A 104,919-nucleotide genomic window follows, 5' to 3' on the forward strand; every position below is an offset into this window, starting at 1 on the left:
CGCAGCCCCTCGAGGTACTGGTCGCCGCTACGGGTCATCGGGCGCTCCCGTTGGCGGTGAGCGGGGCGGTGAGAGGCATGCGCGTCGTCTCCTGTAGCGGGTGGAGGGCTTGGTAGCCGCGCTGGTAGTGCACCAGCGGGCCGGGATCGGGAGCCGGGCCCAGCCCGATGCCACGCACCCGGCCCACGATGACGTGGTGGGTGCCGGCCGGGAAGTGCCGGTAGGTTTCGCAGTCCACGAAGGCGAGCGAGGCGGCCACCGCCGGGGCTGTCCACTGTGGATCGTCAAGGAGCCAGTCGGGCGGGAGCACCTTGGAGCCGCCGGGCCGCGAGCAGTGCGCCGCGATCGGCTCGGCGTCGGCGCCGAGCAGGTTGACCCCGAAGTAGCCCGACCGCAGCACCCGCTGGTAGGTCCTGGTGGCGCCGTGCACGCAGATGAGCACCAGGGGCGGCTCGCTGGCCACCGAGCTGAACGCGGTGGCGGTCATGCCGACCGGCGCGCCATCGGCGTCGTGGACCGTAATGATCGTCACCCCTGACGCGTAGCGGCACATCGCCTCCTTGAAACTGTCCGGCGTCAAGCCGGCCGGTGTCATCGTCACAGCGACTCCCGTATTCTAGGTCTAGTATAAGACTAGCTTACCTAGGTACAGTAACCAAGACCTTTCCTTCCGGTCGCGATCGAGGAACTTATGAACCACACCGGCAACGGGCCACTACGGGGACTACGTGTGATCGAGCTGGCCAGCTACGTCGCCGGACCGCTCGGCGGCCTGACCCTGGCCCAGCTCGGCGCCGACGTGCTGCGCGTCGACCCGCTCGGCGGCACCCCTGACCGGCGCCGGTGGCCCCTCGCGCCGAGCGGCGCCAGCCTGTACTGGACCGGTCTCAACCGCGGCAAGCGCTCCATCGCCCTCGACCTGCGCACCGCACACGGCAGGCAGCTGCTCGCCGAGCTCGTCGCCGGCGCCGGCACCGTGCTCACCAACGCCGGCGGCCGGCCCGGGCAACGCTACGAGGACCTGCGCGCGGCCCGCGACGACCTCATCTACGTCGAGGTGGCCGGCGCGCGTGGCGGCCGCGGCTCCGTCGACTACACCGCCGACGCCGCGGCCGGGTTCCCGCTGGCCACCGGCACGCCCGAGACGTCCGAGCCGACCGGGCACGTGCTGCCCGCCTGGGACGTCGCCTGCGGGCTCTACGCGGCCGTCGCGCTGCTCGCCGCCCAGCACGACCGCACCGCGACCGGCCGCGGCGCGCACCTCGTCCTCGGCCTCGACGACGTCGCCCTCGCCACCGCCGGCAACCTCGGGTACCTCGCCGAGGCCGAGCTCACCGGCGCCGGCCGTCCCCGCGTCGGCAACGCCGTCTACGGCACGTACGGTCACGCGTTCGCCACCCGCGACGGCCACATCATGATCGTCGCGCTGACCGCACGGCACTGGAACGACCTGCTCGCCGCGACCGGCCTCACCGTCGCCACCCGGGCGATCGAGGCCGCGCTCGGCACCGACTTCACCCTCGAGGAGGAGCGCTACCGCCACCAACGCCTCCTCGACGCGCTGCTGCAGCCCTGGTTCACCGCGCGGAGCACCGCCGAGGCCGAGGCGGCGCTGCGCCCCACGTCCGTGCTGTGGTCGCGGTTCCGCACGTTCCGCGAGATCGTCACCGACGGCCGCGACGAGCTGCTGGCCGGGCCGGTCTTCGACGTGCTCGACCAGCCCGGCGTCGGGCCGCACCTGGCCCCCGGCTCGCCCATCACCCGCGGCGGGCGCACCCTCGGCGGCCCGCACCCGGCCCCCGGCCTCGGCGAGCACACCCGCGAGGTGCTCACCGAGCTCGGCCGCACCCCGGCGGACATCGACCAGCTCATCGACTCGGGCATCGTCGCCTGACGTGCCCCACCACGTCGCGTGACATGACCCACCACGTTGCCTGACGTGACCCACCACAAGGAGGTCGACGGATGCACGACGCCGTCATCTGCGCCCCGCTGCGCACCCCGATCGGCTGCTTCGGCGGCGTCCTGCGCGACGTCGCCGCCGCCGAACTGGCCGCGACCGTCATCCGCGCCGTGCTCGAGCGCACCGGCCTGGACCCGGCCGCCGTCGACGACGTCATCCTCGGCCAGTGCAGCCCCAACGGCGAGGCACCGGCGATCGGCAGGGTCGCCGCCCTCGACGCCGGGCTGCCCGAGACCGTCGGCGGCGCCCAGGTCGACCGCCGCTGCGGCTCCGGGCTGCAGGCGATCCTCACCGCCGCGATGCAGGTGCAGACCGGCGCCAGCGACCTCGTCCTCGCCGGCGGCGCGGAGAGCATGAGCCAGGTCGAGCACTACGCCACCGGGCTGCGCTGGGGCGCGGGCGAACACGTCGCGCTGGTCGACCGGCTGGCCCGGGCCCGCGCCACCGCCGGCGGCCGCGACCACCCGGTGCCGGGCGGCATGGTCGAGACGGCCGAGAACCTGCGGCGGCACTACGGCATCTCCCGCGCCGAGCAGGACGAGCTGTCCCTGGAGTCGCACCGGCGGGCCGTCGCGGCCCAGGACGCCGGCATCTTCGCCGAGGAGATCGTGCCGGTGACGGTACCGTCGAAAAAGGGCCCGCAGACGGTGGACACCGACGAGCACCCGCGCCGCGACAGCTCCCTGGACGCCCTGGCCCGCCTGCGTCCCGTGCTCGGCCGCGACGACCCCGACGCCACCGTCACCGCCGGCAACTCCAGCGGCCAGAACGACGGCGCCGCCGTCTGCATCGTCACCACCCCGCAGCGGGCGGCCGAGCTCGGCCTCACCCCGCTCGTACGGCTCGCCGGCTGGTCCCTCGCCGGGGTCGCACCCGAGGTGATGGGCCTCGGGCCGGTCCCCGCCACCCGCCGCGTCCTGGCCCGCGCCGGGCTCACGCTCGCCGACATCGACCTCGTCGAGCTCAACGAGGCCTTCGCCGCGCAGGTCCTCGCCGTGACCCGGGAATGGGGCTTCACCGGCGCCGACTTCGCGCGGCTCAACGTGCACGGCTCCGGCATCGCGCTCGGCCACCCGGTCGGCGCCACCGGCGCCCGCATCCTCACCACCATGGCGTACGCGCTGCACCGCCACGACGCCCGGTACGGCCTGGCGACGATGTGCATCGGCGGCGGGCAGGGCCTGGCCGCACTGTTCGAGCGGGTGGCGGCATGAACGCGCCGGAGCGCAGCGGAGGGGATCGCGTGAGCGAGGTGTTGCTGGACGTCGACGGCGGCGTCGCCCGGATCACGCTCAACCGGCCCGAGCGCGGCAACGGCGTCACCTACGCCCTCGCCGCGCGGCTGCACGACGTCGTCGCCGAGGTCGCGGCCCGCCGGGACGTGCGGGTCGTCGTGCTCACCGGCGCCGGCCGGCAGTTCTGCGTCGGCGGCGACCTGGCCGGCGACGCGTTCGCCGCGGCCCGGCACGAGGTGCCGGTGGAGGACGACGTACGGGCGCAGCTGGAGCGCGGGCGGCTCACCGAGGCGATCCGCGCGCTGCCACAGGTGAGCATCGCCGCCATCAACGGCGGCTGCGCCGGTGCCGGGCTCGCCCTGGCCCTCGCGTGCGACCTGCGGGTCGCCGCGGAGCACGCCGTGCTGCGCACCGCCTACCTCGACGCCGGGGTCAGCGGCGACTACGGCATCACCTGGCTGCTGCCGGCCCTGCTGGGCGAGGCGCGGGCGAGGGAACTGCTGCTGCTGTCGGAGAAGCTCGACGCGAAGGCGGCGCTGCGGCACGGGCTGCTGCACCGCATCGTGCCCGGCCCGGCGCTCGACGTCACCGTCGACGCGCTCGCCGCGCGGTGCGCGGCCCGCGCGCCGCTCGCCGTCGCAGCCATCAAGGAGAATCTCGCCGGCGCCATCGGCGTGCCGCTCGGCGAGCACCTCGCCGCCGAGGCCCGCCGCCAGGTTGCCACGGCCCGCTCCGCCGACGCCGCCGAGGCGGCCGCCGCGTTCCTCGCCAGGCGGCCGCCCGTCTTCGAGGGACGGTAGCGGGGCTCAGCCGCGCGCCGCGGCGCCGCCGGCCCGCTTGCTGCGGTCGGTCATCGAGAACCGCAGCCGGGCCATCATGTTCTGCACCGCGGGGTCCTGCCCGGCCTGCTCGAACAGGCCCGGCACCCCGGCGGCCAGCTCGTCCTGGTTCCAGCGGCGCTCACCGTTGCGGATGAACGCGACGCTGGTGAACGGCTCGTAGAGCTCCACGACGTCGCCCTGCACCCCGAACACCTTGCCCGAGATCGCCCCGGCCGCGTCGCTGCACAGGAACGCCACCATCGGCGCCACGTTGTCCGGCGCCCAGAAGTCCCAGCCGTCGCTGCCGCCGATCTCGCCGTAGGCGCCAGACGTCATCCGGGTCCGCGCGGCCGGGCACACGACGTTGCTGACCACACCGTAGCGGGCCATCTCCTGGGCGATGATCGACGACATCGCCACGATGCCGGCCTTCGCCGCGCCGTAGTTCGCCTGGCCGAAGTTGCCCAGCAGCCCGGCCGTCGACGAGGTGCCGACGAGCCGGCCGCCGGTGCCGGCGTCGCGCCAGTACACGCACGCGGCGTGCGCGACCGCGTAGTGCCCGCGCAGGTGCACCCGGATCACGTCGTCCCACTCGTCCGCCGTCATCTTCACGAACGTACGGTCGCGCAGGAACCCCGCGTTGTTCACCACCGCGTCGAGCCGGCCGAACGTGTCGACGGCGGCGGCCACGATCGCGTCGGCGACGGCGGTGTCGGCCACGTCGCCGGGGACCAGCACGGCCCGCCCGCCGCCGGCCTCGATCTCCTTGACGACCGCGGCGCCGGCGTCGGCGTCGAACTCCGCGACCACGACGCTGCCGCCGAGCGCCGCCACCTCGAGGGCCTCGCAGCGGCCGAGGCCGTGCCCGGCCCCCGTGATCGCGACGACCTTCCCTGACAGGCTCAAAGGGGCCCCTTCGCTACGCTGCGGACCGCTCATGACACTCCTCATCCCGCCGGCGGGTAGTCGCCGGCCAGCCGGCCCTGCTGGACCGCCACGATCGTCTCCTTCATGCCCAGCTCCGTTCGGCGGGCCGCGATGAACTCCGCGCCCGGCGCCTGGTGGCTCACCGCGGAGAACTCGGCGCCGGACAGCACCGCGTCGCGGAAGCCCTGCAGGTTCATGGTGCGGTTCAGGGCGTACTTCTTGAGCGCCAGCACGTCGCTGGGCGTGTTCGCGATCCGCATCGCCAGCTCGTGCGCCCGCTCGTGCAGCTCGCCGGCCGGGTATACGTGGTTGGCCCAGCCGAGCTCGACGGCCTCCTGGGCGCTGAACCGGCTACCGGCGATGTACGACAGCTCGCGGGCCTTCTTCGGCCCGACGAACCAGCTCGCCACCGGCGACAGCAGCCCGCCGCCGACCGGCAGCTGCGGCCAGCCGATGACGGCGTCGTCGGCGACGACGGTCAGGTCGCACATCACCGCCATCACGGTCGCGGTGCCGAGGCAGTACCCCTGCACCGCGGCGACGACCGGCTTCGGCGAGTCCCAGATCCGCAGCCAGCGCTCCAGGCTCGCGCGCTGCCGCTGCCAGTCGGTGAAGGACGAGCGCTGCGCCGACGCGGCGCGGCCGGGGCCGGACATGTCGCCGCCGGTGCTGAACGCGCGCCCGGTCGAGCAGACCACGACAACCCGCACGTCCGGGTCCGCCTCGTGCGCGGTGAGCCCGGCGGTGAAGCCCTCCAGCATCTCCGGGGCGAGCGCGTTGAGCTTGTCCGGCCGGTTGAACCGCAGGTACCCGACCCGGTCCCTGGTGAACACCTCCAAGAGCTCGGTCATGACGCGCTGCCCGCCAGCGCCGCCACGACGAGCCGGTGCGCCTGGGTGACGTGGCGCAGCGACCAGTGCAGGTCGCACTCCCAGGTGTAGCCGATCCCGCCGTACACCTGGATGGCCCGCTCGACGACGGAGGCGCACAGCTGCAGCACGTAGGGTGCGCCGCCGGTCATCGCCGCCGGGTCGTTGCTGAACCAGGTGACGCCGCTGCGGGCCAGTTCCACGTCGCGGTGCATGTCGGCGAGGGTGTGCTTGACCGCCTGGAACGAGCCGATCGGCCGGCCGAACTGGACCCGGGTCTTGGCGTACTCCACGGCGTCCTGCAACGCCCGGTCGGTGGCCCCGACGGCCTCCGCCGTGGCCAGCAGCGCATAGTCGCGCAGCGCACCGGCCGGGGCGAGCGGTCCGGGCGCGGTGCCGGCGCGGCCCAGCGGCAGCGACGGTGCGTGGTCGTCGACGGTGCTCTCCCCCGCGACGGGTGCGGTGCCGCCGCCGGCCAGCACCAGTGCCGCCTGCGCCGGGTACGGCAGCAGGAAGCGGTCCCACTCGGGCACCACCAGGGTGATCGCCGTGCCGGCGGGCGGCCGCTCGGCCAGCCAGCGGCGCGCGGCGAGGGTGCTCAGCAGCGGCAGGCCTACCAGGGCCCGGCCCCACGCCTCGGCCATCACACACAGGTCCAGCAGCGTCACGTCCGCGTCGGCGCCCGGGGTGTCGCCGTCGGCGAGCTCGGTCCAGCCGCCGGAGGCCAGCTCGGCCCACAGCTTCGCCGGGGACCAGCGCTCCTCACCGGCGGTGCCCTCGACCGCCATCTGGTGCACCGCGTCGGTGACCTCCAGGCCCAGCGGACTGGGCAGGTATCGCGTGCTCACGCCTTCGCGCTCCCTTCGCGGGGCAGGCCCAGGACCCGCTCGCCGATGATGTTGCGCTGGATCTCCGAGGTGCCCGACACGATCGTGGAGGCCCGGTGGAACAGCAGCCGGGTGCGGTACAGGTCGGTGTGCTCGGGGCAGCCGCCGAACGCGGCCAGGTGCACGATCTCCTGCACCATCTCGCTCCAGGTCACCTTCAGCACCGCGCTGGAGCGGGGCGAGGCGTCGCCGCCGGCCATCTTCTCCAGCGAGCGCATCATCTGCCAGCGCAGCAGCTCGACCCGGGTGACGAACTCCGGCAGCCGGGCCGCGATCGCGGGGGCGTGCGCGGCGCAGTGCTCGGTGAACAGCCGCAGGTAGCCGTGCAGCTGGTTGAGGGCGATCGCGCCGAAGCCGACGCCGCGCTCGTGGGTCAGGATGGTGCCGGACACCGCCCAGCCCTCGTCCTCGGCGCCGACGAGCAGGTCGGTACTCGTCTCGGCGCCGTCGAAGAAGACCTCGTTGAACTCATGGGTGCCGGTGATGTTGATCAGCGGCCGGACCTCGACGCCGGGCTGGCGCATCGGCACCAGCATCAGCGACAGCCCGCGGCTGCGGGAGCCGGCCGCGCCGGTGCGGGCCAGCAGCAGGCACCAGTCGGAGAACTGCGCGTACGTCGTCCACACCTTCTGGCCCTGGATGCGGTACACGTCGCCGTCACGCACCGCGCGGGTGCCCAGCGAGGCGAGGTCGGAGCCTGCGCCGGGTTCGGAGAAGCCCTGGCACCACAGCTCCTCGCCCTTGAGGATCGCCGGCAGGAACCGGGCCTGCATCTCGGGCGTGCCGTGGTGCATGATGGCCGGCCCGGCGAGGAGGCGCCCGACCCGGCCGAGGCCCTCGGGGGCGTCCATGCGGGCGGCGATATCGTTGAACGTGAAGTCCTCGATGACGCCGAGGCCGCGGCCGCCGAACTGCTCGGGCCACGACAGCCCGGCGTAGCCGGCGTCGAAGAGCTGCCGGTCCCAGACCCGGCGGATCTCGATCTCCTCGTCCATCGTGAGGTCGTTGCGGCGCTCCCGCCACTCGGCGGGGATGGCGGTGGTGAGCCACGCCGTCACCTCGCGGCGGAACTCGTCCACCGCGGGGTCGGCGAATGATGTTGCCGGCACTCGTGCAGCCTCCTGTTTCAACGTTCCCAGCCGAGGCGGCGCAGCAGCGCACCGCCCATGACCAGGTCGAGGTCGTCGTCCTTGAGGAACGGCAGCTCCTCGGTGAACATCGCGACCGCCTCCGCGTAGGTGCACGGCAGGCGGGTCGCGTCGGTGCCCCAGAACACGCGCTCGGCGCCGAATGCCTGCACGACCCGCTCGATGCGAGGCGCGAGACCGCGGTAGGGGTACGGCTCGTCGGTGGCACACGGCAGCGCCGACGCCTTCACCGACACGTTGTCGTGCACCGCGAGCGCGACGAGCTCGTCGAGGATCGGGTCGAGGGCGTCGTCCTTGTCGTCGACGAACAGCCCGAGGTGATCGACGATGAGGTTCAGTGCGGGGTTGGCCGCGGCGACCGGGCCGAGCTTGGCCAGCTGCCCCGGCGCCCACACCATGACCGGCAGGCCCTGCGCGGCGGCGACCGGCCAGAACCAGTCGGCGGTGCCGTCGTCGAGCCAGGAGACCTTGTGCCACGGCGGGAACGCGACCCGCACGGCCACGACCGCGTCGTCCGGCCACGCGGTGACCTGCTCGCGCGCCTCCGGCTTGTCGAGGGCGAGGTGGGCGGTGGTGCGGAAGCGGTCGGGGTGGGCCGCGACCGCATCGAGGCTGATCTGCATCGCGGCCGGGAACGGCGGGACGAGCACCGCCCGGTCGATGCCGGCGGCGTCCATGTCGGCGAGGATCGTGGCCAGCGGGATGACCCGCTGCCCGAACTTCGCGGCCCGCTCCTCGTGGCCTTCGGGGAAGAGGTGGATCTGGCTGTCACAGGTGAGCATCGGCCGTCCTTTCCGATCGGGCGCGCTGGACGGCGGCGACGAGCGCGAGGCCGTTGGCCCGGGTCTGCTGCGGTGTGCCGCCGGAGGTGAGCTGCAGGACCAGTTCGTCGACGCCGGCCGCGGCGAACCGCCCGGCGGTGGCGGCGATCTGCTCGGCGCAGGAGTCCGGGTCACCGGCGACGGCGTAGGCCGCCACCATGTCGTCGGGCACCAGCGCCGCCACCGGCCCCCAGTCACGGAACCGCAGTTCGGTGGCGAGGTCGCGGATGCGCTCGGCGACCCCGGTCCACGGGGTGCCGGCCAGGACCGGGTGGTAGCTGGGGGTGGAGAAGTAGAACGCGAGCTGCCGGCGCACCGCGTCGGCGGCGGCCGCCGGGTCCTCGTCGACGACGCAGATCTTCCACGCCGCGAGCCTGAGCCGGTCCGCGCCGGCGACGGCGGGGGCGACGACGTCGCGCAGGTAGGCCGGCGCGGTGGCGAGGCTGTGCAGCGCGATCCCGTCGCAGGAGCGGGCCGCGGCGCGCAGCATCGCCGGGTTGAGCGCGGCGGCGTACAGCGGCACCCCGGCGCGCAGCGCGGCGTCCTGCGGCATGTCCAACTGCGGGAAGTCGCACTGGTAGAACCGGCCCTCGAAGCGCAGCCCGCCCTCGGACCGCAGCGCGGCGCGGACCAGGTCGACGTATTCGGCGGTGCGCGGCGCCGGGTGGTCGTAGCCGGCCGCGTCGAAGCGCTTGGCCCGCACGCCGCGGGTGCCGGCGCCGAGCCCGAGGGCGAACCGGCCGCCGCTGAGCTCGGCGAGATCGGCGGCGGCCATCGCCACCGCGAGGGGTGCCCGGGTGAACGAGTAGGCGATGCCGGTGCCGATGCCGATGCGGCTGGTGTGTGCCAGCAGGTGCCCGGCGCGGACGATGCCGTCACCGCCGAAGCCCTCGGTGGTCCACACCCGGTCCAGGCCGGCCTCCTCGGCGGCCCGGGTGATGTCCAGCAGCGGCCCCAGGTGACTGGTGGCCAACGCCATCGAGATCCGCACGGTCATGCCGCCACCTCCGCTTCGCTCCGGCGTCGGCCTGACCCACAACTGCCACATGATGAGCGGCCCGAGACGCTCCGCTGGCCGCTCATGCCGGCCCTGCCGCGGGCAGCAGCACGATGTCGAGGATCTGCGGGCCGGCGGCGGCGTCGACCATGACCGGGTTCAGCTCCAGCATCGACCAGGCGGCGAGCCGGCCGCCGACGAACTCGGCGGCGAGCCGCTCGATGAGCGCGGCGGTCGCGGCGCGCTGCCCGTCCGGCACCGGAAGCCGGTCCAGGGCCCGTCCGACGGCACCGTCCACTGTGGGCAGCGCGATCAGCGACGAGTCGGTCTTGGATTCGACGTCGCCGCCGCCGGAGCCGACGATGAGGTACGGCCCGTACCACGGGTCGCGGTTGAGCGACACGAACAGCTCGACGCCGGTGCCGGTCTCCTCGACGAGCACGCCGTGCACGCCGGGCAGCCCGGCCGCGGCGGCGGAGGCGAGGACCCGCCGGGCGGCCGCCTCGGTCTGCTCCGCCGTGGCGCAGCCGAGCACGACACCGCCGACCTTCACCTTGTGCAGCAGCCCGTCGGCGACGATCTTCACGACCTGCGGGTACGCGAGGCCGGCCACGGCCCCGGCGACGCCGTCGACGTCCTGCGCCGCCACGAACGCCGCCTTCGGCATCGGCACGTCGAGCGCGTCGAGCAGGTCGCGGGCGGTGCGGCCGTCGGGCGCATCGCCGAGTACGTCGGCGAGCACGTCGGCCGCTCCCGCCGCCGGTGCCTGCGGTGCCTCAGCCGGCGGGTAGAGCCGCGCCAGCATCCGGGCGGTGGTGGCGATCCCCCGCACCAGCAGGGTCTCCGGGTGCCGCTCGCGGAACGCGACGGCCCAGTCGGTCCACGCGAAGTCGCTCAGCGTCGACACGATGGTGGGGCAGCCGGAGGCGGCGCCCAGGTCGGCGTAGCGGTCCAGCGAACGGCGGTGCACGTCGCGCTCGTCGTCGGCGGTCGGGAACGTCAGCGCGTACGGGATGACGACGGCACGCACGGCCGGGTCGGTGTAGACGGCATGGAACGCGGCGGTCACCTCCTCGTACGGCTTCGGCGAGGCGGTCAGGTCGATCGGGTTGCTCACGTACGCCCCGTCGGGCGCGACCGCGCGCAGCGCCGAGGTGGCGGCGTCGCCGAAGGTGGCCAGCCCGACGCCCTCGTGGGTGAGCAGGTCGGCGGTGAGGGCGGCGGCACCGCCGGACGTCTCGATGACCGCGACCCCGCCACCACCGGCGCCGGCCTCGCCACCGGCGGCGGGCCGGCGGCTGAGGTAGTCGGCGATCGCGGCGGCCCGGGTCAGCTCCTCCATGCTGCGGACCCGGATCACGCCGTGCGCGGTCAGCACCTCGTCGACGAGCCGGTCGGGGCCGGCCAGGGCGGCGGTGTGCGAGCGGGCGATGGCCGCGCCGATCGCCGACCCGCCGGACTTCGCCAGCACGATCGTGACGCCCTGGGCGCGGGCCCGGGTCAGGGTCCGCTCCAGCCGGGCCCGGTCGCCGCCGAACGACTCGAGGTAGGCGGCGATGACGGTGGTGGTGGGCCGGTCGAGCATCGTCTCCATCGCGTCGACGGGGTCGAACGCGGCGCCGTTGCCGATCGACACGCACAGGTCGACACCGGCGCCGTCCTCGACCAGGCCGCCCATGATGGTGCAAGTGAGTGAGCCGCTCTGGGACACCACGGACACGCCGCCGACCCGCAGGTCCGCCGGGATCGGCGCGCCGAGCGGGGCGATGCCGGCGCGGAAGTCGGCGAACCCGACGCCGTTGGGCCCGTACAGCCGGCTGCCGGAGCCCTCGACGATGCCGACCAGCTCCCGCTGCAGGCGGATGCCCTCGTCGGTGCCGCGCTCGGCGTACCCGTCGGAGATGAGCACGATGTGCGGGATCTTCATCTCGACCGCCTGCGCCACGACCGAGTTCGCGACCGCGGAGTTGACGATGAGCACGGCGACGTCGGGGGTCCGCGGCACGAGGCCGAGGTCGGCGACGGTCGGCACGCCCCGCACCTCGGGACGGGTGCGGCTCACCGGCCAGATCTCGGCGTCGCCGAAGGTGCGCAGGTTGTGGAACAGCAGGTAGGTCCAGAGGCTCCCGTCGCGGGCCCCGACGATCGCGACGCCGGGCCGGGGCGTGCGCTGTGCGGTCATGTGGTACTCAGCTCCGATCACGGTTCATGACGGCGTCCACCAGCACCGGGCGGCGCTCCTCGCGCACGATGCGCGCCGCGCGGGCGAGCGTCGCGGGCAGCTCGGCCGCGTCGGTGACCGGGCCGATGCCCTCCACCCCCTGGCTGCGGGCCAGGGTGGCGAAGTCGACGTCGGGGCCGGTGATGTCGATGCCGGCGGCCACGTCGGTGTCGCGGCCGCGCTGGTGGCCGATCTCGCTCTGGTGCATCCGGTCCTGGTTGTAGGTGCGGTTGTTGGCCATCACCACGAGCAGCGGCAGCCGCTCGTGGGCGGCGGTCCACAGCGCCTGGGCGGTGTAGAGGAAGTCGCCGTCCGGCTGGATGTCCACGACGAGGGTGTCGTCGTGACGGTGCGCGAGCGCGGCGCCCAGGGCCGCGGGGACCCCGTAGCCGAGCCCCCCGCCGCCGGAGATGCCGAGGTAGCAGTTGAACTCGTCCATGTCGAACGCGCGGCGCGAGTTGCCGTACAGCGCGCCGAACGCGAGCTGCCACGGACCGCCGCGGACCGCCTCGAACGTCTCGGCGGCCAGCCGGGCGGGGCCGAACCCGCCGGGCGCGCGGGACAGCCGCTCGCGGAACACCGCCGGGCCGCTCGCCGTGGCGCGCAGGGCCGCGGTGCGCGCGGCGGCGCCCGGCACCGGCAGCTCGGCGACGATCTCGGCGAGGCGCGGCAGGGCCACGGCTGCGTCGCCGGTCAGCACCGCCTCGACCCGGTCCCAGGCCGCGGCGGCCCGGTCGAGCGGGGCCCGCTCGATGAGCGCCGCGCCGGACAGCACGAAGACCCGCGCCCCGGGGCGGGGCAGCCAGGCGAAGTCGCGGTTGGCGACGTCGGTACGGCCGAGGGCGAAGTACGGGTCGCGAACGTCGACGGCCAGGATCACGTCGGCCTCGGCGACGTCGGCGTGATGGTGCTGGGTGCGGTCGGCCCAGTGCGTGTTGGCGAAGTTGTGCCGGGCGCCGAGGTCCACGACACCCGCGCCGAGCCGCTCGGCGAGCGCGGCGAGCGCCCGGTACGCGGCCTCGCTGCGCCCGGCGGTGTCGGCCAGCAGCAGCGGCCGCTCGGCGGCGGCGAGGGCCTCGGCGACCGGCAGCAGGTCGGCGTCGGCGACCGTCGGGGTGCTCTGCCGGGCCAGCGCGGTCCCGGGCGACCACAGCGGGTTGCGCGGCTCGCCGGCGGCCACGTCCTCCTGCAGCCCGGCGTCGAGGGCGACGTAGACGGGCGCCTGCGGGTAGGCGGTGGTGACGGCGTGGGCGCGGGCCAGGCTGTGCACGGCGGCGTCGAGGCTGGCCGGCTGGTCGTCCCACTTGGTGTAGGCGCGCACCTGGGCGGCCTGGTCGCGGCTGGCGTGGATCCAGTCGATCCACGGCCGGCGGCGGGCGGCGTCGGCCGGGCCGCTGCCGCCGACGACGAGCATCGGCACCAGGTCCAGGAACGCGTTGAACAGCGCCATGGAGCCGGTCTGCAGCCCGACGAGGTTGTGCAGCGCGACGCCCATCGGCCGGCCGGTCGCCTTGGCGTAGCCGTGGGCCATGCCGACGGCCACGTTCTCGTGCAGGGTCAGCAGCAGCTCCGGCTTGCCCGCGCGGACCAGCGACTCGTGCAGGCCGCGCAGGGTCGCCCCGGGGTTGATGGCGAGGTGCTCGATGCCGAGGCGGGCCAGCACGTCGACCATCACGTCGCTGCCGTACCGCACATCACTGGTACTGCTCATGCCGTCACCTCCGCTGCGCTCCGGCGCGGGCCTGAGCCACAACTGCCACATGACGAGCGGCCCGAGACGCTCCGCGGGCCACTCATGCCGCCACCTGCGCCGCGTACCGCTCGGCGATGGCGCCGGGGGTGGTGAGCCAGATGTCGTCGCGGCGTTCGGCGAGCAGGTCCAGGACCCGGCGCAGGGCGTGCAGCCGGTGCGGCTGGCCGGCGGTGAACGGGTGCAGGCTCAGCGCGTACACCAGCGGGGTCCCGCCGGCGCCCGCCTGGGTCAGCATCTCGGTCAGGTGGTCGTGGGCGATGTCGGCGAACTCGCGGCCGGTGTGCCCCCGGGAGAGCACCTGCGGGTAGTCGTTGGTCTCCAGCGGGTACGGCACATTGAGCAGCGGCCCGCCGCGGGTCGACAGCCACACCGGCTGGTCGTCGATCGGCCAGTCGAGGGTGTAGGTGTAGCCGGCCTCGGCCAGCAGGTCCGGGGTGCTGGCGCTCTGCGTGGCGCCCGGGGACATCCAGCCGGCCGGGCGGGTCCCGAACGCCGCGGTGAGCAGCGCCGTGGACTCCTCGATCAGGGTCCGCTCCTCGTCCTCGGCCATCCCGCCCTGCAGCTCGGAGTTGGTGCGGCCGTGCCCGACGATCTCGCCGCCGGACGCGCGCAGCGCCTCGGCGACCGGCGGGTACAGCTCGGGAACCCAGGCGTTGAGCAGGAACGCGGCCGGCAGATCACGGGCGGCGAGCTCGTCGAGGATGCGCCACAGGCCGACCCGGATGCCGTAGTCGCGCCAGCCGTACCGGCGGTGCTCGCTGTTCGGCGGGTCCATCCCGGGCGTCAGCGTCGCCCCGCCGCCGCCGTAGGCGAAGCACTCCACGTTGACCGCGACGTAGGCGGCCAGGCCACCGCCGTGCGGCCAGGCGAACGCGGGCCGGTCGGTGATGGGGCGGTAGGTGTACCGCCCGGCGTCAGGCAGCCGCATGGAACGGTCCCTTCTCGGCCCGCGTGACGTAGTCGTGGGCCTCGGCCAGGCCGATCACGTCGGCGTACTTCTGGTCCAGGTCGAACAGGTTGATCCAGTGCGACGCCTCGATACGGTCGAACGTCAGCTCCCGTACGACGCCGACGCGGTAGTTGAGCGAGAACGCGTCCAGGACGGTGGAGCGGATACAGCCGCTGGTGACGCCGCCGCCGACGAGCAGCGAGTCGACGCCCCAGTCGGTGAGGTACGCCGCGAGCGGGGTGCCGAAGAACGCGCTGGGCTTCTCCTTGTCCAGCACCACGTCGGTGGGGTGCGGCGCGATCGGGTCGACGATGTCGAAGGCGCGCGGCGCCGGCTTCATGTCCTCCCGTCCGCGGCGGTTCTTGTCCAGCCAGCGGCCGCGGTTGAGCCCGTCGGGGCGGGGGCGCACCGGCCGGGTGTAGACGACCGGCAGGCCGCGCTCACGGGCGGCGGCGGCGAGGCCGGCCATGGCCTCGACGGCCCGCCACGCGGCCGGGCCGCAGGAGTTGCGGTACAGCGCCAGCGACTCGGTCTCGCTGAGCCCGGGGTCACCGCAGAACAGGTAGGTGGCGTCGATGAGCAGGACGGCAACGTTGCCGCCGAGCCCCATCCTGGCGCCGTAGCCGGCCTGCGCGGCGATCTGCCGGTCGTGCTCGGTCAGAAACCTGTCCCACTCGTTCACGCCGCCTCCGCTGCGCTGGGGTACCCGCAATGCATGCACGGTATCATGTACTCAAGTTCTCTACTAGAGATATGCATCTTGGACGGACGGACGCCTGGGCGCGAGCCGCCGATCAGGCGTTGACGCCGCCGCGCTCGATGAGCTGGCGGGCGATGACGTTGCGCTGGATCTCGTTGGTGCCCTCGCCGACGATCATCAGCGGGGCGTCGCGGAAGTACCGCTCGACGTCGAATTCGGTGGAGTAGCCGTAGCCGCCGTGCACCCGTACCGCATCCAGCGCGATCTGCATGGCCGTCTCGGACGCGAACAGCTTCGCCATCCCGGCCTCCAGGTCGCAGCGCCGCCCGGCCTCGGCGCGCTCCGCCGCGTACAACACCAGCTGCCGGGCTGCGGTGAGCCTTGTGGCCATGTCGGCCAGGTAGTTGCCGATCGACTGGTGCTGCCAGATCGGCCGGCCGAACGAGTGCCGCTCCTGCGCGTAGCGCAGCGCGTCCTCGAACGCGGCCCGCCCCACGCCGAGCGCCCGGGCCGCCACCTGCAGCCGCCCGGTCTCCAGCCCGGTCATCATCTGCGGGAACCCGCGCCCCTCGACGCCGCCGAGCAGCGCCCCGGCCGGTGCCCGGTACCCGTCGAACGACAGCTCGCAGCTCTCCACGCCCTTGTAGCCGAGCTTCGGCAGGTCCCGGGAGACCGTCAGGCCCGGCCCGTGCTCGACCAGCAGGATGCTGACGCCCTTGTGCTTCGGCACCGCGTCGGGGTCGGTCTTGCACAGCAGCGCGATGAGCTGCGAGCGCCGCGCGTTGGTGATCCAGGTCTTGGCGCCGCTGATCACGTACCCGTCGCCGTCGCGGCGCGCCGTCGTCGTCATGGCCTGCAGGTCGGAGCCGCCGCCCGGTTCGGTGAGCGCCATCGTGGCCCGGATCGCGCCGGTCGCCATCCCCGGCAGGTACCGCTGCCGCTGCTCTTCGGTGCCGAACGCGAGCAGCAGCTTCGCCACCACCGTGTGCCCGCCCATCGCGCCGGCCAGGCTCATCCAGCCGCGGGCGAGCTCCTCGGTGACCTGCACGTAGCAGGACATGGACACGAGCGCCCCGCCGTACTGCTCGGGGATCGCCAGCCCGAAGACGCCGAGCTCCTTCATCGTGTCGATGAGCTGCTCCGGGTACTCGTTCGCATGCTCCAGGTCGCGGGCGACCGGGCGCACGTCCCGGTCGACGAAGTCGCGGACCAGGTCGACCACGGCGCGTTCCTCAGCGTTGAGGTCCGTCACGCCGTCACCTCCTTCTGCTGGTTCAGATGGCGCCGGCGGCGCGCAGGGCGGCGATCTGCTCGGCGGTGCGGCCGAGCCCGGCCAGGATCCGGTCGGTGTGCTCACCGACGGCCGGGACCGGGTCCATGCGCACCTCGGCGCCGCCGATCACGGCCGGGGGCAGCAACGCCCGGACCGGCCCGCCTGGGGTGTCCACGTCCCGCCAGCGCCCACGCCCGGCCAGCACCGGATGGGCGAGGAAGCCGGCGACGTCGTTGAGCCGGGCGTTGGCGATGCCGGCCCGGTCGAGCAGCTCGTGCGCGGCCGCGGCGTCCAGGGTCGCGAACCGCGCGGCGACGATCGCCTCGAGCTCGGCGCGGTGCGCGACCCGGGCCGGGCTGCGCGCGAACCGCGGGTCGTCGATCAGCTCCGGCCGGTCCAGCACGCCGCGGCAGAGCAGCGCCCAGTCGCGGTCGTGCTGCACCGCGACCAGAACGGTGCCGCCGTCGGCGGTGTCGTACGGGCCGTAGGGCGCGATGGTGGCGTGCGCGGCGCCGACCCGAGGGGGCTGCCCCGGCCCGTACTCGGTGTAGTACGCCGGCTGCCCCATCCACTCGGCGAGCGCCTCGAACAGCGACACCGACACCGGGTGCGCAACGCCGGTGGTCGCTCGCGTGTAGAGCGCGGTGAGGATGCCGCTGTAGGCGTACATCCCGGCGGCGATGTCGGCGACCGAGATGCCGACCTTCGCCACCCCGTCGGGGGTACCGGTGAGCGACACCAGCCCGGTCTCGAACTGCACCAGCAGGTCGTAGGCCTTGCGTGCGGCCCATGGGCCGTCGGCGCCGAAGCCGGTGATGTCGCAGACGACGAGCTGCGGGTGCCCCTCGGCCAGGGTGGCGGCGTCGAGCCCGAGCCGGGCGGCGGCGCCGGGGCCGAGGTTCTGCACCAGCACGTCGGCGTCGCGCAGCAGCTCCTGGAGGACGCGGCGGCCGTCGGGGTGCTTGATGTCCAGCGTGAGGGACTCCTTGGAGCGGTTCAGCCACACGAAGTAGCTGGACTCGCCGTGCACCGCCTCGTCGTACCGGCGGGCGAAGTCACCGGCGCCGGGCCGCTCGATCTTGATCACCCGCGCGCCGAGGTCGGCCAGCTGCCGCGTCGCGAACGGCGCGGCGACCGCCTGCTCGAGGCTGACCACGGTCAGCCCGGCCAGCGGCATCATCGCAGCACCGGCGAGGTCGCGGCCGGCTCGGCGGGGATCTTCCCCGCCGGCGCGTACACAGTCGGGATCATCAGGACCGGTCCCTTCGTTTCGCGACCTTGGTGAGCTTCTGGTTGGCGACGAGCCCCTGCGTCACCGGATGCTGCGGCGCGGTCATGATCTCCTCGACGGTGCCGGTCTCCACGATCCGGCCAAGGCTCATCACGACGATCCGGTCGGCCAGCCGGCGCGCGACGCGCAGGTCGTGGGTGATCACCACGAGGGTGTTCGTCCGCTTCAGCACGCCGAACAGCTCGATGACCTCCTTCTGCGTGGTCGGGTCCAGCGCAGTCGTCGGCTCGTCGGCGACGATCACGGCCGGCCGGTTGACCAGGGCGAGAGCCACCATCACGCGCTGGCGCATGCCGCCGGACAGCTCGTGGGCGTAGCGGCGCATCGCCGCGTCCGGGTCGAGCTCGGCCGCGGTCAGGGCCTCCCGGGTCCGCGCCGCGATCTCGTCCTTGCCGGTGGTGCCGTGGGCCTTGAGGACGTCGGCGAAGATCTTGTCCAGGCGGCGCACCGGGTTCAGCGCCGCGGTCGGGTCCTGGAAGATCATCGTCACGGTCGAGCCGCGCAGCGAGCGCAGCGTCTTGTCGTCGGCGTCGAACAGCGACGTGCCGGCGACGCGCACCGACCCGCCGGTGACCCGGCCGCCGGGGCCGAGCATGCCGAGCAGCGCCTGGCCGATGGTGCTCTTGCCGGCGCCCGAGGTGCCCACGACGCACACGCACTCCCCGCGCCCGATCTGCAGGTCGACCGGCCCGATCCGCACCCCGCGGCCCCGGTCCGGGTCGCCGAGCTCGACGGTCAGCTGGGACACGTCGACCACCGGCTGGTTCGTCCCGGCCGGCCTCTCGGTCGTGTCGGTCGGCTTGGTCATCTCCGTCATCGCGGTCCCCGATCTGCCGGTCCGGTCGCGTCCAGGTCTGCGGCCTCGGCCGGTGCGAGCAGCTCCGTCATGGTGTCCGCCGTGCCCGACCGGGACGCCGCCGCGGCCAGGCGGTCGGCCAGCATGTTCACGAAGACCAGCAGCATGACCAGCGCCGTCGCCGAGCTCAGCGCGATCCAGGGGTCGCGGTTGAGGTACTGCTGCCCGTCGGCCAGCATGTTGCCCCAGGACGAGGTCTCCAGCGACGGCCCGATGCCGAGCAGGGACAGCGCCGCGGCCGCACCGAGCACGTCGCCGAACACGAACGCGCTGACGACCGCGACCCGGATGAGCAGCGCCGGGATCAGGTGCTCCCGGATGACCCGCAGCCCGTTGCCCCACACGAGGTTGCTGTAGACGACGTACTCCTGCTCGCGCAGCTGCAGCGTCTCGGAGTGCACGACCCGGGCGACCAGCGGCCACAGCGCGATGCCGAGCACCAGCGCGATCTGCAGGGTGCCCCGGCCCAGCACGCCGATCAGTACCACCGCCATCACGACGAACGGGAACGCCACCTCGAAGTCGACCAGCCGCAGGACCGCCCGCGACCACCAGCGCCCGTACCAACCGGTCGTGACCCCGACGACCGTGCCGACGGCCGCGGCGATCAGCGTGGCCAGCAGGGCGACCTCGACCGACCAGGGCAGTCCGTGCAGCAGCTCCTGGAGGTTGTCCCGGCCGGCGCCGTCGGTGCCCAGCCAGTGCTGCGCGCTCGGGCCCTGCAGCCGGTCGCGGATGTCCTGCTCCGCGTGCCCGGCCCCGTGCTTCCAGACGGCGAGGCCGAGGATGAGCAGGCTGATCAGCCAGTACAGTGAACTCTTCACGCCGCGTGGCAGCAGCCGCCAGGTTCGGGTGTTCGTCATGGTGGCCATCAGCCGTTCCTGCGCAGTCGGGGATCGGCGATCCGGTACAGCACGTCGGAGACCGCGGTGACGGCGAAGACGACCAGGCCGATGAGGGTGACGCCGGCGGCCAGCGACGGGAAGTCCGCGTTCTGCACGCTGACGACCAGCAGCTGGCCGAGGCCGTTGATGCCGAAGAGCTGCTCGACGATCACCGCGCCGGACAGCAGCAGCGTGAACTGCGTGCCCGCGGTGGCGATCAGCGGCACCAGCACGTTGGGCAGCACGTACTTGTTGCGGATCGTCGCGGGCGACAACCCGTACGCGGTCGCGGTGTGCACCAGCTCCGAGGACCAGACCTGCCGCGCGGCGCTCTGCACGACCCGGGCCAGGCGCGGCGCGGCCAGCCAGGCGAGGCTGACGCTCGGCAGGATCCACGAGTCGGCCCGGTCGAACCCGATCGCCGGGAGCACCTGCAGCTTGATGGCGAACACGGTGATCAGCAGCAACGCGATGATGTAGTACTGGATGCCCTGGGTGGCCAGCACGATGCCGCTGACGACCCTGCGCAGCGGCCCGCGCCGGCCGGCCGCGGCACCGGTGCCGCCACCGATGTAGATGCCGATCGGCGTGGCGACCGCGACGTTGATGACCGTCGCGATCACGCACAGCAGCAGCGTCGTGCCCAGCCGGCCGGCCGCGAGGTCCAGCGCGGGGATCCGCTCGGTGATCGAGTTGCCGAAGTCGAACAGCAGGAACTGCCGCAGGAAGTTGAGGTACTGGATGATCAGCGGGCTGTCCAGCCCGTAGATCACGCGGATCTGGGCCACGTCCTCGGGGGTCGCCTCGGGGCCGGCCAGGATGACGGCCGGGTCGCCCTGGACCCGGGCCAGGAAGAACAGCACGGTGACGAGCAGGACCAGGAACCCGACCAGCTCGATCACCCGGATGCCGAGCCGCAGCGCGATGCGGCGGGCCACGGGGTCCTGGGTCTCCTGCGCGGGGGCGGCCTCGGTGGGCCGGTCGGACAGCTGCTGGGTCATCGGGCCGCCGCCGTGGTGAGCTCGGGGCCCGATCCGTCCCATTCGTCGAGGTACCGGCTCGCGGCGATGAGCATCGCGGTGTGCGGGTGCTGCGGGTGGTCCAGCACCGACTCGGCCGGGCCGGACTCCACGAGCCGGCCGTCCTGCATCACGTGGACGTCGTCGGCGAGCTGGGCGATGACCGACATGCTGTGCGAGACGATCAGGATGGCCAGCCCGACCTCGGCGTGCAGCTCCTCGAGGAGGCCGAGGATCTCGGCGGTGGTCACGTTGTCCAGGGCGGTGACCGGCTCGTCGGCGACGAGGATGGACGGGCGCACCGACAGTGCCCGGGCGATGGCGACGCGCTGGCGCTCGCCGCCGGACAGCTCGCGGGGAAACGAGTGCAGCTTGCTGGTGGGCAGCCGCACCCGGTCGAGCATCTCGCCGACGCGGCGGGCGATGGCGTCCTTGCTCATCGGCTCGCTGCCGCGCTGCCGGGACCGGGCCCGCAGCGGTTCGGCGATCGAGTCCGCCACCGACCAGCGCGGATCGAGGCTGGCGTAGGGGTTCTGCATGACGACCTGGATGCGGTTGCGCAGCGCGAGGGCCGTCTTCGCCGACACGGTCGACAGGTCGGTGCCGGCGATCTCGACGACGCCGCTGGTCGGCTTGGTCAGGCCCAGCAGCGCGCGCAACACCGTCGACTTGCCCGCGCCCGACTCGCCGATGAGCCCGACGATGCGGCCCCGCGGGATGTCGATGCTGACGTCGCGGGCGGCGTACACGTGCCGGGCGCCGCGGCGGTAGGTCACGCTCAGCGACCGCACGGCGGCGGCGGATTGTCCCGTACTGATTCCGGTATCGGCCATTCGTATCGTCCTTCTGATCAGGTGCCGGCACCGTCTTGCCTGGTGCCGGCACCATTGAACGAGTCGGGAAGATCAGCTACTTGAAATACACTGTCTCCCACGAAGTGTTGGTCGAGCTGTCGATTGTGTAACCGGCCACATCATTGCCGTGGGCGATGACCTTGAGCCCGTTGTTGAAGAACAGCGCCGGCGGGTTGTCGTGGATGGCCTTGGCCAGTGCCTTGAGCGTCTCGGCCCGCTCCGGGGTGCCCACGGTCTGGGTCAGGGCCTTGCTGATGAGGTCGGCCTGGGTCTGGTCGCACCACGAGCCGGGCTTGCGCAGGCAGCTGTTGTTCAGGTAGGCCTTCGTCGCGTCCTGGGTCGGCGCCGTGAGGTACGCCGTGGTGAACATGTCCGCCGGCCACTGCCCCTTGAGCAGGTAGCTGGTCATGTTCGCGGTGGTCTCCTGCTTCATCGTCAGCTTGATCCCGACCTTGCCGAGGTCGCTCTGCGCCTGGGCCAGGAAGTCCTTGTCACCGGCGAAGGCACCGAGGGAGTAGACGCCGCTGAGCTCGAAGCCGTTCGGGTACCCGGCCTGGCTGAGCAGGTCCTTGGCCTTGGCCGGGTCGTACGGGTAGGGCTGCAGGTCGGCGTCGTGACCGGTGGTGCCCGGGGCGGTGCCCTGGCTGGCCACCGTGGTCAGGCCCTGGAACACCGACTTGATGACCGCTTCCTTGTCGACGGCGTAGTTGATCGCCTGGCGGACCAGCGGGTTGTCCAGCGGCTTCGAGCCGCCCGTGGACGCGACGAACTGCAGCAGGAAGACGGCCTGGTTCTTCAACGGGAAGACGATGAAGTTCTTGGCCTTGACGTTGTCGATCTGGTCGAGGTCCAGCAGGGTGTTGATGTCGGCCGCACCGGACAGGATCGCGTTGGTCCGCGCCGTCTGGTCGGCGACCTGCTTGATCTGCAGGTTGCCGATGATCGGTTTCCGCCACGACGTCGGGTTCGCCTTCATCGTGATCTCGGTGCTGCTGATCGACGTGACCGTGTAGGGGCCGGTGCCGATCGGCGCCTTGGCGAAGCCGTCCATCCCGACCTCGGCCAGGTACTTCGGCGGCACGATGTACAGCGCCGCGATCTCCTGCGGCAGCACCCCGTCGGGCTTGGAGGTGGTGATGTTGACGGTGGAACCGTCGATCTTGGTCGCCCCGGACACCGACGGGTTGTACAGCTTGGCGACGCTGCCGGTGCCGGCGGTGCCGACCAGGGCGGTCACGGTCGCCACGACGGCGTCCGCGTCGACCGGCTCGCCGTTGGAGAACGTCACGTCGGTGCGCAACGAGAACTGCCAGGTGGTGTCGTTGACGCGGGTCCAGGACTTGGCGAGCCACGGCACGGGTGTGCCGGTGTTGTCGACCCGGGTGAGCGCGTCGAAGATCGCCGAGGTGGACTCGGCACGCGGGGGCGACGCCGCCTGGAACGGCTGCCCGAGGAACTGCGAGATCGAGGGCACGACGACGCGCAGCGTCGCCGCGGCGTTCTTGGCCTCGTCCGGCTTGCCTGACGAGGCGCCTGCCGGGTCCGAACTGGTCGAGGATCCGCCGCAGGCGGCCAGAGTGGTGGTCAGGGCCAGAATCGAGCAGGTCAGAGCCGTCCTCAAACGGGTCACCGGGTCTCCTTCATATGAGCGAGAGATGGTCGCGACCGGGCTATGACGCGGAGCAGTGCCCCTCCTCGCGCAGGCGACCGATGCCACCCGTGGCGTCGCTGCGGAAGCTGAGTACAGACACTACACTCATGTACCGGAGTACACTATCAGCGTTAACTGATTCGTGATAAGTGCCGGTCAGGACCTTTTCGAAGCGGCGGAAGACACCAGGAGTTGTGTGCGAAAACCGGCGTGAACCACCTCTACGCCGCAGGTCGCCGCGAACGCCCCCACAGCGGCGCATGACCGGTTCTCATCAACCCGACCAAAGCATCATAAGTCGGTCTAATCGCCGCACGCTCGGCGCCGAGCCGAGCCGAGCCGAGCCCCTGCAGCGTGATGCACGGCTTGTTCGCCGGGACGGACACGATCTCGCGGTACGAGCCCGCACAGCCACCGCACGACGCCTGCCGCGACCCCCGAAACTTTTATCGACCTCGCGGGCGGTCATGCCGTCGGTGCTGACCGTGTCGACAGCGGCGCCGGCCAACAGCAGGGCGGCGATGACGATGGCCGGCACCCGTCGGAACGCCGCTGGCGAGCCCCGCTTCTCAGAGTTGGTGCCTGGATGTAGCCGGGCCCTGTGCGGCGGCCGGAGCGTTCGAACGCGGGTTGCATACTCGCTACCGCCGCACTACACGGCGAGCTTGCCTATCTGCGGGTTGCTCCTGAACCCGGGAACGTTGTCGACGAGTTGCGCCCTGCCATCCTGAACGAAGGCCGTAAGGGTTTCCAACAGCTCAACGCGGTCAACGTTGATCACCAAGCGGTGGCCGGTAGCAGAAATCTCGACACGGTCACCGTCGACAGGGCGCAGGTGGACTCGATCGGACGACTCGGTGTAGCTCAATGTCGCCGCTTCGCCGTGCCGCAGGGCCCGTACCGCCCGGGCAGCGCATGCCAGGAAGTCAAACAGCGGAACCTGTCGCCGCGGCCCGACGAACGGCACGGCGTCAGCCGTAAAGGTGACCGCTGCCGGGAAGGCCGTGTAGTGCAGATCCGTCTCGGTGATCTCGGCCCCAGAAGTGCGGTGCTCCTTGTCCCAGAGACGCTGGGGGTCGACTGCAAAGCTGATTTCTTCAGCAGACAAGAGCACCAGGCGGAGCTTACTGGTCAATCTCGCTTCCGCCGTGCCCAGCGCCAGGGGCGAAGGAGGACCACGCCAAGAAGAAGGATGCCCGTGAACACCGCCGTGTATCCCGCCGGCTCCTTCCAGGTCGGAGCGTCCGGCAGAGGATAGATCACGGTCCGGCTGCCGCTGTCGCGTGCGGCTACGGTTTCTCCGACCGCCGCCCCGGGCGGGAGTCCGCCGCTGAGCTCTTTGTGCCGTTGCACCACGAGTCCGTCGTCGCTGACGAAGTCGCCGAACCAGCCGCATCGTTGCTGTGGGGGCTGGTACCGGTCACAGCCGTTCGGCTCGGTGAGCGTGAACGTGCCGGTATGCCCGTCGCCGTGGGCGGCTCGCCACGCGGGAATGAGTAACGACGCCGCGGCGACGGCCCCGAAACCGCCGAACACCACCAGCATCGCTGCAAGAACGCGCCGCTTCGCACCGTTCCCGAGGGACATCATGGAAGATCGTAACGGCGGGCCGTCGGCCTGCGGGCACGAATGAACCTGCGAGGCGATCGTCCTTCCCCGGCGCTACCGGTTCAGGTCCTCGACACACCATTTGACCTCTCGGTCTCCTGGTGCGTCGTGCTCCGCTGTTTTACCAGCTTCGCTCGGTCGTCTCGCAGGCACTTCTTACAGTACGCCCGGACGGTGCCGGCATGGGGTGAGCAAGCGGGTGAGTTCCTCAGTGGTGGAATCCGGTGGCGTCGCCGGCGGTGTGCAGGGGGCCGGGCTGGGCCTGCAGCTCGGGCAGCAGCCGGTGCAGGTCGGCGAGCAGCAGGTCGGCCAGGTCGCGGGTGAAGCCGTTGCGGACCACGACCCGCAGCACGGCGAGGTCGGTGCGGTTGGCCGGGAAGGTGTACGCCGGGACCAGCCAGCCGCGTTCGCGCAGCCGCCGGGACACGTCGAACACGTTGAACGCGGCGACGTCGGCGTTCGTGGTGAACGCGAACACCGGCAGCTGGTCGCCGCGGCTCAGCAGCCGGAACGGGCCCATGGCGGCGATCCCGCCGGACAGGTGCAGGGCCACGTCGCGGGACGCCTGCTGGACGGCTTGGAAGCCGGCGCGGCCGAGGCGGAAGAAGGTGTAGTACTGCGCGACGACCTCCGCGCCGGGGCGGGAGAAGTTCAGCGCGAACGTCGGCATGCTGCCGCCGAGGTAGTTGACGTTGAAGATGAGGTCCTCCGGCAGGGCGTCGCGGTGCCGCCACAGGACCCAGCCGACGCCGGGGTACACCAGGCCGTACTTGTGGCCGGAGGTGTTGATGGAGGCGACCCGGTCGAGCCGGAAGTCCCATTCCAGGTCCGGGTCGAGGAAGGGCGCGATCATCGCCCCGGAGGCGCCGTCGACGTGCAGCGGGATGTCCCATCCGGTGCGCTGCTGCAGCGCGTCGAGCGCCGCGGCGATCTCGGCGACCGGTTCGTAGCTGCCGTCGAACGTCGAGCCGAGGACCGCGACCACGCCGATGGTGTTCTCGTCGCAGTGCGCCGCGGCCTCCTGCGCGGTCAGGTGCAGCCGGTCGCCTTCCATCGGCACCAGGCGGGGTTCGACCTCCCAGTAGTTGCAGAACTTCTCCCAGCAGACCTGCACGTTGATGCCCATCACCAGGTTGGGCCGCCGGGCCTCGCCGGCTGGGCGCCGGGCCGACCAGCGCCGCTTCAGGGCCAGCCCGGCCAGCATGCACGCCTCGCTGGACCCGGTGGTCGAGCAGCCGATCACGTCGGCCGGGTCCGGGGCGTGCCACAGGCCGGCGAGAATGCTGACGCAGCGCCGCTCGAACTCGGCGGTCTGCGGGTACTCGTCCTTGTCGATCATGTTCTTGTCGACGCACTCGGCCATGAGGCGTACCGCCTGCGGCTCCATCCAGGTCGTCACGAACGTGGCGAGGTTCAGCCGGGCGTTGCCGTCGAGCATGAGCTCGTCGTGCACGAGCTGCCAGGCGGTGTCGGCCGGCACCGGGTCCTCGGCCAGCGTGCTGTGGGGAGCGGTCACCTGCTGGGCCAGCGCCGGGTTGGCGATCGTCGCGAACGGGTTGCCGTCCGAGACCTGCCGCCGTGGTGGCCGTGCCCTGTGCAGCACCATCGTCGCACCGTCCTGTCAGTCGTCCGCTCGAGTGGCCGCGGGTGCGCGACTACCCGGTACCGGCGCGCTGACACGGGGCCGCCGGCGGTTCGCCCGGGTACCGGCGACCGTTTGGGAACCCGCCCGGCGGGTAGCCCGCGCCGGCGTACCCCTGAGGGGAGTGATCGGCGATGACGACCAGCACCCTGCCCGACCTGTTCACCTGGCTGGAGGACGCGCGCCGCGACGGCGTCGTGCACTACGACGAGCGGCAGCGCTCGTGGCTGGTGCTCGGGCACCCCGAGGTCACGGCGGTGCTCGGCGACCCGGACCGGTTCTCGTCCGACCTGGGCGACCTGCTGCCCCGCCAGGAGGACCTGGAGCTGTTCCGGCGCGGCAACTTCGTCCAGATGGACCCGCCCCGTCACGACTCGCTGCGGCGGCTGGTGAGCCGGGCGTTCACGCCGCGGGTGGTGGCCGGCCTGGCCCCGCGCGTCACCGCGGTCACCGAGGAGCTGCTCGACGGGGTCGCCGGGGCGCAGCGGTTCGACCTGGTCGACGACCTGGCGTACCCGCTGCCCGTCATCGTCATCGCCGAGCTGCTCGGCATCCCGGCGGCGGACCGGCCGGTGTTCCGGCGCTGGGCCGACGCGCTGTTCGAACGGCCGGAGATGGGTCCCGACGAGCCGCTGGTCCGGATGATGGACGATCAGACGGTACGCACCGTCGCGCCGGTGCTGCGGGAGATGAACGAGTACCTCCTGCGGCACGTGCGGGCCCGGCGCGCGGCGCCCGGCGACGACCTCACCAGCGCACTGGTGCGCGCCGAGGCCGACGGCGAGCGGCTCGACGACGAGGAGATCATCGGCTTCGTCGGGCTGCTGCTGCTCGCCGGGCACATCACGACCACGGCGACCCTGGGCAACACGGTCGTCGCCCTCGACCAGCACCCGGACGCGGCGGCGCAGCTGCGGGCCGACCCGGCGCTGCTGCCGGACGCGATCGAGGAGGTGCTGCGCCTGCGCACCCCGTTCCCACGCCTGGCCCGGCGGGCCACCGCCGGCACCGTCGTCGGCGGGGTGAGTGTGCCGGAGGGTGCCGTCGTCACCGCATGGCTGGCCGCCGCCAACCGCGACCGCCGGGTCTTCGCCGACCCCGCGCGCTTCGACATCCGACGCAGCCCGAACCCGCACGTGACGTTCGGCCACGGCATCCACTTCTGCATCGGCGCGCCGCTGGCCCGGCTCGAGGCGCGGATCGCGATGGAGCTGCTGCTGCGGCGGTACCGGACGATCGCCGTCGACACCGGCGCGGCGGTGTTCCGCAACCCGTGGGTGATGCTGGCCCCGACGAAGCTGCCGGTGGCCGTCGACCTCGCCTGACAGCACACGTGCAGCTGGCCAGATCGCGTAAGGGACATTGACCGGTTCGTGACTGTCACCCGGCCGGGCGTGCAGGATCATCTCCAGCGTGCGACGCAATCCTCGCCATCGCCACGGCGGGACGCGTCGCACGCCGCGTCTGCGGTCCCCGCCCCGCACCTCCGACTGCCGAGGACGACGACACATGCGCACCGCACAGCTGCTCGCCACCTTCACCGCCGCCGCCGCGGTCCTGTTCACAGCCGCCTGCGGCGGTGACGACCCGGCACCGACCTCCGCCCAGAACGGCGCCGCCGCCGGCGGCCTCACCTACGACACCGTCGCCAAGCTCGCCAGCGAGCGGCTCACGAAGGACCCGAACTGCCCGATCGGCAAGTGGGACGACAACTCCACCGGACTGGACGACGCGTTCAAGGCCGACGGCGTGTTCTTCAAGCAGTTCGACTGCTACAAGACCGCCAACGAGCTGCTGCCCAACCGGATCCAGCAGGTCATCTTCGTCGAGTTCAAGACCCCGGAACGCGCCGCGGCGTACGCGGACAAGCAGGCGTCGCTGTACCCGTCGCTCGTGGCGGGCACGAAGGTCGTGGTCGCCGGTACCGGCCTGGAGACCATCGACATGAAGGCCTTCCTGGCCGAGGCGCAGCAGAGCGCCGGCGGTGCCGGCAAGATCGTCGGCTGAACCGGCCGACCGGATCTGGTGCGGCTCGGGGCGGTCAGGGCGCGTCCAGCACAGCCGCGGCGCAGACGACGTGCGAGCGACGGTCGCCTACCATCCGGGACTACCACCGCTCACCGCATGTCGCAGAGAGTAGCGCCGGAACCTGATGAGTGACCCAGCACCTGACCACGGGCCGTTCCCGTTCCGCCGGGACGACCTGGCGGAGCATCGACTGCTGGTGGGCGTCGGGCACACCCTCGCCGACTTCCGCCGCTGGTGCGTCACCCATCCGGCCGCGATCGACGAGTACACCGACCGGTGCACGCAACAGCTGCTGGCCGCCCGCCGGTTCGCCGTGCGCCGCCGGGCGGCCGAGCAGCTGCGGCAGGCCCGGGAAGTGGTCCACTTCAGCGTCTTCAACCTGGCCGAGGTGCCTTCGCCGGCGAAGGTCGCGGCGGCGGTCAGCGGCACGGGCGGGCGGCCCCCCACCGTGCGCGAGGTCCTGGCCGGCATGGACGACCGCCGCGGTGTCGCCGGGGTCGTCGCCGCGCTGGAGCACTTCCTGCCGCAGTTGCGCGGCGCGGCCGAGCTGCGGTGGCTCACCGAGCGCCTCGAGCACCTGCACCGCATCCTGCCGGAGGCCGTCGTCCGGACCGGCGGTATGGGCAAGGTGCTGCGGGCGATGACCGGGGTGCTGCTCATCGCCGCCCACAGCGTCGACGGGGCCGGGCCGGACGGCGTCCGCTCGCGGCTCGCCGGCGTCGTGCGGGGGGCGTACGGATTCGGCGCGGCCTACGCCATCGTCGACGACACGCTGCACGACCTGCCCGGCGACCACTTCACGGCGGAGCACCGCCGGCGACTGCACGAGCTGACCGTGAAGGGTCTCGCGACCGGGCAGCCGGCCGACGCCGGCGACCTGCCGGAGCATCCACTCATCGAGGAGCTGCACGCCGTGCACCTCGGGCTGCTGGACGACTACCCCTTCGACGCCCACCGGCACCTGTACCACGCGGCCGAGGCGATGTACCTCGCCCAGCACCGTGACGCGCAGCGGGCGGCGGAACCGCCCGCGGCGCAGGAGCCGGACGCCATGTACCCCGACATGTTCGTCAAGGCCGGCATGAGCCGGGTCGTCGCCAACCTGCTCGCCCGCCGCGAGCTCGACGACGGCTTCTACCGCCGCTGCATCAACACGATCTTCATCAGCCAGCTCCGCGACGACCTGATCGACGCCGCCGACGACGAACGCGACGGCCGCCGGACCCCGTTCACCACGCCGGCCGCCGATGGCCGCCCGGCAGCCGCGAACCCGTTGCACGACCTGTTCGCCTACCAGTCGTACGTCGCCGCGGAGGTGTTCGGCGGCGATCCCGTCGTGGCCGACGCCCTCGCCTACTACAGCAGCGCGCGGCTGGGCCGGCACCTCGCCGCCGATCCGGGCCGGGCGGACGTGTTACGCCGCCGGTTCGCCCCCGCCGGCGCCGTGCAGCGGTTCCTGGCGGCGGCCACCGGCGGGCCACGGCGGGCCGGCCGGCGACTGGACGTCGCAGAGCAGCGGCTGCGGGAGCGGACCGGGCAGCTGCTGCGGCACCGGCGCCCCACCGCCGTCGACTGCCGCACCTTCATCGCCGACCGGCTGCCGTACCTCAACGGCCTGCTGGACCGGCACCGGCCCGCGCACGGCACCTCGCAGCTCGACGCGGTCGTCGCCTACGCGCTGGCCGGATCCGGCAAGCGGCTGCGGCCCGCGCTGGGCCTCATGCTCGCCGAAGGGCTCGGGGTCCAGCCGGCGGCCATCGAACCGGTGCTGGTCGCCGGTGAACTGTTCCACACCGCGAGCCTCATCTTCGACGACCTCCCGGCGCAGGACGGCGCCACGGTACGCCGGGGCAGGCCCGCCACCCACATCGTCTACGGCGAGGGCACCGCACAGCTCGCCGCGCTGTCGATGGTCTCCTCCGGTTTCGGGCTGATGGCGCAACTCGACCGCCGGTTCCCGGCGCAGCGGGTCACCGCCGTCGTCGAGTACGTCGGCTCCGTCCTCGGCCCGCAGGGCATGTGCCGCGGGCAGCACCTCGACCTGCAGCTCGGCCAGGGCGACACGCCCGCCACCCCGGCCGAGATCATCGAGATGTACAGCCTGAAGACCTCGACCGCGATCGAAGCCGCGCTCGTGCCGCTGATGATGCTGCTGGACCGGCCGCCGGAGCAGGTCGACGTGCTCAGGCGCTACGCGTACCACGCCGGCGTCGTGTTCCAGCTGCACGACGACATCCTGGATGCCACCGCGTCGACCCGGCAGCTGGGCAAGGACGCCAACCATGACCTGGCCAAGACCAACATCGTGCAGACCTGCGGCCTTGACGAGGCGCGCCGGCTGACGGCCGCGCACCTGGCCGCGGCGGTCGGCTGCTGCGAACGGCTGCCCTTCGACACCGACCTGCTGGCCTGCGCCGTGCGCCACTTCGCGACCCGCCGGCACTGACCCGCGCGGGCATCCCTGACGGCGGCTGTCCCGTGGCACGCCGGCGGCCAGTCGGCGACCCGCCAGCATCCCTTGTGATCTTCTCCACGGCCGGCTTCGTTCCGTGAACACCTCCGCCGTGCCCGGGATCGCGCCGACCACCGTGCGTAACCGCCGCAGTGCCGACAAGCCGACACAGGCATTGTGGCTCTTGTCCGCCACCGTGCGATTCTCTATGGTCTGGCCGCGGCGTGAGCAGTGTACGTGGAGTGAGGAGCACCTGTCATGGGTTTGGTGGAGAAGTTACGCGGCGAGTTCATCGACATCATCGAGTGGCTGGACGACAGCCGCGACACGATCGTCTGGCGGTTCCCGCGGTACCAGAACGAAATCAAAATGGGTGCCAAGCTCATCGTGCGCGAGTCGCAGACCGCCGTGTTCGTCAACGAGGGGCAGGTCGCCGACGTCTTCACCCCCGGCACGTACACGCTGCAGACGCAGAACCTGCCGATCCTGACGACGATCAAGGGCTGGAAGTACGGGTTCGACTCGCCGTGGAAGGCCGAGGTCTACTTCGTCAACACGCGGCAGTTCACCGACTTCAAGTGGGGCACGCAGAACCCGGTCATGATGCGCGACGCCGAGTTCGGGATGGTCCGGCTGCGGGCGTTCGGCGCGTACTCACTGCGGGTCGTCGACCCGGCGAAGCTGCTGCGGGAGCTGGTCGGCACCGACCCGCAGTTCCGCACCGAGGAGGTGCAGGAGTTCCTGCGCCAGCTCATCGTCGGCCACCTCGGCAGCGCCCTCGCCACGGCGCAGGTCCCGGCGCTCGACCTGGCCGCACAGCAGCTGGCCATCGGCCAGAAGCTCGCCGGCGTGCTGACCGAGGAACTGACCGGTTACGGTGTGCAGATCCCGAAGTTCATCATCGAGAACATCTCCCTGCCCCCGGAGGTCGAGGAGGCCCTCGACAAGCGCACCTCCATGGGGGTGCTGGGCAACCTGAACGCCTACACGACCTTCCAGGCCGCCAACGCCATGGAGGACGCCGCCAACAACCCGGGCGGCGGCGCCGGCGAGGGCTTCGGCCTCGGCCTGGGCATGGCCGCCGGGCAGCGGATGGCCAACGCGCTCAACCAGCCGGCGCCCGCCGCGGCCCCGGCCCCGGCTGCGGCACCGGCCGGTCCACCGCCGCTGCCGCAACAGGACCAGTGGTTCGCCGGCGTCAACGGCCAGCAGGCCGGCCCGTTCGACCTCGACGCGCTCGGCGCGCAGGTCCGCTCGGGTACGGTGAGCCGCACCACGCTGGTCTGGAAGAACGGCATGGCGCAGTGGACCCCGGCCGGGCAGCTCCCCGAGCTCGGTGCGCTCTTCGCCGCCGTCCCGCCGCCGTTGCCGCCGCAGGGCTGAGCTGTGGTCGCACAGACGCAATATCCGTGCGCCGGGTGCGGCGCCGGCGTGGAGTTCGCGCCCGGCACCTCGGTGCTGCGCTGCCCGTACTGCGGCCACGAGACCCCGGTGCCGTCGGCGACCCGGGAGATCTCCGAGCACGACTGGGCCCGGTTCGCCGGGCTGCCCCGCAAGCCGATCGCGCTGCTGGCCAAGCACGTCTTCAAGTGCCAGAACTGCGGCGCGCAGACCGAATCCGACGCGATCTCCGACCGCTGCCGGTTCTGCGGGGCGGCCGTCGTCGCCGAGGTCAACCCGGACGACCAGATCGTGCCCGAGGCGGTCCTGCCGTTCGCGCTCACCAAGCAGCAGCTGCGTGCCTCGCTGCGCACCTGGGCCGCGTCACGCTGGTTCGCGCCCAACGGGCTGAAGAAGGTCACCGAGGCCGAGTCCGCGAAGAGCACCTACCTGCCGCACTGGACGTACGATTCCCGGACGGTCTCCCACTACCGGGGCCAGCGCGGTGAGCACTACTGGCAGACGGAGACCTACACCGAAAACGGTCAGACGAAGACCCGCCAGGTGCGCAAGACCCGCTGGCACCACGCGAGCGGCACCGTCGGGCGCGCCTTCGACGACGTGCTGGTGACCGGCACGACCAAGGTCACCCAGGGGCACCTCGACGCCCTCGAGCCGTGGCCGCTGGGCGACGCAGTGCCGTTCCACCCGCAGTACCTGGCAGGTCACGAGACGCTGCGCTACGACGTCGAGCCGGAAACGGGCCTGGAGCAGGCGAAACGGAAGATCGCTCCGATCATCGAGCAGGACTGCCGGCACGACATCGGCGGCGACGAACAGCGCGTGGAGCACGTCGACACCGAGTACCACGACGTGACCTTCAAGCTGATGCTGCTGCCGGTGTGGCTGGCCTGCTACGTCTACGCCGGCAAGACGTACAACATCCAGGTCAACGGCCGCACCGGCGAGGTCGCCGGCGAACGCCCGTACAGCGCCGCGAAGATCGCCGCCGCCATCACAGCGGCGGTGCTGGTGATCGCGTTGATCGTGGCGTTCTTCGTCCTGCGCTGACAGTGCTGACCCTCCGCTGGCAGTGATGACCGGCGCCCCGTCCAGCAGCCGCTGGGCGGGGCGTTCGCATGCCCGCCGCCCGGGATCCGCGGCACGGCCGTTGCCGGGGGCGCGACCACAACATCGAGCGATGACCCTTCGTCATGGAACTGTCATATGTTCGCGGGACGGTCGCCATGCCCCGCACGCAAGGTGGTGTTTGTCCGTACCGTGCGATAGGGGCCGATATTGACCGCGCTGCTGAGCCTTGACAGCAAGAACTTCACCCTCGCCTGCGACGGCTGCGGCCAACTGGTCACCAACCTCGCCCCGACGATGGGTGACTGGGCCGTCGCGTGGAGCCTGTTCAGCCAGGACGGCTGGACCGGCGACGACCTGCCCACCGGTCCGCACACCTGCGGCCGCTGCACGCGCACGTCCCCGCCGCCACGGATGATCGAGCAGGCACTGACCCGGGAACGCACCATGCCGGCCGCCCGCGAGTCGCGCCGCCTGACGGTCACCCAGGTCGCGGACACGACCGTTGTGACGCTGTGGGGCAACCCCGACCTGCTCGTCAACGCCCGCCTGCGCGATCTCGTGCTGGACCTGCCCGGCCGGTCACGACGCCTCGTCGTCGACCTCAGCAGGGTGGCACGGCTGGACTCCGGCGCCCTCGACGTCCTGGTCGAGGCGCACCGCCTGGCCATCACCGTCTGCCTCGTTGCCCCGATCCAACAGGTCCGGGACGCGCTGCGGCTGCTCAACCTGCACGAGCTCTTCCCGGCGTACCAGACCCTGGCGGAGGCGACGTCCTGCCACCCGGCCACCGACGCCCCGCCGGCGGCTGCGGAACGGCACGACCGAGTCGAGGCCCGGTGAACTTCTCCGTCGGCAGCAGCATTGAGCACAGCGCGGCGGTGGTCGTCACCGTCCGCGGCACGGTGGAACACGCGACGATCGCCGCGCTGTGCGACACCATCAACCACGTCGTGGACCAGCACCGGCCCCCGTTCGTGTACGTCGACCTGCAGTACGTCACGTACATCGACACCACGGCGGTCGGCGCGCTGGACGCGTGCCGTCGCAGTGCCGCCAACGGCGGGACGAGCGTGGTGCTGCGCAACGCGAGCGCGGCCGTCGACCGGACGTTGCAGCTGTCGGGGATGTTCGGCCGGCCCGGTGCTTGAGCCGCACCAGGCCGGGTTCAGATGGTGATCGACTCGAGGACCTCCGCGACGATCTGCCGTGACCGGGTCCGGGCGTCGAAATCCGTCAACATGTCCTGGACCATGACCTCGGTCGCACCCGATTCCTTGATCACCGGTACGAGCTGGGCCCGCAGCGTCGCCGGGGTCCCGGAGATCTGCGGCGGGACGGCGCCGTCGACGATCGTGCTCGGTTGTGCCTTCGCCGCGGCGCTCAGCTCGGCGCGGGCCTGTTCCAGCGTGGGGATGGGCCGGTCCCGTCCACCGGCCCGCAGGGCCCGCGCCGGCCAGGTGAGCCGGTGTGCCGACGCCTCGTCGGCGGCGGCGACGATGTTGAGGGCGAGCATCGGCTGCGCGGCGCCGGTGCCGGAGGGCGTCTTCGTGAAGCCTTCCCTGTAGTGGCGCAGCGCGCGGGCCGCCAGGTCCGGGTTGATGTGGCCGCCGAAGGTGTAGCCGATGCCGAGCCGGGCGGCGAGGCCTGCGCTCGCACCGGAGGAGCCGAGGACCCAGACCTCGGGGATGCCGTCGGTGCCGGCCGTGAGGTCGATCGCCGCGAACGGGTGGGCGCCGTGGAACGCCTTGTGCAGGTACCCGATGATCTCCTGCACCTGGTCGGGGAAGTCGTCAGCCGGCCGGCTGTTGCGGTCGCGGCGCAGCGCGTGGTCGATGAGCGGGGTGGCCGTGGCGCGGCCGAGCCCAAGGTCGACCCGGCCGGGCGCGAGCGATTCCAGCATCAGGAAGCGTTCGGCGACGCTGAAGGCGCTGTAGTGGTTGAGCAGGACGGCACCCGAGCCGAGGCGGATGCGGGAGGTCCGCTGGGCGGCCGCCGCGATCAGCGCGACCGGGTCCTGAGCGGCGTATCCGGTCACGTGGTGGTGCTCGGCGAACCAGAAGCGGTGGAAGCCGAGATGTTCGGCCTCTTCGGCGGCGGTGAGTGCCCGATCGAGGGCCTCCCGTTTGGTACCGCCGGGTGCGACCGGGGCCAGTTCGACGAGCGAGTACCTCACCGGGCGCCTCCGGCGTGCACGACGCCGCCGGTCCAGGAGGGGAATCCGGCCGCGAGCACCGAGGCGACGTCGGCGCCGGCCGGGTCGACCCGCAGGCCGCTGTCGAGGGCGCGGCGGGCGGCGGCGGCCATGGCGGCGGGGTCGGGGCCGGCGTCCAGGAGGGTCTGCACGAAGGAGCCGTGGCCGCCGTGGATCAGCACGGGGATGCCGCCCCTCGCGCGGACCTCGGGGATCAGTTCAGCGCCGGTGATCTCGACGATCGGGGCGTCGGCGGCGAAGAACACGGCGGCCAGGGGATTGGCGACGACCTGCGGGAATTCACGCATCCCGGCCCGGGTCGACGCCGGAGCAGGCTCGGCGGGTGCCCCGGCGACCGTACGCATCGCGAAGAACAGATGCGCCAGGTCCGGGAACTCGGGCGCGCCCAGCAACGCCCGGCAGGCCGCCGTCTCGATCTCGAAGGCCTCATCCAGCGGCGCAGCCGCGCTGCGCACCGCCACGTCCAGCACCGCGGCGAGCGCACGCACCGGCGACCCCTCCGAGCGGCGTCTCACCTCCTCGGCAAGGCCCGGCGGCTCGGCAGTCCCGCCGGGAATCCGGTAGCCGGGCCGCTCCCACCGCTGCGCGAAAGGCCCGTCCGGTTGCGCCAGTACCCAGGCCCGCGCCGCGGCGACCACGTCGTCGGCCAGCTCGTCCACCAGGCCGGCGGCCAGCGCCTGCGCCGGATGGTACGCGGTGCCCGGTCCGACGATCTCCAGCACCGCCGCGGCGATGCCGAACATCCGCGTCACCCGGACCGTCCCGCCGCCGCCGGGAATGATGCCCATCCCGGTCTCGGCGAGCGCCCACACGACCGACGGGTCGTTCGGGCCGACCCGGTAATGGCAGGCCAGCGCCAGTTCGAAGCCGCCGCCGAGCGCGGAGCCGTTGAGTGCGGCGGCGACCGGCCGGCCCAGCGCCTCCAGCCGGCGTGCCTGGTCCCGCAGCGGCGTCAGCAGGTCGTAGGTGGCGGCCGCCTCGTCCGGGGTGATCTCGCTCGGCACGAAGTCGGGGCCGGCGATGAACGAACGCTTCGCCGAGGTGAGCACGACGCCGCGCACCCGGCCGAGCTGCCGGGTGAGGTCGTCCAGGCACGCACCGAGTCCGTCGTGATGGCGCCGGTTGAGCATGTTCGCGGTGCGCCCGGGGTCGTCGAAGGTCACGGTGACGACGCCGTCGGCGTCCCAGGACCAGCGCACCGAACCAGATTGTTGGACATCCGTCATACCGTCAACCTAGGCGATGGTATGACGGATGTCCAACTGTAGGGTGGGGGCATGGGCCGGGAGGACGACGCGATGCCGGACATCGCCGACGTGACGATGGTCGACGTGCTGAGGGCGGTCGCCGACCCGATCCGCCTGCGCATCGTGCAGACGCTCGCCGACGGCATGGCCCACGGCAAGTGCGGCACGCACTGGGACTTCGGCCTGCACAAATCGACCATGACGCACCACTTCCGCATCCTGCGGCAGGCGGGCCTGACGCGCACCGTCGTGGCCGGCCGCACCCACACCGTCGAGCTGCGCCGCGACGAGCTCGACGCCCGCTTCCCCGGGCTGATCGACGCCCTGACCACGACCACCGGTGTCCCCTCCGGCGGGACTGCCCGCACCCCCGCGAGCCGGTCAGGCCGATGAGGAGATCAGCAGCACCGTGACCGCGGCCCGCTGATCGACCCTGCCGGCCCGCAGGGTTCCTGCCATGCGGGGCGGACGGCCTGGTGTCTCAGCCGGACAACGGCGGACGGCCTGGTGTATCAGCCGGACAACGGCGGACGACCTGGTGTATCAGCCGGACGGCTCGGTGTCTCAGCCGGACGGCTCGGTGTCTCAGCGGGGCCGCGGCGGACTGCCTCGACGACGGCGGCCCGTTCCAGCACGCCGACGAGCCGGCCGTCCTGGACCACCAGTGCGGTCCCGGCCCGCGACACCGGGCCGGCGACATCGGCCAGCGGCTGCGCGGCCTCGACCACCGGCACAGCGTCCGCGAGCCGGGACACCGGCAGCTCCGCCCGCTGGGCGGGCGGGATCCGGTCCAGGTCACCGGACCGGACCACCGCCGCAGGCCGCCCGTCCCGGGCGCGCACGGCGACGACACCGCCGGCGGACGGCGACGTGAGGGCGGCCTCGGCGTCGGCGACCGTCCAGCCGGGGTCGGCGCAGACGACCTCGGGGCGCATCACCGCCCGGACCGGCAGCTCGCCCAGCGCCGCCCGGTACCGCCCGGCATTGGCCTCGGCGACCGCGGCGGCGCTCAGCAGCCAGCCGATCAGGGCGAGCCAGATCCCGCCCGGATCGCCGGCGACGAGGAGCTGCGCGACGCCCAGCGCGATCAGGCCCGCACCGAGCACCCGCCCGACGCGCGCGGCGGTCACGTCGGCCCGGCCCCGGTCGCCGCGCCACCACCACAACACCGCCCGCAGCACCCGCCCGCCGTCCAGCGGCGCGCCCGGCAGCAGGTTGAACACCGCCAGCAGCAGGTTGATCGCGGCCAGCCAGCGCAGCGTCGCGGCCACGCCGCCCAGCCAGCCGGACCCGCCGCCGAGCGGCAGCGCGATCCCTGCCGCGACCGCCCCGCACAGCGCACTGGCGGCCGGCCCGGCCACCGCCGTGAACAGATCAGCGCGCGGATGTGGTGCCGCTGTCCGGAACTCGGTGACCCCACCGAACACCCACAGCGTCACCCGGTCGGCGCGCACCCCGTACAGGCGGCCCACCAGTGCGTGCGCCAGCTCGTGCGCCAGCAGCGACGCCAGGAACACCACCGCGCCGGCCGCCGCGAGCAGCCACCGCCCCGGTGCCCCGGCCGGGACCACCGCCAGCGCCAGCATCTGCCAGATCAGGATCGCGACGACGAGGACAGACCAGTGCACACCGACCGGGATTCCGGCGATCACACCCAGGCGCAGACTCTGGCGCACAGCTCCTCCCTCCCACGGGGTGGCCGGCCGCGGGCCTGACGTGCACCGCACGCCGCCCTCCTCCAGTGTCCGCAGCCACGACCACCCGCGCCCAGGCCTCGAGGGACTACGCGGGAGCGGATGCCGACATGGCGACAGTGGTCGGGATGGCGGCTTCGAGCCGGGTGCCGCCGCCGGTGGGGCTGGTGATGGTGAGCTGTCCGCCAAGTGCCTCGATGCGGTCCTGCAGGGCGGTGAGACCGGTCCCGCAATGGGGGTCGGCGCCGCCGGCGCCGTCGTCACAGACCGAAAGGTGCAGGGTGTCGTCCATGGCTGCGGCCCGGACCTGCACCACCGAGGCGTGCGCGTGCCTGCCCGCGTTGGTCAGCGCCTCGAACACGACGTGATACGCGGCCACCTCGACCACTGGAGGCAGGCGGCGGTCGAGGCGCAGGTCCAGGTCGACCGGCACCGGGGATCTGCGTGCGAGCGCCTTGAGCGCCGGTGGCAGGCCGCTAGCAGCGAGCAACGTCGGATGGATGCCCTGGCAGATCGCTCGCAGGTCGTCCACGGCCTTGTTCAGGCCGTGCAGGGCACACGACAGCTCCTCCTTGGTCTGCCGCTGCTCCGCCGGCAGGCCGGCATGCGTGGCGCCGAGCTGCACGGCGACGGCGAGGAAATGCTGCAGTGCGCCGTCGTGCACTTTCCGTTCGATGCGCTCGCGGGCCTGGTCGGCGGCGGCGACCAGGCGGGCCCGGGACGCGGTGAGCTCCTCCCGGCTGTCGGCGTTGGCCACGGCGGTGGCGGCGAGGCGCACGAAGGCCGCGACGCGGTCCTCGGTGTCCGCGGGCAGCGGCTCGGGCTGGGTGGACGCCACCGCCACCAGACCCCACAGCCGCCCCTCGACCTTGATCGGCAGCCCGACCGCGGACCGGATCCCGAACTCGCGAGCACGATCGGCGCCGAGACCGGTGGCGTGCTGGAAGCTGTTCATCCGAGCTGGGCGGCCGGTGTCGCGGACCAGCGCCGGGACGTTCTCACCCTGCAACGGCCAGCGTGACTGATCCGGCCGGAGGCGCGCCATGCTGGTCGAGAGGGTACTGACCGTGTCGTCAGGCTCGTAGCGCAACAGCCAGGTGCTGTAGTCGCCCAGCAGGTCATGCAGCTCCGTGACGATGGCCTGGAAGACCTCAGATGGCCGGCTGCCACGGGCCACGAGCGTCGCCACCCGACCCAACGCGGCCTGCTCCGCGGCGATCCTGCTGAGGTGCTTCCGGCTTGCCTCCAGCGAGCTCAGCACGGCCGCACGTTCGCAACCGGCTTCCAGCAACGACGCCAACGACGACACCACCCGCTCCCGCAGCCGCCGCGTCGTGCGGTCCGGCACGTCGGCCGGCACCAGCAACGTGCCCAACCGGTCGGTGCCGACGTACAGCGGAAACGCCGTGTGCCGGTCGTCACCGGCGACGGCGGCGAGGTGGATCGTTGCTTCCGGCAGTTCGAGCGCGTGCGCGATGCGCTGTGCGACCGCGGGCAGCACGGCAGGAAGGTCGGCTGCGTGCAGCAGCAGCCGGGCCATCTCAGCGGTGAGGTCCGACTCTTCGACCTCGGCGGTACGCAGCCGGGACAGGTCGGCCAGGGCACTCGTGGCCACCGCGACGACGAGGAACACCGCCAGCCCGACGAGCTCCTGGACGTCCGAGGCCTCGAACCCGTCGACGGTGAAGCCGTGCAGGACGGCGAACGCGATGGTGCTCGCCACCGCGGTGACCACCCCGAACCAGCGCCCCCACACCGCCGAGATCACCAGCACGCCGATGATGTAGATCATGCCGGGCAACGACGACGCCGTGACCTGCTGGAGCGGAAAGATCAGCAGTGTCTCCGCCACGATCAATATGGTGGCGACCGCAATCCCGAACACCCAGGACGGACGTGTCGGCCGCACCAGCCGCGACAGCGAACCAGTGTGCATTACCGCGATTTTACCCCGGATCCGGGCCACGGCTCCCCGCGCCGCCGCCCGCGTCAGGCCGTCATCATGTACCGGGTAACCTGCGGAAACGATCCTCGACCAGCATCGGAAGCGACCATGTGTCAACGCGCCACCTGCAAGACCTGCGGCAAGGCCACCTACACCGGCTGCGGCAACCACGTCGACGCCGTCCTCGCCGGCGTACCCCAATCGCAGCGGTGCGGCTGCGAACCCAGGACCCCGACCGCCCGCCTGCGATCCTGGCTCCGCATGCGCTGACCGCGACCCGATGCGTCCGGCCGTGCCACGCTGGAAGCGCGGCCGGGTTGCGCGCCTGGCCCGCCGCACCGCGCCGGACCAGCGAGGAGGCGACCATGCCGACCAGAATCATCCTCGGGTACGACGGCTCCCCCGCAGCGTCGGCGGCGATCGACGCCGGGGCTCGGCTGTTCCCCGATGCCCATGCCTGGGTGGCGCATCTGTGGGCGCCGCCCTTCGCCAGCGCCGAACTTCGGGAGCGGCTCTGGTCGGGTACCAGGAAAATCGACGACTTCATCGAGGCCGTCGAGCACGAGGGCCGCCGGGAGGCCGACCGGATGGCGGCGATCGGCGTCGTCCTGGCCAACTCCGCCGGCTGGAGCGCCGAGCCGCTCGTCGTGTCCAGTTACGGTGGTGAGGGACCGCGGCTGGCCGAGCTCGCCGAGCAGGTCGACGCCGATCTGACCGTGATCGGTTCACGCGGGCTCGGCAATGCCCGCGCGGTGCTGGGCAGCGTGTCCGACTCGGTCCTGCACTCCACACCCCGGCCCGTTCTCGTCGTGCCGCACCCGCTGCTGATCGACGAGTTCGCGGCCCTGTCCACCGGGCCGGTGCTGATCGGTCACGACAGCTCCGCCGGCGCGCAGGCCGCGCTGGCGGCGGCCGATCGGCTCTTCCCGGAGCGGACGCTGCTGGTGGCGACGGTGCAGGACGGCGAGGTCACCGACGAGACGACCGGTCCGTTGCCGGTCGGTGACCGCGTCGCGGAGCGCCTGCAGGTGCCCGGCGATTGCAGGCGGCACGGATCGCACGGACGGTCGGTCGCGGCGGCCCTGACCGGATGCGCCCGGCAGCACGGAGCGGCCGCCCTGGTCGTCGGGTCCCATGGCCGGTCGGCGGTGCACGAGATGCTGTTCGGCAGCGTGGCGCTGGCCGTGCTGCACCATGGCTACCTGCCGGTGCTGGTGGTGCATCCAGCCGCGCCGGAGGACCGGCACGAACTCGCTGCGGCCACGTCGCAGGCACGGCCCGCCGCTTCGTGAGCCGGGTCAGCGCCGGACCGTCGTCGCCCGGTCGAGCCGGGACAGCTTCTGCGGGTTGCGCACCGCGTACAGCCCGCTGATCCGCCCGTCGTCGATGCGCACGGCGATGACGCAGTCGAGGCGGCCGTCGAGGTGCAGCAGCAGCGCCGGGTGGCCGTTGACCTGCGCCGGCTCCAGCGTCGCCGGGGCCGGGACCTTGCGCATGCCGCCGAGCAGCAGCCGGGCCACCCGGTCGGCGCCGACAACGGGACGCCGGACGGTCTGCACGTTGCCGCCGCCGTCGCCGAGCAGGACGACGTCCGGGGCGAGGACGTCCAGCAGCCGCTGCAGCCCGCCGGTCCGCACCGCCTCCTCGAACGCGGCCAGCGCGGCACGGGTCTGCGCCGCCGACGCCGTCCCCCGGGGGCGCCGGGCGGCGACGTGCGCGCGGGCACGGTGCGCGATCTGCCGGACCGCCGCCTGGGTCTTGCCGACGGCCTCGGCGATCTCGTCGTAGTCGACGGCGAACACGTCGCGCAGCACGAACACCGCCCGTTCGGTCGGCGTGAGCGTCTCCAGGACCAGCAGCATCGCCATCGACACGCTGTCGGCCAGCGCCACGTCCTCGGCCACGTCGGGGGTGGTGAGCAGCGGCTCCGGCAGCCATTCGCCGAGATAGGACTCCCGGCGCCGGCGCAGCGTCCGCAGCCGCATGAGCGCCTGGCGGGTGGTGACGCGCACCAGGTACGCCCGCTGGTCGCGCACCTCGGCGAGGTCGACGCCCGACCAGCGCAGCCACGTCTCCTGCAGCACGTCCTCGGCGTCGGCGGCGGAGCCGAGCAGCTCGTACGCGACGGTGAACAGCAGGTCGCGGTGGGCGACGAACGCCTCCGTGGCGGTATCCAGCTCAGTCATCGCGCCCCCTCCCGGCTCTGCCCCATCCGATGCCGGCCGGCGCCGCCGTGTGACACCCGTCCGCAGTGGCGCCCGTCACGCCACCGAGGGCGTCACAGGCCGGGGGCCGGCGGCATCTGGACGGGCGTCACCATTTCACGCCGACAGGAGTTTCCCATGCACGTCGCACTGTGGATCGTCGCCGGGCTGCTCGCCGCGGTCCTGCTGGTCAGCACGTCCAAGATGATCGTGCCCAGGGAGCGGATCGCCGCCATGGGCGGGCCCGCCGCACAGTGGGTCCTGGACTTCAGCCCGGGCGCGCTCAGAGTCATCGGTACCCTGGAACTGCTGGCCGCGGCCGGGCTGGTGCTACCTGCCGCGCTGGACATCGCCCCGGTGCTGGTGCCGGTCACCGCCACCTGCGTGGCAGTGCTGTTCGCCGGCGCGGCGGCGATGCGGCTGCGCCGCGGCGAGCGGGCCACGATCCTGCCCGACCTGCTCTACCTCACCCTCGCGGTCTTCCTGGCGTGGGGACGGTTCACCGGCTGACGAGATCGGCGTCGCGGTCCGTTCGCACGGCAGGGATGTCGGTGGTCACGGCCAGCGCGCGCCCGCTCTCCAGGTTGGCGGCGAGGTCCCGTACCCGGGCGACGGCCAGCTCATAGGCGTCGGAGCCGAGCACCTGGTGCAGCGGCGCCACCCCCTCACGCGCGACGGCGATGATCGCCGTGGCGGCCCTGGCCGGGTCGCCGAGCTGCGTGCCGGGCATGGCGAGGTGGGCGTCGGTCATCACCCGGATGCCGTCGTAGCCGTCGGCGACCCGCGACGGCAGGCGCAGGTTGTCGGTGCGCAGGAAATCGGTGCGCAGGTAGCCGGGCTCGATCAGGTTGACCCGGATGCCGAAGTCGGCGACCTCCGCGGCCAGCGACGCAGTCAGCCCTTCCACCGCGAACTTCGCCGCGCTGTACGCGCCCCAACCCGGGAACGTGGTCAGCCCCAGGATCGAGGAGACGGTGATGATGTGCCCGCTGCGCCGCTCGCGCATGCCGGGCAGGACGGCGCGCAGCACGTTCCAGGCACCGAACACCTGCACGTCGAACTGGGCCCGGGCCTCGGCGTCGGTGATCTCCTCGACGGCGCCGAGCAGGCCGTGGCCGGCGTTGTTGACCACGACGTCGATCGGACCGAACCGGTCCGTGGCCGCTGCCACGGCGGCGGCGACCTCCCGCTCGTCGGCGAGCTGGACAGGCAGCGCCAGCAGCCGCTCGGTGTCGGTGTCGCCGAGTGCCGCGCGCAGCCGGTCGGTCGAGCGGGTGGTCGCCGCCACCCGGTCACCGCGCTGCAGCAGCTGCTTGACCAGCTCGAGCCCGAGCCCGTGCGACGCGCCGGTGACGAACCAGGTGGCGGGTCCGGTGGTGGGGTACGGCATGACAATCTCCTTCGACGGTTCCTGTCCCCCCGACCGGGGAACACCACCCATGCTGCAAGCGGGCACCCCGCCCCGGACACGGCTGGACCGGCCCAGCCCTGCCGAGCTCGTCGACGAGCTGACCGTCAAGAGCCCGCAGTTCCGCACCTGGTGGAACGGCCACCAGGTGCACGAACGCACCTACGGCACGAAGCACATGGCCCACCCCGCCGTCGGCCCGATCACCATCCGCTACGAGGCCCTGACCCTGCCGGGCGACGAGGACCAGACCCTGTTCATCTACACCGCCGACCCGGGCAGCCCGTCGCACGACAACCTGCGCCTGCTCGCTCTCTGGGCAGCCGCCCAGCAGCAGCCGAACCCCGCCCCCCACCCCGGCGCCTGAGCGGCCCGGGCTGGAGGATCAGCGTTGCTCGGTGCGGTAGCGGGCGAGGGCGCGGGTCAGCTCCGCCGGCGGGTCTTCGTCCGGCGCGTCGCGGGCCCAGGCGTCGCGTTCGGCTTCCAGGTACGGCAGGAGCCTGGGATCGCCGGTCGTGGTGGCCAGCGCGTACAGCGCCTCGATGATGACCAGCAGGTCGCCTTCGGGCTCCGGGGCGGCCAGGTGGCGCAGGAGCTGGGGCATGGCGCGTTCGTCGCCGCGGACGGCGAGGCCGTGGACGGCCTCGGCGAGGGTGTCGGGGTCGTCGTCGCCGAGGCGGGCGGCGAGCGCGGCGCGCAGTTCCGGGAAGTCCTCGTCGGTCTGGCGGGCCAGGCCGAACGTCGCCCAGTCGCGCACGTCGTCGTCCGGGTCGCTGGACAGGGCGATCAGCGCGTCGAGCGCGGGCCGCTGCGGGCGGCGCAGCAGGCCGGACACGACGCCGCGGCGGACGTCGACGTCGGGGTGGGTGTGCAGGCGTACCAGCGGGGCGATGCTGCGCTCGTCGCCGATGTGGCCCAGGCCGACGGCGATCGAGTGGAGCACCGCCGGATGGTCCTCGTCGCCGATCATGTCGAGCAGGATCTCCAGGGCGGCGGCGTGGAACGGTCCGTCGGCCGCCGGCCTGCCCGGTCCGGCGCCGAGCTGGCTGAGCACGTCGGCGGCCAGCTCGCGGTGGGACGGGTCGGGGTCGCGGCGGTACCGGTCGGCGAGGTCGAGCGTCTCCTGGCCGCCGTGGGCCTGCAGCTGCCAGACGAGTTCCCACCGGCGGTCCTCGTCGGCGTGGAGCGCTTCCTGCATGGCCTGCGCGACGGGTTGCATGCCGCTCATCGTGTCACCGTGGCTCGCCACAGGCCGACCGCATTTCCGGGTTGCGGCGGGAAGCCGGTCACAGGTCGCGGGTGACCTCGATGACGCGGGTGAGAGCGGCGTGCAGCTGCAGCAGCTCTTCGAGGGGCATGCCGAGCCGGGCGACCACGGCCGCCGGGATCTTCTCCGCCTCGGCGCGCAGGGCCTGGCCGGTGTCGGTCAGGGTGACGGCGAGAGTCCGCTCGTCCTGCAATGCGCGCTGCCGGCGCACGAGGCCGGCTGCCTCGAGGCGCTTGAGCAGCGGTGACAGGGTGCCCGGGTCGAGCTGCAGCAGCCGGCTGAGGTCCTTGACCGACAGCGGCGCGTGCTGCCACAGGGCCAGCATCACCAGGTACTGCGGGTGGGTGAGGCCCATCGGCTCGAGCAGCGGGCGGTACAGCGCGATGACGTTGCGCGAGGCCACCGCCAGGGCGAAGCACACCTGCTGATCCAGGGCGAGGGGGTCGCGGCCTTCCGCCGTCGGGTCTGCGGTCTGGGTCACGGCGCTCAGTATTCCTCAGCGTGTCGGCGGTGTGTCAGACTCATGGTACCCCAATAGTTTGTACACCAAGGATGTGGCCGTCATGTTCAAGCGTTCCCGTGCCGGGCAGCCGAAACCGAAGAAGGACCGGGTCGGCCACTTCTTCTTCCAGATCTTCGGACCCGCCACCGTCGAAGGGGCCATCCAGGGCTGGAGCCCGCAGGCCCGCGACCAGTACAAGCAGATGCGCGAGCGGCAGAAGCGCGCCGCGGAGGAGCGCCGGCAGACCGGCGGCTGAGCCGGGCGGTTGTTTTCGGGCGACCGGTGCGGGTAGGCGGGTGCGGAAATCGCCGACCAAGAGCCGACCAAGACACGGACGCCGACGAAGACACGGAGGCCGCAGTGCCGGCAGTCGCACAACCCGCGCGCGTGCTCGACCCGTACCCGCCCTTACCGGAGGCGCTGCAGGTGGAGGTCACCTCGGCGTGCAACCTGCGCTGCGCGATGTGCCTGGTGCGGTACCGGCCGCCGGTCAACAAGCTCAGCGGGGCGATGCCGATGGCCATGTTCCAGCGCCTCGTCGACGACCTGCCCGACCTGCGGCAGCTCACGCTGCAAGGCCTCGGCGAGCCGCTGCTGGCCCCGGACCTGCTGGCGATGATCCGCCACGCCAAGCAGCGCGGCGTACGGGTCGGGTTCAACTCCAACGCGACGCTGCTCAACGCGCGCCGCGCCGCCGAGCTCGTCGACTCCGGCGTGGACTGGCTGCACGTGTCCCTCGACGGCGCCGACGCCGGGACGTTCGAGGCGATCCGGGACGGCGCGTCGTTCGACACCGTGGTGGGCAACCTCGCCGGCCTGGCCGAGGCGAAGCGGGCCGCCGGCAGCGCCACCCCGTGGATCCGGGTGGTGTTCGTGGCCATGCGCCGCAACGTCGCCCAGCTGCCCGACCTGGTGGCGCTGCTGGGCCGCATCGGCATCTCGGAGCTGCGAGTGCAGAACCTGTCGCACACGTTCGGCGACACCGACCCGTCCGGCGCGTACCGCGAGATCCGCGACTACGCCGCCGACGAGGCGCTGTGGACGGGCGAGGACCGCGCCGCCGCCGACGCCGCGTTCGCCGCCGCCCGCCGCGCGGCCGCGGACCACGCCGTCGTGCTGCGGCTGCCGAACACCGACACACACCCCGGCGGCTGTACGTGGCCGTGGGACGCCGCGTACGTGACCAGCGACGGCGTCGTCCAGCCGTGCTGCATGGTGATGGGTGACGACCGGGTGACCCTCGGCCACCTCGACGAGCAGTCGTTCGCCGACATCTGGACCGGCCCCCGCTACCAGGAGTTCCGCCGCCGCCTGGCCGGCGACGACCCGCCGGACGTGTGCCGCGGCTGTGCGCTGTACCAGGGCACGTTCTGACCGCCGGCGGCTCCGTGGCCGGGGGGTACTACGTCCGGCCGGCGGTGCTGTAGCCGGCGGTGCGTTCGCCGGCTACGAGCGCGGCCAGCTCGTCCTCGACGTCGGCCGGCACCGGGCGGCGGCGGGTCAGCGCTGCCGGCAGCCTGGCGGCGAGTTCGGCCGTCGCGCGCCGGGCCGCGCGGTCGGTGCGGGCCGCATCCAGCAGGGCCGCCGACCGTTGCACCGCGACGCCCAGCGGCCGGCGCATCCATGCGGTCAGCGCGTCGTTGCGCAGCGCGAGGGCCCGCCGACCGGCGTGCTTGCCGGCCTGGTCGGCGGCGGGCGCCGGGTGGTGGTGGGCGACGACGTCGTCGCAGTACGCCAGGCCGCGCCCGGCGACGCGCAGGTCGAGCGCGAGCCGCGCCTCCTCCCCCATGAAGAACACGACCGGGTCGAAGCCGCCCGCGGCGAGGAAGTCGTCGCGGCGCACGACCGCGGCGCAGGCGAGGAACCCGAGCACGGACGGGCCCGGCAGGTCGGCGGCCGCACCGAGCGGGCCGGTCGCCATGAACGCCGCCATCGGGTCGAGCCGCTCCTGCGGGCCGACCAGTGCGCGGGCGGCGATGAGCGCCAGCCGCGGCGCGGCGTCGAAGTGTCGCGCCGCCCGGGCCAGCGCGTCCGGCGCCCACCACGAGTCGTCGTCGGCGAACGCCACGTACGGCGTGCGTGCCGCCGCCACCCCGTGGTTGCGGGCGACCGCGCCGGCGTTGCGCCGCAGCGGTACCACCCGTACCTGCGGGAACCGTTCGGCGAGCAGCGCCGGGGTGCCGTCGGTGGAGCCGTTGTCGACCACGATGACCGGGGGCGCGTCGCCGTGCCCGGTGAGCAGGCGCAGCGTCCGCTGCAGGCCGGGGCCGCGGTTGCGGGTAGCGATCACGACGGTCACCTTCTGCATGACGCGTCCTGTGTCCCGGTCCCGGCGGGTCAAACACCGTCGCGCCGCAGGCGACGCAGGGACGGCGCCATCAGTACCGTGGCCGCTCCCGCAACCGCGATCGCCACCGCCGGCGAGGTCAGCTCGGCGACGGCGCCGAGGACGAGCGGGCCGACGCCCTGCAGCGCCATCATGCCGGTGGACAGCAGCGCGAACAGCTGGCCGCGCCGGTCCTCGGGGGCCGCGGCGAGGAACGCCCGCTGCAGGCCCAGCCCGTACGCGAACCCGATGCCGGCCACGACGAGCAGCCCGACGACGACCGGCAGCGGCGGCGCGGCCAGCAGCGCGACGAGCGGCGTGCCGAGCACCAGCAGGAAGCACGGGGAGGAGCGTTCCCGCAGCGACGGGCGCATGAACCGGCCGGCGCCGAAGTTGCCGGCGAGCATGCCCAATGCGGGTGCGGCCATGAGCAGCGCGCCGGTGCCGGCGGGGAAGCCGCGGCGAGCGCCGTACGCGACGAGCAGCGCCTCGGCGCCCGCGGCGAGCGCCGACGGCAGCCACTGCGCCAGCAGCAGCCGCCGGATGGTCCGGTCCGACAGCAGCGCGACCGCGCCGGTCCAGCTGTCCCGCACCGCCCCGGGGCGGTCCACGGCCTTGTCCCCACCCGCCGGCCGGGTGACGGCAGCGGCCGTCTCCTGGCCGCCGCCGTCTTCCGGCAGGCCCGGCCGGACGATGACCGCGGCCGTCTCCTGGCCGCCGCCGTCTTCCGGCAGGCCCGGCCGGACGATGACCGCGGCCGTCTCCTGGCCGCCGCCGTCTCCCGGCAGGCCGAGCCGGACGATGACCGCGGCCGCCACGTGGCAGCCCGCCGCGAACAGCAGTGCCGTGCGGGGTCCGACAGCGGCGACCGCGACCCCGCCGCCGGCGAGTCCGAGCAGCTGCGCCGCGGACGAGGACATGTTCGACACGGACCGGCCCAGCACGTACGCGTCGCCGGTCAGCCGTTCGGCGATCACCCGGGCCGCCGCGCCGGCGAACACCGGGGTACCGCAGGCGACGACCGCGACGAGGGTGAGGCTCGCCGCGACCGGCAGGTCGAGCCAGCCCAGCGCCGCGGCGAGGCCGGCCTCCACCGCGTACCCGGTCACGATCAGCGGCCGCGGGCTCAGCCGGTCCGTGAGTGAGCCCAGCAGCATCCCGCCGACGACCTGCGGCAGGAACCCGGCGCCGAACGCGAGCGCGCTCAGCAGCGGCGAGCCGGTGCCCGCGTACACGAGCACGGACAGCGCGAAGATCTGCAGGGAGGTGGCGCCGATCGCCAGGGTACGGGCGGTGAACAGGGCCCGGAACGACGGCTCCGCGAACACTTCGCGGTAGGTGGCCGGGCGGTCGACGACGGTCATGCCAGCAGCCTGCGGTCACGGGCGTACGGGCACGAATGATTCGTCCTGTGGCGTAAGGTCGCAGGCATGCTGCGGTTCGTCGTCGGGGCCGAGGACCTGTTGCGCACCCGGTTCGCGCTCTCGCCGGTCTTCGAGCTGCACCACCTGATCCGCGCCCTGGCCAGCCCGCACCGGCAGGGCGTGCCGGAGTCGTGGCTGGACCGGCTGCGGCCGCGGTTTTCGCCGTTACGCGCCGACCCCGCCCTGGACGCCGTCCTCGCCCTGCACGGGCCGGGGTCCGGGGCGACGTTCTTCTCCCCGCCGCCGCACGGCCTCGGGCAGAGCATCGACGACGACCTCGCCGCCATGCGCGCCGCCCCGCCCGCCGCGGTACGCGCCGAGATCGACTTCTACCTGCGCCGGCCCGACGTGCCGCCGGCCGCGCGGGCGGTCCTCACCGCGCCCGACGTCGTGGACCGCCTCGCCGCCCTGCTCGCCGCCGCGTGGACGGCGCTGCTCGCCGACGACTGGCCGCGCCTGCGGCTGCTGTGCGAACGCGACGTGGTGCACCGCGTCGGCGAGCTCGGCCGCGCCGGCTGGGCCGCCGCCCTCGCCGGGCTGCACCCGAAGGTGCGGTGGCGCGACGGCGGCATCGACCTGCTCGTGCGGGCCCGCGGCGAGACCGCCCTCGACGGCGACGGGCTGCTCCTGGTCCCGTCGGTGTTCGTGTGGCCGCAGATCGCCGTGTACGCCGACAAGCCGTGGCCCAAAGCGATCGTGTACCCGGCCCGTGGCGTCGCGACCCTGCTGGAGCACGGCCCGCCACAGGCGCCGGCGCACCTGTCGGCGCTGCTGGGCCGCTCCCGGGCGCTGCTACTGGTCACCCTCGCCGACCCGGCCAGCACCAGCCAGCTCGCCCGCGCCCTCGGCCTGGCCACCGGCGCCGTCGGCGACCACCTCGCGGTCCTGCACCGATCGAGGCTCGTCGAACGCGCCAGGTCCGGCCGGTCGGTGCTCTACCGCCGCACCCCGCTCGGCGACAGCCTGGTCGGCTGAGCCCGGTTGTCGTCCAGCTGTCACATTTCCGAAGGATTGTCGCCATGCCACCGCGTGACCATGGGGACAGGTTTCAGGTGTACGGAGGGCCGCCATGACCGCGGTGCACGGACCGGACGGGATCGACTTCAGTCTCCGCTGCGACGGCTGCGGCCTGCTGCTGCGCGGTCTCGGCGCCGCGCTGCACCGATGGGACCTGGCGTGGAGCGTGCTGCGGCGGCACGGTTGGATCGGTGCGCGCTCGACCGGCGGGCCGCACGGGTGCCCCCGGTGCGTCCGGTCCGGCACCTCGACGGTCCACGAGGACCTGCCGGACCGCCAGACTTGACCGGCCGATCGTGCGTGCCGCCGACCGTCACCGAGCCGATACCGTCGGGTGGTGAACGACGGCCTCCTCGTGAACCGTGACCAGCCGCTGCTGCAGGTGCTCATCGTCGAGGACGACCTCGGCGACGTGGCGCTGGTGCAGAGCGCCTTCGCCGAGCACAGCGCCGCCAGCCAGCTGCACCACGTCGCCGACGGCGGCGAGGCCCTCGCGTTCCTGCGACGCCAGCCCCCGTACGCCGACGCACCCCGCCCCGACCTGATCATGCTGGACCTGAACATGCCCCGCGTCGACGGCCGCCAGGCACTGACCGCCATCAAGGCCGACGACGACCTGAAGTCCATCCCGACAATCGTGTTCACCACGTCAGCGGCGGCGGACGACGTGGCGGCCAGCTACACCGCACACGCCAACGCGTACGTCACCAAGCCCATCAACCTCGACGACTACGACCGGGTCGTCATGCAGATCCGCAACTTCTACTGCCACACCGCCGCCCTGCCGAGCCGCCTGCCGGAAGAACCGGTCTCAGCCCGCTCGGGCACCTGACCGCCCAGCGTGGCTACCCCTCCGCAGGCATCGCGGGGAACACCACCACCGAGCCGTCCTTGCCGCGAGCAATCTCGATCGCCACATCCGTGGCGCGCCCGTCGACCATGACCCCGTCGCCCAGCACGGGTTGTTGGAGTTCGCTTGTGATCTTGCGCGGTTGATCGAAGTCGCGTCGTGGTCATCCAGGCGACCGGGACACGACTTGGATCTGGATGTCCACCCGGGCACGATAGCTGATCAGAAGCCCGTCGACGGGCGCGTGTCGCCGTTACGGGCTGATGACCTGCCCGCCGAGGCCGGAGCGGGACGTGGGTTGGCCGACGAGCTCGACGAGCACGTCGTCGCGGCAGTCCTCGCCGAACACGGCGGTGACGGCGTCGGTGAACGCGGCGACGAGCCGGGCGACAACGGTGGCTGCGTCCTCGCGGGCGAACACCTCTTCGCGCATGCCGAAGGTGACCGAGGGCGCGGCCGTGGTCACCGCCGCCCCGCCGCGGGCCCATCGGCCGGCGGGGATGCCGATCAGTCTGACGTCCACCGAGCTTCGGGCCCATTCGCCGTACACGGACACGACGGCACTGGTCAGTGAGCCGATCAGGTCGGGCTCGCGCCCGGCGAGGTCCGCTTCGAGCGCGTAGAGCGTCACGTGGGGCATCGGTATCTCCTCAAGGACAGCAGTTCAGCGGAGGTCGACGGGTTGCAGGCCGACCCGGACCAGGCGGACCCGACCGGCGGCGTCTCTGGCCAGGACCGGAACGCCTGACGTGTTGCGCGTGCGGACCTCGAACAGCACGTTGCGCTCGTGGACGTCGCGGTATCGCTGCTGGTACGCCTCGTACCGCCCGCCGAGGACGAGGCGCAGCACGGCGGTCAGCGGGCGGTCGAGCCAGCTCTGGCGGTCCCGGCGCCACTGAAAGCGGGCCCATTCGTAGCCGTCGACGAAATCGCGGACCTTGATCAGGCCAGTGAACCGCAGCCCGATCAGCGCCCGCGGGTCGAAGTCGACGCCGGAAATGCCTGTGACGCGGCGCTCGAAGAAGTAGGTCCCGGTGACGAATCTGCCGTTGAGGTAGGTCCGTTCGTCGATGACCTCGATGACGAAGACCCGCTGCCGGTGGTCGCAGACGCAGAAAACGGCCTTCTCCTCGCCCTTGCCGAGGTACGCGCAGCGCCACCGCGGGTCCGGGAAGTGCAGCAACCGGTCGGCGAAGGTCACGGCGGCGAACTGCTGGTCGTGCCAATCGGTGAAGTCCGCCGCGACGGCCTTGGACACCTCGATCACGGCGCCGCCCACATCGACGATCACCGCAACCCCCGAGTGATGGCCGCCACGACTGGCAGTATCGCACCCGCCGGGTCCGGCCGGTCGGTCAGCAGCGCCTGATGGATGCCAGCAGCGCGTCGATCTCCCGTTCGTACGCGGGGTCCTCCGTGTCGGCGATGGCGTGGACGAACTGGCCGTGGTCGGCCTCGACGAGCGCCTCGCGCAGGTGCCTCGGCGGGGCGCCGGCATCCTTCGGGAACACGTGCACCCAGTCGGTCGGCAGGCCGACCAGCCGGCCGCCGGTCCGGGTCACCGTGTCCGCCGGGAACGCGGTGTGCGCCAGCGAGGGTGCGCTGCCCCGGTACACGCTGGCCGACACCGACGGTCCGCCCAGCGGCGTCATCCGGTACAGGCGCAGCACGACGAACGACATGCCCGGCTCCTGGTACGCCACCCAACCGGCCGGCGTGTCCAACGCCAGGACGGGCATGCCGTCCAGGCCGGTCAGGGTCCTTGTCCCTGCCGCCGCCCCGCAGCCGCGGCCGCCCGGCGTGACGGTCGCCAGGACCCGCGCGGCGAGCGCGGCCAGTCCGTCCGGGTCGTCGACGGCGTTCGGCGACGCGAACAGCTGCACCCGTACGACGCTGGTGTCACCGGTCCGCACGAACGCGTCCGCCACCGGCACGGCCCGGCGGGTGGTGTCCAGCGGCCGGTAGCCGTAGGCCACCACGTCGCCCGGCAGCGGGATGCCGGTGAGCTGCTGACCGGCGGGCAACGGCCAGGTGGCCGCGACCGCGCCGACCGCCGCGGCCAGGTCGCCGGGCACCGTCCGGAACAGCTCGGTCGCCAGCAGCACCAACCGTTCGCCGTCCAGGTCGTACACCATCCGGGTCTCCGCCCGGTCGGACGTCGCCACGCCCATCAACGACTGCTGCCGCGCCTCGACCCGCGCCCCGGCCGGCGGCGCGACGCTCAGCCTGCCGTCGAGCAGCGACAACACCGGTCCCGCGACATAGTTCCGCCCAGCCCATCCGAGTGCTCCCACGTCCACAGAACGTAGTACACGACCGCCGTCGCCCGTGCCCGGCCGCGGCAAGGTTCCGTACACCCGCATGATCAGGTAGAAAGTGCTTCGTGTTCGAACGGTTGACCGCCGAGGCGCGGCAGGTGGTGGCGCTCGCACCGCACTGCGCGGTCGCCGCCGGCCGGTCGGAGATGACCGCGGCAGATCTCGCCGCCGCGCTGGCCGCCCAGCCGGTCGGCAACACCGCCGGTATCTGGACGTCGCCCCCGCCGGCCGCGCCCGGCCAACGCCCGTCACCGGCGGCGCCGCACCGGTTCGATGCGGTGGCACGAGCGGTACTGACGCAGTCAGCGCAGCTCGCCGTCGCCGAGTCGGCCGAGCACATCGGCACCGAGCACCTGCTCGCCGCGCTCGTGCGGAGCGGGCCACCGGACGTCGTGGCGGCGCTCGGCGCGCGAGGCGCGACAGCCGAAACCGTTGCGGCGCTACTCGCCCGGCTGGCCGGAGAGCCGGGCACCGAAGGGCCGCCGGAGGAGCCGCGGGCCGCCGAGGGGGCCGGCTCGACCCTGAGCTACACGCGCCTGACGGTCGACGCGCGCGCCGTCGTCCGCGAAGCCGCCGCGCTGTGCCGGGCCGTCGGACGCGCCACCGTGACGCCGGTCGACCTGGCCACCGCGCTCACCCTGTACGACGGCGGCAACGTGGCCCAGGTGTGGACCGCGCCGCCGGCGCCACCGCCGCACGCCGCCGCCCCGGTCGAAGACGTGGCCTCCTTGGCCGGGCCGACCGAACGGGTGCTCGCAGCGGCCACGGTGGTCGCGCGGCAGGCCGGCTCCGCGCAGGTGGGCACCGAGCATCTGCTCGTGGCGCTGATCCGGCACGATCACCCCGACGTCGTGACGCTGCTGGCCGGGCGGGGCGGCACCGCCGAGGCCGCGGACGCCCTGCTCGCGTCGCTGGCCGGCGGTCGCGGTGTCGAGACGCTGCCGGAGCCCCGCCCGGGCGTGCCGCTCAGCGCACGGCGTACCGTGCTTCGCCCGATGTCGGGGCGGCAGCGGGTCGTCGCGGTGATCGCTCTGCTCACGATCCTGGCGTTCTTCGTGGTGTGCTTCCTGGGCCCCATATTCGGCCCGTGATCAGGACACGCGCAGGCCGTCGCGTGGGCCCGGAGATACGGGTCTCGAGGACTGACGGCTTCGCCGGGTGACGGTCACCAGTCGCGCCACTCACCGGCCGCTTCGTCGACGCCACGGCGTTCCAGCAGCGCCTCGACATCGATGCCGGCCTCGGCCAGGACGTCCTCGATGTACTCGCTCAGCTCCTCCCGGGTCATGGTCTCGATATGGTGGCCGAACGCCAGGTCGACGTCGTTGAGCGCGAGCACGACCCGTTCGACCGCGGCCCACACCGCCGCGTCCGCCGGTGGTTCCAGGCTCGCGACCTCCTGCTCGTACGCCTCCAGGGCCGCGTCCACCGCGGCCACGAACGCCGGCGGGAAGAACGTCAGCGCATACGCCTCGTCCGGCGACATCGTCCCGGCGGCGACCGCCGCCTCCTGCTCCGCTGCCTCCCGCCGCCACCGGTGACTCAACCGTTCGATCATGGCGACAGCGTAGGTGGGCCGGCGGCAGCTACGTTCGGCGACTCGTGCGGGATCAGCCAGCCTGGTCGTCGCTGTCGGGCCGTCATCGCGCTCTGTCCCGGACCTTGGTGGCGCAACCGGCCGCGACCGGCGCCCATTCGGTGCCGAACACCTTCGGCGCGGCCGTCTCCGGGTCCGACCACTCGCGGACGACCGCGGCGAAGAAGTCGAGCGTCCGGTCCTCGCCGAAGCGCTGAACCAGGCACGAGACCGCGAGCAGGGCGATGCCGTAGCGGGCCGGCTGGTCGTCGCCGGACGCGTCCGCCGGCATTCGACCCAGCGTGATCGAGCCGTCCCACCGGCCGGCCCGTACGTACCGGCGGACCGACGGCAGCCGGGCCCGGGTCATGCTGCCGTCGTGGTCCGAGGCGTACTCCGCGAGCCCCTCCGTCAGCCACCAGTACGTGCCGCCGCCGAACTCGTCACCGACGCTCACCACGTGCGTGAACTCATGGGTCAGCAGCCGCGGCAGGCCGTCCGGATTGCCGCCGGCGCGGATCGCGACCCCGTAGGAGCCGTGGGCGGAGCCGTCGAAGTCCGGGTCCTCACCGTTCCACCAGGTGCGCCACTCCTGCGGACCGGCAACGTAGACGACGTAGCGTTTCGGCGCCGGCCCCCACCGGGCGAAGCGGTCGGCGACCGCGGCGGCCTGCTCGGCGGCGGCAACGGTACGGTGGACCTCCCCGGCGGCCATGCTGACGGGTGCGGCCACGATCACCCGGCTCCCGACGACGGCCTGCAGCGGCGTCAGGTCCCACGGCAGCACCGTCCGCTGGAACGAGGTCGCGACCGCGCGCCCGTCCCGGACCGTCCACCTGCTCGGCAGGACCAGCTCGACCGGCTTGCAGTCGGCGGTGCCGAGACAGTAGCCGATCGTGACGGTGACCTCCTGCCGGTCGTGGGCCTCCCGCGGCATCCGCGACACCTTCGCCGTCCACGCCGCGACCCCGAGCGCCCGCAAGGAGTGGAACCGTTGCGTGAACTCGTCGTGCAGCGACGGGTCGGCAGTGACGAGGTAGCCGGCGAGGTCGCCGGCGAGCAGCGCCCGGCCCTGCGCGGCGAGCGCCTCGTTGATGAACTCCGCCTTCTCCTGCGCCCAGCTTTTCGTCGCCGGGGCGCTCGCGACGGCCGCGGGCTTCGGCGCCGCCGTACCGATGGTGAGGTACAGCGCCGCGACCAGCCCCGCCGCCAGGAATCCGGCCAGCACGAGCCACGGCCACGATCGGCGCCGCTCGGCAGGCTCGGGCGGCGGCACCAGTGTCGTGAACGGCATCGGCACGCTGAGCCGGCTCGTACCGACGAACTCGACCGGCCGCGGTTCGCCGTCTCTGTCAAGGTCCACGCGCGCAAGATACCCGCGCCGCTCGGGCTGCCGGCCAGCCGTCCCGCCCGCGCGGAGCGGTCGTACAGAATGCTTGACCACCTGATGGTCACACCAGCCCAGAGCTACCGTCTCGGCATGACAGCATGGTGTTGAGCTCCCCAGGCCGGTCCGGTCGACCGCCGCCACGTCGCACCGCGGAGATGTCGTGAAACGTCGATACGCTGAATACCGGCCTGTGACGCCGTGGCGCCGGTTCTGGCGTCATGTCCGGCTGTTCCGCAGGGTGCAACTGAACCTGGCCGGCTGGTCGGCGGTCGCGGTGCTGTGTCTGGCCGGCGCGGGCGTCGGTTACGGCGGGAGCCGGCTCCTTGACCTGCCGGTCGCACCTTGCCTTGCCGGGGCACCTTGGCGGTACTGGCCGGTCTGTTCGTCCTGGATCGCCGGCGATGGGCCCGGCTCCGTCGCGGTGGTACAGGCGAACGCTGACCGCTCCACCGCCTGGCCGCCGCTCCGCGGCACATCGCGGGCAAGCGGCCCTATGGGACGGCGACACACGAGGCTCGTTCGTCGACCTCGTCGCGATCGTGGACCGACCGGGCCGGCACAGCATGCTTGCCTATGCCGGCCGGCGTGGTGTGGGCAGGTCGCGTTCTTCGATGCCCGTACCGGCGACCCAGCGGTAGAACATCCGGTGTTGCGGCGCGTACGACCAGCCGCTGGGGCCGCTGTAACTGCTGCCGAAATCGGTGTGTGACGGTGGACTGGCGATGCTGAGGTCCGGCAGATGTGCCACGACGTCGCCGTCCAACGAGACGAGGAAGCAGCCGTTGCCGTCGGTGAGCGCGACCAGGCAACCGGACTCCGGGTCGTAGTGCAGCTGGCCCTTGACCTCGCCGTACTCGTTGCGCGGAAACACGTCGCAGTCCGCGAACGAGTTGGGCGCGAGCCGGCGGTCCGCGTCGCCGGGGCGGGGCAGGTCCGGGATCGTGAAGAAGGCCAGCTGACGGTACCTGTAGTCGGCGGTTTCGTCCTCGTCCAGGAGGTCCACACTGTCGTCCAGGGCGAGGACGAACGTCCGGTCGTCGACGAATGCGCACGGCCGGTCCCAGTTGTACCCGAAAGCCGTGGTGACCGGGATGCTCGTCGGCTCATACCCGGTCAGGAACGCCTCGGTGGAGACGACCCGCACGACCGTGGCCGGGCTACCTCAACCTCGACGTGGTCCATGACCGCATCGTGCACGTCGAAGTGTTGCACCGGCGACCGCTGTGCTGACCGGCGTCCGCGCCGGCACCGGCGGCTGTCCCCCGGCACGGTCGACGACCGGCCACGGCCCGCTGCCGGCGGCGAACGGCTGAGGGGCGCCGTCAGCCGCTTGTTCGATGAACTTCCGCGGCGCGCGGTGCGATGATGGCGGTGGACCGACCTCATCTGCGGCGGCTTTCCCGGCATACGGGCGCTGAGGGCGGACTGGAGGTGCCGTGCTGGTCAGCGACGTCATGGCGGCGTTTCCGGCCTACATACGGCTGGGGCTCGACCATCCGGCGGGCCGCCGAGGTGATCAGCGTGTCCGAGGTCGGCCAGCTCATGGTCCTGGACCACGACGGGCGGTTCGTCAGGTCGGTGTCCGAGGACGACCTGGTGCGCGCCATGCTCCCCGGTTTCGACGACGTGACCGAGGCCGGTGGCACGCTCGCCGACGCGTTCCGGCTGTTCTACAACTGGAGGCCGCGGCGCAAGCATCCGCTCTACCCGGTCAAGCTCGTTCCAGGCGCGCGACTCGTATCCATCTTCGTCGCTCATCCGGCGCAGCCGCACCAGGGCATGCGCGTTCCGGCGCAGGGCCAGCCCGACCGCCGCGTCGATTTGCGACGCCCTGTTGTCGCTGTCCAACTCGGCGGTGAGCATTTCGCGCAGCGCGGGCGTGTCGACCCTGGCGTGGACGAGCGCGGCCCTGGCCGTCGCCCGGACCGTCGGGTCCGGGTCCCGAGCCAGGCGCAGCATCGTGTCCAGGGCAGGCCCCTGCCAATCCGCTCCCGCGTGGTCGAACAGGCCCATGGCTACGCGCCGGCGTATCTCCGGGCGATGGTCCGCGGCGAACGGCAGGAGTTCGTGCAGGGTCGGATGGCGCTCGCTGAAGCCCGCAAATGCTCCGAGCACCTCGCACAGTGTCTCGGTGTCGGTCTCGGCCGCCATCCGCGCCCGGAGCACCGCCCGGGCGTCGGCGGCGTACGACGTGCCGGCGACCTCCCCGTCGACCGTTGACATGTGCAGCAGCTCGGCGGTGAAGCGGCGCACCGCGGCGTCCTCATCGGCGAGCCGGGCCGTCGCCCACCAGAAGGTCCCCTCCGCCGGGAACCGCCTCCGGGCGGCGAGCTGCGACTCCGACCAGGTGCACGACTGCGGATCCGCCGACCACAAGGCCCGCGCCAGCAGCTCGTCGCGTGAGACCCGCAGGTCCAGGTGTTGCTCCAGGACGGTGACGACGGCTCGGTGCTCGGTGAGGACCTCCGCCCACTCGCCGCTGGTCGTGCGCAGACGGATCCGCCGTGCCCGGGTTTCGTACTCGTCGACCCTGATGTGATCGCGGACCACCGTGACAGATGCATCGCCGGCCGAACCCGCCCGGTGGCGCAGCTCGGCCTCCAGGTCGACGTCCAGCCAGGCCCGCGCCGCTGCAAGCGCACGCCGCAGGGTGGCGCGCGGCGCCGGGTAGCGTTGCAACAGGGCTTTCAACAGGACACTGGCCCCGTGGTCAGCCGCCCACACCGCCGGGTCGATGCTGCCCCACGGCCCGGACGGCAGGGCCGCACCGTACCCGTAGAGCAGCTGCGCGAGACCCGGGCCACCCGACCGGACCACCTCGCTGGCCAGCGCCCGGCCCTCCTCCTGCCAGCAGTCCGGATGCGGGAGATCAAACAGGAACTGACGCACCGCCGCCACGTCACCGCCCCGGATGGCATCGATCACCGCCTGATCCACCCGGCCATTCTGCGCCCTTCCGTCTGGCGAACGCACGCTTCTCGGCATTGTGCGCACCCAGGATGATCAGCTCTGACCGTCGACCAGTCCGGGCCACAGCGGCAGAGGCGCGTCGTGCAGCGTCCGTGCGGCCGCACCCGCCGCGCCCCACGCCAGCAACGACGCGGGCGACGGCTCGCCAGCCAGCCGGTCGACGAACGCCGGTGCCGCACCCGGCTACTCGTTCCACGGATTCCGGCTGAACACTGCCTCACCACGGGCATGTTCGGCGCTGGCACGAGCGGGGAGGGCGGTGCCGAGGAATGCCGCTCACCCGGGCCTGAACCGTTCCACCGGGAGAACCATGCGGACGGTACGGTGTGCCGGTGGCCGGGCTGAGCATCGTCGTGTGTCTGCCGCCGGTGGCCGCGGCGGACCTGACCGGCGCGATCGGTGCGGCGATGGCGCCGTTCGAGGCGATGTGCGGGTACGCGGCCGAACGGGATCAGTGGGAGTCGTGGTCCATCGCCACGGTCGGCGGGTTCCGGCTGCGGCCCGGTGCCGCCGAGGACCCCCGGATCGTCCAGCCGCGGCCGGACGGCACCTGCGCGGGCGGACCGCGGGGACTGCTCGACCTGACCGGTCCCAGTGATGCGGCCCAGGTCGCGGCCGGACAGCTGTGGGACCTGTTCCACGAGGTGCGGGCGGACCTGCCGCCGGCGCTGCCGCTGGAGCACCTCGCGGCACTGCCGGAGTACCAGGTGCCGTACGTGCCGGTCGAGCCCGACGGCGCCGGCGGCTACCGTCTCGTGCCGGACCCTGGCCGGGAGGGGGCGCGCCGGCGGTACCGGGACCAGCCGTTGATCCGGCGGCTCGAGGCGGCACCGTGCTACGAGGCGGGCGTCGTGCACCGGTTGCCGGAGATGCTGCACTGGTTCACGCTGTCCCGCGAGCAGTACGTCTCCGCCAGGGCCGAAGAGGTGCAGCGCAACGCCGAGCTGCTGACGGTCGACGGCTGGTGGATCGAGCGGGGCTACCCGCCGGTGCACGGCGCGTGCGACAGCCTTGCCACCTGCCCGCACCGGGAAGGGCGCACCGAGCCGTGGACGTGGGTGGAGATCGCGGCACACCTGGAGGGGCTGGAGGGCGACGTCATCCTCGTGCAGTTGCGTTGCCACGTATGAAGTCGGGCGTCGACTGCTGGCGGGCGAGCAGCACGCCGATCTCGCCGGCGGTCATCGGGCGGGCCAGGTGGTACCCCTGCCCGACGGTGTAGCCGAGCTCACCCAGCACCACGGCCTGCTCGGCACTCTCGACGCCCTCGGCGACGGTGTCCAGGCCGAGCGCGTGCGCGAGCTGGACCACGGCCCGGGCCACCGCCTGCCGGGCGTCCGCGGCCGCCGGCCGGCCGTCGTCGATCTCGATGCCGTCCACGAACGACTTGTCCAGTTTGACGATCGCGGCGGGGAACGCGCGCAGCAGGCTCAGCGACGACTCGCCGGTACCGAAGTCGTCCAGCGCCAGGCGGATGCCCATGCGGGCCAGTTCGTACAGGGTGCGCGACACCTGCTGCCCGCGCAGCACCGCTGACTCGGTCACTTCGAGGACCAGCCGCCGGCACGGCAGCCCGCTGTCGGCGAGGGCGGCGGTCACGTCGGCGACGAAGTCGGGGTCGTGCAGCTGCCGGGCGGACACGTTGAGGCCCGCCTCCTCCAGCGCGTCCGGCCCGAACTCCGCGAGCCACGCTGCCGCCTGGTGGCAGGTCTCGCGCAGCACGTACCGGCCCAGCGGGACGATGAGGCCGGTGCGTTCGGCGGCCGGGATGAACTCGGCCGGACTGATCACCCCCTTGCTCGGGTGGTGCCAGCGCACAAGGGCCTCGACCCCGATCATGCGGTGGTCGGCGAGGCGCAGGATCGGCTGGTACACCACGCGCAGCTCACCCTCGTCGAGGGCGCGGCGCAGCTCCCCGCCGAGCTGCATGTGCGCCAGCACCGGCTCGCCCATGCCGTCGGTGTAACGCACGAAGCTCGCCTTGCCGCGTTGTTTCGCCGTGTACATGGCGACGTCGGCGTCGCGCAGCACCGAGTCGACGGTCGCGCCGGGGTGGGCGTCGGCGATGCCGATGCTGGCCTGGACCAGCAGCCGGTGCTCGCTGATGGGCTGGTTGAGCGCGGCGAGCAGCCGGCCGGCCAGCTCCTCCGGGTCGGCGTCGGGGGCGGTGAGCAGCACCGCGAACTCGTCGCCGCCGACACGCACCGGCAGCCCGTCGCCGCCGACCTCGGCGGCGAGCAGCTGCGCGACCGAGACCAGCAGCTCATCGCCGACGCCGTGGCCGAGCAGGTCGTTCACGGTCTTGAAGTCGTCGAGGTCGACGAGCAGCACCGACGCGCGGCCGGTCCTGGCCAGGGCGGTGGTGAGCCGCCCCCGGAACAGCGCCCGGTTCGCCAGGCCGGTCAGACCGTCGTGGCTGACCTGGTACTGCAGCCGCTCCTCCTGCACGCGGGTGTTGCGCAGCAGCAGCGTGTTCTCCCGGAACGCGAGGAACTGCCGTACCGTGACCAGGCCCGTCACGACGACGGCGGCGATGACGACGACCCGGCTCGGCCAGTGCATCGGCGCCCCGCACGCCATCGCCAGCAGCGGCACGTCGACCGCGATGACGGCCAGGTACGGCAGCAGCACACCGCTGGGGCCGATGTCGCGGCGCGACCCGAGGTCGGCGCGGCGCTGGGCGGCGACGCCGAACGCGATGAGCACCGGCGCGAACGGCATCACGATCGCCTGGGCGGGGACGCCGCCGGCGTAGCCGTACTGCACGGCGAGCACGGCGACGATCCCCGCGGGCACCCCACCGGCGGCCGCGACGAGCCGGATCGCGGTACGGTCGACGGGCCCGCCCATCACGTACGACACTTTTGTCGCGGCGCCGACGGTGACCAGGAACGCCATTCCGACCAGCACCATCGCCTGCCGGCTCCACGGCTCGCGGGCCGAGAGCATGGGGGCGAGACCCACGTACCAGAGCACCGCCGCGCATCCGAGGAACGCGATGGCGCGGTCCAGCAGCATCCGCCACCGCTCGGCCCGGCCGGCGACGGCGACCGGGACCCGCGCGACGGCCCAGATCGCGATGAGGAAACCGATCGCGACGCAGGCCGCGGCGGGCACCGGCATGCTGCGCGTGTGCGCCTGCGCGGCGTGGGTGAGCATGTCGACGGCCAGCCACGCGTACCCGGCGGCGATGATGGCGACGGCGAACAGCACGGCGCGCCAGAAGCGCCGGGCGACCGGGTCGAGGTCACCGTGCCGGATGAGCCCGCGCACGGCCCCGGCCGCGAACACACCGCCGGCCGGCGCGAACGTGTACGCCAGCGCTTCGGTGCCGGCGCCGACGGTGAGGTAGGCGACGCACCAGGCCGTGCCGGACACCGCCACCGCGACGGTGGCCGCGACACAGGCCCGGATGGTCCGGTCCGCGCCGGTGACGCCGGCCGCGAGGGTCGCCGGCGATCGAAGCGCGTCCCGCGTCACGGCCCCGACAATATCGTGCCGGTTGTGTACCGGATCTCACCCGAACGTTTGAGCTTCGCCGATATGCGCACAGTCCGGGGCATGGCGGGAAGGCCATCAGATTCCACCGCCGGGGCGCCGCGATCGAGAGGAGCGGGACCGGCACGCGGGTGGGCGCTGCTGCCGTCACGGCCGGCTGACGACCGGCGATCAGCGCTGCTGCCGGGCGATCGCCTCGGCGCTGACCGGCGTGAACAGGTTGACCAGCGTCCCGTCGGGGTCGCGGAACAGCAGCGATCGGTTGCCCCACGGCATCGTGGTGGGCTCCTGAACGAGCTCACCGATCATGTCCCGCAGCCGAGCGAACTCGGCGTCCACATCGTCCACCCGGAACTCGACGATCGCCGTCCGGTTGGCGGCCGGCTCGGCCGAGCCTTCGCCGAAGAGCTTGACCGTGGCGGCGCTGCCGATCGCGAGGGTCGCCCCCGGCAGGACGACCTCGGCGAAGTCGGGCGTGTACCGGCGGGCGGTCTGCCCGGTGACCTGCTCGTAGAAGTCCGTGAGACGGCCGACCTGGCCGGTGATGATACGGACCGACGCGAAAATCATGACGTTCTCCCTCGTGCGCTGTGGGCGTGAACCCAGGCTAGGAGCGATACCGGACATGTTCCGCCCGGTATCTGGAAGAATCTTGATCCATGCCGCGACCGACCGCGCGGGTCCTCGCCCTCCTGGAGATCCTGCAGGGCGGCGGTACCCACACCGCTCTTGACCTGGCCAGGCGCCTCGACGTCGACGAACGCACCGTGCGCCGGTACGCCGAGCACCTGCTCGATCTCGACGTGCCGGTCGAATCGGTACGCGGACGGTACGGCGGCTACCGGCTGGCGCCCGGATTCCGGATGCCCCCGCTCATGCTGACCGACGAGGAAGCACTTGCCGTCCTCCTCGGCCTGGTGGCGGGCCACCGAGCCGGCCTGGCGACCGCGTCGAGGGAGGCCGCCGAAGCGGCAGCGGCCAAGGTACGCAGGGTGCTGCCCAGTACCCTCGCCGCGCGGCTGGACGCGCTGTTCGCGACCACCGACTTCACCGCACCCGAGCGCGAGACAACCACACCGGAGACCTCCGTCATGCTCCGGCTGGCCGCGGCGGCCCGGCAGCGCCGACCCGCGGTGATCGTCTACACCAACCGCGGCGGCCGGCGCAGCGAGCGAACCGTGCATCCGTACGGCATCGTCGCGCACTCCGGACGTTGGTACGTGACCGGCCCCGACTCGGTCTCGGGAGAGCTGCGTACCTTCCGACTCGACCGGATCACGCAGGTACGCCTGGCGCAGGGCACGTTCACGGTGCCCGACGGTTTCCGGCCCGCCGACGTGGTCCGCGCGAGCCTGGCCGGCACCCCCTGGCGCCACGAGGTCGCCATAGCGGTGCAGGGCACGGCCGACGAGGTACACACGCGGCTGCCGCGAGGCATCGCCACCGTCGAACCGCACGCCGGACACGGCCCGGACTGGGTGCTGGTACGGCTGCGGGCGCAGCAGCTCGACTGGCTCCCAGGCGTCCTGGCCGAGCTCGGACGCCCGTTCCTGGTGGAAGAGCCCGCCCAGCTCCGCGACGTCATCAGCGCCTGGACCCACCGCGTCGCGGGCTGCGCGACCGCAACGACACCACAGGAGGCGACCGCGGCCTGGTACGGAACATGACATCCCGCATTGACTGCGGTCAGCGTGTTCGGGTCTCCCAGACGGGCCGCTGGGGCTCGTCGTTGTGCACGATGATGTCGGCGTGATCGGTCGGGCGGACCGTAGCGAAGTAGAGCTGCTGGGAGGGGATGTACCGCTCGCGCCAGCGCCGTTCGACCTCGGCGCGTGATGACACCTGGCGCTCTCGGATCACGGCACGATCCACGGTTTTCTCGAGCGTGGTCGACACGAAGATGCGCAGATCCCACCGATCCATCAGTTCCGGGCGCATGAGGAAGACGCCGTCGAAGACCAGCACGGCGTCGGCTGGGGCGGTCGTGACCGGCGGGGACAGCACGGCGTCCGCGGTGCGGTCGTAGACCGCGTGTTGGAAGCGCCGGTCCCCGCCCGGGCCGAGCGGGTCGAGCAGCACCCGGTTCAGCGCGTCGTAATCGTGGGCGTCGAAGTAGCAGCCTTCGGCTGAGTACTCGCCGCGCGGATAGCGCCGTGCCCGGGGGAAGAGGAAATCGTCGATCGTCGCGCGGATGACGTCGCGGCCCTGCGTGCGCAGGACGGCGGCCAGCTCGTCGGCAAGCGTGGTCTTGCCCGCGGCGGGCGGGCCGTCGATGGCAACCCGCCGCGGGTGTGCGGCGGTGGTGGATCCGACTGCCTCAGCCAGGCGGCGGAGCAGCTCGTCGCGGGTGCCTTGGTCCATGTCCTGCCCCGTCCTGGCTTCGCGAAGGTCGCCGTATCGTGCCGAGCCGCATCCGGAACGTCGCCCAGTCCCAAGGTCACGGGGCAGGAGTCCGCCGGCGTTGGTGTCAGCGGCCGCCTGGACGGCTTCCTGCTACAGGCTACGAGCGTGGGCGGGGCATCATCGAGGGATGATGATCGGCGAGAGGGCTGCCCGGACGGGGGTCCCGCAGCGGCTGCTCCGGTACTACGAGGAGCAGCGCCTGATCACGCCTGGGCGGGATGTGAACGGCTACCGGATGTACTGCGACCCGGGAGTGGAACGCGTCGCCCAGATCCGTGCCCTGCTTGCCGCCGGGCTACCGACCCGGATGATCCGGGACCTGCTGCCGTGCATGCGGGGGCCGGATCCGACCGCGCTGGACGGTGTCGACGCGGAGTTTGTGGCCGCGCTGCGCCGCGAGGCCGCCTCGCTGGGGGCCCGGATCGACGACCTGACCGCTCGGCGTACCGCGATCCTCGAGTTCGTCGATGTGATCGCGGGCACCTGACCTTCTCCCTGCTGTGAGGGCTGGACACCGTCCGTTTCGTGCTGCCGACCGTGTCAACGTAGGTTGACGCCGGACTACGTGTCAAGTTAGGTTGACGGTCATGTCAACCAAGGCTGACACCCTCGGCGTAGTTGTCGTCGGCGCCGGACCGACGGGCCTGCTGCTCGCCGGAGACCTCGCCGCCGCCGGCGTCCGTGTGGTCGTTCTGGACCGCAACGCCGAGCCGGTGCAGACCCCGAAAGGCAACGGCGTTGTCGGCAGGGCCGTCCTGGAGTTGCGGCGGCGCAAGCTCCTGCGCGGCACCGGCCTGCGGGTGGTACGGCCACCGCGGTTTCGCTTCGGCCCGTTCACCCTCGAACTCGGCCTGCTGCGCAGTCCCCTCCACGTGCTCCCGGTGCCGCAGCACCGGCTGGAACTGCTGCTGGCGCAGCGCGCCGTGCGCCTCGGCGCCACGGTCCAGCGCGGGCGCGAGGTCACCGGGTTCGAGCAGGACGGCGACGGCGTGACCGTCCAGGCCGCCGCCGGCGGCTCGCCCGTCGAGCTGCGCACCCGGTACCTCGTGGGCTGCGACGGCGCACGGAGCTTCGTGCGCAAGTACCTCGGTATCGGCTTCCCCGGCGTCACGAGCGCCAACATCTCCCGGCTGGCCCGGGTCACCATCCCGGCCGGGGCCGTAGCCAGGGTCGGCGATCGCATCGAGGTGCGCGGTGTCGGGCCGCTCGTGCCCTTCCGGCCCAACCGGACCGGGCACGGGTCGATCACCATCGCCCCTGCCGACGCGCTCGACCGCTCCGCGCCGGATGACGTGTACATCGTCAGCACGCACGAACCGCGTGGTGACAGCGAGCCGACCGACGAGCTCAGCGACGACGAGCTGCGGGCGAGCCTGCGCCGCGTCCTGGGTGCCGACCTGCCGTACACGACGGCCGTTGCCGCGAGAAGCGTCGTGGCGAACAGCCGGCACGCGGAGCGGTACCGCGAAGGCCGGGTCTTCCTCGCCGGCGACGCCGCGCACATCTTCAGTGCCGGCGGCTCCGCCATCAACGCCGGCCTGCTCGACGCCGTCGCCCTCGGCAGGACCCTGGCGGCGGTGCTGCGCGGCGCGGCGCCGCAGGCCGAGCTCGACGCGTACCAGTCGGAGCGGCGCCCGGCTGCGCAACGCACGCTCGCGCTCACCCGCCTGCAGGTCGCGCTCGACGCCGACGACGAGACCGGCGAGGCGCTGCGCGACGTGCTCGGCGATCTGGTGCGGGACCGCGCGACCGCGCGCCGGGTCGCGGCGCTCATCGAAGGCTGAGCCGGGCGACCGCCGGCGACGTGATCGCCGGCACTTGACCTTCTCACTGATGTGAGGGGTGGACGCTGCTCTTCCGGCAACCGGAAGAAGGAGTACGCCACCATGCACACGGAGCAATTCGCCGAGGTCAGCGCCGCCCTGCAGCGGAACTTGGACTCCGGCGCGGAACTCGGCGGGTCGATCACGATCGACGTCGGCGGCGAGACGGTCGTCGACGTGTGGGGCGGGTACCAGGACGAGGCCCGTACCCGGCCGTGGGAGGCCGACACGATCACCAATGCCTGGTCGATCAGCAAGCAGGTCGTCGCGCTGGCGGTCCTCATCCTCGTCGACCGCGGCCAGTTGGACCTTGACGCACCGGTGGCGGCGTACTGGCCCGAGTTCGGTGTGAACGGCAAGGGCGGGGTCAAGGTCCGTCATGTGCTGGCGCACGCCTCGGGCGTCTCGGGCCTGGACGCGCCGAGCCGGGTCGAGGACCTGTACGACGCGCCGGCCGCCGCCGCCCGGCTGGCCGCACAGGCCGGATCGGCTACTGGGGTGGCTGGGGCGGCTCGATGGCGATCGTGGACCTGGACCGGCGGATGACCATCAGCTACGTGATGAACATGATGGGCGGCGGGATCCTCGGATCCGACCGGGCGCAGGAGTACGTCACCGCCGCCTACCGGGCCGTCGGAGCCTGAGCGTCTGTCGGGCGCCGGAGGCTGAGCGCGCACGCGGGTCGGAGAGCGCTCCCACGCGTCGGCAGCCAGCGACGCGACCGACCGGCGCCCGGCCGCACCGCGCCGACCTGCATACGGGCTGGACGTCGGTCGGCGCTCCGCCATTTTGCCGCCAAGCATTGACACCTCTCAGAGGAGCCTTCAGAGTGGCCACCAGAGAGCGCTCTCTCACGCCCCTGTAACTCCGCCGATACCCGTGCTTCACGAAGGAGTCCCTATGGAGTGGTCGGAACCCCGCCCCGGCCATCGACGTTCCGGATCACTGACGAGCCGGCGCACCCTCCGCATGGCCGGCATCGCGGCCGTGGTCGTGGCCATGATGGTTGCCTACATCGTCGTGGTCACGACCCGCGCTGACGCCGCCGAAACCCTGCTGTCGCAGGGCCGTCCGACGACCGCCTCGTCGACGGAGAACGCCGGCACCCCCGCCAGCGGCGCGACCGATGGCAACACCGGTACCCGCTGGTCCAGCGCCTTCAGTGTCCCGCAGTGGATCCAGGTCGACCTCGGCACCTCCCAGTCGATCACCCGGGTCGCACTGAACTGGGAAGGGGCGTACGCCACCGCCTTCCAGATCCAGACCTCCGCCAACGGCACCACCTGGACGAACATCTACTCCACCACGACCGGCACCGGCGGCCAGCAGAGCCTGCCGGTCACCGGCAGCGGTCGCTACGTGCGCCTCAACGCGACCGCGAAGGCCACCCAGTGGGGCGTGTCGCTGTGGGAGTTCCAGGTCTTCGGCGGCACCCCCGACACGCCGGGCACCTGTGGCACCACCAACACGGCGCAGGGCAAGACTGCGACCGCGTCGACGACGGAGAACGCCGGTACCCCGGCCTCTGCCGCGTTCGACGGCAACCCCGGCACCCGCTGGTCCAGCGCGGCCGCCGACCCCCAGTGGCTCCAGGTCGACCTGGGCAGCGCGGTGTCCGTCTGCGGCGTCACGCTGAACTGGGAGGCCGCGTACGCGACCGCCTTCCAGATCCAGGTGTCCACCAACGGCACGACGTGGACGAACATCTACAGCACGACCGCCGGCACCGGTGGCGTGCAGAGCCCGGCCGTCACCGCGACGACCGGTCGCTACGTGCGCATGAACGGCACCGCCCGGGCCACCCAGTGGGGCTACTCGCTCTGGGAGTTCCAGGTCTTCACCGGTTCCGGCCCTTCGGCCTCGCCGTCGACCTCGGTGTCGCCCAGCACCCCGACACTCCCGACCTCCGACACCCCCGACTTCGGCCCGAACGTGCGGATCTTTGAGCCGTCCACGCCGGCGGCGACCATCCAGGCGGCGGTGGACCAGGCGTTCAACGCGCAGCTGCGCAGCCCGACCGCGCAGTTCGGCACCCAGCGCCACGTGTTCCTCTTCAAGCCCGGCACGTACGGGCGGGTGTGGGCCAACGTCGGTTTCTACACCACGATCGCCGGTCTCGGCCTGAACCCCGACGACGTGACGATCAACGGCGCGGTCAACGTCGACTCCGGGTGGAACTTCGGCGACGAGCTCAACGCGACCCAGAACTTCTGGCGCAGCATGGAGAACCTGTCGATCGTTCCCGAGGGCGGCACCAACCGGTGGGCCGTCTCCCAGGCCGCCCCGATGCGCCGGGTGCACATCCGCGGCAACCTGACCCTCGCACCGTCGAACCAGGACAACGGGCAGGGCTACTCCAGCGGCGGCTACCTGGCCGACTCCGTCGTCGACGGCGTCGTGTCCTCCGGCTCGCAGCAGCAGTGGTACACCCGCGACAGCCGGATCGCCCGCTGGGACGGCGGCGTCTGGAACATGGTCTACTCCGGCGTCCAGGGCGCGCCGGCCAACGCGTTCCCGAACCCGCCCCACACCACCCTGGCGACCACCCCGGTCACCCGGGAGAAGCCCTACCTGTACGTCGACAGTGCCGGCCTGTACCGCGTCTTCGCGCCCTCCGTGCGGCGCAACTCCGCGGGTGCCAGCTGGCCGAACACCGCCGGCACCTCGATCCCGATGCGCGAGTTCTACGTCGCCAAGCCCGGTGACAGCGCCGCCCGGATCAACTCGGCCCTCGCCCAGGGCCTGAACCTGTTCTTCACCCCCGGCACGTACACCCTGGACCAGACCATCAGGGTCACCCGCGCCAACACCGTGGTGACCGGCATCGGCTTCCCGACCCTCATCCCGTCCAACGGGGTCGAGGCGCTCAACATCGCCGACGTCGACGGTGTGAAGGTCAGCGGCCTGACCTTCGACGCCGGGACGACGAACAGCCCGACGCTGATGAGCGTCGGTCAGGCCGGCGTCCACACCGACCACGCCGCGAACCCGATCAGCCTGCAGGACGTCTTCTTCCGCATCGGCAGCAGCGTCCAGGGCAAGGCCACCACCACCCTCGCCGTGCACAGCGACGACACGATCATCGACCACATCTGGGCGTGGCGGGCCGACCACGGCGGCGCCCCGACCGGCTGGACGGTGAACACCGGCGACACCGGCCTCATCGTGAACGGCGACGACGTGCTCGCCACCGGCCTGTTCGTCGAGCACTACCAGAAGTACGAGGTGATCTGGAACGGCAACCGCGGACGGACGATCTTCTTCCAGAACGAGAAGCCGTACGACGTGCCCAACCAGGCAGCCTGGATCGGTCCCCGAGGCAACGGCTACGCCGCCTACAAGGTCGCCGACACCGTGACCGACCACGAACTGTGGGGCGGCGGCTCGTACTGCTACTTCAACGTCAACCCCACCGTCAGAGTGGACCGGGGCTTCGAGGTGCCCAACCGGACCGGCGTCCGGCTGCACAGCATCATCACCGTCTCCCTCGGCGACGTCGGCACGATCGCCAACGTCGTCAACGACACCGGCGGCGCCGTCCCCAACCCGGCCGGCAACACCACCCCCCGCCAGGTCGTGAACTACCCGTAACCGTCAACCCCGACGCAGTACCGACCTGAAATCGGCGGCCACCGGTGCACCTCGCACCGGTGGCCGCCGCCGTCACGGAACCTCCAGCGGCAACCCGCGCAGGCAGCCGCCGCGCACCGCGGAACGCCCGGTCACGGCAACGGCGGGTAGGCGTTGGCGAGCAGGCCGCGGAACGCCTCCGGGAACCACTCGCCGGCGGGCGGGACGAGCGGCAGTGCACCGGTCGGGTTGTAGCCGTTGCGGACACCACCGGCGTACAGCCCACTGCTGCGCGCTGTACGCGACCGTGCACCCACCCGCCGCCGCGCCGGCGGTGCCACCGGCAGCGACCGCGCCGGTGACGCCCGTCAGGCACGCAGCGACAGCCACCGCGAGACCGTGCCGTGACCAGACCATGCCGGACCCCCTTCGCCGGCCGCCATATTGACCGCCGTCAGCGTTCCAGGCGAGCGCCCGGTCCGGCGTGCCAGCGACGGTGACCTGCACGTCCGGCGGCGGACCGGCGTGAAAGTCACACCCGGCAGCCGAGCCGGCGTCCTGGGCGATCATGCCGGCTACTCAGTTCGCCTCGACGAGGTCGTGCCGAGCCGGCGGAACGTCGACCGAAGCCATGCTCTGAACCGCCATGGCCGGCTCAGGACCAAGCCGACGACGAACACCGCCGTGAGGCCGCCCAGGAGTTCGACCGTCTGATCGAAGCTCTCGGTGTCGTCGAGCTGGTAGATCAGCCCGGGGCTTCCGACGTCCCGGGCGCGCAGCGTCTCCCCGGCCTGCGCCCCCTTCGGCAGCCCTCCGACCAACTCCTGCTGGCTGCGGACAACGGCGCCGTCATCGCTGACAAAATCGCCGTACCAGCCACACCGCTGCACCGGTGGCTTGAACCGGTCACACCCCGTGAACTCGGTGAGCGTGAAGGTCCCGGTCCGGCCACCACCGTGCGTCGCCTGCCACGCCGGAACGAGCGACGCCGTCATGACGAGCATGCCGATCGCCCCGAACACCAGGAAACAGATTCCCACGAAGAGCCGAAGGGCCGGAGGGGCGTACCAGAGTCTCATCGCACCTCCCCATCACCACGGCAGCATTGGATGCGTTGGCCGGTCAGTGGAGCCAGCGATCAAGCACGCCAGGCCAGAAGTGGGTGCTGTGGTCGCCATCGCCGTCCGCGGGTGGGTCGAGGGCCTTGATCTGCACGACCCGACCGATGCCGGCCCACGCTTCAAGCACCTCGAAGCTGGGCGGGGCAGGAAGATCGTCGGTGGCCACGCCAACGAGGTTATCCATCTCTGACAGGCGCGCACGAACCATGGCCGATCTCAAGGCCAGTCACCCAGGGCGGGCACGCTCCCGGAAGCCGGATCGCGGCATGTACGCGACCGGGCAGTACAACCCGGTGGATCCCTGTGCGCCGGGCAACAGGGATCCACCGGGTTGTACCCGTGGTCCGCACTGAGTGCACGCTCATCGAATTCCAACAGGACCAGCGAGCCGCCCAGGTCGAGCACACCGACACCGTCGGGTGTGAGGGACAGGTGTCCGCGCAGGATCACGCAGTGGCCGCCGGCCAGGATCGCCGGCCCGGTAGCGCAGCCGGTGCGCCGCACCAGGGGACCGCCGTCCGTCCGATCGGGGTCGCGATCTGTGCGATCGGGAAAGGGCTCCAGGAGAACTTGCCGAACTTCTCCACCTCGATCAGCACGCTGCGATCATGCCGGCACGCCATGAGCCGGGCGCGGCCGGGTCGACCAACGGCGACCGGGGTACCGCCCGGCAGCCGCGACCCGCCTGCCGCGTACGGCATCTGGTGGCCGCCGCCCCGCCAGCCTTCACAGATCGAAGTCGCGTCCCGGTCATCTGGGCGACCACGACGCGACTTCGATCAGGCAAGCAAGATCACAGCGAGCCGGACGGCTCAGGCGACGGCGGCCAGGAACCGCTCCCACACCCGGTGCGCGCCCATGAGTTCCAGCACCTGCGGGAACACTGCCGCGGCCTCGTCGCCGCCGACGACGCCCGGGGTGCCGGCGACCCCGGCCGCGGTCAGGACGGTGGCGCCGGCGCCCCACGCGCCGATGACCTTCGCGTGCCGCCAGCACTCCTCGACCATGAGCAGCACCCGCGGGTCGACGTTCGCCGCGGTCGAGGCGCCGGCCTTGGCGTCGCGGGCGGGCAGCGCGTCGGGGGCGGGCACGGGCGCGCCGGCCAGCAGCAGCGCGTCGAACTCGACCGACCGGGCGGTGGCGAACGTGCGCTGCACCGGCAGGCCGCCGACGAGCCCGCCGTGCGGGGCGATCAGCAGCGGCACCATGCCGGCGGTGAACACGGTCTCGCGCAGGGTGGCGAGACCGTCGAGGTCACCGTCGGGGTCCACGACGATGCCGACCATCCGTCCGTCGACCGGCCACACCGCGCCGACCTGCGAGAGGGCGGGGCTGGGCCTGGTCTCGGTGAGCGGCACGGTCGGCTGCGGCGCGGGCAGGCCGAGGCCGGTGGCGACCTGGGCGCACAGCACCGGGTCGATGTTCGCCAGGCATTGCAGCTGCCGTTCCTTGATCGCCTGCTCGTAGCATTTGCCGAGTTCGAAGGTGTACGCGCGGATGATGTGCTCCTGCTCCACCGGCGACATGCTCAGCCAGAAGAGCCGGACCTGGCTGTAGTGGTCGTCGAACGACACGGGGTTGGCGCGCACCTTGCTCGCCTCGGTCACGGTGACCGGGACGTCGAGGAAGGCGTGTTCGGTGTCGCCGGCGACGGAGGGGTTGCCGCCGTCGAGGGAGTTCGGCCGGTACGGCGCGACGCCGGCGTGCACGGCGTGCTGGTGGAACCCGTCGCGGAGCATGTCGTTGACGTCGGCGTGCGGCCGGTTGATCGGGATCTGCGGGAAGTTCGGCCCGGCGAGGCGAGTGAGCTGCGTGTCCAGGTAGGAGAACAGCCGGGCCTGCAGCAGCGGGTCGTTGGTGACGTCGATGCCGGGCGGCAGGTTGCCCAGGTGGTAGGCGACCTGCTCGACCTCGGCGAAGAAGTTCGTCGGGTTGCGGTTGAGTGTCATCCGGCCGATCGGCTGCACCGGCGCGAGCTCCTCGGGGACGATCTTCGTCGGGTCGAGCAGGTCGATGCCCTCGAAGGTCTCGTCCGGGGTGTCGGGGAAGACCTGGATGCCCAGCTCCCATTCGGGGTGGGCGCCGGCCTCGATCGCGTCGTACAGGTCGCGGCGGTGGTAGTCGGGGTCGATGCCGCTGAGCAGCTGCGCCTCCTCCCAGTCCAGGGAGTGCACGCCGAGCTTGGGCTTCCAGTGGAACTTCGCCAGGACCGTCTCCCCCGCCTCGTTGACGAGGCGGAAGGTGTGCACGCCGAAGCCTTCCATCATCCGGAACGAGCGCGGGATGCCCCGGTCGGACATGTTCCACATCGTGTGGTGCTGCGCCTCGGTGTGCAGGGAGACGAAGTCCCAGAACGTGTCGTGTGCGCTCTGCGCCTGCGGGATCTCCCGGTCGGGGTGCGGCTTGCCGGCGTGGATGACGTCCGGGAACTTGATGCCGTCCTGGATGAAGAAGACCGGGATGTTGTTGCCGACGAGGTCGAAGGTGCCTTCGTCGGTGTAGAACTTCGTGGCGAAGCCCCGCGTGTCGCGGACCGTGTCGGCCGAGCCGCGGGAGCCCAGGACGGTGGAGAAGCGCACGAAGACGTCGGTCTTCTTGCCCTTCTTGAGGAAGCCGGCCCTGGTGACGCCCTCGGCGGTGCCGTATCCCTCGAACACGCCGTGCGCGGCGGCGCCCCTGGCGTGCACGACCCGCTCCGGGATGCGCTCGTGGTCGAAGTGGGTGATCTTCTCGCGGAAGTGGTGGTCCTGCAGCAGGATCGGCCCGCGCGGCCCGGCCTTGAGCGAGTGGTCGGTGTCGCGCAGGCGGGCGCCCTGTGCCGTGGTGAGGTAGGCGCCCTGCTGGCCCTTCGCGGTGGGCGGCAGGCCGGTCTTCGCGCCGGTCGGGGTACGGGTGTCGGGGCTGCCCTGCTCCTCCTTCGGCGGCAGGGGTTCGACCGGGGTGGTGGGCTCCTCGAGGGTGGGGGTGGCGCTGCCCGGCTTGCCGGGGACGTCCGGGGTCAACAGGTCGACCACCTTGTCAGCGGCGGCTTCAACGGCGTTCTTGATGGCCTGGCCGGGCTTGCTGCCCATGTGCGGCACCTCCATGCGACGGAAAACATGCAGGTCCGCACCGTTACCCCGGCTTGGGCCGGGCAAACGCGCACATCACGCAAATCGGATGGACGCGCTCCGCTTCATCGCGTCTCGGCGGACCGGGCCGCCATGGCCTGCTGGTCGCGGCGCCGCTGGGTGTGCCGCAGCACGGCGTCCGTGCTGGCGGTGACCTCGTCTACCTGCTCGGCCAGGCCGGGGTGCCGGCCGAGGTGCCGCCGGGCCGCGGCGAGCAGTGCGGGCAGCGCCGCGGCATCCGGGTCGGCGAGCGCCCGGTGCAGCCGGTCCAGGTCGGCGGTGGCCGCGGCGGGCGCGTCCGGCAGGCCGGCCACCTGCCCGGCGAGGCGGCGCAGGTCGGCGGTGTTGTCGGCGGCCCACTGGGCGACAGCCCGCACTCCGGCGCGGTGGTCACGCTCGGCGCGCACCCGGTCCTCGCGGGTGCCGGCGGCCGCGCCTGCGGCGGGCGCGGAGCGCAGGTAGCGGCGCTCGGCGGCCTGCCGGCTGGCCACGCCGAGCGCCGGGGCGAGCGCCTGCCAGCTGACGCCGGCCCGCCGGGCGGCCTCGATCAGCCGCGGCTCGGTCGCGGCGAGCCGCTCCTGCACCCAGCGCAGCAGCTCGAGGGCCTCGAGCACGGCGGTGGTGTCGACGTCGCCGGCCGCCTGCGTGGCGCTCTGCTCGGCGACGGCGGCGACCGCCGCGAGGGCGGTGATGAGCGCGTCCGGCCCGTCCGGAGGGCTGATCGTCATGCCCCGCGACCTCCTCTGGAACATTGTCATCGTTTGGTTGACGTTTCGCTTGTCATCGTAATGACGACGTGGTACAACGAATGTATCGCGCATTGACCAACCAGTCGAGACCCAGGAGGTGGACCAAATGTTGATGCGCAGCGAACCCTTCACCGAGGTCAACCGGCTCGCCCAGCAGCTGTTCGGCGCCCCGACCACCGGCACGTGGTCCCGCCCGACGACCATGCCGGTCGACGCGTACCGCAACGGCGACGAGTTCGTGATCGTGTTCGACCTGCCGGGCGTCGACAAGGACGCGATCGACATCGACATCGAGCGCAACGTGCTGACCGTGCGCGCCGAACGGCGCCCCGTCGACCTGGGCGAGCACGCGCAAGCGACGCTGTCGGAGCGACCCCTGGGCGTCTTCTCGCGGCAGATGTTCCTCGGCGACGCGCTGGACACCGACCGCATCGACGCGACGTACCACAACGGCGTGCTCGCCCTGCGGATCCCGATCGCCGAGAAGGCCAAGCCGCGCAAAATCACCGTCGGCGGCCACGCCGATCAGGAGCAGAAGGTCCTCAACGGCTGATCAAGCACGCCACACGGCAGGACAAGGTGGTGAGCTGCCATGCACACCGGGCTCTCCCCCGAGTGGGACCGTGGCTTCGACGAGGCGTTCGCCGACCTCGTCAGCCATGACGACGACCTCGTCCGCGCCGAGTTCACCAGCCTGACCCGCGCGAACTGGCCGGCCGGGCACCGTCCCGGCCAGCCGCTCGACGCGGACCCGCGGCAGCTCGGCCGGGACGAGTGACCCGCGCAGCGAGCGGCCGGCGGCACAGCGCCGCCGGCCGCTCGCGCATGCGGTCCCCGCGGCGGGCGGCGGGTCGCATCACCGCTCGCGGACACCGGCATGGATGACCTGGCGCTGGGTACACCGACCATATGGCTGCACGCAGACAGAGCACGCACGAACTGGACGCCGCGGAGCGCAACGCCATGTCCGACAGCACGTTCGCGTTTCCCCGGCTGCGCAAGGAACCGCTCAACGACGCCTCGCACGTGCGCAACGCGATCGCGCGGTTCGACCAGGTCCGCGACGCCACCGACGACGAGCGGGCGGAGGCGTTCCGCCGCATCAAGCGGGCCGCGAAGCGGCACGGCGTCGAGATGACCGAGACCCGCTGGCAGGAGCTGGGCAAGCCGACGGCGACGATGAAGTCCTCCGACAAGCCGCGCACGCCGACGAAGTCCCAGCGCAACCAGCCCCGCTCGGAGCGTTCCCGCGACGAGCTGTACGCCGAGGCGAAGCGCCGCAACATCCAGGGCCGCTCCACCATGACCAAGGCCGACCTCATCCGCGCGCTGCAGAGCAAGTAGCGCAGCTCAGCTGCAGCAAGCAGCGCACCCGTCCGACGCGGGGCATGACGGCAACCGTCATGCCCCGCCGTGCCGTCCCCGTCATCGACCCGCCGGTGCGTCATGCGCCGCTCGCGCCGGCACCGAGCCGGGAGGCGCCGGCCGGCGCGCGAACGGCGGGGCGTGTTCCGGCCGCAGGCCGACGCCGATGAGGTACGCCGGCACCGCCGACAGCCAGGGCAGGCGCCGCAGCGCGGCCAGTACCGGCGCGGGCGGGCCGATCCTCCGCCCGGCGAGCGTCGGCGCGATCAGCCCGCGGTGCATCACCCGCTGCAGCACCTGCACCGCCACCGTGGGCAGCAGCCGGCGGGCGCGGACCGCGGCCAGCTGCGAGCCGGTGGGCCGGCCCCGCCGCAGCGGCCCGGCGAGCAGCGCCGCGGCGGCCACCGCGTCCTGCACGGCGAGGTTGATGCCGACCCCGCCGACCGGTGACATGGCGTGCGCCGCGTCGCCGATGCACAGCAGGCCGGCGGTGTGCCAGCGGCGCAGCCGGTTGAGCCGCACGTCGAGGTGGCGCACGTCGTCCATCGACCGCAGCGCGCCCACCCGGTCCGCCAGGTCCGGCATCAGCTCCGCCAGCTCGCGCCGGAACCGTTCGATCCCGGCCGCCCGCAGCCGCGGATCGGTGCCCTTGCGGGCCAGGTAGGCGACCTGCAGGTACCCCTCGCGCGGGATGACCACCGCGGCCCGGCCGGGCGCGGCCCGCGGGGTCAGCGCGACGTCGTCCCCTGCCGATCGCGGCAGCCGGAACCACCAGGCGTCCATCGGCACCCGGAACTCCCGCGGCCGCAGCCCGCCGTCGGTGTGCGCGATCGACCGGCGCCCGTCGCAGGCCACGACCAGGTCCGCGGGCAGCTGCCCGGTGATGCCGTCCTCCGTGTGGTACCGCACCCCGCACACCCGCCCCGACTCGCGCAGCAGGCCGGTCACCTCGGTGCGCATCCGCAGCGTGAAGTTCGGCTCCTGCCGTGCGGCGGCGGCGAGCAGGTCCAGCAGGTCCCACTGCGGGACCATCGCCAGGTACGGGTGCGGCACCCGCAGCCGCCCGAAGTCGGCGAGCACCACGCTGCCCCCGTCGTCGGTGGGCCACGCGACCCGGTCCAGCCGGGTCTGCGGCAGGGCGGTGAACGCGGGGCCGAGGCCCAGCTCGTCCAGCAGCCGCTGGGTGGACGGGTGCACGGTGTCGCCGCGGAAGTCGCGCAGGAAGTCGCCGTGCCGCTCCAGCACGCTCACCCGGACACCGGCGCGGGCCAGCAGCAGCCCGAGCACCATCCCCGCCGGGCCGCCGCCGACGATCACGCAGTTGCGGTCGGTCATAGCCTGTCCCCTACCCGTCGGCGCGGGGACGATGCCGGGTGCGGGCGGGTCAGCCGCCGTGCAGGGTGCTCTCGATCAGGTCGTGGCCGAGGTCGTACCGGATGCCGTCGGGATTGGTGAGGCCGGCGTCGGCGTACCAGGACGGGTCGGCCTCCGGGTGCGGGCCGACCAGCCCGACGCGCCCGGTGCCGTAGCCGGTGACGACGGCCGCGGCGCCACCGGTGTCGTACGTGGCCAGGATCGTCGCCGTCGCGCCGGACCGCAGCCGGAACAGCGCGCCGTCCTGGAAGTACATGTGCCGCCGCTGCCCCCGCCAGTCGACGCCGACGACGGTGTCGTCCGGGTCGCGGACCTTCGCCTCGGCGCTGTAGATGTACCCCTCGACGCCGACCCCGCTCAGCAGGCCGAAGCCGGGGTCGGCGCCGGCGAGGTAGGCGCCCAGGCAGAACCCGAGGTAGTTGCCGCCGCCGTGCACGAACCCGCGGACGTCCTCGGCGTGCCCGCGCAGGCGCCGCCACGCCTGGCGGACGTCGCCGCCGCCGGGTTGCGCGTACACGGCGGCCCCGGCGAGCGAGTCCGCGGACAGTGCCCGGTCCTCGCCGGGGCCGCAGAACTCGGTCCGCAACCCGCTCGGCGCGCCGCGCAGCAGCGCCGCGACCGCCTCGGAGCAGCCCGCGCAGGCGGCCGGGCCCCGGTAGACGAGGGCGAGCGGCCGGGCGGCGGACAGCACCGCGTACCCGGCGCCGGCCACCCCGCCGAGCGCGGCGAGGATTCCGGCGGCGCCCGCGCCGACCAGGAACCGCCGCCGGTTCACCGACCGCTGCCCTGCCCGGCGCTAGGTTGCGACCGCCGCCGGGCGATGCGGCGGCGGACGTCGGCGAACCCGCGCGGCCGGCGCGGTCCCGAAGGCTGCCCCGCCCCACCGGACGCCGCCCCACCGGCTGACGGACCACCGGCTGACGGACCACCGGCCGCCGACCCGCCGGACCCCGCACCATCGGACCTGGAGCCACCGGACGCCGCATCACCCGGCGGACCACCCGACGTCGGCACACCCGGCACTGCTGGACCCGACGCGTCCGATGCCGCCGCCGCGTCCGGGGACGGGGCCGATGCCGGGGGCACAAGTGCGTCCATGACCGGTGCCCGTGGCGCCGGTGCGGCCGGGACCCGGGCCGGCACGGCCTGGCCTGGGACGACGGCGCGGTCGACGGGTGCACCGGCGGTGGCCGCGCTGCGGGATGCGGCCCACCGCCGGGCCAGGGTGGCCAGCGCGGTGACGCCCGCCTCGATCGGGCCGCGGCCGATCGTGCCCCTGACGGCGAGCCCGATGAGCACCGCGCCGACGACCTGCACGAGGCAGCCGTTGGCGGCGCTGTACGTGTCGAACTCCGAGTTGATGAACAGGATGTGCGCGGAGTAGAGCGTCAGCGTCATGCTGCCGGCCGAGGCCAGGCACACCAGCACGACCGTGCACAGCGGACCCAGGACCCGGTGGGTGATGTGCCCGGCGAGCAGCAGCAGCCCCAGCAGCGCGACGGCACAGCCGGCGGCGCCGAACATGTCCGGCGGGGTGCTCATGTGCGGAGTGTTGACCGCCAGCCACCACCAGGTGGACGACGGCGCGTTGCCGTTGCCGCCGAACGCCAGCAGTTCCTTCGTCTCCTCCACCGTCAGGCCGCTGCCCGGCTGCGCGGCCCAGATGTGGGCCAGCCCGCCGAAGCGGTGCAGCAGCAGCGACGAGATCGCGTTGGCCCAGACGGCGACGACCGTGCCGCCGGCCAGCAGCAGGGCGGCGAACCGCGGCCGGGTCAGGTCCTGCCGCCCGATGACGATGCCGGCGCACACGTACGCCAGCCACGTCGGCGACGGGTAGAAGCCGGTGAGCGTCAGCTCGGTGAGCATCCCGGCGGGGTCCTCGACGAGCCGCGCGAACGACGGGTTGCCCAGGGACGACTCCGGCAGCCGCGGCAGCAGGAAATGGCCGGCCACCGGGCCGGCGGTCGCCAGGAACAGGCCCACCACGGCGACGGTCCGGGTGCGCAGGAACAGCAGCGGGATCGCCAGCAGGAACACCACCGCGTAGTACGGCAGGATCACCGCGTCGAGCACCGTGTCGGCGGCGCACACCAGGAACCCGACCACGCCGATGGCGACGGCCCGGGTGGCCATCGCGGCGGCCACCGCGGGCCGGTCCGCCGCGGTGACCTGGCGGCGGCCGGACACGAACGCGATACCGACGCCGGCGAGCAGCGCGAAGGCCGCCGCCGCCCGACCGCTGAACGCCAGCGCAGACCAGGTCGGATTGCCGGCGGCGTCGGCCTCGTACAGAGCGTGCAGGCAGATCATGCCGAGCAGCGCGGCACCCCGGGCAGCGTCGACCCCGATGAGCCGTTGCCGGCCGCGCGGTGCCGCGGCGGGCACGGCCGGTGCTGACGGCGTTGGCGCCACCAGGTTCGCTGGCTTGGTCATGCCATCATCACCGCGTCCACCAGGTCCAGGCCGAGGTCGACGCCGAGCCGGTCGACGCGCAGCCCGGCGTCGGCGTACCAGTCTCCGGTCGCCTCCGGGTGCGGGCCGACGACACCGACCCGGCCCCGCCCGAAGCCGGCGACGAGCGCGGCGACGGTGCCGTTGGGGTACGTGGCGACGACCGTCGCCCCGGCGTCGGGCCGCACCCAGAAGTGCGGGCCGTCCTGGAAGAACAGCGTCCGGGTGTGGCCTCGCCACGCGACCTCGACGAGCGTGTCGTGGGTCTCGACGACGGTGGCCGCGGCCGAGGCGATGTACTGGTCGGTGTCCCCCGGCAGCAGGCCGAAGCCGGGGGTCGCGCCGGCGAGGTACCCGCCGAGGCAGAACCCGAGGTACCGCCCGCCGGCATGCACGAACTCGCGGATCGCGGCGCGGTGCCGGCGCAGGTGGCGGTAGCCGTGCGAGAGCAGGCCGCCGCCGGGCTGCGCGTAGAGGACCGCGCCGGACAGGGCGCGCGCCGACACCGGCACGTCCTCGTCGGGGCCGACGTAGCGCACGTCGAACCCCCAGCGGCTGCCGCGCAGCAGCTGGGCCACCGCCTCGGGGCAGCCGGGCAGGGACGCCGGGCCGCGGTACACCAGCGCCACCAGCGACCCGCCGCCGGGCGGCACGGCCGGGGCGCGGCATGCCGCGGCCGTGACGCGCCTGGCTCCGGGGCTCCCGGGCCGCCGGGATGCGATCACCGCGACCCCCGCGGCGGCGGGTTGTCGAGGGTCAGCGCGGTGCACCGCACCCCGCCGCCACCCTTGGCGAGCTGGGTCGTGTCGAGCTCGACCACGTGCAGGCCCCGCTCGCGCAGCGTGGCGGCGAGTCTCGGCGCCCCACGGGTCATGGTCACCGTGTGGCCGTCGCTGATCAGGTTGAGCGCGAGGTGGGCCGCCTCGTCCAGGCCGACCTCGATCAGCTCCAGGCCCAGCGCGCGCAGGCTGCCACGGCTGGGCTCGTCAAGGGCCTGCGGGCAGTACGCCAGGGTGTGCGGGGCGTCGATGACCGCGACGGCCAGGTCGAGGTCGTACCAGCGCGGGCCGACGGTGCGCAGCGGGATCACATCGTAGCCGAGCGCGTCGGCCAGCACGGCGTGCATGCGCTGGTCGGTGCGCTGCCCGTAGCCGGCGAGCAGCAGGTCGCCGCAGGCGAGGGCGTCGCCCTGGCCGCTGAACGGGTACGGCGCCTCCAGCACGTCGTAGCCGCGGCCCTCCAGCCACTCCTGGAAGTACGACACCTCCGCCTTGCGTTCCGGCGGCGGGAAGCCCAGCACCGCCCGGTCGCCGCGGACCACGGCCGCGTTCGCGGTGAACACCATGTCCGGGCACTCGGGGGCGGAGGCGACGTACTCGACGCGACGGCCGGCCGCCAGGTGCGCGGCGACGATCGCCTCGTGCTCGGCGGTCGCGGCAGCCGGGTCGGGCTGCACGTCGGTATGCATGTACGGGTTGATCTCGTAGTCGATGCGGAAGTGAGCGGCGTCGGAAACCAGCAGTTCGGTGTTCACCGGGCGGTTGCTCCTTGATGTGTGTGGATGGAACTTGCGAAGCGGAGACGGACGCGCCCGCCAGTGCAAGGCGCGCGGACGACAGGCACGCCGGGGCGGCGAACCGGACGACAGAGGGTCAGGCGGCGGCGACCGCCGGGAGGGTGGCGACCGCCGGGAGGGTGGCGACGCCCTGCGCGGGGATGCCGCGCCATCGGCTGCCGGGCATGAGGTGTTCGCCCTTCATGAGCAGCGACAGCGACCCGAGCGACACGTCGTCGCCGACGACGGCGTCGTACAGCACGATCGCGCGGGTGCCGATGCTGGCGCCGGCGCCGATGGTGACGACGGACATCTTCATCACCCGGTCCTCGAACAGGTGCGTCTGCAGCGACACCTCGGCACCGACCGCGGCGTCGTCGCCGATCTCGACCAGGTCGAACTCGGTCAGGTACGTGGTGCCGATCCAGGTGCGCCGGCCGATGCGGGCGCCGAACCAGCGCAGCACCGGCGGCAGGAACGGGGTGCCGACGAGCACGCCGACCCCCGCCGGGATCGCCGCGGCCTCGTACATGCCGGTGACGAACTCGGTGCGCCGCACGAACGTGCTCCACAGCGGCTCGACCCGCGGCCGGTAGGTGCCGATGATGCTGCGTTTCGTGGCCGCGCAGCAGCCGATGACGGCGGCGCAGGCGGCCATCACGACCAGCGGCGAGACCAGCGCCGGCACCGCCAGGTCGCGGCCGCGCGCCAGCGTCGACAGCACCCACAGGTACAGGTACACGCTCATGCCCAGCAGCGAGGCCGGCGCGGTCACCCGGGCGAACTCGACGGCGAGGCGGTGCACCACCAGGTTGCGCGGCGGGCGGAACGTCTCCTGCTCGCTGAACGTGCCGCTGTCCTGCCGCTGCGGCAGGTGCATCGCGGGCGAGCCGAGCCACGAGGTGCCGTCGGGCACGTCGTCGTCCGGCGGCAGGGTCTGCACGCCGACGAGGCTGCCGGCGCCGAGGGTGGTGCCGGCCGGCACGAACGCCGCGTTGCCGACGAACGCCCGGTGCCCGACCTTCGTCGGCAGCAGCGCCATCCGCCCGTTGGCGAACGTCGCGGCACCGACGCTGGCCATGTCGGCGACGAAGCTTTCCGGGTCGAGGGTGAGCAGGTCCGGGTCGAGGTGCGCGGCGGTGGACACCTCGGCGCCCCGGCCGACGCGGGCGCCGAGCAGCCGCAGCCACGGCACCGTGTACAGCGTGGAGTACAGCGAGTTGGTGAACATCAGGCTGAACTCGAGGAGCTTGTCGGTGATCCACTTGCGCACGCCGAGCGCGGAGCGGGCCGGGTGGATGCCGGCCGGGGCGTGCCGCAGCACGAGACGCTTGCCGGCGGCGACGACCGCGCAGGTGGCCAGCACGTACAGCGGCCCGGCGGGGACGGTGGCGGCGAGGCCGGCGAGCAGCCCCCACTGCAGCAGCGCCCACCAGACGAGCACCACGCTGGGCACGACGGTCGCGATGGCGCTCAGTTCCAGGCCGACGGCGCCGAGGCCGGCGGCGAGCAGGTGCTTCGGGTGCCAGCCCCGGCCGGCGCCGAGGCCGCCGGCCGACAGCATCACCTCCACCGTCGAGCACAGCGCGTCGACGGGCGCCGCCGGGGAGCCCGCCCACCGCGCGCCGGGCGGCACCGTCTCGCCCTGCTCGAGCACGGACTGCTCGCCGAGAGCGGCGCCGGCCCGCACCGACGAGCCGGGTTCCAGCACGGCGTTGGCGCCGACGAACGCGCGCCGCGCGACCGTGATCGGCTCGACGACGACCCAGCCGTGCTCGACCCGCCACGGCCGCAACGACACGCCGTAGCCGATGGTGGCGTCGGCCTCGATGTCGATCATCGTCGGTACGCTGACCGAGCTGGTCGCGATCGTGGTCCGGGCGCCGACGCGGGCGCCGAGCAGCCGCAGGTACCCCGCCATCATCGGCGAGCCGCTGAGCACCGCCATCGGCCCGATCGCCAGCAGCAGGTCCAGCAGCCACAGCCGCACGTAGGTCAGGCCCCACAGCCGGTACCGGCCGGGACGGATGCCGGCGGCGATCGGCCGGGCGAGCAGGACCGGCACGATCCAGCGCACGCCGAGGTAGCTCACCAGGATCGCCATCATCAGCTGGACGAGGACCTCGACGGACACCCGGCCGTTGTTCCAGGTGTACACGTAGGACACCGGCAGCGTGATCAGCAGCACCAGCAGGTAGATGGCGAGCGCCTGCCCGGCGCCGGCGGCCGCGATGCGGCGGCTGCCGTGCCGCAGCGGCGCCGGGCGCTTCGGCGCGCTCAACCCGGGGGCCGCCGAGGCGAGGCGGCGGGCCATGCCGCGCACCGTCGGGTTGCCGTACAGGTCACGCACAGCGGCGTTGGCGCCGATGCCGCGGGTGCGCAGCAGCGACACGACCCGCGCGGCGAGCAGCGAGTGTCCGCCCAGGTCGTCGAAGAAGTCCGCCTCGACCGACAGGGCCTGCGGGTCCAGCCCGAACGCCTCGGCCCACACCGCGCGGACCTGCTCCTCGAGGTCGCCGTCGGCGGCCACGACGGTGCCGCGGGCGGGGCGCCGGTTGACCGGTGCCGGCAGCCGCTTACGGTCGACCTTGCCGCTGGGCATGGCGGGCAGCGATTCGACCGTGTCGAGGTACGCCGGCACCATGTACCCGGGCAGCCGCTCCTGCAGCTGCTCGTACAGGCGGCGCACCAGCGACGCGTCCGGCGCCGGGCAGACGATGTAGGCGGCGAGCTCCCGCGGCGCGTCGTCGCCGGTGCCGACCGGGACGAGCGCCGCCACCGCCTCGCTCACGCCGGGGTCCTCCAGCAGCACGTTCTCGATCTCGCCGAGGTCGACCCGGTGTCCGCGAATCTTGACCTCGGCGTCGGCGCGGCCCAGGTACTCGATCTCGCCGTCGGCGGTGAGCCGGCCGAGGTCGCCGGTGCGGTACAGGCGGGACCCGGGCGGTGCGAGCGGATGCTCGATGAACCGGTCCGCGGTCAGCTCGGGCCGGCCGACGTAGCCGCGGGCGACGCCGGGCCCGCCGATGCAGATCTCACCGACCTCGCCGTCGGGGACCGTGCGGCGCTGCTCGTCCAGCAGCACGACGGAGTACGTGGGCAGCGGCCGGCCGATGGTGACGATCCGGCCGGGCAGCAGCTCGCACCAGGTCGCGGTGACGGTCGCCTCGGTCGGCCCGTAGGTGTTGAGGATGCGCCGGCCCGGCCTGCTCCACCGCTCGACGAGCTGGCCGGGACAGGCCTCCCCGCCGACGAGGACGCTGCGGATACGGGGCAGCTCCCGGGGGATCGTCGCGAGCAGGGTCGGCACGCAGTACAGGACGGTGATGCCGGACGTTTCGAGGAAGTCGGCGAGTTCGCCGCCGAAGCGCCGCGAGTCGGTCGGCCCGGCGACGAGGGTGGCCCCGACGGACCAGGTCGGCCAGATCTCCTCGATCGAGAAGTCGAACGCGATCGTCATGCCCTGGTAGACCCGGTCGCCGGGGCGCACGTCGTACACGCCGGGCACGACGTCGAGGAAGTTGCAGATGCTGGACTGGGCCACCTCCACGCCCTTGGGCCGGCCGCTGGAGCCGGAGGTGTAGATGACGTACGCGGCGGGGTCGCCGGTGTCGGGGGCCGGGCGGTCCGTGGACCAGCCGTCGCCGGTCGCGCCGTCGTCGTCGACGCGCAGCACCGGGCAGGGCAGCCCGTCGGCGCGGTCGGCGAGCTCGGCCGAGGTCACCAGCAGCGCGACGGCGGAGTCCTCGGCGATGTACGCGACCCGGTCCGCGGGCGACTCCGGGTCGATCGGCACGAATGCCCCGCCGGCCTTGCCGACGGCGAGCAGCGCCACGTAGGTCGCGACGGAACGCTGCAGCAGGATCGCCGTGCGGGCGCCGCCGCGGATGCCGAGGCCGCGCAGCCGGTGCGCGAGACGGTTGGCGCGCTCGTCGAGCTCCCGATACGTGAGGCTGGCCCCGTCGCACTCCAGCGCGACGGCGGTGGGGTTGCGGTCGCACGCGGCCTCGAACACGTGGTGCAGGCGCCGTGCCGTCGGCCCGTGCGGCCGGGACTGCGGTACGGTCGTCCTGGTTGTTGCCTGGGTCAAGAAACAGCCCCATCTCTGTTGCGGCGCCGGGGCGGGCCGGCGTCGCGGGCTGTCGCCGGGCACGGCAGAGCCACCCGCGGCCGACATGCATCGACCGCGGGTCCCCAGCGACAGCACATGAACGAAGGGCGCGCCGGGGGCGGGTCCCGGGCGTGCCGTGCCGCCGCGTAACCGGTGCGGTCGCACGGCGGCAGCGGCACCTGGATGGGTGCCGCATCCCCAGACTGCCGCCCCGCCTCCCGTCGCGGGGGGCACCTCGGGTGGTTCTCACCACGAGACCACCCATCCCGCAATTCGAGCGGCTGCGCGCCTCACACGGCGCTTCACGCGCACCGGATCCCACCGTCGATGTGTGCGCTTCAGCAGCGGTTTGACCTGGTACGGGCGCCCGAATCAAACCATTTGACAGCCGCGATACGTTGATCCTCCGTACCTGTCGCACGTCGGGAGTTCCGAGGGGGGCCATGGCCCTTCCGGACCCCAGGAGTCACGATGCGCCGGGCACCCGCCCTGTCCTTCCTGCTCGTCACCGTCTTCATCGACATGCTCGGCCTCGGCCTCATCGTGCCGATCGCGCCGGCCCTGCTCAACGGCATCACTGGCGACCCCGCCGCCGGCGCCCGCTGGTCCGGGGTGATCGGCTCCAGCTACGGCCTGCTGCAGTTCCTCGCCTCGCCCCTGCTCGGGCGGCTCTGCGACCGGTACGGCCGCCGGCCCGTCCTGCTCGCGTCGCTGTCCTGCCTCGGCGTGGACTACCTGGCGCACGCGGTGTCGCCCACGGCGTGGCTGCTGCTGCTGTTCCACGCGATCGCCGGCGCGTGCGCGGGCACGAACACCGTCGTCAACGCCTACATCGCCGACGTCACCGCACCCGAGCGGCGGGCCCGCGCGTACGGGCTGGTCGGCACCGCGTTCGGGCTCGGGTTCGTCGCCGGGCCCACGATCGGCGGCCTGCTCGGCGCCGTCGACGTCCGGCTGCCGTTCTACGCCGCGGCCGCGCTCGCGCTCGCCAACGTCGCGTACGGCGCGCTGATCCTGCCCGAGTCGCGGCCCGGCGACCGGCGCACCCCGCTGACGCTGCGGGTGGTCAACCCCGTCGGCGCGATCACCGCCGTGCTGCGCCGCCCGGTCCTCGGCCGGCTCGCGTACGCCCGGTGCCTCGCCGACGTCGCCCGCATGACCGCACAGGTGTGCTGGACGTTCTTCGTCACGGCCCAGTTCGCCTGGGGCACCGCGCACGTCGGCGCCGTCATGGCCGCGGGCGCCCTCGCCGGCGCGGCGTTCCAGGCCCGGCTCGTCGGCCCGCTCGTGCGGCGGCTCGGCGAGAAGCGCGCCGCCGTGCTCGGCGGTCTGCTCGGCTCGGTGTCGTTCGCCGGTACCGCGGCCGCCTCGGCACCCTGGGCGGTCTACGCGCTGCAGGCGGTCGGCGTGCTCGCCTCCGTCGGCGGCGCGGCGGCACAGTCGTGGCTGTCGGGCGTCACCGGCGACGACGAGCAGGGCACCGTGCAGGGCGCGGTGACCGGAATCGGCGCCCTCGCGGAGACGGCGGTGCCGGTCGTGGCCACCGCCGTGTTCGCGTGGTCGCTGGCGCACGGGGCGCCTGGGCTGGTGTTCCTCGGCGCGGCCGGGTGCGCGGCCGCGTCGGCGGTCCTGCTGGCGGCTACTCCCCCGGCGGCACCTGGTCCTTGATGTCGTCGTAGCCGGTCTTGGCGGGCGCCTCGCCGGGCGCGTAGATCACCCGGATCACGCCGGTCGGATACGCCTCCGTCGCCGTCACCGTGAGGTGGTACGGCGCGTCGCCGTCGTCGAACAGCCGGCGGCCCTTGCGCGCCGCCACCGGGTGCACGAGCAGCCGCAGCTCGTCGACGAGCCCGGCGGCGAGCAGCTGCTGCACCACGGAGATCGAGCCCGGGATCAGGATGCCCTTGATCCCGGGCTCGGCCTTCAGCGCGGTCACGGCTTCGACCAGGTCGCCCTGGATCAGCTCCGAGTTGCGCCAGGTGAACTTCAGCGGCTGCCGGGACACGACCACCTTGCGCACGTCGCCGAGCTGCTTGGCGAACGGCGCGTCCTCACCGCCGGCCGCCTCCCGCTCCGGCCACGCGCCGGCGAAGCTGTCGTAGGTCTCCCGGCCGATGAGCAGCACGTCGGAGGTGGCGTAGTCCTCGGTGACGGCGCGGCCCATGTTCTCGTCGAAGTACGGGAAGTGCCAGTCGGGGTCGATCTCGGCCACGCCGTCGGCCGAGATGAACAGCGTGGAGATGACCTTTGCCATCGCTTGGTCCCTTCGAGTCGGCGGGTACCCGGCTGATTCTCGCGGATATCCGGGTTCCGGTTGCAACCGGGCAAGTCACTGGCAAATCTGGGCATAAGGGAAACCACGATTCGGACCGAGCTCTCCGAGGGACCGCGATGACGACAGCAGCGACACCGGCCCGCCCGGGCGCCACCCGCAACCTGGTCGTGGCGACCGTCGGCTTCACCGTGAACTTCTGGGCGTGGGCGCTGCTCGGGCCGCTCGCCCCGGGCGTCAAGGAGCGCCTCCACCTGAGCTTCGCCGCGCAGTCGCTGCTGGTCGCCGTGCCGGTGCTGGTCGGCTCGCTCGGCCGGATCCCGGTCGGCGCGCTCACCGACCGCTACGGCGCCCGCCTCATGTTCCCACTGGTCAGCCTGGCCACGATCGTACCGGTGCTGACACTGACCGTCGTGTCGGCGTACCCGGCACTGATCATCACCGGGTTCTTCCTCGGCCTCGGCGGCACCACGTTCGCCGTCGGCGTGCCGCTCGTGTCGGGCTGGTACCCGCCGCAGCGCAAAGGCTTCGCCCTCGGCGTGTTCGGCATCGGCATGGGCGGCACCGCCATCGCGAACTTCACCACGGTGCGACTCGCGGACAACTACGGCCAGGACGCCCCGTTCCTGCTGGTGGCCGCGGTGCTGGGGGGGTACGCCGTCGCCGCGTTCCTGCTCATCCGCGACGCGCCGGACCGGCAGCGGCCGGCGGGGTCGGCGTGGGCCCGCACCGCCGGCGTCGGCCGGCTCGCCGTGACCTGGCAGCTGTGCTTCCTCTACGCGGTCGGTTTCGGCGGGTTCGTCGCGTTCAGCGTGTACCTGCCGGCGTACCTCAAGACCGCGTACGGGCTGAGCGCCGACGACGCCGCGCTGCGCACCGCCGGGTTCGTCATCCTCGCCGTCATCGCCCGCCCGACCGGCGGCTGGCTCTCCGACCGGTTCCATCCGGTGCCCGTGCTCGTGTGGTGCTTCACCGGCACGGCCCTGTTCGCCGTCGTCCAGGCGTTCCAGCCGCCGCTGGTCCCGGTCGCCATCATCATGTTCCTGGGTATGGCGGCCCTGCTCGGCGCGGCCAGCGGCGCGGTGTTCGCCCTCGTCGGCAAGGTCGCCCCGGCCGACCAGGTCGGCACCGTCACCGGCGTGGTCGGCGCCGCGGGCGGCCTCGGCGGCTTCGTGCCGCCGCTGGTGATGGGCTGGGTGTACGGCGTGGAGGGCTCGTACGCGATCGGCCTCATGCTGCTGTCGGACGTGGCGCTCGCCGCGGCCGTCTACACCGGGTTGAAGATGAGCGGCCTCGCCCGCCGCGGCGCGACCGGGGCGCCGGCCGGCCGCGCGCCGCGGCCCGCAGCTGACGCCTTCCGGCCCCGCGGCCGGTCTATGCCTGGCGCAGGATCGCCACGAGAAAATCGGCGCCGGGGGTGAACGGGCGCAGGTCCCAGGTGGACAGCAGCACGTCCGGCACGAGCCCGGCCGTCTCGGCGTCGGCGAGGAAGGTGTCGAAGTCGTAGCCGCGGCCGGCGCCGAACCCGGTCACGACCCGGCCCGCGCCGCGCAGGTGCGCCCGCATCCGGCGCAGCACCTCGCGGCGGGTGTCCTCGGCGAGGAACGTCATCACGTTGCCGGCGCACACCACGACGTCGAAGCCCTCGGCGATGCCCTGCGCGGGCAGGTCCAGCTCGGCCAGGTCCCCGACCAGCCAGCGCGGCCCGGGGTGGTCCTGCCGGGCCTCCGCGACCAGCAGCGGGTCGAGGTCGACGCCGACCACGTCGTGCCCGGCCGCGGCGATCAGGCCGCCGACCCGGCCGGTGCCGCAGCCGGCGTCCAGCACCCGCGACCCGCGCGGCAGCATGGCGTCGATCATGCGGGCCTCGCCGCCCAGGTCGGCGCCGGAGGCCGCCATCGTCCGGAACCGTTCGATGTACCACTGGGAGTGGTGCGGGTTCGCCTCGATCGACGCCAGCCAGCCGTTGCGGTCCGCCACGCGTGGTCCCTCCCTGCTCATCCGGCTCATCGGGGCGCCACCGCGGCCGGCAGCAGCGTGCCGACCCGGGCGCGCACCGCCTCCACGGCGTCCCAGTCCGCGGCGCTCAGGTCGATCAGCGCGGCGGGGAACACCCCGTCCTGCTCCTTCAGTATGTGATCCCGCAGCATGTTCAGGGCCGCGAGGAGCCGCTGCGGCCATCCCGGGTCGTCCGGTGTACCGGCGGCGGCCTCGCCCAGCACCGCCTCGATCCGCCGGTGCTCGGCTTCCAGCGCCGCGACCTGCTCCGGGAACTCGCCGGCCAGGGCGGGGAACAGCCCGTGCTCCTCGACCTCGGTGTGCGGGCCCAGCACCGCGGCGATCCGCCGGGCCACGGCCGCCATACCGGCGGCGCTCCCGCCGTCGTGCGCCCGGCGGACCTCGCCGATCAGGTTCACGACCGCGTCGTGCTCCCTGGTCAGCTCGTCGATGACGGCCACCGACTGGCAGCCGCAGTACTCACACATGCCTCCAGCGTCGTGCGGTGCGGGCGCCTCGACCAGGGACTTTGGTCCCGACCTGGCAGTGGCGCCGGCCACCGCGACGGTGTGCGGCTAGGACGCCAGCCGCTGGCTCGGGTGGTGGACCGACCGCACGAGCGCGGCCGTGCCCTCGGGCTCGTTGATCTGCGACCACACCTCGTCGAGGGAGAGGTCGAGGACGTCGGCGATCGCCGCGATGGTCGAGAACGCGGGGGTCGCCACCCGGCCGGACTCGATCTTCCGGAGCGTCTCCGGCGACACGCCGGCGTCCAGCGCGATGCTGAGCATGGACCTGGTCCCCCTGGCACGTCGCAGGAGGGCGCCGAGGCGCTGTCCCCGTTCGACCTCTGCGGGACTGAGCGGCAGTCTGACCATAGCTGCGATTCTAATACCGGGATAACATGGCCGGGATACTTATTGGTACCGCGAGGAAGACGCCGCATGATCGAGATCATGAACCCGACCCAGCTGCTGCGCGCGAAGGACACCGGCGCCCTGGTCGCCGACATCCTGCAGACACTGCAGCAGCGCAGCACCGTCGGCACGAACCTGCTGGACATCGACCGGTGGGCCCACACCATGATCGTCGAGGCCGGGGCACTGTCCTGCTACGTCGACTATGCGCCGTCCTTCGGCCGCGGCCCGTTCGGCCACTACATCTGCACGTCGGTCAACGACGCCGTGCTGCACGGCCGCCCGCACGACTACCCGCTCGCCGACGGCGACCTGCTGTCGCTGGACCTCGCCGTCTCCCTGGGCGGCGTGGTCGCCGACTCCGCGATCAGCTTCGTCGTCGGCGAGGCCCGGCCCGCGGAGAGCCTCGCGATGATCGACGCCACCGAACGCGCGCTGCGCGCCGGGATCGCCGCGGCCGGCCCCGGCGCCCGCATCGGCGACATCTCCCACGCCATCGGCACGGTCCTCACCGCCGCCGGCTACCCGGTCAACACCGAGTTCGGCGGTCACGGCGTCGGCACCACCATGCACCAGGACCCGCACGTGTCCAACACCGGCCGGCCCGGACGCGGGTACACGCTGCGCCCGGGACTGCTGCTGGCCCTGGAGCCCTGGGTCATGGCCGACACCGCCAAGCTCGTCACCGACGCCGACGGCTGGACGCTGCGCAGCGCGACGGGCTGCCGCACGGCGCACAGCGAGCACACCATTGCCATCACCACCGACGGCGCCGAGATCCTCACCCTGCCCAGTCACGCCCGCCCGGCGGCCTGACGCGGGTGCCTGTACCGCGCGACCGGTACCATCCGAGGGACCACAGCCGCGTCGGTCCCAGGGACGGTCCTGTCACGTGTTGCAGCAGCCGGAATTCGGCCGGCGGCTTCGCCAGCTGCGGATGGAGCGGGGCAGGTCGCAGGCGGAGCTGGTCGGGCTGGGCATGTCGGCGGCCTACCTGTCCCGCCTGGAGTCCGGGGCGCGCGAGCCGACGCCACGGGCCGTGGAGTACCTGGCCGAGGCCCTCGGCGTGCCCGTCGAGGCGTTCGAGGACCTGGCCGGGCCCAACCTCGCCGACGTGCTCGGCATGGTCTTCACCACCAGCGACGCGACCCGCGCCGCCGAGGCCCGCGACCTGCTCACCGCCGCGCTGGACGGCACCCCCGGCGCGGACGCCACGACCCGCTGGCTGGCCCTGTCGGAGCTGGCCCGGCTGTACAACGTCCTCGGCGAGCACGAACGGGAGCGCGACACGCTCGTGCAGGCATGCGCGATCAGCGACGAGCTGAAGCGCCCCGCGCTGCAGGCACAGGCCCGGCTGCAACTGGCCCGCTGCTACCGCCACCTCGGCGACGCGGCGGCGACCCGCGACACCGTCCGCGAGGCGCTGCGGCTCGGCGAGCGGCACCAGTTCATGGTCCCGCCGTCGGACCTCACCCGGGCCCGGCTGATGCTCGTCTCCGCGGAGGCCGAGCTCGGCGACATCGCCGAGGCGGCCCGCCTGTCCGCGCAGGTGTGCGACAGCCTCACCACCGACCGGGGCGCCCTCGCCGCCGAGGCGTACTGGACAGCGGCGACCGTCGCGACCTGACAGCGCGACTACCCGCGGGCCGGAGCGCTCATCGATGCCGCGATGGCCGCGATCGACGCCCGCGACGACATGGTGCTGTGGATCCGCATCCGGCTCGCCGCGATCTCCCTGTCGCTGCAGGCGTCACCGTCCCGGGTCGACGAGGCACAGTCGCTGCTCGACGCGGTCGCACCGGCCCTCGCGCTGGTCGGCACCGCCCGCAACCGGCAGGAGCACCTGTACCTGCAGGCGCAGCTGGCGTACCACCGCGGCGAGCTGGACCGGGCGGCGCTGCTGGCCAAGGAGGCCCTCGCCGCGACGAGCCTGATGGCGTTCCGGGACCAGGTGATGCTGGAGGCCCTCGACGGGCGCATCGCCATGCGCCTCGGCGAGCGCGACGCCCTGACCCGGCTCACCGCGCTCGCCGAACGGGTGACGGCGATGAACATGCCGGAGGTCGCCGCCGACATCTGGCGGGCGATCGCCATGACCGCCACCACCGACGGCCCCTCGTCCGGCTGAACCGCGGCGCGGTCGCCATGCCTGCCGTACATGCGCAGACGCGGTCGGCGGCGTGAGCCCGACCCGAGCAGCACAACCCGGTGGCCAGCTGTGTCCTGGCAAACAGGGATCCACCGGGTTGTACCGTGGTCATGGGCGAACGCTGATGATCGTCTTCCCCCTGCGTCGCTCGGTCGGGTTGAGGGCGGCGACGGCATCGTCGAGGGTTGCGACGTTGCCGATGTTTGTCCGCAGTCGTCGGTCCCGCACCCGCTGGACGACCTCACACAGTTGGGTGCGGTCGGACTCGACAACAAAGTCGATCGCCAGGCCGTCGGCCGGCCGCGCTTCGGGCGGTCCGACGACGGTCACCAATGTTCCTCCGGCGCGAACCAGGCCCGCGGACCGATTCTGGATGTCGCCGCCGATGACATCGAACACCAGATCGACGCGGCCGACGTCTTCCAGGACGTCGTTGTCGAGATCGACGAACTCCTGCGCGCCGAAGTCGAGCACCTTCTGACGGTCGGCAGCGCGCCCCGTGCCGATGACATACGCGCCCGCCTCACGCGCGAGTTGCGTCACCATCGTTCCGACGGCGCCGGCCGCGCCGTGCGCGAGGACACTCTGCCCCGCCTGAAGGCGGCCGTGCTCGAACAGCCCTTGCCACGCGGTCAGGCCCGAGATTGGCAGGCTCGCGCCCACCGTGAAGTCGACGTCTCCCGGCAGCGGCGCGAGGTTGCGTGCCTCGACGGCCACATACTCCGCCAGGGTGCCGTCACGATGCCAGTCCGTGAGGCCGAACACCCGCTGTCCCACCGACAGACCGGTCGTGCCGTACCCGAGAGCGGTGACCACTCCGGCCACCTCGTGCCCGGGGATCGACGGTGTTCGGTCACGGTCGACGCGATCGGTCCAGGTCGACGGCCACGCCATCTCAGTCGGGACGAACCCCGACGCATGCACCTCAACGACGACGTCGTTTATCGCCGCCGGCGGCTCGGGCCGCTCCACCAACGTCATCCCGGCCGTTCCCGCAGCCTGGTCCGTCACCACGATCGCCCTCATCCGACACCTGCCTTCGCCCACTCCTCGCCTGCACGGCAATTTCGGTTCACCAGTGTTGCTGGCACCAGACCTCGACGCGAGAACTGTCCGGACACGTAGATCGTGTCACCATGCCGCACGGCCTGTGCCGACCAGCCATGGTCACGCCCGGCGTTTCACCCAGATCGCGGACCAGTCCAATGCTGACTGCCGTCTCATCGGTTACGAAGCTGCAGGTCGAGGCGCCGGTCGCGACCTCTTTTCTAGGCGCCGGCGCCCCCGTCGACCGGCACGATCGCGCCGGTCACCATCGCGGCCCGGTCGCTGAGCAGCCAAGCGGCCACCTCGGCGACCTCACGCGGCTCGGCCATACGGCCCAGGGGCACCGCCGCGTTGATCCGTTCCTTCACGCCGGGCGACGCCGCCTCCCACGCGTCGATCATCTCGGTGGCGGTGCCACCCGGTGTGATGCCGTTGACCCGCACCCCTTGCCGCGCCCAGGTCACGGCGGCGGTCTCGGTGAGGCTGTTCAAGGCTCGCTTCATCGCCCCGTACGCCGGCAGCTCCGGATTCGCGCGGCGGCTGCCGATGCTCGACGTGTTCACGATCGCGCCGCCGCCGTGGCGGGTCATCAAAGCGAACTCGGCGTTCATCGCCGTCCAGTGCGCGCGGAAGTTCACCGCGAACTGCCGGTCGACGTCTTCGTCGCTGGTCGCGTCGAGTGGCCCGGGATGTTGGATCGCCGCGCCGTTGTTGAATGCTCCGTCGAGCCGGCCGTGCAACTCGGCCACCCGGTCGATGCCGGCGCGGATGCTCGTGCTGTCGGCGAGGTCCAGGGCGACCGCGTCGGCCACCCCGCCCTCGGCGCGGATCTGCTTGACGAGGCTGTTCAGGGCGTCGAGGCCACGCGAGGCGAGCACGACCGCGGCACCCTCCTGGGCGAACAGCCGGGCCGCGGCTGCGCCGATGCCGCGGCTCGCGCCGGTGATGAACACGACCTTGCCGCTCAGCAGGCCGATCGGGGTCGAAACGATGCCATTGGTCATGCGGTCAGCCTGGCTCGGTGCCGGCCCCGCATTCAGGTACAGCCGGTACCAGGATGGCCGGGACACGGACGGGCAGACTGGGAGGCATGGACAAGCAGGAACTCGGGGCGTTCCTCCGCAGCCGCCGCGAACGGCTCCACCCGCTCGACGTGGGCCTGCCTGCCGGGCCGCGGCGGCGGACCCCGGGCCTGCGCCGCGAGGAGGTCGCGGTCCTCGCCCACATCTCCACCGAGTACTACCTGCGCCTCGAACAGGGCCGGGCGCCACGCCCGTCGGCCCAGGTCCTGGCCGCCGTCGCCGGCGCGCTGCGGCTCACCGACGCCGAGTCCGGCCACCTGCACGTGCTCGCCGGCACCGCGCCAGCCCGTAGCGGGCTGCACCGCCGCGAGGTACGCCCGAGCATCCTCGCCCTGCTCGACCGGCTGCCGCAGACCGCCGCGTTCGTGACCTCCGCGATGTTCGAGGTGCTCGCCTGGAACGACCTGGCGGCCGCGCTGATGGAAGACTTCGGCACGCTCAGCGTCCGCGACCGTAACCTCGCCCGCCGGGCGTTCCTCGAATCGCCGCACGACGGCATGCCGCTGTACGGGATCTCCGACGCCACAGAGTTCCGCCACCACGTCGTGCAGAAGCTGCGCGCCACCGCAGCGCGCTACCCGCATGACCCACTGGTGATCGAACTGGTCGACGACCTGCGCCAGGGCAGCCGCGAGTTCGCGCGGTTGTGGGACCGCTACGACGTGCAGGCCGCGCCGATACTCACCAAAACCTTCCACCATCCGGTCGTCGGCGAGATCACCGTCAACTGCGACGCACTCACCCTCGACGACAGCGACCAGCACCTCGTGCTGTACAGCGCACCCCCGGGTTCACGCGATGCGCAGGCGCTGGCCCTGCTCAACGTGATCGGCGCCGACTACGCGGCCGCACGCGACCCACGCTAACCAGCGTCGCCGACTCCGCTCCGGTGACGACGACCGTATGGTCGCGCGCCCGCGCCGCGCCGACCCTCAAGATCACTTCACCCTAACGGGACAGGAACGGGATCCCCGGCGGCGTGCCGCACTGCGCGCTCCCGTATTGCCGGGAAGTCGATCGCCGCCTTGGCGGCCGCGTAGGCGACCCGCCACCGACCAGGGAGTAGGCGGTAGAGGCCACGCGGCAGGAGCGGAAACGCAGCGGCGTGGGCCGGCTCCCACTGGACGGACTACTCACAACGGGCGACCTCGTGTCGCACAGACCGGCGGCAGAAGTACGCGCGTGATCTCGCATCCGGACCGGTGGAGCAGCGCGGGTGATCGTCATGCCCGGCTTGGACGAAGGGCGCCCCAAGGCTGGTTCGTTCAGTTGGGCAATGTCGGGGAGGGCGATAGGTGAGCGCGTTCGCCTTGGGCGCCGAAGAGGGTGAGCAGTTCCGCGGGCTGGGCGCCAGCACTGCTGATCTGGTGCGGTGTGCGGGTGTCGAACTCCGCGGCTTCGCCGGGGCCGAGCCGGTATTCCTGGTCGCCGAGAATGAGTCGGGCATGTCCGTTGAGCACGTAGAACCATTCGTACCCGTCGTGGGTCTGCAGTGTCGTCGTGGCTGCTGTTCCGGTCGGCGGGTAGATGACTTTATAGGCTTGGATGCCTCCGGGGCGTCTGGTCAGCGGCACGACCGTGAAGCCGGATCGCCGTATGGGGCGCAGGTGGATGCGGGGATCGCCGGTGGGTGGCGCCGCGACCAGATCATCGAGCGGGACGCTGTACGCCCGTGCCAGCGGAAGCAGCTGCTCCAGCGTCGGGCGCAGCTTGCCGTTCTCGAGACGCGACAGCGTGCTCGCGGTCAGGCCGGTTTCGGCCGCCAGGGTGGCAAGCGAGATGTTCCGTGCCTGACGCAGCGCATGCAGGCGGGGGCCGACCCCGGCAAGGACGTCTTTCGGAGTGGCACTCATGGACCCATGATGCGGATCCGCAATATTTCTAGCAAGTAGGCAATGTTGCTGGTCATGCTGTCGGCGGAGGTAATCACCGATGCTCACATCAGCAGCAACTTCGAGAACCGCGGCGCGGTGGTCGCGCTGCCTGGCAGCCGTCGCGGCCGCGCTCGTCCTGACGACAGCATGCTCGGCCGCCGGCGGGCAGGCGCGGAACGCGGCGTCGGGCCAGGCGACTGCGGTCGCCTCGGCCGGCTACGACTCGGCTACCCGAGGCGACGCTGGGTTCAACCGAACGTTCCGGCACGAGATGGCCGACGTCAACGGCGTACAGATGCACTACGTTACCGGCGGGACCGGCGAGCCGCTCGTCCTGCTGCACGGCTGGCCGCAGTCGTGGTACGCGTGGCGTGGGATCATGCCGGCGCTTGCCGAGAGATACACGGTGTACGCGCTGGATCTGCCTGGACTCGGCGACAGCGTGGGTACGCCAGCCAGTTACGACAAGGCCACCCTGGCCCGTTACATGCACGGGCTGCTTGCCGGCAAGCTCGGCCTGCGGAAGATCAACCTGATCGGGCACGATCTCGGCGCCGGCGTCGGGTTCCAGTACGCCGCACAGTTCCCGAACGAGGTCGTCAAGTACGCCCACCTGGACTATCCGCTGCCCGGCCCGGCGCTCAGCGCGAACAGATACCGCCATGTGAGCTGGCACATGGCGTTTCACAGCCAAGACGGGTTCCCCGAGATGCTGGTCGACGACGATGTACGGGACTATCTCGCACTCTTTTACGGGTACGTCGCCTACGGCGGGACCGGCTTCGGCGGGCCGGGCGCGAAGGCTCCGTTCACCGAGCAGCAGATGGACGAGTACGCCCGCACGTACCAGCGCCCGCAGGTACTGGCCGGCGGCTTCGAGCTCTACCGCACCCTGGACCAGGACGAGCGGGACAACGTCGCCGCGAAGCCGATCACCATGCCGACGATGCTTTTGACGGCCGAAGGTACGCTCGACTTCACCCGCTCGACGGTCCACCCCCTCATGTCCAACCTCACCCGTGCCGTCGAGGTGCCCAAGTCCGGCCACTGGCTACCCGAGCAGAACCCGGAGTTCGTCACCGCCGAGCTGGTGAAGTTCTTCGGGAGCGGGGCGGGTCGATGACCGAAGCTCTCGATGCTGAGTCGTTCTGGGAACAGCACTACCGCGCCCGACGCGGCGGCGGGCACGCCAACCCGCTGCTGCAAGAGACGGCCGAGACGCTATATCCCGGCGACGCGCTGGACCTGGGATGCGGTGCCGGCGGCGACACCATCTGGCTCGCCCGGCGCGGCTGGCGGGTCACCGCCGCGGACATCTCCCGAACCGCCGTCGAACGGGTGTGTGCACGATCCCAGCAACTCGGCATCGATGATCGGGTGATCGGCGAACAGCACGACCTGGCCCGAAGTTTTCCGAATGGGGACTTCGACCTGATCTCCGCACAGTACTTCCACACCCCCTATGCGTTGGATCGTGCGAGGGTATTGCGTACCGCGGCGCACGCGTTGCGCCCCGGCGGCCTGCTCCTGATCGTCGACCACGGATCTACCGCACCCTGGTCTTGGAACAAGGACCCGGACACGCATTACCCCTCACCCGGCGAGATCGCCGCCGAGCTCGACCTCGACCCCGAGCAGTGGGCCGTTCTGCGCGCCGACATGCCGCGTCGCCGGGCCGGTGGACCTGGAGGCCAGACCGCCACCGTCACCGACAACGTGCTCCTCATCCAACGCCACGATCGGAGAAGCTGATGCCGCCCCCCGCCCGGAACAGGAAACGGAAGGACACCGGGCCCGCGTGGACCGCCCCCGACGAGAAGGCCACCCTGCTGGGATTTCTCGACTACCTGCGCAACGCGATCGCGGACAAAGTCGCCGACGTGCCGGAGCCAGCAGTCCGCACCGCCGGAGTGCCCTCCGGCACCAACCTCCTCGGGCTGATCAAACACCTGACCGCCGTCGAAAGGTTCTACTTCCTCGAAGAACCGATCAACAACATGAACCGCACCTTCCGGCCCACCCGCGACGAAACCGTCGAGGGCCTACTCGCCGACTATCGGGCAACCACTACACAAGCGAACCAGGTCATCGAAACCTGGACCGACCTGACTCAGCCAGCACCCCGGCCCCCGGGCCGCGCCCTGCCACCGTCCCAGCGATGGGTCCTGGTCCACATGATCGAAGAAACCGGGCGGCACGCCGGGCACGCCGACATCCTCCGCGAAAAGATCGACGGCTCCACCGGCCGCTGACAGCCACCGCAGCCGACTCACGACGGCCACCCGCACGGTCATCGGCTCCTTGACCGGACGCACTCAACTCGGCGTGTCCGCACGCCGAGCCAACGCGAGCGTCCATTCTGCGTCACGATCGAATCGCGGCCGATCCGGCGGACCGACGACGCAGCAGGCGCGCCACCCTTGGGCGGTCGCGACATCAGGTCTGTGCGAAGGTGCTGCGGTTCCTCGTGACGGCCCCGGTGCTGGGCTGCCGTAGGCGACTGTTGGAAACTGATGCATTGGTCCGGCCCGAGACCGGCACCGACTCCTACCGCCTCGCCCGCACCCGCACCGCCACGGAACACTCCACTGCCAGAGACTGACGAGACCCTCATGTCCACTCGCCAGCTCGATCACGACCAGCTGCAACTCCTGCTCGGAATCTGCTACGACTTCTTCAGGCATACCGGCCCAGCAGCTCGCAGCGAGGTCGACGCCCGCCTACGCGAGCGCGACATCACCGGCGGACCCGGCTGGCTGATCGACATGCTCGGCCTCACCCATCAACGCCTGCAAGACCACACCCAAGCCCACAACTCGGAGCCCTGCATCCGGCATGCCTGATGCAGGACACGACACACGACCAGCTATCGTCCGCGCGTGTCTCAGACAGATGCCGCCATCGCAGCGGACCTGATCCTCGCGGGCCTGGAGTTCGTCGAGCGTTTCACCGCAGAAGTCCATCCTCCGCTGCCGCCCAATCGCTCACCCGCGACCTGCCAGGCCGAGCATGGACGGTTCGACTCCGACCCTGACGAGTTCGTCGATGTCGACGCCCCAGACATGCCGGCGAAAGTCAACGCGGGCTGGTGGCGCATGGCCAACGAGTTCGAGCTCTTCGACGAACAGCGAGAGTTCCTCCTCGGCGTCGACTACCGCGACCCTGACGCCATCGATCCTGAGTACGCCTGGGTGCGCGTTCGGCTGGCCGAGACCTGGGACCTTGCCGCCAGCGGCTCAACCGCACTACGCAGCTTTCTCGGATCGCACTTCACCAGGCGATTCGTCCCTGAGTTCACCATGCTCTCCCTCGACCAACGGATGATCCTCAACACGACGGTCTGGGGTGACGCAACCGTCAGCACCATCGTCATCCGCCCCGACCGGATTACATGACCAACTGCGGTCACTTCTCACGACCATTGATCATAAATAGGCCCCGATCATGGTTCCCAAAGTCGCGACCATACGGTGCCCGCTATCACGACCGAAGCCAGGCGCATGAGCGGACGTGTGGAACGGCACTGTCCGTTGCCAGCGAACTATGTCCGTGTCAATGAAGGATGTCTGAGCAGCGGTCTCTGCCAGTCAACCGTGTCTCGCTGGAGGTGCCGGTCAGAGATCGAAGAGCGTTTCTTGTTGTGGTGGATCGAGGACGTTGCGCAGGTCGGAGATGGTTCGGCGCCATGCGGGGCCTTCGGATGTTGCGTCCCAGTCCTCGGCGAGCCAGGTCGGTGTCGTGATCACGCGGTCCAGGGCGTCGATGGCCAGCCTCCGGAGATAGGCCGGGAACTGCGGCATGGGCGTGGTCGGGCCGTAGCCGGAGGCGATTGGTGCGCCGCCTGGGCATTGTGCGGCGATCAGGGCAGCGGCGGCGACGGCCCGTGGGGCGTCCGAGAGTCGGGGATCGTCGTCCGCTGGGTTGGCGACACGGTCGAGAACGGCGCCGATCATCTCGATGCGAGCTTGCGTTGGCGCGTCGTCCAGTTCGTCGGCGAAGTCTGCGGCGTCGTCGTTGCCGAACGGCTCGACGTCCCAGGTGCCCATAGCTTCGCTGACCTCCCGAACTCCTGAAGTGATCTTTGCACTATGGATCGGTCGGTGCGGGAGGTGGCGGGGTCTCGGGCGTGAGTTCGGTGAGCCAGCGGTGATCGTATCCGAGTTGATCCCAGCGCGATTGCAGCCATCGTCGGTGCCGGATACCAGAGGTTCGCCACTGGTAGCGCAGGCCGTCGGCAAGGTTGGCGCGGCGGCTGGGGTCGAGCCAGAAACCCCGCACGGGGACAAAGTTCGCTGGCACGAGGGACACACCTCAATGGCAAAGGACAGGCACCATCTGCAACCGCAGTAGGGTTGGCAGGCGCGCCGGGCAAGGCGGATGGGAAAGTCCGTTACCAGCACCACTGCTGACTACCGCAAGGTATGAACCGGTTCGAGTCCGGTAGCCCGGCGCGCACGACCAGCATGAGCGACCGCCTTGTCCGCGGACCTGTGTGGCGCAACGATCATCGGCATGACGGACGAACAGCGACTCCAGCAGATGATCGATGAGCTCCGCCGTATGCGTGAACGGTGCGAGCCGAAGTCGAACCAGAACCCTCGTTACCTGCGCTACTCGAACGCTATCTCGGCGCTGCGTTGGGTTATCGATGACTTGGCGAAGGAACGGGCGTTTGACCCGAACCGTTGAGGTCGGCCTTCGAGGAGGACACCCGCTCGGATCGCGGCATGTCCGCGCAGCTGATCAAGCCGTGCCCGGCCGCTCCGCGCCTTGGCGTGGGAGGACAAATATCTTGACGTTGCCCGGAAGTTGTAGCGACATGCGGGACACGATGCGAGAGCGGCCTGCTGGCCGCTGCCGGCCTGACAACTGAGCGGCTGGCGACTCATCGAGGCCGACTTGCCCGTATGCAGCGCATTCTGGGCGTTCAGCGATGGGATGGGATCACCCCTTGTAGTGCTAGTAGCCGCTCACACCCGACTCTGCACGGCAACCATAGGGTAATGCTTCCGAGCGGGCCAGGATCTCCCGTACGGCGCCTGCAAGGCCTTCGATGTACTGGCCCTGAGACGAGTAGTGATTCGGCACGGAGACGCTGACGGCGATGTCGCGGTCGATGGTGGTCCAGGTCGTCGAGTTGCCCGCCGGTTGCGTTGCCCAGCACGTGCCGGAGACCAGATACACCAAATCTGTCCGATCCACGGCGCGCTTGGCCGCGTCGCAGCGCACGACTATCGGCGGTGCTCCGAACGCCGCGGCGAACCTGTCCTCTGGCGCGGCGACCGGACGGTGCGCCGCCTCGAGAAGGTTTGCCGGCAGGCGTCCGATCAGGGCCTGGCACTGCGAGGCCCGCTCGGGGGCGGGTGGCGCGAAGGACACCGGCCGCGGGGCCGCAGGGACTGGGCCGCTTTCACCCGCCGGTTGAGGGCGGCTCACCAGCCACAGCGTGACACCGGTGGCGATCGCCGCCGGCACGGCGACGGCGGTGGCGATCGCGTAGGGCAACCTGCTTGTGTGCTCCATGTACAGCCTTCCGGGCACCGGCGGTCAACGACAACGGCATCGTCGTGCACATCCCTGCACGTCCCGTCCAGGGATGTGCGGAAGTCTGGCATCGCGAGTCATCGTACGACCCGTCGGCGTTCGGTCGTCCGGGCCGAGACGGCGGCGTGCCGGCGCGAGGCCCGCGCGTCGGTGAGCGCGCCGATCCACGTGGACGGCCACATGTGGGGTACGGTGACCGCCTCGCCGCTGGGCGAGGCGGCAGCCGCGGGTGGTCCTGGCCACGGGCGAGGCTCGCCGGCGCGTCGAGCGCAACCTGCACGACGGCGTGCACCCGGCGATTCTTCCCGAAGGGCGGCCTGCGCCCGGCGTGAAGGCCGTCGCCCGCCGCTCCGACGCTGGCCGGCTGCAGCAGGTCCCCCGACAGGGCTGCCTGGTCACTCTTCGCGGCTTCCGCGAGGTACGGCCGGGTGATGGGACCTCGTTGCGTGGCTACGTAGTTGCGCGCTCGTCTGCGATTCGAGCGTTGCCGTCATGGCTCGGCTCTTGCTGGCGGGTCACGGCTGCCAGGTGCTGCAGGACGCGATGTCCGGCCGCGCAGGCCCGGTGCGTCCTCCCGGCCAATCCCGGCCAGCATCGCCCACGGATCATCCCTGGAAATTCGCTCCACCGGCAGGTTCCCAGACTGGACCAGCGCCAGCGCGAGCTCACGCTGCCCGTAGCCGGCCAGTCGGTCGGTCTGTGCCCAAGGTCAGACGCTGCTTCCGCGCGACCTCCAACAGCACATCCGGGTCTCCGATCGCGATAAAGAGCGTCGACATGCTCTGGGAGCAGCGCAGGGTTGCCCGCCATGGCGAGCAGAATCTGCTGGACCGACACAACACTCAAGGCGCCCTGTTCCAATCACGCATCCGCAGTCCGATCATCGTGATCGAGCACCCACCTCCCAACAACCCGAATCCGGAACCCACACACCATCGCCGTGCGCAGTCGTCGGCAGGACATAAGGGCTTGGTAGAAACGATCATCGGATACCTATCCGCTCAGCGGCATGAGCGCGCACGCGATCAGTTGTAGTTTCCTGCTGCGTCGACAGCGGGGGCCGGTCCGAGATCTCTCGATAGCAGGTCCCGTCGACGGCAGTATCACGGCGTGATGCTGCTGCGCGCGGGAGCCGCCATCTGTTCCGCCCCGGGTTAGATGGAGACATCGAAACCTGGAGGAACACCGGCAATGCCTGCACCGAAGAAGTACAACGATGAGCTGCGTGAGCGTGC

At 72.3% G+C, this 104,919-nt stretch carries 103 protein-coding genes and 1 pseudogene; 42 read left to right on the forward strand and 62 right to left on the reverse strand.

What is annotated here, in order from left to right; genetic code table 11:
- Nucleotides 1-34 precede the first annotated feature (34 nt).
- Nucleotides 35-595, reverse strand: coding sequence for a flavin reductase family protein (locus tag AB0H83_RS31320; RefSeq protein WP_360101441.1), 561 nt, complete (start codon nucleotides 593-595; stop codon nucleotides 35-37).
- A 96-nt stretch (nucleotides 596-691) separates the two neighbouring features.
- Between AB0H83_RS31320 and AB0H83_RS31325 the strand changes: the two genes are divergently transcribed.
- The 3 genes from AB0H83_RS31325 (at nucleotide 692) to AB0H83_RS31335 (ending at nucleotide 3,998) form a co-directional block, all read left to right on the forward strand.
- Nucleotides 692-1,894, forward strand: a complete 1,203-nt coding sequence (locus tag AB0H83_RS31325) for a CoA transferase (RefSeq protein WP_360101209.1) — start codon at nucleotides 692-694, stop codon at nucleotides 1,892-1,894.
- A 71-nt stretch (nucleotides 1,895-1,965) separates the two neighbouring features.
- Complete coding sequence (locus AB0H83_RS31330; RefSeq protein WP_360101212.1) at nucleotides 1,966-3,177, forward strand: acetyl-CoA C-acetyltransferase; 1,212 nt, start codon at nucleotides 1,966-1,968, stop codon at nucleotides 3,175-3,177.
- A gap of 29 nt (nucleotides 3,178-3,206) precedes the next feature.
- Nucleotides 3,207-3,998: an enoyl-CoA hydratase-related protein gene (locus AB0H83_RS31335; protein ID WP_360101215.1), complete on the forward strand. Its 792-nt coding sequence runs from the start codon at nucleotides 3,207-3,209 to the stop codon at nucleotides 3,996-3,998.
- A 6-nt stretch (nucleotides 3,999-4,004) separates the two neighbouring features.
- Here the strand turns inward: AB0H83_RS31335 and AB0H83_RS31340 are convergent, their stop codons facing one another.
- From AB0H83_RS31340 to AB0H83_RS31435, 20 genes are all read right to left on the reverse strand, one after another.
- Nucleotides 4,005-4,925: an SDR family NAD(P)-dependent oxidoreductase gene (locus AB0H83_RS31340; protein ID WP_360101218.1), complete on the reverse strand. Its 921-nt coding sequence runs from the start codon at nucleotides 4,923-4,925 to the stop codon at nucleotides 4,005-4,007.
- A 41-nt stretch (nucleotides 4,926-4,966) separates the two neighbouring features.
- Nucleotides 4,967-5,797, reverse strand: a complete 831-nt coding sequence (locus tag AB0H83_RS31345) for an enoyl-CoA hydratase/isomerase family protein (RefSeq protein ID WP_360101221.1) — start codon at nucleotides 5,795-5,797, stop codon at nucleotides 4,967-4,969.
- Entirely contained in the window at nucleotides 5,794-6,663 is an 870-nt protein-coding gene (locus tag AB0H83_RS31350) for an acyl-CoA dehydrogenase family protein (protein ID WP_360101224.1), read from the reverse strand. The genes AB0H83_RS31345 and AB0H83_RS31350 overlap by 4 nt, the downstream gene beginning before the upstream one ends.
- Nucleotides 6,660-7,811: an acyl-CoA dehydrogenase family protein gene (locus AB0H83_RS31355; protein WP_360101227.1), complete on the reverse strand. Its 1,152-nt coding sequence runs from the start codon at nucleotides 7,809-7,811 to the stop codon at nucleotides 6,660-6,662. The genes AB0H83_RS31350 and AB0H83_RS31355 overlap by 4 nt, the downstream gene beginning before the upstream one ends.
- A 17-nt stretch (nucleotides 7,812-7,828) precedes the next feature.
- A complete protein-coding gene (locus tag AB0H83_RS31360; RefSeq protein WP_360101230.1) occupies nucleotides 7,829-8,632 on the reverse strand; it encodes an amidohydrolase family protein in 804 nt (267 codons plus the stop codon).
- Nucleotides 8,619-9,668, reverse strand: coding sequence for an LLM class flavin-dependent oxidoreductase (locus tag AB0H83_RS31365; RefSeq protein ID WP_360101233.1), 1,050 nt, complete (start codon nucleotides 9,666-9,668; stop codon nucleotides 8,619-8,621). Before AB0H83_RS31365 ends, AB0H83_RS31360 begins: the two co-directional genes overlap by 14 nt.
- Nucleotides 9,669-9,750: 82 nt before the next feature.
- Nucleotides 9,751-11,850 carry an acetate--CoA ligase family protein gene (locus AB0H83_RS31370; RefSeq protein ID WP_360101236.1) on the reverse strand — a complete coding sequence of 700 codons (2,100 nt, stop codon included), beginning with the start codon at nucleotides 11,848-11,850 and terminating at the stop codon, nucleotides 9,751-9,753.
- A 7-nt stretch (nucleotides 11,851-11,857) separates the two neighbouring features.
- Nucleotides 11,858-13,600 (reverse strand): thiamine pyrophosphate-binding protein, encoded by a 1,743-nt coding sequence (locus tag AB0H83_RS31375; protein ID WP_360101239.1) that lies wholly within the window; start codon nucleotides 13,598-13,600, stop codon nucleotides 11,858-11,860.
- 82 nt (nucleotides 13,601-13,682) lie between these two features.
- Nucleotides 13,683-14,570 carry a polysaccharide deacetylase family protein gene (locus tag AB0H83_RS31380; RefSeq protein WP_360101242.1) on the reverse strand — a complete coding sequence of 296 codons (888 nt, stop codon included), beginning with the start codon at nucleotides 14,568-14,570 and terminating at the stop codon, nucleotides 13,683-13,685.
- Nucleotides 14,557-15,273 carry an isochorismatase family protein gene (locus tag AB0H83_RS31385; RefSeq protein WP_360101245.1) on the reverse strand — a complete coding sequence of 239 codons (717 nt, stop codon included), beginning with the start codon at nucleotides 15,271-15,273 and terminating at the stop codon, nucleotides 14,557-14,559. The genes AB0H83_RS31380 and AB0H83_RS31385 overlap by 14 nt, the downstream gene beginning before the upstream one ends.
- A 112-nt stretch (nucleotides 15,274-15,385) precedes the next feature.
- Entirely contained in the window at nucleotides 15,386-16,543 is a 1,158-nt protein-coding gene (locus tag AB0H83_RS31390) for an acyl-CoA dehydrogenase family protein (RefSeq protein WP_360101248.1), read from the reverse strand.
- 22 nt (nucleotides 16,544-16,565) lie between these two features.
- Nucleotides 16,566-17,744 (reverse strand): CaiB/BaiF CoA-transferase family protein, encoded by a 1,179-nt coding sequence (locus AB0H83_RS31395; protein ID WP_360101251.1) that lies wholly within the window; start codon nucleotides 17,742-17,744, stop codon nucleotides 16,566-16,568.
- Between the two features lie 70 nt (nucleotides 17,745-17,814).
- Nucleotides 17,815-18,663, reverse strand: coding sequence for an ABC transporter ATP-binding protein (locus AB0H83_RS31400; protein WP_360101254.1), 849 nt, complete (start codon nucleotides 18,661-18,663; stop codon nucleotides 17,815-17,817).
- A 5-nt stretch (nucleotides 18,664-18,668) separates the two neighbouring features.
- Nucleotides 18,669-19,574 carry an ABC transporter permease gene (locus tag AB0H83_RS31405; protein WP_360101257.1) on the reverse strand — a complete coding sequence of 302 codons (906 nt, stop codon included), beginning with the start codon at nucleotides 19,572-19,574 and terminating at the stop codon, nucleotides 18,669-18,671.
- Between the two features lie 8 nt (nucleotides 19,575-19,582).
- Nucleotides 19,583-20,596 (reverse strand): ABC transporter permease, encoded by a 1,014-nt coding sequence (locus AB0H83_RS31410; protein WP_360101264.1) that lies wholly within the window; start codon nucleotides 20,594-20,596, stop codon nucleotides 19,583-19,585.
- A complete protein-coding gene (locus AB0H83_RS31415; RefSeq protein WP_360101267.1) occupies nucleotides 20,593-21,447 on the reverse strand; it encodes an ABC transporter ATP-binding protein in 855 nt (284 codons plus the stop codon). The genes AB0H83_RS31410 and AB0H83_RS31415 overlap by 4 nt, the downstream gene beginning before the upstream one ends.
- A gap of 76 nt (nucleotides 21,448-21,523) precedes the next feature.
- On the reverse strand, nucleotides 21,524-23,098 hold the full coding sequence (locus AB0H83_RS31420; protein ID WP_360101270.1) for an ABC transporter substrate-binding protein: 1,575 nt from the start codon (nucleotides 23,096-23,098) through the stop codon (nucleotides 21,524-21,526).
- 673 nt (nucleotides 23,099-23,771) lie between these two features.
- On the reverse strand, nucleotides 23,772-24,233 hold the full coding sequence (locus tag AB0H83_RS31425; RefSeq protein ID WP_360101273.1) for a hypothetical protein: 462 nt from the start codon (nucleotides 24,231-24,233) through the stop codon (nucleotides 23,772-23,774).
- Nucleotides 24,234-24,250: 17 nt separating this feature from the next.
- Complete coding sequence (locus AB0H83_RS31430) at nucleotides 24,251-24,706, reverse strand: hypothetical protein (protein ID WP_360101276.1); 456 nt, start codon at nucleotides 24,704-24,706, stop codon at nucleotides 24,251-24,253.
- A 229-nt stretch (nucleotides 24,707-24,935) separates the two neighbouring features.
- A complete protein-coding gene (locus AB0H83_RS31435) occupies nucleotides 24,936-26,333 on the reverse strand; it encodes a glutamate decarboxylase (protein WP_360101278.1) in 1,398 nt (465 codons plus the stop codon).
- A gap of 170 nt (nucleotides 26,334-26,503) precedes the next feature.
- Between AB0H83_RS31435 and AB0H83_RS31440 the strand changes: the two genes are divergently transcribed.
- The 7 genes from AB0H83_RS31440 to AB0H83_RS31470 all read left to right on the forward strand — a co-directional run bounded on the left by AB0H83_RS31440 (nucleotide 26,504) and on the right by AB0H83_RS31470 (nucleotide 34,469).
- Nucleotides 26,504-27,694 (forward strand): cytochrome P450, encoded by a 1,191-nt coding sequence (locus AB0H83_RS31440; protein ID WP_360101280.1) that lies wholly within the window; start codon nucleotides 26,504-26,506, stop codon nucleotides 27,692-27,694.
- A 184-nt stretch (nucleotides 27,695-27,878) separates the two neighbouring features.
- Complete coding sequence (locus tag AB0H83_RS31445) at nucleotides 27,879-28,376, forward strand: hypothetical protein (RefSeq protein WP_360101283.1); 498 nt, start codon at nucleotides 27,879-27,881, stop codon at nucleotides 28,374-28,376.
- 145 nt (nucleotides 28,377-28,521) lie between these two features.
- Nucleotides 28,522-30,843 (forward strand): polyprenyl synthetase family protein, encoded by a 2,322-nt coding sequence (locus tag AB0H83_RS31450; protein ID WP_360101285.1) that lies wholly within the window; start codon nucleotides 28,522-28,524, stop codon nucleotides 30,841-30,843.
- Nucleotides 30,844-31,107: 264 nt separating this feature from the next.
- A complete protein-coding gene (locus AB0H83_RS31455; protein WP_360101288.1) occupies nucleotides 31,108-32,232 on the forward strand; it encodes an SPFH domain-containing protein in 1,125 nt (374 codons plus the stop codon).
- Between the two features lie 48 nt (nucleotides 32,233-32,280).
- Nucleotides 32,281-33,300, forward strand: coding sequence for a hypothetical protein (locus tag AB0H83_RS31460; RefSeq protein ID WP_360101291.1), 1,020 nt, complete (start codon nucleotides 32,281-32,283; stop codon nucleotides 33,298-33,300).
- Nucleotides 33,301-33,528: 228 nt separating this feature from the next.
- Nucleotides 33,529-34,161: an STAS domain-containing protein gene (locus AB0H83_RS31465; protein WP_360101294.1), complete on the forward strand. Its 633-nt coding sequence runs from the start codon at nucleotides 33,529-33,531 to the stop codon at nucleotides 34,159-34,161.
- A complete protein-coding gene (locus AB0H83_RS31470) occupies nucleotides 34,158-34,469 on the forward strand; it encodes an STAS domain-containing protein (RefSeq protein WP_360101297.1) in 312 nt (103 codons plus the stop codon). The genes AB0H83_RS31465 and AB0H83_RS31470 overlap by 4 nt, the downstream gene beginning before the upstream one ends.
- A gap of 17 nt (nucleotides 34,470-34,486) precedes the next feature.
- Here the strand turns inward: AB0H83_RS31470 and AB0H83_RS31475 are convergent, their stop codons facing one another.
- Nucleotides 34,487-35,494, reverse strand: a complete 1,008-nt coding sequence (locus AB0H83_RS31475; protein WP_360101300.1) for an MsnO8 family LLM class oxidoreductase — start codon at nucleotides 35,492-35,494, stop codon at nucleotides 34,487-34,489.
- Nucleotides 35,491-36,759: an enoyl-CoA hydratase/isomerase family protein gene (locus tag AB0H83_RS31480; protein ID WP_360101303.1), complete on the reverse strand. Its 1,269-nt coding sequence runs from the start codon at nucleotides 36,757-36,759 to the stop codon at nucleotides 35,491-35,493. The genes AB0H83_RS31475 and AB0H83_RS31480 overlap by 4 nt, the downstream gene beginning before the upstream one ends.
- Before the next feature lie 51 nt (nucleotides 36,760-36,810).
- Here AB0H83_RS31480 and AB0H83_RS31485 point away from each other — a divergent pair, with 51 nt between their 5' ends.
- Nucleotides 36,811-37,173, forward strand: coding sequence for a helix-turn-helix transcriptional regulator (locus AB0H83_RS31485; protein WP_360101306.1), 363 nt, complete (start codon nucleotides 36,811-36,813; stop codon nucleotides 37,171-37,173).
- A 119-nt stretch (nucleotides 37,174-37,292) separates the two neighbouring features.
- On the opposite strand, the gene AB0H83_RS31490 is transcribed toward AB0H83_RS31485, so the two are convergent.
- Both AB0H83_RS31490 and AB0H83_RS31495 read right to left on the reverse strand, forming a co-directional pair.
- Nucleotides 37,293-38,456 (reverse strand): site-2 protease family protein, encoded by a 1,164-nt coding sequence (locus tag AB0H83_RS31490; RefSeq protein ID WP_360101308.1) that lies wholly within the window; start codon nucleotides 38,454-38,456, stop codon nucleotides 37,293-37,295.
- Between the two features lie 106 nt (nucleotides 38,457-38,562).
- Nucleotides 38,563-40,410 (reverse strand): DUF4118 domain-containing protein, encoded by a 1,848-nt coding sequence (locus tag AB0H83_RS31495; RefSeq protein WP_360101310.1) that lies wholly within the window; start codon nucleotides 40,408-40,410, stop codon nucleotides 38,563-38,565.
- A gap of 374 nt (nucleotides 40,411-40,784) precedes the next feature.
- Here AB0H83_RS31495 and AB0H83_RS31500 point away from each other — a divergent pair, with 374 nt between their 5' ends.
- Complete coding sequence (locus AB0H83_RS31500) at nucleotides 40,785-41,711, forward strand: universal stress protein (protein WP_360101312.1); 927 nt, start codon at nucleotides 40,785-40,787, stop codon at nucleotides 41,709-41,711.
- 6 nt (nucleotides 41,712-41,717) lie between these two features.
- Here AB0H83_RS31500 and AB0H83_RS31505 read toward each other — a convergent pair whose 3' ends face one another.
- On the reverse strand, nucleotides 41,718-42,605 hold the full coding sequence (locus tag AB0H83_RS31505) for an RNA polymerase sigma-70 factor (protein WP_360101314.1): 888 nt from the start codon (nucleotides 42,603-42,605) through the stop codon (nucleotides 41,718-41,720).
- A 156-nt stretch (nucleotides 42,606-42,761) separates the two neighbouring features.
- On the opposite strand from AB0H83_RS31505, the gene AB0H83_RS31510 reads away from it, so the two are divergent.
- On the forward strand, nucleotides 42,762-43,133 hold the full coding sequence (locus AB0H83_RS31510; RefSeq protein WP_360101316.1) for a DoxX family protein: 372 nt from the start codon (nucleotides 42,762-42,764) through the stop codon (nucleotides 43,131-43,133).
- Here the strand turns inward: AB0H83_RS31510 and AB0H83_RS31515 are convergent.
- On the reverse strand, nucleotides 43,123-44,013 hold the full coding sequence (locus AB0H83_RS31515) for an SDR family NAD(P)-dependent oxidoreductase (protein WP_360101318.1): 891 nt from the start codon (nucleotides 44,011-44,013) through the stop codon (nucleotides 43,123-43,125). The two genes, AB0H83_RS31510 and AB0H83_RS31515, sit on opposite strands and share 11 nt — an antisense overlap.
- A 49-nt stretch (nucleotides 44,014-44,062) precedes the next feature.
- Between AB0H83_RS31515 and AB0H83_RS31520 the strand changes: the two genes are divergently transcribed.
- The gene (locus tag AB0H83_RS31520) at nucleotides 44,063-44,398 is read left to right on the forward strand and encodes a hypothetical protein (RefSeq protein WP_360101320.1); all 336 of its coding nucleotides are present in this window, start codon (nucleotides 44,063-44,065) and stop codon (nucleotides 44,396-44,398) included.
- 18 nt (nucleotides 44,399-44,416) lie between these two features.
- Here the strand turns inward: AB0H83_RS31520 and AB0H83_RS31525 are convergent, their stop codons facing one another.
- Both AB0H83_RS31525 and AB0H83_RS31530 read right to left on the reverse strand, forming a co-directional pair.
- Complete coding sequence (locus AB0H83_RS31525; protein WP_360101322.1) at nucleotides 44,417-45,259, reverse strand: HEAT repeat domain-containing protein; 843 nt, start codon at nucleotides 45,257-45,259, stop codon at nucleotides 44,417-44,419.
- A 58-nt stretch (nucleotides 45,260-45,317) separates the two neighbouring features.
- Nucleotides 45,318-45,779 (reverse strand): MarR family transcriptional regulator, encoded by a 462-nt coding sequence (locus AB0H83_RS31530; protein WP_360101324.1) that lies wholly within the window; start codon nucleotides 45,777-45,779, stop codon nucleotides 45,318-45,320.
- An 82-nt stretch (nucleotides 45,780-45,861) separates the two neighbouring features.
- Between AB0H83_RS31530 and AB0H83_RS31535 the strand changes: the two genes are divergently transcribed.
- The gene (locus AB0H83_RS31535; protein ID WP_360101326.1) at nucleotides 45,862-46,056 is read left to right on the forward strand and encodes a hypothetical protein; all 195 of its coding nucleotides are present in this window, start codon (nucleotides 45,862-45,864) and stop codon (nucleotides 46,054-46,056) included.
- Between the two features lie 104 nt (nucleotides 46,057-46,160).
- On the forward strand, nucleotides 46,161-47,174 hold the full coding sequence (locus tag AB0H83_RS31540; RefSeq protein ID WP_360101328.1) for a radical SAM protein: 1,014 nt from the start codon (nucleotides 46,161-46,163) through the stop codon (nucleotides 47,172-47,174).
- Nucleotides 47,175-47,202: 28 nt separating this feature from the next.
- Here the strand turns inward: AB0H83_RS31540 and AB0H83_RS31545 are convergent, their stop codons facing one another.
- Both AB0H83_RS31545 and AB0H83_RS31550 read right to left on the reverse strand, forming a co-directional pair.
- Nucleotides 47,203-48,108 carry a glycosyltransferase family 2 protein gene (locus AB0H83_RS31545; protein ID WP_360101330.1) on the reverse strand — a complete coding sequence of 302 codons (906 nt, stop codon included), beginning with the start codon at nucleotides 48,106-48,108 and terminating at the stop codon, nucleotides 47,203-47,205.
- A 29-nt stretch (nucleotides 48,109-48,137) separates the two neighbouring features.
- On the reverse strand, nucleotides 48,138-49,490 hold the full coding sequence (locus AB0H83_RS31550; protein WP_360101332.1) for an MFS transporter: 1,353 nt from the start codon (nucleotides 49,488-49,490) through the stop codon (nucleotides 48,138-48,140).
- Nucleotides 49,491-49,556: 66 nt separating this feature from the next.
- On the opposite strand from AB0H83_RS31550, the gene AB0H83_RS31555 reads away from it, so the two are divergent.
- The 3 genes from AB0H83_RS31555 (at nucleotide 49,557) to AB0H83_RS31565 (ending at nucleotide 51,399) form a co-directional block, all read left to right on the forward strand.
- Nucleotides 49,557-50,525 carry a DUF5937 family protein gene (locus AB0H83_RS31555; protein WP_360101334.1) on the forward strand — a complete coding sequence of 323 codons (969 nt, stop codon included), beginning with the start codon at nucleotides 49,557-49,559 and terminating at the stop codon, nucleotides 50,523-50,525.
- 94 nt (nucleotides 50,526-50,619) lie between these two features.
- Nucleotides 50,620-50,853: a hypothetical protein gene (locus AB0H83_RS31560; RefSeq protein ID WP_360101336.1), complete on the forward strand. Its 234-nt coding sequence runs from the start codon at nucleotides 50,620-50,622 to the stop codon at nucleotides 50,851-50,853.
- Between the two features lie 51 nt (nucleotides 50,854-50,904).
- A complete protein-coding gene (locus tag AB0H83_RS31565) occupies nucleotides 50,905-51,399 on the forward strand; it encodes a response regulator (protein ID WP_360101338.1) in 495 nt (164 codons plus the stop codon).
- A gap of 271 nt (nucleotides 51,400-51,670) precedes the next feature.
- Here AB0H83_RS31565 and AB0H83_RS31570 read toward each other — a convergent pair whose 3' ends face one another.
- From AB0H83_RS31570 to AB0H83_RS31580, 3 genes are all read right to left on the reverse strand, one after another.
- Nucleotides 51,671-52,057, reverse strand: coding sequence for a hypothetical protein (locus AB0H83_RS31570; RefSeq protein WP_360101340.1), 387 nt, complete (start codon nucleotides 52,055-52,057; stop codon nucleotides 51,671-51,673).
- A 24-nt stretch (nucleotides 52,058-52,081) separates the two neighbouring features.
- Nucleotides 52,082-52,708, reverse strand: a complete 627-nt coding sequence (locus tag AB0H83_RS31575; RefSeq protein ID WP_360101342.1) for a hypothetical protein — start codon at nucleotides 52,706-52,708, stop codon at nucleotides 52,082-52,084.
- Nucleotides 52,709-52,772: 64 nt separating this feature from the next.
- Entirely contained in the window at nucleotides 52,773-53,711 is a 939-nt protein-coding gene (locus AB0H83_RS31580; protein WP_360101344.1) for a hypothetical protein, read from the reverse strand.
- 89 nt (nucleotides 53,712-53,800) lie between these two features.
- Between AB0H83_RS31580 and AB0H83_RS31585 the strand changes: the two genes are divergently transcribed.
- Nucleotides 53,801-54,826, forward strand: coding sequence for a Clp protease N-terminal domain-containing protein (locus AB0H83_RS31585; protein WP_360101346.1), 1,026 nt, complete (start codon nucleotides 53,801-53,803; stop codon nucleotides 54,824-54,826).
- A 74-nt stretch (nucleotides 54,827-54,900) separates the two neighbouring features.
- Here AB0H83_RS31585 and AB0H83_RS31590 read toward each other — a convergent pair whose 3' ends face one another.
- The 4 genes from AB0H83_RS31590 to AB0H83_RS31605 all read right to left on the reverse strand — a co-directional run bounded on the left by AB0H83_RS31590 (nucleotide 54,901) and on the right by AB0H83_RS31605 (nucleotide 59,638).
- Nucleotides 54,901-55,293, reverse strand: coding sequence for a DUF5713 family protein (locus AB0H83_RS31590; RefSeq protein WP_360101348.1), 393 nt, complete (start codon nucleotides 55,291-55,293; stop codon nucleotides 54,901-54,903).
- Nucleotides 55,294-55,375: 82 nt separating this feature from the next.
- Nucleotides 55,376-56,674: a hypothetical protein gene (locus AB0H83_RS31595; RefSeq protein WP_360101350.1), complete on the reverse strand. Its 1,299-nt coding sequence runs from the start codon at nucleotides 56,672-56,674 to the stop codon at nucleotides 55,376-55,378.
- Nucleotides 56,675-57,272: 598 nt separating this feature from the next.
- Nucleotides 57,273-57,845 (reverse strand): hypothetical protein, encoded by a 573-nt coding sequence (locus AB0H83_RS31600; RefSeq protein WP_360101352.1) that lies wholly within the window; start codon nucleotides 57,843-57,845, stop codon nucleotides 57,273-57,275.
- 308 nt (nucleotides 57,846-58,153) lie between these two features.
- Complete coding sequence (locus tag AB0H83_RS31605) at nucleotides 58,154-59,638, reverse strand: hypothetical protein (RefSeq protein ID WP_360101354.1); 1,485 nt, start codon at nucleotides 59,636-59,638, stop codon at nucleotides 58,154-58,156.
- A gap of 365 nt (nucleotides 59,639-60,003) precedes the next feature.
- On the opposite strand from AB0H83_RS31605, the gene AB0H83_RS31610 reads away from it, so the two are divergent.
- Nucleotides 60,004-60,801, forward strand: coding sequence for a hypothetical protein (locus AB0H83_RS31610; protein ID WP_360101356.1), 798 nt, complete (start codon nucleotides 60,004-60,006; stop codon nucleotides 60,799-60,801).
- Here AB0H83_RS31610 and AB0H83_RS31615 read toward each other — a convergent pair.
- Both AB0H83_RS31615 and AB0H83_RS31620 read right to left on the reverse strand, forming a co-directional pair.
- Nucleotides 60,770-63,151 (reverse strand): EAL domain-containing protein, encoded by a 2,382-nt coding sequence (locus AB0H83_RS31615; protein ID WP_360101358.1) that lies wholly within the window; start codon nucleotides 63,149-63,151, stop codon nucleotides 60,770-60,772. The genes AB0H83_RS31610 and AB0H83_RS31615 overlap by 32 nt on opposite strands.
- A 189-nt stretch (nucleotides 63,152-63,340) precedes the next feature.
- Nucleotides 63,341-63,739, reverse strand: coding sequence for a VOC family protein (locus tag AB0H83_RS31620; RefSeq protein ID WP_360101360.1), 399 nt, complete (start codon nucleotides 63,737-63,739; stop codon nucleotides 63,341-63,343).
- 89 nt (nucleotides 63,740-63,828) lie between these two features.
- On the opposite strand from AB0H83_RS31620, the gene AB0H83_RS31625 reads away from it, so the two are divergent.
- Entirely contained in the window at nucleotides 63,829-64,836 is a 1,008-nt protein-coding gene (locus tag AB0H83_RS31625) for a WYL domain-containing protein (protein ID WP_360101362.1), read from the forward strand.
- A gap of 19 nt (nucleotides 64,837-64,855) precedes the next feature.
- Here AB0H83_RS31625 and AB0H83_RS31630 read toward each other — a convergent pair whose 3' ends face one another.
- Nucleotides 64,856-65,530 carry a cytidylate kinase family protein gene (locus tag AB0H83_RS31630; protein ID WP_360101364.1) on the reverse strand — a complete coding sequence of 225 codons (675 nt, stop codon included), beginning with the start codon at nucleotides 65,528-65,530 and terminating at the stop codon, nucleotides 64,856-64,858.
- Between the two features lie 169 nt (nucleotides 65,531-65,699).
- On the opposite strand from AB0H83_RS31630, the gene AB0H83_RS31635 reads away from it, so the two are divergent.
- From AB0H83_RS31635 to AB0H83_RS31650, 4 genes are all read left to right on the forward strand, one after another.
- Nucleotides 65,700-66,059, forward strand: coding sequence for a MerR family transcriptional regulator (locus tag AB0H83_RS31635; RefSeq protein ID WP_360101366.1), 360 nt, complete (start codon nucleotides 65,700-65,702; stop codon nucleotides 66,057-66,059).
- A gap of 100 nt (nucleotides 66,060-66,159) precedes the next feature.
- Nucleotides 66,160-67,356 (forward strand): FAD-dependent monooxygenase, encoded by a 1,197-nt coding sequence (locus tag AB0H83_RS31640; RefSeq protein WP_360101368.1) that lies wholly within the window; start codon nucleotides 66,160-66,162, stop codon nucleotides 67,354-67,356.
- Nucleotides 67,357-67,458: 102 nt separating this feature from the next.
- Entirely contained in the window at nucleotides 67,459-67,941 is a 483-nt protein-coding gene (locus AB0H83_RS31645; RefSeq protein ID WP_360101370.1) for a serine hydrolase domain-containing protein, read from the forward strand.
- A gap of 354 nt (nucleotides 67,942-68,295) precedes the next feature.
- Nucleotides 68,296-70,986 (forward strand): discoidin domain-containing protein, encoded by a 2,691-nt coding sequence (locus AB0H83_RS31650; protein WP_360101372.1) that lies wholly within the window; start codon nucleotides 68,296-68,298, stop codon nucleotides 70,984-70,986.
- 131 nt (nucleotides 70,987-71,117) lie between these two features.
- Here AB0H83_RS31650 and AB0H83_RS31655 read toward each other — a convergent pair whose 3' ends face one another.
- From AB0H83_RS31655 to AB0H83_RS31680, 6 genes are all read right to left on the reverse strand, one after another.
- The gene (locus AB0H83_RS31655) at nucleotides 71,118-71,282 is read right to left on the reverse strand and encodes a hypothetical protein (protein WP_360101445.1); all 165 of its coding nucleotides are present in this window, start codon (nucleotides 71,280-71,282) and stop codon (nucleotides 71,118-71,120) included.
- A 258-nt stretch (nucleotides 71,283-71,540) separates the two neighbouring features.
- Complete coding sequence (locus tag AB0H83_RS31660) at nucleotides 71,541-71,987, reverse strand: hypothetical protein (protein WP_360101374.1); 447 nt, start codon at nucleotides 71,985-71,987, stop codon at nucleotides 71,541-71,543.
- Between the two features lie 100 nt (nucleotides 71,988-72,087).
- Nucleotides 72,088-72,252, reverse strand: a complete 165-nt coding sequence (locus tag AB0H83_RS31665) for a hypothetical protein (RefSeq protein WP_360101376.1) — start codon at nucleotides 72,250-72,252, stop codon at nucleotides 72,088-72,090.
- 280 nt (nucleotides 72,253-72,532) lie between these two features.
- Nucleotides 72,533-72,685: a hypothetical protein gene (locus AB0H83_RS31670; RefSeq protein ID WP_360101378.1), complete on the reverse strand. Its 153-nt coding sequence runs from the start codon at nucleotides 72,683-72,685 to the stop codon at nucleotides 72,533-72,535.
- 213 nt (nucleotides 72,686-72,898) lie between these two features.
- Nucleotides 72,899-75,157 carry a catalase gene (locus tag AB0H83_RS31675; RefSeq protein ID WP_360101380.1) on the reverse strand — a complete coding sequence of 753 codons (2,259 nt, stop codon included), beginning with the start codon at nucleotides 75,155-75,157 and terminating at the stop codon, nucleotides 72,899-72,901.
- A 104-nt stretch (nucleotides 75,158-75,261) separates the two neighbouring features.
- Nucleotides 75,262-75,924 carry a hypothetical protein gene (locus tag AB0H83_RS31680; protein WP_360101382.1) on the reverse strand — a complete coding sequence of 221 codons (663 nt, stop codon included), beginning with the start codon at nucleotides 75,922-75,924 and terminating at the stop codon, nucleotides 75,262-75,264.
- 127 nt (nucleotides 75,925-76,051) lie between these two features.
- Here AB0H83_RS31680 and AB0H83_RS31685 point away from each other — a divergent pair, with 127 nt between their 5' ends.
- The 3 genes from AB0H83_RS31685 to AB0H83_RS31695 all read left to right on the forward strand — a co-directional run bounded on the left by AB0H83_RS31685 (nucleotide 76,052) and on the right by AB0H83_RS31695 (nucleotide 77,289).
- Nucleotides 76,052-76,498 (forward strand): Hsp20/alpha crystallin family protein, encoded by a 447-nt coding sequence (locus AB0H83_RS31685; RefSeq protein ID WP_360101384.1) that lies wholly within the window; start codon nucleotides 76,052-76,054, stop codon nucleotides 76,496-76,498.
- 39 nt (nucleotides 76,499-76,537) lie between these two features.
- Nucleotides 76,538-76,723 carry a hypothetical protein gene (locus AB0H83_RS31690; protein WP_360101386.1) on the forward strand — a complete coding sequence of 62 codons (186 nt, stop codon included), beginning with the start codon at nucleotides 76,538-76,540 and terminating at the stop codon, nucleotides 76,721-76,723.
- A 131-nt stretch (nucleotides 76,724-76,854) separates the two neighbouring features.
- Nucleotides 76,855-77,289, forward strand: a complete 435-nt coding sequence (locus tag AB0H83_RS31695; protein ID WP_360101388.1) for a DUF6582 domain-containing protein — start codon at nucleotides 76,855-76,857, stop codon at nucleotides 77,287-77,289.
- Between the two features lie 81 nt (nucleotides 77,290-77,370).
- On the opposite strand, the gene AB0H83_RS31700 is transcribed toward AB0H83_RS31695, so the two are convergent.
- The 6 genes from AB0H83_RS31700 to AB0H83_RS31725 all read right to left on the reverse strand — a co-directional run bounded on the left by AB0H83_RS31700 (nucleotide 77,371) and on the right by AB0H83_RS31725 (nucleotide 86,780).
- Nucleotides 77,371-78,645: an FAD-dependent oxidoreductase gene (locus AB0H83_RS31700; protein WP_360101390.1), complete on the reverse strand. Its 1,275-nt coding sequence runs from the start codon at nucleotides 78,643-78,645 to the stop codon at nucleotides 77,371-77,373.
- Nucleotides 78,646-78,694: 49 nt separating this feature from the next.
- A complete protein-coding gene (locus tag AB0H83_RS31705) occupies nucleotides 78,695-79,459 on the reverse strand; it encodes a BPL-N domain-containing protein (protein ID WP_360101392.1) in 765 nt (254 codons plus the stop codon).
- Nucleotides 79,456-81,117: a heparan-alpha-glucosaminide N-acetyltransferase domain-containing protein gene (locus AB0H83_RS31710; protein ID WP_360101394.1), complete on the reverse strand. Its 1,662-nt coding sequence runs from the start codon at nucleotides 81,115-81,117 to the stop codon at nucleotides 79,456-79,458. Before AB0H83_RS31710 ends, AB0H83_RS31705 begins: the two co-directional genes overlap by 4 nt.
- Nucleotides 81,114-81,764, reverse strand: a complete 651-nt coding sequence (locus AB0H83_RS31715) for a BPL-N domain-containing protein (protein ID WP_360101396.1) — start codon at nucleotides 81,762-81,764, stop codon at nucleotides 81,114-81,116. The genes AB0H83_RS31710 and AB0H83_RS31715 overlap by 4 nt, the downstream gene beginning before the upstream one ends.
- A gap of 92 nt (nucleotides 81,765-81,856) precedes the next feature.
- Nucleotides 81,857-82,669, reverse strand: coding sequence for an arginine deiminase-related protein (locus AB0H83_RS31720; RefSeq protein WP_360101398.1), 813 nt, complete (start codon nucleotides 82,667-82,669; stop codon nucleotides 81,857-81,859).
- Between the two features lie 118 nt (nucleotides 82,670-82,787).
- Nucleotides 82,788-86,780 (reverse strand): Pls/PosA family non-ribosomal peptide synthetase, encoded by a 3,993-nt coding sequence (locus AB0H83_RS31725; protein ID WP_360101400.1) that lies wholly within the window; start codon nucleotides 86,778-86,780, stop codon nucleotides 82,788-82,790.
- Between the two features lie 492 nt (nucleotides 86,781-87,272).
- Between AB0H83_RS31725 and AB0H83_RS31730 the strand changes: the two genes are divergently transcribed.
- Nucleotides 87,273-88,469, forward strand: coding sequence for an MFS transporter (locus AB0H83_RS31730; protein WP_360101402.1), 1,197 nt, complete (start codon nucleotides 87,273-87,275; stop codon nucleotides 88,467-88,469).
- Here AB0H83_RS31730 and AB0H83_RS31735 read toward each other — a convergent pair.
- On the reverse strand, nucleotides 88,441-89,055 hold the full coding sequence (locus AB0H83_RS31735; protein WP_360101404.1) for a dihydrofolate reductase family protein: 615 nt from the start codon (nucleotides 89,053-89,055) through the stop codon (nucleotides 88,441-88,443). The genes AB0H83_RS31730 and AB0H83_RS31735 overlap by 29 nt on opposite strands.
- Before the next feature lie 137 nt (nucleotides 89,056-89,192).
- Between AB0H83_RS31735 and AB0H83_RS31740 the strand changes: the two are divergent.
- Nucleotides 89,193-90,359, forward strand: a pseudogene (locus AB0H83_RS31740) (MFS transporter); the annotation flags it as partial.
- A gap of 88 nt (nucleotides 90,360-90,447) precedes the next feature.
- On the opposite strand, the gene AB0H83_RS31745 reads toward AB0H83_RS31740, so the two are convergent.
- The 3 genes from AB0H83_RS31745 to AB0H83_RS31755 all read right to left on the reverse strand — a co-directional run bounded on the left by AB0H83_RS31745 (nucleotide 90,448) and on the right by AB0H83_RS31755 (nucleotide 91,949).
- On the reverse strand, nucleotides 90,448-90,972 hold the full coding sequence (locus tag AB0H83_RS31745) for a class I SAM-dependent methyltransferase (protein WP_360101443.1): 525 nt from the start codon (nucleotides 90,970-90,972) through the stop codon (nucleotides 90,448-90,450).
- Between the two features lie 107 nt (nucleotides 90,973-91,079).
- Nucleotides 91,080-91,559: a hemerythrin domain-containing protein gene (locus AB0H83_RS31750; protein ID WP_360101406.1), complete on the reverse strand. Its 480-nt coding sequence runs from the start codon at nucleotides 91,557-91,559 to the stop codon at nucleotides 91,080-91,082.
- Nucleotides 91,560-91,646: 87 nt separating this feature from the next.
- Complete coding sequence (locus AB0H83_RS31755; RefSeq protein WP_360101407.1) at nucleotides 91,647-91,949, reverse strand: helix-turn-helix transcriptional regulator; 303 nt, start codon at nucleotides 91,947-91,949, stop codon at nucleotides 91,647-91,649.
- A 66-nt stretch (nucleotides 91,950-92,015) separates the two neighbouring features.
- Between AB0H83_RS31755 and map the strand changes: the two genes are divergently transcribed.
- The 3 genes from map to AB0H83_RS31770 all read left to right on the forward strand — a co-directional run bounded on the left by map (nucleotide 92,016) and on the right by AB0H83_RS31770 (nucleotide 94,116).
- The gene (gene map, locus AB0H83_RS31760) at nucleotides 92,016-92,804 is read left to right on the forward strand and encodes a type I methionyl aminopeptidase (RefSeq protein WP_360101409.1); all 789 of its coding nucleotides are present in this window, start codon (nucleotides 92,016-92,018) and stop codon (nucleotides 92,802-92,804) included.
- A gap of 76 nt (nucleotides 92,805-92,880) precedes the next feature.
- On the forward strand, nucleotides 92,881-93,615 hold the full coding sequence (locus tag AB0H83_RS31765; RefSeq protein WP_360101411.1) for a helix-turn-helix transcriptional regulator: 735 nt from the start codon (nucleotides 92,881-92,883) through the stop codon (nucleotides 93,613-93,615).
- Between the two features lie 42 nt (nucleotides 93,616-93,657).
- Complete coding sequence (locus AB0H83_RS31770; protein ID WP_360101413.1) at nucleotides 93,658-94,116, forward strand: hypothetical protein; 459 nt, start codon at nucleotides 93,658-93,660, stop codon at nucleotides 94,114-94,116.
- Between the two features lie 129 nt (nucleotides 94,117-94,245).
- Here the strand turns inward: AB0H83_RS31770 and AB0H83_RS31775 are convergent, their stop codons facing one another.
- Nucleotides 94,246-95,163 (reverse strand): NADP-dependent oxidoreductase, encoded by a 918-nt coding sequence (locus AB0H83_RS31775; RefSeq protein WP_360101415.1) that lies wholly within the window; start codon nucleotides 95,161-95,163, stop codon nucleotides 94,246-94,248.
- 242 nt (nucleotides 95,164-95,405) lie between these two features.
- Nucleotides 95,406-96,188 carry an SDR family oxidoreductase gene (locus AB0H83_RS31780; protein WP_360101417.1) on the reverse strand — a complete coding sequence of 261 codons (783 nt, stop codon included), beginning with the start codon at nucleotides 96,186-96,188 and terminating at the stop codon, nucleotides 95,406-95,408.
- Between the two features lie 86 nt (nucleotides 96,189-96,274).
- Here AB0H83_RS31780 and AB0H83_RS31785 point away from each other — a divergent pair, with 86 nt between their 5' ends.
- Complete coding sequence (locus AB0H83_RS31785; RefSeq protein ID WP_360101419.1) at nucleotides 96,275-97,132, forward strand: helix-turn-helix transcriptional regulator; 858 nt, start codon at nucleotides 96,275-96,277, stop codon at nucleotides 97,130-97,132.
- A gap of 399 nt (nucleotides 97,133-97,531) precedes the next feature.
- On the opposite strand, the gene AB0H83_RS31790 is transcribed toward AB0H83_RS31785, so the two are convergent.
- Nucleotides 97,532-98,119 (reverse strand): XRE family transcriptional regulator, encoded by a 588-nt coding sequence (locus tag AB0H83_RS31790; protein WP_360101421.1) that lies wholly within the window; start codon nucleotides 98,117-98,119, stop codon nucleotides 97,532-97,534.
- Nucleotides 98,120-98,411: 292 nt separating this feature from the next.
- On the opposite strand from AB0H83_RS31790, the gene AB0H83_RS31795 reads away from it, so the two are divergent.
- The 5 genes from AB0H83_RS31795 (at nucleotide 98,412) to AB0H83_RS31815 (ending at nucleotide 101,535) form a co-directional block, all read left to right on the forward strand.
- Nucleotides 98,412-99,263: an alpha/beta hydrolase gene (locus tag AB0H83_RS31795; protein ID WP_360101423.1), complete on the forward strand. Its 852-nt coding sequence runs from the start codon at nucleotides 98,412-98,414 to the stop codon at nucleotides 99,261-99,263.
- Nucleotides 99,260-99,892, forward strand: coding sequence for a class I SAM-dependent methyltransferase (locus AB0H83_RS31800; RefSeq protein WP_360101425.1), 633 nt, complete (start codon nucleotides 99,260-99,262; stop codon nucleotides 99,890-99,892). The genes AB0H83_RS31795 and AB0H83_RS31800 overlap by 4 nt, the downstream gene beginning before the upstream one ends.
- On the forward strand, nucleotides 99,892-100,392 hold the full coding sequence (locus AB0H83_RS31805) for a DinB family protein (protein WP_360101427.1): 501 nt from the start codon (nucleotides 99,892-99,894) through the stop codon (nucleotides 100,390-100,392). Before AB0H83_RS31800 ends, AB0H83_RS31805 begins: the two co-directional genes overlap by 1 nt.
- A 360-nt stretch (nucleotides 100,393-100,752) precedes the next feature.
- On the forward strand, nucleotides 100,753-100,983 hold the full coding sequence (locus AB0H83_RS31810) for a hypothetical protein (RefSeq protein ID WP_360101429.1): 231 nt from the start codon (nucleotides 100,753-100,755) through the stop codon (nucleotides 100,981-100,983).
- Between the two features lie 36 nt (nucleotides 100,984-101,019).
- Entirely contained in the window at nucleotides 101,020-101,535 is a 516-nt protein-coding gene (locus tag AB0H83_RS31815) for a hypothetical protein (RefSeq protein ID WP_360101431.1), read from the forward strand.
- A gap of 219 nt (nucleotides 101,536-101,754) precedes the next feature.
- Here AB0H83_RS31815 and AB0H83_RS31820 read toward each other — a convergent pair whose 3' ends face one another.
- A complete protein-coding gene (locus AB0H83_RS31820; protein WP_360101433.1) occupies nucleotides 101,755-102,186 on the reverse strand; it encodes a DUF4259 domain-containing protein in 432 nt (143 codons plus the stop codon).
- Between the two features lie 466 nt (nucleotides 102,187-102,652).
- Between AB0H83_RS31820 and AB0H83_RS31825 the strand changes: the two genes are divergently transcribed.
- The gene (locus tag AB0H83_RS31825) at nucleotides 102,653-102,829 is read left to right on the forward strand and encodes a hypothetical protein (RefSeq protein WP_360101435.1); all 177 of its coding nucleotides are present in this window, start codon (nucleotides 102,653-102,655) and stop codon (nucleotides 102,827-102,829) included.
- 270 nt (nucleotides 102,830-103,099) lie between these two features.
- Here AB0H83_RS31825 and AB0H83_RS31830 read toward each other — a convergent pair whose 3' ends face one another.
- Nucleotides 103,100-103,645 carry a DUF3515 family protein gene (locus AB0H83_RS31830; RefSeq protein ID WP_360101437.1) on the reverse strand — a complete coding sequence of 182 codons (546 nt, stop codon included), beginning with the start codon at nucleotides 103,643-103,645 and terminating at the stop codon, nucleotides 103,100-103,102.
- 816 nt (nucleotides 103,646-104,461) lie between these two features.
- Between AB0H83_RS31830 and AB0H83_RS31835 the strand changes: the two genes are divergently transcribed.
- Nucleotides 104,462-104,719, forward strand: a complete 258-nt coding sequence (locus AB0H83_RS31835; protein WP_360101439.1) for a hypothetical protein — start codon at nucleotides 104,462-104,464, stop codon at nucleotides 104,717-104,719.
- Nucleotides 104,720-104,919 lie beyond the last annotated feature (200 nt).

Source organism: Dactylosporangium sp. NPDC050688, assembly GCF_040654515.1.
Classification (GTDB): Bacteria; Actinomycetota; Actinomycetes; order Mycobacteriales; family Micromonosporaceae; genus Dactylosporangium.

Coding starts and splice junctions, on each gene's coding strand:
- AB0H83_RS31835 (WP_360101439.1), top strand. CDS start 104,462: ATGCTCTGGGAGCAGCGCAGGGTTGCCCGCCATGGCGAGCAGAATCTG.
- AB0H83_RS31750 (WP_360101406.1), bottom strand. CDS start 91,559: ATGTGTGAGTACTGCGGCTGCCAGTCGGTGGCCGTCATCGACGAGCTG.
- AB0H83_RS31500 (WP_360101312.1), top strand. CDS start 40,785: ATGCCGACCAGAATCATCCTCGGGTACGACGGCTCCCCCGCAGCGTCG.
- AB0H83_RS31375 (WP_360101239.1), bottom strand. CDS start 13,600: ATGAGCAGTACCAGTGATGTGCGGTACGGCAGCGACGTGATGGTCGAC.
- AB0H83_RS31345 (WP_360101221.1), bottom strand. CDS start 5,797: ATGACCGAGCTCTTGGAGGTGTTCACCAGGGACCGGGTCGGGTACCTG.
- AB0H83_RS31405 (WP_360101257.1), bottom strand. CDS start 19,574: ATGACGAACACCCGAACCTGGCGGCTGCTGCCACGCGGCGTGAAGAGT.
- AB0H83_RS31640 (WP_360101368.1), top strand. CDS start 66,160: ATGTCAACCAAGGCTGACACCCTCGGCGTAGTTGTCGTCGGCGCCGGA.
- AB0H83_RS31775 (WP_360101415.1), bottom strand. CDS start 95,163: ATGAGGGCGATCGTGGTGACGGACCAGGCTGCGGGAACGGCCGGGATG.
- AB0H83_RS31730 (WP_360101402.1), top strand. CDS start 87,273: ATGCGCCGGGCACCCGCCCTGTCCTTCCTGCTCGTCACCGTCTTCATC.
- AB0H83_RS31635 (WP_360101366.1), top strand. CDS start 65,700: ATGATGATCGGCGAGAGGGCTGCCCGGACGGGGGTCCCGCAGCGGCTG.
- AB0H83_RS31690 (WP_360101386.1), top strand. CDS start 76,538: ATGCACACCGGGCTCTCCCCCGAGTGGGACCGTGGCTTCGACGAGGCG.
- AB0H83_RS31590 (WP_360101348.1), bottom strand. CDS start 55,293: ATGATCGAACGGTTGAGTCACCGGTGGCGGCGGGAGGCAGCGGAGCAG.
- AB0H83_RS31680 (WP_360101382.1), bottom strand. CDS start 75,924: ATGACGATCAGCCCTCCGGACGGGCCGGACGCGCTCATCACCGCCCTC.
- AB0H83_RS31535 (WP_360101326.1), top strand. CDS start 45,862: ATGTTCAAGCGTTCCCGTGCCGGGCAGCCGAAACCGAAGAAGGACCGG.
- AB0H83_RS31325 (WP_360101209.1), top strand. CDS start 692: ATGAACCACACCGGCAACGGGCCACTACGGGGACTACGTGTGATCGAG.
- AB0H83_RS31650 (WP_360101372.1), top strand. CDS start 68,296: ATGGAGTGGTCGGAACCCCGCCCCGGCCATCGACGTTCCGGATCACTG.
- AB0H83_RS31755 (WP_360101407.1), bottom strand. CDS start 91,949: ATGGTCAGACTGCCGCTCAGTCCCGCAGAGGTCGAACGGGGACAGCGC.
- AB0H83_RS31360 (WP_360101230.1), bottom strand. CDS start 8,632: ATGCTCACCTGTGACAGCCAGATCCACCTCTTCCCCGAAGGCCACGAG.
- AB0H83_RS31805 (WP_360101427.1), top strand. CDS start 99,892: ATGCCGCCCCCCGCCCGGAACAGGAAACGGAAGGACACCGGGCCCGCG.
- AB0H83_RS31495 (WP_360101310.1), bottom strand. CDS start 40,410: ATGCACACTGGTTCGCTGTCGCGGCTGGTGCGGCCGACACGTCCGTCC.
- AB0H83_RS31685 (WP_360101384.1), top strand. CDS start 76,052: ATGTTGATGCGCAGCGAACCCTTCACCGAGGTCAACCGGCTCGCCCAG.
- AB0H83_RS31400 (WP_360101254.1), bottom strand. CDS start 18,663: ATGACCAAGCCGACCGACACGACCGAGAGGCCGGCCGGGACGAACCAG.
- AB0H83_RS31795 (WP_360101423.1), top strand. CDS start 98,412: ATGGCCGACGTCAACGGCGTACAGATGCACTACGTTACCGGCGGGACC.
- AB0H83_RS31505 (WP_360101314.1), bottom strand. CDS start 42,605: ATGACTGAGCTGGATACCGCCACGGAGGCGTTCGTCGCCCACCGCGAC.
- map (WP_360101409.1), top strand. CDS start 92,016: ATGATCGAGATCATGAACCCGACCCAGCTGCTGCGCGCGAAGGACACC.
- AB0H83_RS31675 (WP_360101380.1), bottom strand. CDS start 75,157: ATGGGCAGCAAGCCCGGCCAGGCCATCAAGAACGCCGTTGAAGCCGCC.
- AB0H83_RS31380 (WP_360101242.1), bottom strand. CDS start 14,570: ATGCGGCTGCCTGACGCCGGGCGGTACACCTACCGCCCCATCACCGAC.
- AB0H83_RS31320 (WP_360101441.1), bottom strand. CDS start 595: ATGACACCGGCCGGCTTGACGCCGGACAGTTTCAAGGAGGCGATGTGC.
- AB0H83_RS31695 (WP_360101388.1), top strand. CDS start 76,855: ATGGCTGCACGCAGACAGAGCACGCACGAACTGGACGCCGCGGAGCGC.
- AB0H83_RS31370 (WP_360101236.1), bottom strand. CDS start 11,850: ATGACCGCACAGCGCACGCCCCGGCCCGGCGTCGCGATCGTCGGGGCC.
- AB0H83_RS31520 (WP_360101320.1), top strand. CDS start 44,063: ATGCTGCAAGCGGGCACCCCGCCCCGGACACGGCTGGACCGGCCCAGC.
- AB0H83_RS31450 (WP_360101285.1), top strand. CDS start 28,522: ATGAGTGACCCAGCACCTGACCACGGGCCGTTCCCGTTCCGCCGGGAC.
- AB0H83_RS31480 (WP_360101303.1), bottom strand. CDS start 36,759: ATGACGGATGTCCAACAATCTGGTTCGGTGCGCTGGTCCTGGGACGCC.
- AB0H83_RS31515 (WP_360101318.1), bottom strand. CDS start 44,013: ATGCCGTACCCCACCACCGGACCCGCCACCTGGTTCGTCACCGGCGCG.
- AB0H83_RS31415 (WP_360101267.1), bottom strand. CDS start 21,447: ATGGCCGATACCGGAATCAGTACGGGACAATCCGCCGCCGCCGTGCGG.
- AB0H83_RS31440 (WP_360101280.1), top strand. CDS start 26,504: ATGACGACCAGCACCCTGCCCGACCTGTTCACCTGGCTGGAGGACGCG.
- AB0H83_RS31645 (WP_360101370.1), top strand. CDS start 67,459: ATGCACACGGAGCAATTCGCCGAGGTCAGCGCCGCCCTGCAGCGGAAC.
- AB0H83_RS31735 (WP_360101404.1), bottom strand. CDS start 89,055: ATGGCAAAGGTCATCTCCACGCTGTTCATCTCGGCCGACGGCGTGGCC.
- AB0H83_RS31435 (WP_360101278.1), bottom strand. CDS start 26,333: ATGGTGCTGCACAGGGCACGGCCACCACGGCGGCAGGTCTCGGACGGC.
- AB0H83_RS31810 (WP_360101429.1), top strand. CDS start 100,753: ATGTCCACTCGCCAGCTCGATCACGACCAGCTGCAACTCCTGCTCGGA.
- AB0H83_RS31630 (WP_360101364.1), bottom strand. CDS start 65,530: ATGGACCAAGGCACCCGCGACGAGCTGCTCCGCCGCCTGGCTGAGGCA.
- AB0H83_RS31710 (WP_360101394.1), bottom strand. CDS start 81,117: ATGACCAAGCCAGCGAACCTGGTGGCGCCAACGCCGTCAGCACCGGCC.
- AB0H83_RS31770 (WP_360101413.1), top strand. CDS start 93,658: ATGGCCGCGATCGACGCCCGCGACGACATGGTGCTGTGGATCCGCATC.
- AB0H83_RS31620 (WP_360101360.1), bottom strand. CDS start 63,739: ATGATTTTCGCGTCGGTCCGTATCATCACCGGCCAGGTCGGCCGTCTC.
- AB0H83_RS31820 (WP_360101433.1), bottom strand. CDS start 102,186: ATGGGCACCTGGGACGTCGAGCCGTTCGGCAACGACGACGCCGCAGAC.
- AB0H83_RS31790 (WP_360101421.1), bottom strand. CDS start 98,119: ATGAGTGCCACTCCGAAAGACGTCCTTGCCGGGGTCGGCCCCCGCCTG.
- AB0H83_RS31700 (WP_360101390.1), bottom strand. CDS start 78,645: ATGACCGACCGCAACTGCGTGATCGTCGGCGGCGGCCCGGCGGGGATG.
- AB0H83_RS31785 (WP_360101419.1), top strand. CDS start 96,275: ATGGACAAGCAGGAACTCGGGGCGTTCCTCCGCAGCCGCCGCGAACGG.
- AB0H83_RS31485 (WP_360101306.1), top strand. CDS start 36,811: ATGGGCCGGGAGGACGACGCGATGCCGGACATCGCCGACGTGACGATG.
- AB0H83_RS31395 (WP_360101251.1), bottom strand. CDS start 17,744: ATGATGCCGCTGGCCGGGCTGACCGTGGTCAGCCTCGAGCAGGCGGTC.
- AB0H83_RS31745 (WP_360101443.1), bottom strand. CDS start 90,972: ATGGCGGCCTCCGGCGCCGACCTGGGCGGCGAGGCCCGCATGATCGAC.
- AB0H83_RS31560 (WP_360101336.1), top strand. CDS start 50,620: ATGACCGCGGTGCACGGACCGGACGGGATCGACTTCAGTCTCCGCTGC.
- AB0H83_RS31455 (WP_360101288.1), top strand. CDS start 31,108: ATGGGTTTGGTGGAGAAGTTACGCGGCGAGTTCATCGACATCATCGAG.
- AB0H83_RS31555 (WP_360101334.1), top strand. CDS start 49,557: ATGCTGCGGTTCGTCGTCGGGGCCGAGGACCTGTTGCGCACCCGGTTC.
- AB0H83_RS31365 (WP_360101233.1), bottom strand. CDS start 9,668: ATGACCGTGCGGATCTCGATGGCGTTGGCCACCAGTCACCTGGGGCCG.
- AB0H83_RS31625 (WP_360101362.1), top strand. CDS start 63,829: ATGCCGCGACCGACCGCGCGGGTCCTCGCCCTCCTGGAGATCCTGCAG.
- AB0H83_RS31545 (WP_360101330.1), bottom strand. CDS start 48,108: ATGCAGAAGGTGACCGTCGTGATCGCTACCCGCAACCGCGGCCCCGGC.
- AB0H83_RS31525 (WP_360101322.1), bottom strand. CDS start 45,259: ATGAGCGGCATGCAACCCGTCGCGCAGGCCATGCAGGAAGCGCTCCAC.
- AB0H83_RS31800 (WP_360101425.1), top strand. CDS start 99,260: ATGACCGAAGCTCTCGATGCTGAGTCGTTCTGGGAACAGCACTACCGC.
- AB0H83_RS31825 (WP_360101435.1), top strand. CDS start 102,653: ATGACGGACGAACAGCGACTCCAGCAGATGATCGATGAGCTCCGCCGT.
- AB0H83_RS31780 (WP_360101417.1), bottom strand. CDS start 96,188: ATGACCAATGGCATCGTTTCGACCCCGATCGGCCTGCTGAGCGGCAAG.
- AB0H83_RS31510 (WP_360101316.1), top strand. CDS start 42,762: ATGCACGTCGCACTGTGGATCGTCGCCGGGCTGCTCGCCGCGGTCCTG.
- AB0H83_RS31410 (WP_360101264.1), bottom strand. CDS start 20,596: ATGACCCAGCAGCTGTCCGACCGGCCCACCGAGGCCGCCCCCGCGCAG.
- AB0H83_RS31570 (WP_360101340.1), bottom strand. CDS start 52,057: ATGCCCCACGTGACGCTCTACGCGCTCGAAGCGGACCTCGCCGGGCGC.
- AB0H83_RS31550 (WP_360101332.1), bottom strand. CDS start 49,490: ATGACCGTCGTCGACCGCCCGGCCACCTACCGCGAAGTGTTCGCGGAG.
- AB0H83_RS31445 (WP_360101283.1), top strand. CDS start 27,879: ATGCGCACCGCACAGCTGCTCGCCACCTTCACCGCCGCCGCCGCGGTC.
- AB0H83_RS31330 (WP_360101212.1), top strand. CDS start 1,966: ATGCACGACGCCGTCATCTGCGCCCCGCTGCGCACCCCGATCGGCTGC.
- AB0H83_RS31430 (WP_360101276.1), bottom strand. CDS start 24,706: ATGTCCCTCGGGAACGGTGCGAAGCGGCGCGTTCTTGCAGCGATGCTG.